114 protein-coding genes, 4 tRNA genes and 2 pseudogenes (1 of these 120 cut by a window edge) are annotated in these 113293 nt (G+C 70.5%); 27 read left to right on the top strand and 93 right to left on the bottom strand.

Going from position 1 to position 113293, the window contains the following annotated elements; genetic code table 11:
• Positions 1-217 precede the first annotated feature (217 nt).
• Together ABZX65_RS17750 and ABZX65_RS17755 are read right to left on the bottom strand one after the other, a co-directional pair.
• Complete coding sequence (locus ABZX65_RS17750) at positions 218-1657, bottom strand: NAD(P)H-hydrate dehydratase (RefSeq protein ID WP_355340160.1); 1440 nt, start codon at positions 1655-1657, stop codon at positions 218-220.
• 167 nt (positions 1658-1824) lie between these two features.
• Positions 1825-2193 carry a holo-ACP synthase gene (locus ABZX65_RS17755; RefSeq protein ID WP_355340163.1) on the bottom strand — a complete coding sequence of 123 codons (369 nt, stop codon included), beginning with the start codon at positions 2191-2193 and terminating at the stop codon, positions 1825-1827.
• Between the two features lie 168 nt (positions 2194-2361).
• On the opposite strand from ABZX65_RS17755, the gene coaA reads away from it, so the two are divergent.
• On the top strand, positions 2362-3354 hold the full coding sequence (gene coaA / locus ABZX65_RS17760) for a type I pantothenate kinase (RefSeq protein WP_355340166.1): 993 nt from the start codon (positions 2362-2364) through the stop codon (positions 3352-3354).
• Positions 3355-3434: 80 nt separating this feature from the next.
• The gene (locus ABZX65_RS17765) at positions 3435-4367 is read left to right on the top strand and encodes a DUF389 domain-containing protein (protein ID WP_355340169.1); all 933 of its coding nucleotides are present in this window, start codon (positions 3435-3437) and stop codon (positions 4365-4367) included.
• Between the two features lie 30 nt (positions 4368-4397).
• Here ABZX65_RS17765 and glmM read toward each other — a convergent pair whose 3' ends face one another.
• From glmM to ABZX65_RS17785, 4 genes are all read right to left on the bottom strand, one after another.
• A complete protein-coding gene (glmM, locus tag ABZX65_RS17770; protein ID WP_355340172.1) occupies positions 4398-5756 on the bottom strand; it encodes a phosphoglucosamine mutase in 1359 nt (452 codons plus the stop codon).
• 250 nt (positions 5757-6006) lie between these two features.
• Positions 6007-6522, bottom strand: coding sequence for a 30S ribosomal protein S9 (gene rpsI / locus ABZX65_RS17775; protein WP_188283331.1), 516 nt, complete (start codon positions 6520-6522; stop codon positions 6007-6009).
• Positions 6523-6561: 39 nt separating this feature from the next.
• The gene (gene rplM / locus ABZX65_RS17780) at positions 6562-7005 is read right to left on the bottom strand and encodes a 50S ribosomal protein L13 (RefSeq protein WP_355340175.1); all 444 of its coding nucleotides are present in this window, start codon (positions 7003-7005) and stop codon (positions 6562-6564) included.
• A gap of 309 nt (positions 7006-7314) precedes the next feature.
• Positions 7315-8937 (bottom strand): ATP-binding cassette domain-containing protein, encoded by a 1623-nt coding sequence (locus tag ABZX65_RS17785; protein WP_355340178.1) that lies wholly within the window; start codon positions 8935-8937, stop codon positions 7315-7317.
• A 136-nt stretch (positions 8938-9073) separates the two neighbouring features.
• Here ABZX65_RS17785 and ABZX65_RS17790 point away from each other — a divergent pair, with 136 nt between their 5' ends.
• On the top strand, positions 9074-10570 hold the full coding sequence (locus ABZX65_RS17790; RefSeq protein WP_355340181.1) for a hypothetical protein: 1497 nt from the start codon (positions 9074-9076) through the stop codon (positions 10568-10570).
• Here the strand turns inward: ABZX65_RS17790 and truA are convergent.
• The 34 genes from truA to ABZX65_RS17960 all read right to left on the bottom strand — a co-directional run bounded on the left by truA (position 10560) and on the right by ABZX65_RS17960 (position 30765).
• Positions 10560-11432 carry a tRNA pseudouridine(38-40) synthase TruA gene (gene truA, locus ABZX65_RS17795; RefSeq protein WP_355340183.1) on the bottom strand — a complete coding sequence of 291 codons (873 nt, stop codon included), beginning with the start codon at positions 11430-11432 and terminating at the stop codon, positions 10560-10562. The two genes, ABZX65_RS17790 and truA, sit on opposite strands and share 11 nt — an antisense overlap.
• Positions 11433-11579: 147 nt before the next feature.
• Positions 11580-12131, bottom strand: a complete 552-nt coding sequence (gene rplQ / locus ABZX65_RS17800) for a 50S ribosomal protein L17 (RefSeq protein WP_355340186.1) — start codon at positions 12129-12131, stop codon at positions 11580-11582.
• 176 nt (positions 12132-12307) lie between these two features.
• Positions 12308-13330: a DNA-directed RNA polymerase subunit alpha gene (locus ABZX65_RS17805; RefSeq protein WP_033177813.1), complete on the bottom strand. Its 1023-nt coding sequence runs from the start codon at positions 13328-13330 to the stop codon at positions 12308-12310.
• Positions 13331-13457: 127 nt separating this feature from the next.
• Complete coding sequence (gene rpsD / locus ABZX65_RS17810) at positions 13458-14084, bottom strand: 30S ribosomal protein S4 (protein WP_355340190.1); 627 nt, start codon at positions 14082-14084, stop codon at positions 13458-13460.
• 26 nt (positions 14085-14110) lie between these two features.
• Positions 14111-14515 (bottom strand): 30S ribosomal protein S11, encoded by a 405-nt coding sequence (gene rpsK, locus ABZX65_RS17815; protein ID WP_006376016.1) that lies wholly within the window; start codon positions 14513-14515, stop codon positions 14111-14113.
• A gap of 68 nt (positions 14516-14583) precedes the next feature.
• Positions 14584-14964 carry a 30S ribosomal protein S13 gene (gene rpsM / locus ABZX65_RS17820; protein ID WP_188284659.1) on the bottom strand — a complete coding sequence of 127 codons (381 nt, stop codon included), beginning with the start codon at positions 14962-14964 and terminating at the stop codon, positions 14584-14586.
• Positions 14965-15162: 198 nt separating this feature from the next.
• Positions 15163-15276 carry a 50S ribosomal protein L36 gene (gene rpmJ / locus ABZX65_RS17825; protein ID WP_003956441.1) on the bottom strand — a complete coding sequence of 38 codons (114 nt, stop codon included), beginning with the start codon at positions 15274-15276 and terminating at the stop codon, positions 15163-15165.
• Positions 15277-15313: 37 nt separating this feature from the next.
• Complete coding sequence (infA, locus tag ABZX65_RS17830; RefSeq protein WP_003956442.1) at positions 15314-15535, bottom strand: translation initiation factor IF-1; 222 nt, start codon at positions 15533-15535, stop codon at positions 15314-15316.
• 327 nt (positions 15536-15862) lie between these two features.
• A complete protein-coding gene (gene map / locus ABZX65_RS17835) occupies positions 15863-16699 on the bottom strand; it encodes a type I methionyl aminopeptidase (protein WP_355340194.1) in 837 nt (278 codons plus the stop codon).
• A 133-nt stretch (positions 16700-16832) separates the two neighbouring features.
• Complete coding sequence (locus ABZX65_RS17840) at positions 16833-17492, bottom strand: adenylate kinase (RefSeq protein ID WP_355340197.1); 660 nt, start codon at positions 17490-17492, stop codon at positions 16833-16835.
• Positions 17492-18808, bottom strand: coding sequence for a preprotein translocase subunit SecY (gene secY / locus ABZX65_RS17845; protein WP_093713225.1), 1317 nt, complete (start codon positions 18806-18808; stop codon positions 17492-17494). Before secY ends, ABZX65_RS17840 begins: the two co-directional genes overlap by 1 nt.
• A 257-nt stretch (positions 18809-19065) precedes the next feature.
• On the bottom strand, positions 19066-19521 hold the full coding sequence (gene rplO / locus ABZX65_RS17850) for a 50S ribosomal protein L15 (RefSeq protein ID WP_355340200.1): 456 nt from the start codon (positions 19519-19521) through the stop codon (positions 19066-19068).
• 2 nt (positions 19522-19523) lie between these two features.
• Positions 19524-19706, bottom strand: coding sequence for a 50S ribosomal protein L30 (rpmD, locus tag ABZX65_RS17855; RefSeq protein ID WP_030890715.1), 183 nt, complete (start codon positions 19704-19706; stop codon positions 19524-19526).
• Positions 19706-20311, bottom strand: a complete 606-nt coding sequence (gene rpsE, locus ABZX65_RS17860) for a 30S ribosomal protein S5 (RefSeq protein WP_093713222.1) — start codon at positions 20309-20311, stop codon at positions 19706-19708. Before rpsE ends, rpmD begins: the two co-directional genes overlap by 1 nt.
• A gap of 42 nt (positions 20312-20353) precedes the next feature.
• A complete protein-coding gene (gene rplR, locus ABZX65_RS17865) occupies positions 20354-20737 on the bottom strand; it encodes a 50S ribosomal protein L18 (RefSeq protein WP_188284655.1) in 384 nt (127 codons plus the stop codon).
• Between the two features lie 2 nt (positions 20738-20739).
• On the bottom strand, positions 20740-21279 hold the full coding sequence (gene rplF / locus ABZX65_RS17870; protein WP_188284654.1) for a 50S ribosomal protein L6: 540 nt from the start codon (positions 21277-21279) through the stop codon (positions 20740-20742).
• Between the two features lie 21 nt (positions 21280-21300).
• Complete coding sequence (gene rpsH / locus ABZX65_RS17875) at positions 21301-21699, bottom strand: 30S ribosomal protein S8 (RefSeq protein ID WP_355340206.1); 399 nt, start codon at positions 21697-21699, stop codon at positions 21301-21303.
• Positions 21700-21930: 231 nt separating this feature from the next.
• Positions 21931-22116 (bottom strand): type Z 30S ribosomal protein S14, encoded by a 186-nt coding sequence (locus ABZX65_RS17880; RefSeq protein ID WP_030890724.1) that lies wholly within the window; start codon positions 22114-22116, stop codon positions 21931-21933.
• Positions 22117-22119: 3 nt separating this feature from the next.
• Positions 22120-22689, bottom strand: coding sequence for a 50S ribosomal protein L5 (gene rplE / locus ABZX65_RS17885; RefSeq protein WP_188284652.1), 570 nt, complete (start codon positions 22687-22689; stop codon positions 22120-22122).
• Positions 22689-23012, bottom strand: a complete 324-nt coding sequence (gene rplX / locus ABZX65_RS17890) for a 50S ribosomal protein L24 (RefSeq protein WP_188284651.1) — start codon at positions 23010-23012, stop codon at positions 22689-22691. Before rplX ends, rplE begins: the two co-directional genes overlap by 1 nt.
• A 3-nt stretch (positions 23013-23015) precedes the next feature.
• Complete coding sequence (gene rplN / locus ABZX65_RS17895; RefSeq protein ID WP_031524788.1) at positions 23016-23384, bottom strand: 50S ribosomal protein L14; 369 nt, start codon at positions 23382-23384, stop codon at positions 23016-23018.
• Between the two features lie 103 nt (positions 23385-23487).
• Positions 23488-23775, bottom strand: a complete 288-nt coding sequence (rpsQ, locus tag ABZX65_RS17900; RefSeq protein ID WP_188284650.1) for a 30S ribosomal protein S17 — start codon at positions 23773-23775, stop codon at positions 23488-23490.
• Positions 23775-24008, bottom strand: coding sequence for a 50S ribosomal protein L29 (gene rpmC / locus ABZX65_RS17905; protein ID WP_093713214.1), 234 nt, complete (start codon positions 24006-24008; stop codon positions 23775-23777). The genes rpsQ and rpmC overlap by 1 nt, the downstream gene beginning before the upstream one ends.
• A complete protein-coding gene (rplP, locus tag ABZX65_RS17910; RefSeq protein WP_188284648.1) occupies positions 24008-24427 on the bottom strand; it encodes a 50S ribosomal protein L16 in 420 nt (139 codons plus the stop codon). The genes rpmC and rplP overlap by 1 nt, the downstream gene beginning before the upstream one ends.
• 5 nt (positions 24428-24432) lie before the next feature.
• Complete coding sequence (gene rpsC / locus ABZX65_RS17915; RefSeq protein ID WP_355340213.1) at positions 24433-25287, bottom strand: 30S ribosomal protein S3; 855 nt, start codon at positions 25285-25287, stop codon at positions 24433-24435.
• A complete protein-coding gene (gene rplV, locus ABZX65_RS17920) occupies positions 25287-25634 on the bottom strand; it encodes a 50S ribosomal protein L22 (RefSeq protein WP_188284646.1) in 348 nt (115 codons plus the stop codon). Before rplV ends, rpsC begins: the two co-directional genes overlap by 1 nt.
• Positions 25635-25679: 45 nt before the next feature.
• A complete protein-coding gene (rpsS, locus tag ABZX65_RS17925) occupies positions 25680-25961 on the bottom strand; it encodes a 30S ribosomal protein S19 (protein WP_033177798.1) in 282 nt (93 codons plus the stop codon).
• A gap of 12 nt (positions 25962-25973) precedes the next feature.
• Positions 25974-26810 (bottom strand): 50S ribosomal protein L2, encoded by an 837-nt coding sequence (gene rplB / locus ABZX65_RS17930; RefSeq protein WP_073492405.1) that lies wholly within the window; start codon positions 26808-26810, stop codon positions 25974-25976.
• Positions 26811-26858: 48 nt separating this feature from the next.
• A complete protein-coding gene (gene rplW, locus ABZX65_RS17935) occupies positions 26859-27200 on the bottom strand; it encodes a 50S ribosomal protein L23 (protein WP_188284643.1) in 342 nt (113 codons plus the stop codon).
• Positions 27200-27886, bottom strand: coding sequence for a 50S ribosomal protein L4 (gene rplD / locus ABZX65_RS17940; protein ID WP_355340218.1), 687 nt, complete (start codon positions 27884-27886; stop codon positions 27200-27202). The genes rplW and rplD overlap by 1 nt, the downstream gene beginning before the upstream one ends.
• 5 nt (positions 27887-27891) lie before the next feature.
• Positions 27892-28536, bottom strand: coding sequence for a 50S ribosomal protein L3 (rplC, locus tag ABZX65_RS17945; RefSeq protein ID WP_188284641.1), 645 nt, complete (start codon positions 28534-28536; stop codon positions 27892-27894).
• Between the two features lie 14 nt (positions 28537-28550).
• Positions 28551-28859 (bottom strand): 30S ribosomal protein S10, encoded by a 309-nt coding sequence (gene rpsJ, locus ABZX65_RS17950; protein ID WP_014144312.1) that lies wholly within the window; start codon positions 28857-28859, stop codon positions 28551-28553.
• 407 nt (positions 28860-29266) lie between these two features.
• Positions 29267-30400 carry a hypothetical protein gene (locus ABZX65_RS17955; protein ID WP_355340222.1) on the bottom strand — a complete coding sequence of 378 codons (1134 nt, stop codon included), beginning with the start codon at positions 30398-30400 and terminating at the stop codon, positions 29267-29269.
• 146 nt (positions 30401-30546) lie between these two features.
• Positions 30547-30765 carry a hypothetical protein gene (locus ABZX65_RS17960; RefSeq protein WP_355340225.1) on the bottom strand — a complete coding sequence of 73 codons (219 nt, stop codon included), beginning with the start codon at positions 30763-30765 and terminating at the stop codon, positions 30547-30549.
• A gap of 203 nt (positions 30766-30968) precedes the next feature.
• Here ABZX65_RS17960 and ABZX65_RS17965 point away from each other — a divergent pair, with 203 nt between their 5' ends.
• The 3 genes from ABZX65_RS17965 (at position 30969) to ABZX65_RS17975 (ending at position 36010) form a co-directional block, all read left to right on the top strand.
• Positions 30969-31673 (top strand): ABC transporter ATP-binding protein, encoded by a 705-nt coding sequence (locus tag ABZX65_RS17965; protein ID WP_355340228.1) that lies wholly within the window; start codon positions 30969-30971, stop codon positions 31671-31673.
• Complete coding sequence (locus ABZX65_RS17970; protein WP_355340230.1) at positions 31670-33436, top strand: hypothetical protein; 1767 nt, start codon at positions 31670-31672, stop codon at positions 33434-33436. The genes ABZX65_RS17965 and ABZX65_RS17970 overlap by 4 nt, the downstream gene beginning before the upstream one ends.
• Positions 33437-34147: 711 nt before the next feature.
• Complete coding sequence (locus ABZX65_RS17975; protein WP_355340233.1) at positions 34148-36010, top strand: PIG-L family deacetylase; 1863 nt, start codon at positions 34148-34150, stop codon at positions 36008-36010.
• Between the two features lie 92 nt (positions 36011-36102).
• Here ABZX65_RS17975 and tuf read toward each other — a convergent pair whose 3' ends face one another.
• From tuf to ABZX65_RS18045, 14 genes are all read right to left on the bottom strand, one after another.
• Positions 36103-37296: an elongation factor Tu gene (gene tuf, locus ABZX65_RS17980; RefSeq protein WP_355340236.1), complete on the bottom strand. Its 1194-nt coding sequence runs from the start codon at positions 37294-37296 to the stop codon at positions 36103-36105.
• 184 nt (positions 37297-37480) lie between these two features.
• A complete protein-coding gene (gene fusA / locus ABZX65_RS17985; protein WP_355340239.1) occupies positions 37481-39610 on the bottom strand; it encodes an elongation factor G in 2130 nt (709 codons plus the stop codon).
• Positions 39611-39648: 38 nt separating this feature from the next.
• Entirely contained in the window at positions 39649-40119 is a 471-nt protein-coding gene (gene rpsG, locus ABZX65_RS17990; RefSeq protein WP_093713199.1) for a 30S ribosomal protein S7, read from the bottom strand.
• Between the two features lie 2 nt (positions 40120-40121).
• Positions 40122-40493 carry a 30S ribosomal protein S12 gene (gene rpsL / locus ABZX65_RS17995; protein ID WP_014144289.1) on the bottom strand — a complete coding sequence of 124 codons (372 nt, stop codon included), beginning with the start codon at positions 40491-40493 and terminating at the stop codon, positions 40122-40124.
• Positions 40494-40743: 250 nt separating this feature from the next.
• Positions 40744-41235, bottom strand: coding sequence for a DUF1707 and DUF4190 domain-containing protein (locus ABZX65_RS18000; RefSeq protein WP_355340244.1), 492 nt, complete (start codon positions 41233-41235; stop codon positions 40744-40746).
• 45 nt (positions 41236-41280) lie between these two features.
• A complete protein-coding gene (locus tag ABZX65_RS18005) occupies positions 41281-45180 on the bottom strand; it encodes a DNA-directed RNA polymerase subunit beta' (RefSeq protein WP_355340247.1) in 3900 nt (1299 codons plus the stop codon).
• 125 nt (positions 45181-45305) lie between these two features.
• On the bottom strand, positions 45306-48791 hold the full coding sequence (rpoB, locus tag ABZX65_RS18010) for a DNA-directed RNA polymerase subunit beta (protein WP_355340250.1): 3486 nt from the start codon (positions 48789-48791) through the stop codon (positions 45306-45308).
• Positions 48792-49375: 584 nt separating this feature from the next.
• The gene (rplL, locus tag ABZX65_RS18015; protein ID WP_355340253.1) at positions 49376-49759 is read right to left on the bottom strand and encodes a 50S ribosomal protein L7/L12; all 384 of its coding nucleotides are present in this window, start codon (positions 49757-49759) and stop codon (positions 49376-49378) included.
• An 84-nt stretch (positions 49760-49843) separates the two neighbouring features.
• Complete coding sequence (rplJ, locus tag ABZX65_RS18020; protein WP_355340256.1) at positions 49844-50410, bottom strand: 50S ribosomal protein L10; 567 nt, start codon at positions 50408-50410, stop codon at positions 49844-49846.
• A 353-nt stretch (positions 50411-50763) separates the two neighbouring features.
• On the bottom strand, positions 50764-51489 hold the full coding sequence (gene rplA / locus ABZX65_RS18025; RefSeq protein WP_355340259.1) for a 50S ribosomal protein L1: 726 nt from the start codon (positions 51487-51489) through the stop codon (positions 50764-50766).
• A 100-nt stretch (positions 51490-51589) separates the two neighbouring features.
• Positions 51590-52024 (bottom strand): 50S ribosomal protein L11, encoded by a 435-nt coding sequence (gene rplK / locus ABZX65_RS18030; RefSeq protein WP_355340262.1) that lies wholly within the window; start codon positions 52022-52024, stop codon positions 51590-51592.
• Positions 52025-52184: 160 nt separating this feature from the next.
• Positions 52185-53108, bottom strand: coding sequence for a transcription termination/antitermination protein NusG (gene nusG, locus ABZX65_RS18035; RefSeq protein WP_355340265.1), 924 nt, complete (start codon positions 53106-53108; stop codon positions 52185-52187).
• A 74-nt stretch (positions 53109-53182) separates the two neighbouring features.
• A complete protein-coding gene (gene secE, locus ABZX65_RS18040; RefSeq protein ID WP_355340710.1) occupies positions 53183-53461 on the bottom strand; it encodes a preprotein translocase subunit SecE in 279 nt (92 codons plus the stop codon).
• 106 nt (positions 53462-53567) lie between these two features.
• Positions 53568-53640, bottom strand: a tRNA-Trp gene (locus ABZX65_RS18045).
• Between the two features lie 333 nt (positions 53641-53973).
• On the opposite strand from ABZX65_RS18045, the gene ABZX65_RS18050 reads away from it, so the two are divergent.
• Positions 53974-55212, top strand: coding sequence for a pyridoxal phosphate-dependent aminotransferase (locus tag ABZX65_RS18050; protein ID WP_355340268.1), 1239 nt, complete (start codon positions 53974-53976; stop codon positions 55210-55212).
• Positions 55213-55312: 100 nt separating this feature from the next.
• On the top strand, positions 55313-56416 hold the full coding sequence (locus ABZX65_RS18055; protein WP_355340271.1) for an adenosine deaminase: 1104 nt from the start codon (positions 55313-55315) through the stop codon (positions 56414-56416).
• Between the two features lie 30 nt (positions 56417-56446).
• Here the strand turns inward: ABZX65_RS18055 and ABZX65_RS18060 are convergent, their stop codons facing one another.
• The 8 genes from ABZX65_RS18060 to ABZX65_RS18095 form a co-directional block, all read right to left on the bottom strand.
• Positions 56447-57502, bottom strand: coding sequence for a UDP-N-acetylmuramate dehydrogenase (locus tag ABZX65_RS18060; protein ID WP_355340713.1), 1056 nt, complete (start codon positions 57500-57502; stop codon positions 56447-56449).
• A gap of 1069 nt (positions 57503-58571) precedes the next feature.
• Complete coding sequence (locus ABZX65_RS18065; protein WP_355340274.1) at positions 58572-60017, bottom strand: MFS transporter; 1446 nt, start codon at positions 60015-60017, stop codon at positions 58572-58574.
• A 116-nt stretch (positions 60018-60133) separates the two neighbouring features.
• On the bottom strand, positions 60134-60691 hold the full coding sequence (locus ABZX65_RS18070) for a helix-turn-helix domain-containing protein (RefSeq protein WP_355340277.1): 558 nt from the start codon (positions 60689-60691) through the stop codon (positions 60134-60136).
• A gap of 110 nt (positions 60692-60801) precedes the next feature.
• Complete coding sequence (locus ABZX65_RS18075) at positions 60802-61230, bottom strand: MaoC family dehydratase (protein WP_355340280.1); 429 nt, start codon at positions 61228-61230, stop codon at positions 60802-60804.
• Positions 61227-61751: a MaoC family dehydratase N-terminal domain-containing protein gene (locus ABZX65_RS18080; RefSeq protein ID WP_355340283.1), complete on the bottom strand. Its 525-nt coding sequence runs from the start codon at positions 61749-61751 to the stop codon at positions 61227-61229. Before ABZX65_RS18080 ends, ABZX65_RS18075 begins: the two co-directional genes overlap by 4 nt.
• Positions 61752-61952: 201 nt before the next feature.
• Entirely contained in the window at positions 61953-62117 is a 165-nt protein-coding gene (gene rpmG / locus ABZX65_RS18085) for a 50S ribosomal protein L33 (protein WP_004571794.1), read from the bottom strand.
• Between the two features lie 86 nt (positions 62118-62203).
• Positions 62204-62276 (bottom strand) — tRNA-Met (locus ABZX65_RS18090).
• A 45-nt stretch (positions 62277-62321) separates the two neighbouring features.
• Positions 62322-62394: transfer RNA gene (locus ABZX65_RS18095), tRNA-Thr, on the bottom strand.
• Between the two features lie 523 nt (positions 62395-62917).
• Here ABZX65_RS18095 and ABZX65_RS18100 point away from each other — a divergent pair.
• The 3 genes from ABZX65_RS18100 (at position 62918) to ABZX65_RS18110 (ending at position 66250) form a co-directional block, all read left to right on the top strand.
• Complete coding sequence (locus ABZX65_RS18100) at positions 62918-64195, top strand: amidohydrolase family protein (protein ID WP_355340286.1); 1278 nt, start codon at positions 62918-62920, stop codon at positions 64193-64195.
• A 10-nt stretch (positions 64196-64205) separates the two neighbouring features.
• The gene (locus ABZX65_RS18105) at positions 64206-64865 is read left to right on the top strand and encodes an NAD(P)H-binding protein (RefSeq protein ID WP_355340289.1); all 660 of its coding nucleotides are present in this window, start codon (positions 64206-64208) and stop codon (positions 64863-64865) included.
• A 491-nt stretch (positions 64866-65356) separates the two neighbouring features.
• Positions 65357-66250: an HNH endonuclease gene (locus ABZX65_RS18110; RefSeq protein ID WP_355340292.1), complete on the top strand. Its 894-nt coding sequence runs from the start codon at positions 65357-65359 to the stop codon at positions 66248-66250.
• A gap of 92 nt (positions 66251-66342) precedes the next feature.
• On the opposite strand, the gene ABZX65_RS18115 is transcribed toward ABZX65_RS18110, so the two are convergent.
• Positions 66343-67557 carry a restriction endonuclease gene (locus ABZX65_RS18115; RefSeq protein ID WP_355340295.1) on the bottom strand — a complete coding sequence of 405 codons (1215 nt, stop codon included), beginning with the start codon at positions 67555-67557 and terminating at the stop codon, positions 66343-66345.
• A gap of 845 nt (positions 67558-68402) precedes the next feature.
• On the opposite strand from ABZX65_RS18115, the pseudogene ABZX65_RS18120 reads away from it, so the two are divergent.
• Positions 68403-68684: pseudogene (locus ABZX65_RS18120) on the top strand (site-specific integrase); the annotation flags it as partial.
• A gap of 17 nt (positions 68685-68701) precedes the next feature.
• On the opposite strand, the gene ABZX65_RS18125 reads toward ABZX65_RS18120, so the two are convergent.
• Complete coding sequence (locus ABZX65_RS18125; RefSeq protein WP_355340298.1) at positions 68702-68890, bottom strand: hypothetical protein; 189 nt, start codon at positions 68888-68890, stop codon at positions 68702-68704.
• 105 nt (positions 68891-68995) lie between these two features.
• Positions 68996-69077 (bottom strand) — tRNA-Tyr (locus ABZX65_RS18130).
• A gap of 250 nt (positions 69078-69327) precedes the next feature.
• Between ABZX65_RS18130 and ABZX65_RS18135 the strand changes: the two genes are divergently transcribed.
• From ABZX65_RS18135 to ABZX65_RS18150, 4 genes are all read left to right on the top strand, one after another.
• On the top strand, positions 69328-69816 hold the full coding sequence (locus ABZX65_RS18135; RefSeq protein WP_188284013.1) for a YajQ family cyclic di-GMP-binding protein: 489 nt from the start codon (positions 69328-69330) through the stop codon (positions 69814-69816).
• Between the two features lie 208 nt (positions 69817-70024).
• Entirely contained in the window at positions 70025-70339 is a 315-nt protein-coding gene (locus ABZX65_RS18140; protein ID WP_355340301.1) for a hypothetical protein, read from the top strand.
• Positions 70336-71070, top strand: coding sequence for a hypothetical protein (locus ABZX65_RS18145; protein WP_355340304.1), 735 nt, complete (start codon positions 70336-70338; stop codon positions 71068-71070). Before ABZX65_RS18140 ends, ABZX65_RS18145 begins: the two co-directional genes overlap by 4 nt.
• Positions 71071-71073: 3 nt before the next feature.
• Entirely contained in the window at positions 71074-72555 is a 1482-nt protein-coding gene (locus tag ABZX65_RS18150) for a WXG100 family type VII secretion target (RefSeq protein ID WP_355340307.1), read from the top strand.
• Between the two features lie 103 nt (positions 72556-72658).
• Here ABZX65_RS18150 and ABZX65_RS18155 read toward each other — a convergent pair whose 3' ends face one another.
• From ABZX65_RS18155 to ABZX65_RS18230, 16 genes are all read right to left on the bottom strand, one after another.
• Positions 72659-73378 (bottom strand): hypothetical protein, encoded by a 720-nt coding sequence (locus ABZX65_RS18155; RefSeq protein WP_355340310.1) that lies wholly within the window; start codon positions 73376-73378, stop codon positions 72659-72661.
• 194 nt (positions 73379-73572) lie between these two features.
• The gene (locus ABZX65_RS18160; RefSeq protein ID WP_355340313.1) at positions 73573-74238 is read right to left on the bottom strand and encodes a hemerythrin domain-containing protein; all 666 of its coding nucleotides are present in this window, start codon (positions 74236-74238) and stop codon (positions 73573-73575) included.
• 134 nt (positions 74239-74372) lie between these two features.
• Positions 74373-74828, bottom strand: coding sequence for a peroxiredoxin (locus ABZX65_RS18165; protein ID WP_355340316.1), 456 nt, complete (start codon positions 74826-74828; stop codon positions 74373-74375).
• A 146-nt stretch (positions 74829-74974) separates the two neighbouring features.
• The gene (locus ABZX65_RS18170) at positions 74975-75880 is read right to left on the bottom strand and encodes a MarR family transcriptional regulator (protein ID WP_355340319.1); all 906 of its coding nucleotides are present in this window, start codon (positions 75878-75880) and stop codon (positions 74975-74977) included.
• Between the two features lie 161 nt (positions 75881-76041).
• Complete coding sequence (locus ABZX65_RS18175; protein WP_355340322.1) at positions 76042-76434, bottom strand: YccF domain-containing protein; 393 nt, start codon at positions 76432-76434, stop codon at positions 76042-76044.
• The gene (gene htpX, locus ABZX65_RS18180) at positions 76431-77288 is read right to left on the bottom strand and encodes a zinc metalloprotease HtpX (RefSeq protein ID WP_188284004.1); all 858 of its coding nucleotides are present in this window, start codon (positions 77286-77288) and stop codon (positions 76431-76433) included. The genes ABZX65_RS18175 and htpX overlap by 4 nt, the downstream gene beginning before the upstream one ends.
• Before the next feature lie 196 nt (positions 77289-77484).
• The gene (locus ABZX65_RS18185) at positions 77485-79125 is read right to left on the bottom strand and encodes an NADH-quinone oxidoreductase subunit N (RefSeq protein ID WP_355340327.1); all 1641 of its coding nucleotides are present in this window, start codon (positions 79123-79125) and stop codon (positions 77485-77487) included.
• Positions 79125-80690 (bottom strand): NADH-quinone oxidoreductase subunit M, encoded by a 1566-nt coding sequence (locus ABZX65_RS18190; protein WP_355340330.1) that lies wholly within the window; start codon positions 80688-80690, stop codon positions 79125-79127. Before ABZX65_RS18190 ends, ABZX65_RS18185 begins: the two co-directional genes overlap by 1 nt.
• Positions 80691-80697: 7 nt before the next feature.
• Positions 80698-82692 (bottom strand): NADH-quinone oxidoreductase subunit L, encoded by a 1995-nt coding sequence (locus tag ABZX65_RS18195; protein WP_355340333.1) that lies wholly within the window; start codon positions 82690-82692, stop codon positions 80698-80700.
• A complete protein-coding gene (gene nuoK, locus ABZX65_RS18200; protein ID WP_355340336.1) occupies positions 82689-83090 on the bottom strand; it encodes an NADH-quinone oxidoreductase subunit NuoK in 402 nt (133 codons plus the stop codon). The genes ABZX65_RS18195 and nuoK overlap by 4 nt, the downstream gene beginning before the upstream one ends.
• Positions 83090-83746, bottom strand: a complete 657-nt coding sequence (locus ABZX65_RS18205; RefSeq protein WP_355340339.1) for an NADH-quinone oxidoreductase subunit J — start codon at positions 83744-83746, stop codon at positions 83090-83092. Before ABZX65_RS18205 ends, nuoK begins: the two co-directional genes overlap by 1 nt.
• A complete protein-coding gene (locus ABZX65_RS18210; RefSeq protein ID WP_355340342.1) occupies positions 83743-84399 on the bottom strand; it encodes an NADH-quinone oxidoreductase subunit I in 657 nt (218 codons plus the stop codon). Before ABZX65_RS18210 ends, ABZX65_RS18205 begins: the two co-directional genes overlap by 4 nt.
• Position 84400: 1 nt before the next feature.
• Positions 84401-85363 (bottom strand): complex I subunit 1 family protein, encoded by a 963-nt coding sequence (locus ABZX65_RS18215; protein ID WP_355340345.1) that lies wholly within the window; start codon positions 85361-85363, stop codon positions 84401-84403.
• A complete protein-coding gene (locus tag ABZX65_RS18220; RefSeq protein WP_355340348.1) occupies positions 85356-86870 on the bottom strand; it encodes an NADH-quinone oxidoreductase subunit C in 1515 nt (504 codons plus the stop codon). The genes ABZX65_RS18215 and ABZX65_RS18220 overlap by 8 nt, the downstream gene beginning before the upstream one ends.
• Entirely contained in the window at positions 86867-87475 is a 609-nt protein-coding gene (locus ABZX65_RS18225) for an NADH-quinone oxidoreductase subunit B family protein (RefSeq protein WP_355340351.1), read from the bottom strand. Before ABZX65_RS18225 ends, ABZX65_RS18220 begins: the two co-directional genes overlap by 4 nt.
• On the bottom strand, positions 87466-87855 hold the full coding sequence (locus ABZX65_RS18230) for an NADH-quinone oxidoreductase subunit A (RefSeq protein WP_188283994.1): 390 nt from the start codon (positions 87853-87855) through the stop codon (positions 87466-87468). Before ABZX65_RS18230 ends, ABZX65_RS18225 begins: the two co-directional genes overlap by 10 nt.
• Positions 87856-88082: 227 nt before the next feature.
• Here ABZX65_RS18230 and ABZX65_RS18235 point away from each other — a divergent pair, with 227 nt between their 5' ends.
• Together ABZX65_RS18235 and ABZX65_RS18240 are read left to right on the top strand one after the other, a co-directional pair.
• Positions 88083-89279, top strand: a complete 1197-nt coding sequence (locus tag ABZX65_RS18235; RefSeq protein ID WP_355340354.1) for a sensor domain-containing protein — start codon at positions 88083-88085, stop codon at positions 89277-89279.
• Positions 89280-89492: 213 nt separating this feature from the next.
• Positions 89493-90833 carry a sensor domain-containing protein gene (locus ABZX65_RS18240; protein ID WP_355340357.1) on the top strand — a complete coding sequence of 447 codons (1341 nt, stop codon included), beginning with the start codon at positions 89493-89495 and terminating at the stop codon, positions 90831-90833.
• A gap of 439 nt (positions 90834-91272) precedes the next feature.
• Here the strand turns inward: ABZX65_RS18240 and ABZX65_RS18245 are convergent, their stop codons facing one another.
• Positions 91273-92241, bottom strand: coding sequence for a zinc-binding dehydrogenase (locus ABZX65_RS18245; protein WP_355340360.1), 969 nt, complete (start codon positions 92239-92241; stop codon positions 91273-91275).
• Positions 92242-92400: 159 nt separating this feature from the next.
• Here ABZX65_RS18245 and ABZX65_RS18250 point away from each other — a divergent pair, with 159 nt between their 5' ends.
• The 3 genes from ABZX65_RS18250 (at position 92401) to ABZX65_RS18260 (ending at position 96279) form a co-directional block, all read left to right on the top strand.
• On the top strand, positions 92401-93060 hold the full coding sequence (locus ABZX65_RS18250; RefSeq protein ID WP_355340363.1) for a response regulator transcription factor: 660 nt from the start codon (positions 92401-92403) through the stop codon (positions 93058-93060).
• Positions 93061-93266: 206 nt separating this feature from the next.
• Complete coding sequence (locus tag ABZX65_RS18255; RefSeq protein WP_355340366.1) at positions 93267-95222, top strand: 2-oxoacid:acceptor oxidoreductase subunit alpha; 1956 nt, start codon at positions 93267-93269, stop codon at positions 95220-95222.
• On the top strand, positions 95215-96279 hold the full coding sequence (locus tag ABZX65_RS18260; protein ID WP_355340369.1) for a 2-oxoacid:ferredoxin oxidoreductase subunit beta: 1065 nt from the start codon (positions 95215-95217) through the stop codon (positions 96277-96279). Before ABZX65_RS18255 ends, ABZX65_RS18260 begins: the two co-directional genes overlap by 8 nt.
• A 74-nt stretch (positions 96280-96353) precedes the next feature.
• Here the strand turns inward: ABZX65_RS18260 and ABZX65_RS18265 are convergent, their stop codons facing one another.
• From ABZX65_RS18265 to ABZX65_RS18285, 5 genes are all read right to left on the bottom strand, one after another.
• Positions 96354-97145 (bottom strand): ABC transporter permease, encoded by a 792-nt coding sequence (locus tag ABZX65_RS18265; RefSeq protein ID WP_355340372.1) that lies wholly within the window; start codon positions 97143-97145, stop codon positions 96354-96356.
• A complete protein-coding gene (locus tag ABZX65_RS18270; RefSeq protein WP_355340716.1) occupies positions 97142-98122 on the bottom strand; it encodes an ATP-binding cassette domain-containing protein in 981 nt (326 codons plus the stop codon). The genes ABZX65_RS18265 and ABZX65_RS18270 overlap by 4 nt, the downstream gene beginning before the upstream one ends.
• Positions 98123-98253: 131 nt before the next feature.
• A complete protein-coding gene (locus ABZX65_RS18275; RefSeq protein WP_355340375.1) occupies positions 98254-99108 on the bottom strand; it encodes a DUF4097 family beta strand repeat-containing protein in 855 nt (284 codons plus the stop codon).
• 108 nt (positions 99109-99216) lie between these two features.
• Entirely contained in the window at positions 99217-99735 is a 519-nt protein-coding gene (locus tag ABZX65_RS18280; protein WP_355340378.1) for a toxin-antitoxin system HicB family antitoxin, read from the bottom strand.
• 325 nt (positions 99736-100060) lie between these two features.
• Positions 100061-100429, bottom strand: a complete 369-nt coding sequence (locus tag ABZX65_RS18285) for a helix-turn-helix domain-containing protein (RefSeq protein WP_355340381.1) — start codon at positions 100427-100429, stop codon at positions 100061-100063.
• A gap of 100 nt (positions 100430-100529) precedes the next feature.
• Between ABZX65_RS18285 and ABZX65_RS18290 the strand changes: the two genes are divergently transcribed.
• From ABZX65_RS18290 to ABZX65_RS18305, 4 genes are all read left to right on the top strand, one after another.
• Complete coding sequence (locus ABZX65_RS18290; RefSeq protein ID WP_355340384.1) at positions 100530-101411, top strand: NAD(P)H-binding protein; 882 nt, start codon at positions 100530-100532, stop codon at positions 101409-101411.
• Between the two features lie 188 nt (positions 101412-101599).
• Positions 101600-103741 carry an acyltransferase family protein gene (locus ABZX65_RS18295; RefSeq protein ID WP_355340387.1) on the top strand — a complete coding sequence of 714 codons (2142 nt, stop codon included), beginning with the start codon at positions 101600-101602 and terminating at the stop codon, positions 103739-103741.
• Positions 103742-103886: 145 nt separating this feature from the next.
• Positions 103887-104843: an EamA family transporter RarD gene (gene rarD / locus ABZX65_RS18300; protein ID WP_355340390.1), complete on the top strand. Its 957-nt coding sequence runs from the start codon at positions 103887-103889 to the stop codon at positions 104841-104843.
• A 145-nt stretch (positions 104844-104988) separates the two neighbouring features.
• Entirely contained in the window at positions 104989-106404 is a 1416-nt protein-coding gene (locus ABZX65_RS18305) for an Ig-like domain-containing protein (protein ID WP_355340393.1), read from the top strand.
• A gap of 74 nt (positions 106405-106478) precedes the next feature.
• Here the strand turns inward: ABZX65_RS18305 and ABZX65_RS18310 are convergent, their stop codons facing one another.
• Complete coding sequence (locus ABZX65_RS18310; protein ID WP_355340396.1) at positions 106479-106931, bottom strand: ATP-binding protein; 453 nt, start codon at positions 106929-106931, stop codon at positions 106479-106481.
• Between the two features lie 356 nt (positions 106932-107287).
• Between ABZX65_RS18310 and ABZX65_RS18315 the strand changes: the two genes are divergently transcribed.
• On the top strand, positions 107288-108163 hold the full coding sequence (locus ABZX65_RS18315) for a helix-turn-helix transcriptional regulator (protein ID WP_355340399.1): 876 nt from the start codon (positions 107288-107290) through the stop codon (positions 108161-108163).
• Positions 108160-108360, top strand: coding sequence for a DUF397 domain-containing protein (locus tag ABZX65_RS18320; RefSeq protein ID WP_355340402.1), 201 nt, complete (start codon positions 108160-108162; stop codon positions 108358-108360). The genes ABZX65_RS18315 and ABZX65_RS18320 overlap by 4 nt, the downstream gene beginning before the upstream one ends.
• Before the next feature lie 353 nt (positions 108361-108713).
• On the opposite strand, the pseudogene ABZX65_RS18325 reads toward ABZX65_RS18320, so the two are convergent.
• The 5 genes and pseudogenes from ABZX65_RS18325 to ABZX65_RS18345 form a co-directional block, all read right to left on the bottom strand.
• Positions 108714-109058: pseudogene (locus ABZX65_RS18325) on the bottom strand (DUF4259 domain-containing protein); the annotation flags it as partial.
• Positions 109001-109909, bottom strand: coding sequence for a Sir2 family NAD-dependent protein deacetylase (locus ABZX65_RS18330; protein WP_355340405.1), 909 nt, complete (start codon positions 109907-109909; stop codon positions 109001-109003). The gene ABZX65_RS18330 and the pseudogene ABZX65_RS18325, both read right to left, overlap by 58 nt.
• A gap of 42 nt (positions 109910-109951) precedes the next feature.
• Positions 109952-110842: an ABC transporter permease subunit gene (locus ABZX65_RS18335; protein ID WP_355340408.1), complete on the bottom strand. Its 891-nt coding sequence runs from the start codon at positions 110840-110842 to the stop codon at positions 109952-109954.
• Positions 110843-111065: 223 nt separating this feature from the next.
• Positions 111066-112076, bottom strand: a complete 1011-nt coding sequence (locus ABZX65_RS18340; protein ID WP_355340411.1) for an ABC transporter ATP-binding protein — start codon at positions 112074-112076, stop codon at positions 111066-111068.
• A 160-nt stretch (positions 112077-112236) separates the two neighbouring features.
• Positions 112237-113293, bottom strand: the 3' portion of a protein-coding gene (locus ABZX65_RS18345) for a DUF2092 domain-containing protein (protein ID WP_355340414.1). It continues 185 nt past the right edge of the window; 1057 of the gene's 1242 nt are visible here — the last part of the coding sequence; the start codon falls outside the window, past its right edge; the stop codon is at positions 112237-112239.

Below are 113293 nucleotides of genomic sequence, written 5' to 3' on the forward strand. Positions count from 1 at the left end.
TCCCCGGCCACCCCCACCGGCGGGCGGACGCCGACGTACCGGGAGGGGACGGGCCGGGGTGCCCCCGCAGGGGGACGAACGGAAAGGGGCTGGACATCATCGAAGTGCGGGCACGTTCGTCGCCCGAGGAGGTGCCCCGGCCCGGCACCGACCAGGCACAAGCGGCACCCGCAGACGAAGAAAACACCCGCAGGGGTGGGAGGGCGGGCAAGACAAGCTAAAGGCTGCGCCACGCAGTGGGAACGGCGGCGGCCACATCCAACGCCGCAAGCGGCGCTCCCCCCGACCCCAGCCGCGCAGCGAGCCCATGCAGGTACGCCCCACAAGCAGCCGCGTCCATCGGCGCAAGCCCCGCCGCGAGCAACGACCCCGCAAGCCCGGACAGCACGTCCCCACTCCCCGCCGTCGCCAGCCACGCGACCCCCGTCGGATTGACGCGAACGGCCGCCCGGGGCGACGGCGAAGCCACCAACGTGGTGGCCCCCTTGAGCAGAACGGTGGCACCGAACCGCCCGGCCAGCCCCCGCACGGCGTCGAGGCGCCGCGCCTCGACCTCCTCCCGCGCCCAGCCGAGCAGCGCGGCGGCCTCCCCGGCGTGCGGGGTGAGGACGGTGGGGGCGCTCCGCTCCCGTACGGCGGCGGGCGAGAGGAAGCGCAAGGCGTCGGCGTCGACGAGGACCGGCACCGAGGTGGCGAGCACGTCGGTGACGGCCTGCCGCGCCTCCGGGGAGTCGCCGATGCCGGGCCCGACCACCCAGGACTGAACGCGCCCGGCGCTGTGCGGGGACCCGGTGGACACCAGCACCTCGGGGTGCCGGGCGAGCACGGCGTCGCCGCCGGGCCCGACGTAGCGCACCGCACCGGCGCCGCCCCGCAGCGCGCCGGAGACGGCGAGGACGGCGGCCCCCGGATACCGCCCGGACCCGGCGACGACGCCGACGACACCGCGCCGGTACTTGTCGCTCGACTCCCCCGGCCGCGGCAGCGCGGCGGCGACGTCCGCGTGCTGGAGCGCCTCCAGTTCGGGTTCGCCGAGGTACGGCCCGAGGCCGATGTCGACGAGCCGGGGCGCCCCGGCGAAGGTGGCGGCCGGGTCGATGAGCAGCCCCGGCTTGTACGTACCGAAGGTGACGGTCGCGTCGGCGTGCACGGCGTCCCCGAGGACTTCCCCGGTGTCGGCGTCGACGCCGCTGGGCAGGTCGACGGCGACGACGAGGGCGCGGGAGGCCCCGGCGGCCTCGGCGAGCGGTACGGCGCCGGGCCGCAGGCCGCCCTTGCCGCCGATGCCGACGATCCCGTCGAGCACGAGGTCGGCCCGCCCGATCAGCGCCTCGGCGTCCTCCGCGGCGGCGGCGCGGCCCCCGGCGGCCAGCAGGGCGGCGAGGCCGCCGCGGTGGGCGCGTTCGGGGGCCAGCAGCACGGCGTGCACGGCGGCGCCGCGGCGGGCCAGCCGGGCACCGGCGTACAGCGCGTCACCGCCGTTGTCGCCGCTCCCGGCGAGGACGACGACGCGCGCGCCGTACGTACGCCCGAGCAGGTCCCGGCACGCCGCCGCGAGCCCGGCCGCCGCGCGCTGCATGAGCGCGCCCTCGGGCAGCCGGGCCATCAACTCGCCCTCGGCGGCCCGTACGGTCTCCACCGCGTGCGCGTACCTCATGGAAAGTCCTCCGGCAGGGCTCGACGGAAACAGCCTCAACGGACACTACGCGCCCGGCGCGCACCCAGCCCCCCGACCAGGCGCACCAGCGCACCCAGCCCCCCGACCAGACGCGCCGGACGCGCCCGGCGCATCCGCCCGGCCCGCCTCCGCGACCCGCCCGCGGGTCAGCCCTCCGCGATGACCACCGCGGACGCGACCCCGGCGTCATGGCTGAGGGAGACGTGCCAGCCGCGTACCCCCAGCTCCGCGGCCCGCGCGGCCACGGTCCCGGTGACGGTCAGCCGGGGCCGGCCGGACGGCTCCGTGGTGATCTCGGCGTCGAGCCAGTGCAGCCCGGCGGGAGCGCCCAGGGCCTTGGCGAGCGCTTCCTTGGCCGCGAACCGGGCGGCCAGCGAGGCGACACCGCGCCGCTCGCCGGTCGGCAGCAGCAGTTCGCCGGGGAGGAAGAGCCGGTCGGCCATGCCGGGCGTGCGCTCCAGGGCGGCGGCGAAGCGGTCGATCTCGGCGACGTCGATCCCGACCCCGACGATCACTGGCCATCCCCTTCGCCCGACGTGCCGTTCATGCCGGCCAGCTTAGGCCGTGCCCCCACCCGCCGTGCCCCCGGCCGCACGCCGCACCCCCGGCCGCGCTCCACACCCCGCCCGCGCGCCGCACCCCCCGCCCGCGCTCCGTACACGTACGTCTGGACAATGGGGCCCGTGCCGACGACCCCAGCCGCGACCAGCCCCTATGTCGACCTGACCCGCGAGGAGTGGAGTGCGCTGCGCGAGCGCACGCCGCTGCCGCTGACCGCCGAGGAGGTGGAGCGGCTGCGCGGCCTGGGCGACGTGATCGACCTGGACGAGGTGGTGGACGTCTATCTGCCGCTGTCCCGGCTGCTGAATCTGTACGTGGCCGCGCACAACCGGCTGCGCGGCGCGCTGAACACCTTCCTGGGGGACGCGGTGGGGGCGCCTCCGCCGAAGGCAGGGGGAGGGCACCACGCGCAGCCGGGGACGCCGTTCGTGATCGGGGTGGCGGGCAGTGTGGCGGTGGGCAAGTCGACCACGGCCCGGCTGCTCCAGGCGCTGCTGGCCCGCTGGCCCGAGCACCCGCGGGTCGAACTGGTCACCACCGACGGCTTCCTGCTGCCCAACGCGGAGCTGCACCGGCGCGGCCTGATGTCCCGCAAGGGCTTCCCCGAGTCGTACGACCGCCGCGCGCTGACCCGCTTCGTGGCGGACGTGAAGGCCGGCCGCGACGAGGTCACCGCGCCGGTCTACTCGCACCTGATCTACGACATCGTGCCCGGCGAGACGCTGACAGTCCGCCGCCCGGACATCCTCATCGTGGAGGGCCTGAACGTCCTCCAGCCGGCGCTGCCCGGCAAGGACGGCAGGACGAGGATCGGCCTGGCCGACCACTTCGACTTCAGCGTGTACGTGGACGCGCGCACCGAGGACATCGAGCAGTGGTACCTGGGGCGGTTCAGGAAACTGCGCGAGACGGCCTTCCAGGACCCGCACTCGTACTTCCGCAAGTACACCCAGGTCTCGGAGGACGAGGCGCTGGAGTACGCCCGGCTGATGTGGCGCACCGTCAATCAGCCCAACTTGCAGCAGAATGTGCTGCCCACCCGCAGCCGGGCGACGCTGGTGCTCCGCAAGGGACCGGGGCACAAGGTGCAGCGCCTGTCGCTGCGCAAGCTCTGACGCCGGCCACCCGGCGCCGGTCACATGACGCGGCTCGCCCGACGCGGGCCGCCAGATGTCGAGGAAACGGGAGCCCCGCCGTGCTGCACCTGCGGATGATCGTGCCCGCCGACCGCACCGAGGAGGTCGCGCGACTGGTCGGCGCGACCCTCGGCGCCACCCATCTGACGGTGATGCGCGGCGCCGCGTACGACCCGCTCGGCGACGTGCTGACCTGCGACGTGGCGCGGGAGGCGGCCGACGGCCTGCTGGCCGGGCTGCGTGAGCTGGGCGTGGCGGAGACCGGTTCGATCGCGGTCGAGAACATCGACCTGACGCTGTCGACGAGCGCGGAGAAGGCCGAGGAGGACGCGCCGGGCGAGGGCGCGGACGCGGTGCTGTGGGAGTCGCTGGTCGAGGAGACGCACGAGGAGTCGACGCTGACGGTCACGTACATCGCGTTCCTGACGGTGGCGACGATGCTGGCCGCGTACGGCGTGATGCTGGACAGCTCGATCCTGATCGTCGGCGCGATGGTGGTCGGGCCGGAGTTCGGGCCGCTGGCCGGGATCTGTACGGGGGTGGTGCGGCGTCAGCGCCGCCTGGTGGGGCGGTCGGTGGCGGCGCTGCTGATCGGCTTCCCGGTGGCGATGCTGATCACCGGCGGGTTCAGCGATCTGATGAGCCTGTTCGGGCTGTTCACGCAGGCGCGGTTCGACGCGCCGCACCCGGCGACGGAGTTCATCTGGCAGCCGACGTGGGATTCGTTCGTCGTCGCGTTCCTCGCCGGGATCGCCGGAATCCTCTCCCTGACCTCGTCCAAGTCGGGCGCGCTGGTGGGCGTGGCGATCTCGGTGACGACGGTGCCGGCCGCCGCGAACGCCGCCCTGGGGATCAGCTACGGGGCCTGGGGCGAGGCGTGGGGCTCCACCTTGCAGCTCGTGATCAACCTGGCGGGCATCGCGGTGGCGGGCACGTTGACGCTGCTCGCCCAGAAGTGGCTCTGGGCGAAGCGGCACGTACCCGCCGGCTGACGACGTACGGTCGGCCGCCGCGCGGGCGGCTCAGCCCAGGGTGGACTTGACGACGTCGGCCAGCCGCCCGGCGACGGACTGGGCGTGGTCGATGTCGGCGGCCTCGACCATCACGCGCACCAGCGGCTCGGTGCCGGAGGGCCGCAGCAGAACCCGGCCGGTGGTGCCCAGCTCGGTCTCGGCCTCGGCGACGGCGGTCAGCAGCTCGGGCGTGGAGTCGACCCGGCTCTTGTCGACGTCCGGCACATTGACCAGCACCTGCGGCAGCCGCACCATGACCCCGGCCAGGTCGGCCAGGGTGCGCTTGGTGGCGGCGACGCGGGCGGCCAGCAGCAGACCGGTCAGGGTGCCGTCGCCGGTGGTGGCGTGGTCGAGCACGATGACGTGCCCGGACTGCTCGCCGCCGAGCGCGTACCCGTGCTCCTTCATCGCTTCCAGGACGTAGCGGTCGCCGACGGCGGTCTGCACCATCTCGATGCCTTCGCGTTCCATCGCCAGCTTGAAGCCGAGGTTGGACATCACGGTGCCGACGACGGTGTTCTCGCGCAGGGCGCCGCGCTCGCGCAGCGACAGGGCGAGGATCGCGAGGATCTGGTCGCCGTCGACCTCCTCACCGGTGGCGTCGACGGCCAGGCAGCGGTCGGCGTCGCCGTCGTGCGCGATGCCGAAGTCGGCGCCGTGCTCGACCACGGCGGCCTTCAGCAGCTCCAGGTGGGTGGAGCCGCAGCCGTCGTTGATGTTGAGCCCGTCGGGCTGGGCGCCGATGGTGATGATCTCGGCACCGGCGCGCGAGAACGCCTCGGGCGAGACGCGGGAGGCCGCGCCGTGCGCCTCGTCCAGGACGACCTTCAGGCCGTCGAGGCGGTTGGGCAGCACCGCGATGAGGTGGGCCACGTACTGGTCGAAGCCCTCGTCGTAGTCGCGGACCCGGCCGACGCCGCCGCCGGTCGGGCGGTTCCAGGGGGCGCCGGTGCGGTGCTCCTCGTAGATCGCCTCGATCCGCTCCTCCAGCTCGTCGTCGAGCTTGTGGCCGCCGCGCGCCAGGAACTTCACGCCGTTGTCCGGCATCGCGTTGTGGCTCGCGGAGAGCATCACGCCGAGGTCGGCGCCCAGCGCGCCGGTGAGATACGCCACCGCCGGGGTGGGCAGCACACCGACCCGCAGGACGTCCACGCCCGCGCTCGCGAGGCCCGCCACGACGGCCGCCTCCAGGAATTCGCCCGAGGCGCGCGGGTCGCGCCCCACGACCGCCACCGGCCGGTGGCCCGCGAAGCTGCCCGCTTCGCCGAGCACGTGTGCCGCCGCGACCGACAGGCCGAGAGCAAGCTCGGCGGTGAGGTCGGCGTTGGCCATGCCCCGCACGCCGTCGGTGCCGAAGAGTCGTCCCACAGTGTTTCCTCCGATGATCCGTGCGGTCGTGCGGCCGTCCCGGGACGCGACGATCCCTGCGCCGCCGGGCCTCCCGTGCCCCGCGGTCCGCGCCCCCGGTGCGGGGACATGGCTCCACCATCCAGGGCTCAGAGCCATATCAACAGACAAATGTGCCGATTCCCAGGAATGCGAACGCCTCGGAGGCACAAAGTGTCTCCGAGGCGTTCGATGCGCCCGGCGCGGGTTTGGTTCCCGCGCCGGAGGCGACTTAGCGCTTGCTGAACTGCGGGGCCTTGCGGGCCTTCTTCAGACCGGCCTTCTTCCGCTCGACCGCGCGGTCGTCACGGGTCAGGAAGCCGGCCTTCTTCAGCGGGCCGCGGTTGTTGTCCACGTCCGCCTCGTTGAGCGCGCGGGCGACGCCCAGGCGCAGGGCACCGGCCTGGCCGGAGATGCCGCCGCCGCTGATGCGGGCCACGACGTCGTACCGGTTGTCCAGCTCGAGCACCTTGAAGGGCTCGTTGACTTCCTGCTGGTGCACCTTGTTGGGGAAGTAGCCCTCAAGGGTGCGGCCGTTGATCTTCCACTTGCCGCTGCCCGGAACGATCCGGACACGGGCGATGGACTGCTTGCGGCGGCCGGTGCCGGCGGCCGGCTGCGGGTCGCCGAAGCGCGAGGCGAGCGACTCGGAGGTGTACTCCGACTCGGGGGTCTCGGACTCGAAGGTCGTGATCTCCTCGAAGGTCTCTTCACCCTCGACGACGGTCTCGGCAGTGGTCTCAGCCACGATTCTCCTCAGATTCTTTCTGGTAGCTGGTGGCCGGTACTACTGCGCGACCTGGGTGATCTCGAACGGCACCGGCTGCTGGGCAGCGTGCGGGTGCTGGTCGCCCGAGTAGACCTTCAGCTTCGAGAGCATCTGACGGCCCAGGGTGTTCTTCGGGAGCATGCCCTTGATGGCCTTCTCCACGGCCTTCTCCGGGTTCTTGTCGAGCAGCTCGTCGTAGCGCACGGAGCGCAGGCCGCCCGGGTACCCGGAGTGGCGGTACGCCATCTTCTGGGTCTTCTTGTTGCCCGACAGGTGCACCTTGTCGGCGTTGATGATGATGACGAAGTCACCGGTGTCGACGTGCGGGGCGTAGATGGGCTTGTGCTTGCCCCGCAGGAGGGTCGCGGCCTGGGTGGCCAGACGGCCCAGGACAACGTCCTGCGCGTCGATTACGTGCCACTGGCGGGTGACATCGCCGGGCTTGGGGCTGAACGTACGCACGGTCGCCTTCGCTTCTTCAGTGATGGTGTCTCCACGAGCCCGTGAGGGGCCGGGGAAACGGGTCCTTGTACAAGGCCACCCGGACGATCAGGCCAGCCCTGGCGGCATTCGGGGACGCAACCCGTCTGCCTGCCGCTGGTCATCGGCCCGGTGGACCGGCGTAAGGGCCCCTCACGTGAGATAGAGCAAGCCAATACGCATAACGACATCGAAGAATACCCGCGCGCCCCCGTACGGGTCAAAACGCGTCGGATTCCCGGGCCGGGAGGGGCCGTTCGGGACCCGTGGGGACCGGGCGTCCGCCGGGCCCTACCGCTTGCGCTCGACCCGCCGCTCGTCCCAGACCGGCTCCGTGGACTCCCTGACCAGACCGTCGGACCCGAAGACCAGATAGCGGTCGAAACTGCGCGCGAACCACCGGTCGTGCGTCACCGCGAGCACCGTGCCGTCGTACGACTCCAGGCCCTCCTGAAGGGCCTCGGCGCTCTCCAGGTCGAGGTTGTCCGTGGGCTCGTCCAGCAGCAGCGCGGTGGTCCCGGCCAGCTCCATGAGCAGGATCTGGAAGCGGGCCTGCTGCCCGCCGGAGAGCTTGTCGAAGGGCTGGTCGCCCTGCCGCTCCAGCTCGTACCGCCGCAGGACGCCCATGGCGCGGCCCCGGTCGTGCGCGTGGTCGCCCCACAGGATGTCGACCAGGGTGCGGCCGAGCAGTTCCGGGTGCGCGTGGGTCTGCGCGAAGTGGCCGGGCACCACCCGCGCGCCGAGCTTGAACGCCCCGGTGTGCGCGACGCTCCCGTCCCCGGCGAGCAGCCGCAGGAAGTGCGACTTCCCCGAACCGTTGGAGCCGAGCACCGCGACCCGCTCGCCGTAGTAGACCTCCAGGTCGAACGGCTTCATCAGACCGGTCAGCTCCAGCTTCTCGCAGGTCACCGCCCGTACGCCGGTACGTCCGCCGCGCAGCCGCATCCGGATGTCCTGCTCGCGCGGCGGCTCCTGCGGGGCGCCCGCGTCCTCGAACCGCTTCAGCCGGGTCTGCGCCGCGTGGTAGCGGGACGCCATGTCGGGGCTGTTCGCCGCCTGCTGGCGCAGCCGCAACACCATCGCCTTGAGCTTGGCGTGCTCCTCCTCCCAGCGCCGCCGCAGCTCCTCGAAGCGCGCGAAGCGCTCCTTGCGGGCCTCGTGGAAGGTGTCGAAACCGCCGCCGTGCACCCACACCGTGGACCCGGCCGGGCCGGTCTCGACGGCGACGATCTTCTGCGCGCTGCGGGCCAGCAGCTCCCGGTCGTGGCTGACGAACAGCACGGTCTTCTTGGTGAGGGCGAGCTGCTCCTCCAGCCAGCGCTTGCCCGGCACGTCCAGGTAGTTGTCCGGCTCGTCGAGCAGCAGCGTCTCGTCGGGGCCGCGCAGCAGGGCCTCCAGAACCAGCCGTTTCTGCTCACCGCCCGAGAGCGTCTTCACCTCGCGCCACTGCGCCCGCTCGTACGGCACGCCGAGCGCGGCCATCGTGCACATGTCCCACAGGGTCTCGGCCTCGTAGCCGCGCGCCTCGGCCCATTCGGCCAGGGCGTGCGCGTACGCCATCTGCGCCGGTTCGTCGTCCTGCGCCATGATCGCCAGCTCGGCCGCGTCGACCGCCTTGGCGGCGGTCCGGATCCGCGGGTGCGCGACGGAGACCAGCAGGTCACGTACGGTGCGGTCGTCGCGGACGCTGCCGACGAACTGCCGCATCACCCCGAGGCCGCCGCTGACCGTGACCGTGCCGCCGTGCGGCTTGATCTCGCCGGAGATCAGCCGCAGCAGCGTGGTCTTGCCCGCGCCGTTGGCGCCGACCAGCGCGACCACGGCGCCGTCGCCCACCCGGAACGAGACGTCGCCGAGCAGCGCCCGCCCATCCGGCAGGTAGTACTCCAAGTGCGCTGCTTCCACATGTCCCATGTCCTGGATTCTCCCTGTGGGGCGCGATCCGCCCCAACTCGTTTTCGTGAGGTCTCCACCGGCGCGTTCACCGGTGCGTTCTCCGGTGTGTTCACCGGAATATGTGCGCGGCCTGACCGGCAATATGATGCGCGGCATGACTGATGGGCCCGGACAGCAGCCGCAGCCTCCGCAGGAACCCCCCACGAGCGCCCCCGAGGGCGAGCGCGAGGTCCTTGAGGGACGCGTCATCCCCTCTCGGCCCCAGCCGCGCCACGCCGCCGCCCAGGCACCCCCGCAGCAGCCGTCGCCGTACGACGCGCAGGCGCCGCAGGGCCCGCAGCCGCCGTCGGGCCCGGCCGCCGACCAGCCGGCCGGGCCGCCGGGGGGCTACGCGGACGACCCGCGGCGCGGGTTCCGCCACGAGCCGGGACAGTCGCAGCCGCAGGCGCCGTCCTCCGGTCCCGCGTGGTCGCCGCAGGCCGAGCAGCCGGGCGCGTACCAGGTACGGCCCGGCGTCCCCGGCCAGGGCGCGGCCCGCCCGCACGCCTCGCTGCCGCCCGCCGCCGCGGCGCCGGGTGCCGCCGAGACCCCCGCGGCTCCCGCGCCGCCGCCCGGCCCCGCCCCCGCGCGGCCCACCGGCCCGACAGGCCCGCGGCCGACCGCCCAGACCGCGCCCCGGAGCACGCCCCAGGCCCCCGCCCAGGGCGCACCCCGAAGCCCGTCGCAGAGCCCCCAGGGCGCCCCGCAGGGCGCGCCCGGCATGGGCACCCACCGTCAGCCCTTCCCGCGCCAGCAGCGCGGCCCGGGACAGCGTCGGCAAGGGGCGCACACGCCCGCCTCAGGGCCGGGCGGCCCGCCCTCGGGCGGGACACCCGACTGGGGCGCGCTCGCCGAGCAGCAGGCCGCCAGCGGCGCCAAGCGGCGCAAGCTGCTGATGCTCGGCGGCGGGATCGTCGCCGTCGCGGTGATAGCGGGCGGCGTCGCCACCGCCGTCGTCATGTCGGGCGGCTCGGACGACGAGCCGGTGGCCGGGCCGTCCTCGGCCACCAGCGGCGCCACGTCGCAGTCGCCGCTGCCGCCCGCGCCCTCGTTCTCCTCGGTCGCTCCCCCGCCGCCGCCCAACCCGCTGGACTTCATCTCCACCGCCGCCAAGGACACCGCCCCGATCACCGTGGGCGGCCTCTTCCCCGGCAAGCAGTTCCGGATCGGCGGCAACGTCTACTCCCAGACCGCCGCCGCCACCACCGCCAAGTGCGCCGACGGCGCCCGCAGCGAGCTGGCCGCCGCCCTCACCGCCAACGGCTGCCGCAAGCTGATCCGCGCCACCTACGTACGCGGCGGCGTGGCCGTCACCGTCGGCGTCGCCGTCTTCGACGACACCGCCCACGCGGCGAAGGTGCAGAAGACCGCCCACTACCTCGGCCCGCTCAACGGCGGCGGCATCAAGGACTTCTGCCACGCCGTCGCCTGCCAGATGACGTCCAACGCCGTCGGCCGCTACGCCTACTTCACCATCTCCGGCTTCAAGACCGGCAAGACCCTCACCAAGGCCGACACCACCGCCAGGCAGGCCGCCAACGACTCCTCCGACTTCGCCTTCCAGCGCGTCATCCAGCGCGGTCGCGACGCCGCGAGCGCCGCTACCCCGTAACGGCGGCAGCGGGCGCGGCGGGGGCGCACGGCAGGGTCCGCCTGTTGCGGGCCTCCACCGAGCGGGCGGCCAGCTGGTCGTCCGCCGGGTAGCCGACCTCTTCCAGGGTGAGGCCGTGCGGGCGCAGGACCTTGACGGCGGAGTGGCGCTCGCGCCCGGCCAGGACCTCGCCGGGGAAGCCGACCGGGCGGTGGCCGTCGCCGACCAGGATCATCGCGCCGATCAGCGCGCGCACCATGTTGTGGCAGAAGGCGTCGGCGCGGACCGTGGCGACCGCGAGACCGTCGGCCGTACGCTCCCAGCGCAGGTCGAGCAGGGTGCGGATGGTCGTGGCGCCCTCGCGCTTCTTGCAGTACGCGGCGAAGTCGTGCTCGCCGAGCAGGAGTTCGGCCGCCGCGTTCATCCGGTCGACGTCCACCGGACGGTCGTGCCACAGCACGTGGCCGCGCAGCAGCGGGTCCACACCGCCGGGGTGGTCGCCGACGCGGTAGGCGTACCGCCGCCAGACCGCCGAGAACCGCGCGTTGAACCCGGCGGGTGCCGCCGAGACGTCCCAGACGCGTACGTCCCACGGCAGCCGTCCGGCCAGCCGCCGGCGCAGATTGCCGCCCTCGGCCGCCCACACGTCCGCGGGCAGGTCCACGTGCGCCACCTGTCCGCGCGCGTGCACCCCGGCGTCGGTGCGCCCCGCGACGGTCAGCTCCACCGGCTCGGCCATCCGCAGCACCGTCGGGATCGCCGCCTCCAACTCCCCCTGCACGGTCCGCCGGGTGCGCTGCTTGGCCCACCCGGAGAAGTCCGTACCGTCGTAGGCCAGATCCAGCCGCACCCGTACGGCGCCGGGCGCCACCTCGTCGCTCACGCGCGCATTCCTCTCAGCGGGATCAGGGGACTCTGGGAACTCTGGGGACTTCGGGGGCCGGGGATCGCGGGGACCAGCGGAACGGGCCCGTACCCCTCCGGCAGAGGGGTACGGGCCCGCGGGGTCGCTCCCGGGGTCTCAGAACGCTCAGGCGTCCTTGGACTCCTTGGGCTCCTCGTCGGCCGGAGCGGCGTCCTCGACCGCGTCGTCCGCGGTCTCGGGCGTGGCGTCCGCCGGCTCGGAGTCCTTCTTGAGGTCGGCCAGAGCCTCGTCACCGGCGCGGTCCTTGGCGGAACGCTTGGTGGCGGCCTCGGCCTCGCCCGTGGCGGCCTGCGCCACGGTCAGCGCCTCGACCAGCTCGATGACGGCCATCGGCGCGTTGTCGCCGCGGCGGTTACCGACCTTGGTGATCCGGGTGTAGCCACCCGGGCGGTTCTCGTACCGCGGCGCGATCTCGGTGAAGAGCGTGTGGACGACGCTCTTGTCCGTGATCGTCTGCAGCACCTGGCGACGGTTGTGCATGTCGCCCTTCTTCGCCTTGGTGATCAGCCGCTCCGCGACCGGACGCAGACGGCGCGCCTTGGCCTCGGTGGTCTTGATCCTGCCGTGCTCGAACAGCGACTTCGCGAGGTTCGCGAGCAGCAGCTTCTCGTGCGCGGCGCCGCCGCCGAGGCGGGCACCCTTCGCGGGCTGAGGCATGGTCTTTCTCCTTCTCCGCTGCACCGGCCGTACGAGGTACCGATGTCAGTGCGAACTGGCGGCTGCCAGCTCGATGGGGGTCCGGGGCGGGGCCCCGGTGCCCTCCCCGTTCGGTGCGAACCGGGAAGGCGCCCGGCGACGGCCGGGACCAGGGGTCCCGGCCGCGCCGGAGGCGATCAGTACTGCTCGGTCTCCACGAAACCGGCGTCCACGTCGTCGTCGGCGCCGAAGGCGTCGGCGGCGGCGGTGGGGTCGAATCCGGGCGGGCTGTCCTTGAGGGCCAGGCCCATGCCGGCCAGCTTCGCCTTGACCTCGTCGATCGACTTCGCGCCGAAGTTGCGGATGTCGAGCAGGTCGGCCTCGGAGCGTGCCACGAGCTCACCCACGGAGTGGATGCCCTCGCGCTTGAGGCAGTTGTAGGAGCGGACGGTGAGTTCCAGCTCCTCGATCGGCAGCGCCAGGTCAGCGGCCAGGGCGGCGTCCGTGGGGGACGGGCCCATGTCGATGCCCTCGGCGTCGACGTTCAGCTCGCGGGCCAGGCCGAACAGCTCGACCAGGGTCTTGCCCGCGGACGCCATGGCGTCACGGGGGCGCATGGCCTGCTTGGTCTCGACGTCGACGATCAGCTTGTCGAAGTCGGTGCGCTGCTCGACACGGGTCGCCTCGACCTTGTAGGTGACCTTGAGCACCGGGCTGTAGATGGAGTCAACCGGGATGCGGCCGATCTCCTGGCCCTGCTGCTTGTTCTGCACCGCGGAGACGTAGCCGCGACCGCGCTCGACGGTCAGCTCCATCTCCAGCTTGCCCTTGGCGTTCAGCGTCGCCAGGACCAGGTCGGGGTTGTGCACCTCGACACCGGCCGGGGGCGCGATGTCGGCGGCGGTGACGACACCCGGGCCCTGCTTGCGCAGGTACATCACGACCGGCTCGTCGTGCTCCGAGGAGACGACGAGCTGCTTGATGTTGAGGATGACGTCGGTCACGTCCTCCTTGACGCCCGGCACGGTGGTGAACTCGTGCAGGACACCGTCGACCCGGATGCTGGTGACAGCGGCACCGGGGATCGAGGAGAGGAGCGTACGGCGGAGCGAGTTGCCGAGGGTGTAGCCGAAGCCCGGCTCCAGCGGCTCGATCACGAACCGGGAGCGGAATTCGTCGACGACCTCTTCGGTCAACGAGGGACGCTGAGCGATCAGCATGAGTGTCGGTCCTTCATTCGTGGGCGCCCGCTATTTGACGCCCCCTGTACTACGAGGATACGGGCGGTACGACGGTCGCCCGTCGTACCGCCCGGCATCGCCTCGGTCCGTACGCCGAAGTAATTGCTTACTTCGAGTACAGCTCGACGATGAGCTGCTCCTGCACCTGGGTGTCGATCACCTGGCGCTCGGGCAGGCTGTGCACGAGGATCCGCAGCTTGCCGGCGTTGGCTTCGAGCCACGCGGGCACGGTCTTGTCGCCGGCCTCGCCCTGGGCCACCGCGAACGGGGTCAGGTTGCGGGACGACTCGCGGACCTCGACGATGTCGCTCACGGACACACGGGCCGACGGGATGTCGGTCTTGCGGCCGTTGACGGTGATGTGTCCGTGACGGACGAGCTGCCGCGCGTGGTCGCGGGACTTGGCGAAGCCGGCCCGGTACACCACGTTGTCGAGGCGGGTCTCAAGGATGCGCAGAAGGTTCTCACCGGTCTTGCCGGACTTCTGGTTCGCTTCCTTGTAGTAGTTCACGAACTGCTTCTCGAGGACACCGTAGATGCGCGCGCACTTCTGCTTCTCACGAAGCTGGAGAAGGTACTCGCTGTCCTTGGTGCGCCCGCGTCCGTGCTCACCCGGGGGGTAAGGACGGATCTCGATCGGGCACTTCGCGCTCTCGCACTTGCTCCCCTTGAGGAAGAGCTTCTGCTTCTCCCGACGGCAACGCTTGCAGTCGGCCCCGGTGTAACGCGCCATTGTCTCGTGTCTCCTGTATCAGCTTGTCAGACGCGGCGGCGCTTGGGCGGGCGGCAGCCGTTGTGCGGGGTCGGGGTGACGTCCTGGATCGAACCGACCTCGAGGCCCGTGGCCTGGAGGGAGCGGATCGCGGTCTCGCGGCCGGAGCCGGGACCCTTCACGAAGACGTCGACCTTGCGCATGCCGTGCTCCTGCGCCCGGCGGGCGGCCGACTCGGCGGCCATCTGCGCGGCGAAGGGGGTGGACTTGCGCGAGCCCTTGAAGCCGACGTGGCCGGCGGAGGCCCAGGAGATCACGTTGCCCGCGGGGTCGGTGATCGAGACGATCGTGTTGTTGAACGTGCTCTTGATGTGGGCGTGCCCATGAGCGACGTTCTTCTTTTCCTTGCGGCGCACCTTCTTGGCTGCGCCCTGACGGCCCTTAGGAGGCATGTGTCAACTTCTCCCGGTGGAGGTGGTCGGTCCTACAGCGAAGACCGCTGATGAGCGTCCGCTGAGGACTACTTCTTGCCCGGCTTCTTCTTACCGGCGATGGCGCGACGCGGACCCTTGCGGGTACGGGCGTTGGTGTGAGTGCGCTGACCGTGGACCGGCAGGCCACGACGGTGGCGCAGACCCTGGTAGCAGCCGATTTCCACCTTGCGGCGGATGTCGGCCTGCACCTCGCGACGGAGGTCACCCTCGGTCTTGAAGTTGGCATCGACGTACTCGCGCAGCTTGACGAGGTCTTCCTCGGCCAGGTCGCGGACGCGGATGTCGGGGTTCACACCGGTCTCCTTCAGCACCTGCTGGGAGCGGGAGCGCCCGATGCCGAAGACGTAGGTGAGGGCGATCTCCACGCGCTTCTCACGCGGGAGGTCAACGCCTGAAAGGCGTGCCATTTTCTTGGCTCCTGATGGTTTCGGAGGTCTTCCGCAGTACCGGCTCCTGACCGCCGACCGCTCGTGTGCTGAGCGGTGGTACGACCAGGTCCCCGGCCTCCGCCGGAGGTGTCATCCCCTTGTGGCAGGAGATGGGCACTGCGTATGTACGTGTGTGCGTCGCGCGAAGTTCTGCGGATGCAGGTAGGTCGGCGTGCGTCAGCCCTGGCGCTGCTTGTGGCGCAGGTTGTCGCAGATGACCATGACCCGGCCGTGACGGCGGATCACCTTGCACTTGTCGCAGATCTTCTTGACGCTCGGCTTGACCTTCATGAGGTGAGGTTCTCCGGGTCTTGAGATCTACTCGTTGCTACTTGTATCGGTAGACGATCCGTCCGCGCGTCAGGTCGTACGGAGAGAGCTCCACAACGACCCGGTCATCCGGGAGGATGCGGATGTAGTGCATCCGCATCTTGCCGCTGATGTGCGCGAGGACCTTGTGACCGTTCTGCAGCTCCACCTTGAACATCGCGTTCGGCAGAGACTCGATCACGGTGCCCTCGATTTCGATGGCGCCTTGCTTTTTGGCCATGTCCTGCTTTCGGGATCGGCTACCTTGGTCGGCCCCAGACATGCCAAAAGACACGCGAGAGCCGACGTGTCAGTCTACGTCACGCCACCCGGAAAGACGAATCAGGGATGTATGCCCTGCCCCGAAGATCCTTAAGCAGGGGAACGTCAGACCGGTGGATCATCACGCCAGCGGGTCCGGGGCGGTCGTGATGCCGTACTCGGCCAGTTTGGCCTTGCCGCAGGCGAATCCTCTTCACGCCGCTCTCGCGGGCTCGGCGCCTGGGGCGCCTCACAAGCTTCGAGCGGCTGCGCCGGACTCCGTCCGCCGACGGCTCCCCGTCCGACGTCACGCCAGCGGGTCCGGAGCGGTCGTGATGCCGTACTCGGCCAGTTTGGCCTTGCCACAGTCCTCGGCGGTCAGGACGAGGGGGCCGTCCTCGGTGAGGGCGATGGAGTGCTCCCAGTGGGAGGACCAGGAGCCGTCGTCGGACTTGACCGTCCACTCGTCGGCGAGGACGTGGGTGCGGGGGGTGCCGAGGGTGACCATCGGCTCGATGGCGAGGCAGACACCGGGGATCAGCTTGATGCCGCGCCCGCGCTTCTTGGTGACGTAGTTCAGCAGGTGCGGGTCCATGTGCATCTGGGTGCCGATGCCGTGGCCCCCGTAGTCCTCGACGATGCCGTACTTGCCGGAGGCGGGCCGCGGCTGGCGGCGGATGTAGCCCTCGATCGCCTTGGAGATGTCCTCCAACCGGTTGCCCTTGCGGAAGGCGGCGATGCCCGCCCACATGGACTCCTCGGTGACCCGGCTCAGCTCGATCAGCTCCGGCGCGTGCCCGCTGCCCACGAAGCACGTGAAGGCCGCGTCGCCGTGCCAGCCGTCCACGATGGCGCCGGCGTCGATGGCGATCATGTCGCCGTCCTTGAGCACCGTCTCGCGGTCCGGGATGCCGTGCACCACCACGTCGTTGACCGACGTGCAGATGTTGCCGGGGAAGCCGCCGTACCCCAGGAAGTTCGGCTTGGCGCCGTGGTCGGCGATCACCTTCGCGGCGACCTCGTCCAGGTCCTTGGTGGTGGCGCCGGGCACCGCCGCGGCGCGCGTCGCCCGGTGGATCGCCGCCACGACCAACCCGGCCTCGCGCATCTTGGCGATCTGCTCGGGGGTCTTGATCTCCACCATGACGGCTGGCGCCTTCCTTGTGTACGTCAGTGCTCGGGCACCGCCCGTCCCCTCGGGGACGGCATGTGCCCACTCAACGATACGGCCGTGGCACCCGTCAGGGCACCACGGCCGATGCCGTGCTCTGCGGCGGCTACCGCCGCTCGCCCGCGCGCAGCGCGTCCATCGCGCGCTGCGTGACCTCGGCCACCGGGCCGAGCGCCGAGATCGTCACCACAAGGTCCTGCTGCTTGTAGTAGTCGATGATCGGCTCGGTCTCGCGGTGGTAGACCTCGATCCGGTTGCGGACCTTGTCCTCCGCGTCGTCGCTGCGCTGGTACAGCTCGCCGCCGCAGACGTCGCAGACGCCCTCGGTGGCGGGCTTGCTGTACTCGACATGGAAGACGTGCGCGCTGTTGTTGCGGCACACCCGGCGGCCGGCGATCCGCTTGACAACCTCGTCCTCGGGGACCTCCAGGTCGAGCACACCGTCGAGCGCGATCCCGTGCCCGGCCATGTACGCGTCCAGCGCGCGGGCCTGGAACTCGTTGCGCGGAAAGCCGTCGAGCAGGAAGCCCTCCGCCGCGTCCGCCTGCTCCAGGCGGTCCTCCGCCATGCCGATGGTGATCTCGTCAGGTACCAGGTCACCGGCGTCCATGAACGCCTTCGCCTGCTTGCCCAGGTCGGTCCCTTGACTGATGTTGGCGCGGAACAGGTCTCCCGTGGAGATGTGCGGGATCGACAGGTTCTTGGCGAGGAACGCGGCCTGCGTCCCCTTGCCCGCGCCGGGGGGACCGACCAGGACGATTCGCATCAGCGGAGGAACCCTTCGTAGTTACGCTGCTGGAGCTGGCTCTCGATCTGCTTCACCGTCTCCAGACCGACACCCACGATGATCAGGATGCTGGTGCCGCCCAGCGGGAAGCTGCCGTTGCTCCCGTTGAAGACCGCGATGGCGACCGTTGGCACGAGAGCGATGAGACCCAGATACAGCGATCCCGGCCACGTGATGCGATTCAGCACGTAACTCAGGTACTCCGCGGTGGGGCGGCCGGCCCGGATGCCGGGGATGAAGCCACCGTACTTCTTCATATTATCCGCCACTTCCTCGGGGTTAAACGAGATAGCGACGTAGAAGAAGGCGAAGAACACGATCAGCAGGAAGTAGGCGGCCATGTAGATCGGGTGGTCGCCCTTGGTCATGTTGCGGCTGATCCACTGCGCCCAGCCCGCGGTCGACCCGGAGAACTGCACGATCAGCGCCGGGATGTAGAGCAGCGACGACGCGAAGATGACCGGGATCACACCCGCCTGATTGACCTTCAGGGGGATGTACGTGGAGGTGCCGCCGTACGAGCGGCGGCCGATCATGCGCTTCGCGTACTGCACCGGAATTCGGCGCTGGGCCTGTTCGACGAAGACCACCAGGCCGACCATCGCGAGACCGACGGCGATCACCGCGAGGAACTCCACCCAGCCGCCGGCGATCTTGCCGGAGACCTTGATCGCCCACAGCGAGCCGGGGAATCCGGCGGCGATGGCCACGAACATCAGGATCGACATGCCGTTGCCGATGCCCTTGTCGGTGATCAGCTCACCGAGCCACATGATCATCACGGTGCCCGCGGTCATGGTGGTCACCATGGTCACGGTGGTGAAGATCGACTGGTTCGGCACGATGTCGAACTTGTTCTGGCAACTGGAGAACAGGCTGCCGGAGCGGGCGGTGGCGACGAGGCCGGTGCCCTGGAGGACCGCGAGCGCGACGGTCAGGTACCGGGTGTACTGCGTGATCTTGGTGGTGCCCGCCTGGCCCTCCTTCTTGAGGGCCTCCAGGCGTGGGATCACCACCGTGAGGAGCTGCAGGATGATGCTCGCCGTGATGTACGGCATGATCCCGAGCGCGAAGATCGTGAGCTGGAGAAGAGCGCCGCCGCTGAACATGTTCACCAGGCCGAAGAGGCTGTTGCTGCTCTTCGTGTCCTTAATGCACTGGTTGACCACCGAGTAGTCGATCCCCGGCACCGGAACATGCGCACCGAGGCGATAGATCACCACGATGCCCAACGTGAACAGCAGCTTCTTCCGCAGGTCGGGCGTCCTGAACGCCCGTGCGAACGCGGTGAGCACGGTGCCTCCTGCACCCCCCGCGCACGGCGGAAGGACGGTCTGATGAGGTACTGACTGATACGGGCAGATACGGCGCTGGCCATACGGCTGTACCACCCGCGAAAGCACACAGGCTCTGCGAACAGTAACAACCGACGTCACCCTACCCGCGAGGCGGGCTCCCTAGGAATGACCAATCGGCCAAGGAAATACAAGGAAACAACGACCGGGGATGCCCCTAGGTGCTGGGCATCCCCGGTCGTCGTGTGACATCTGACTCAGATGAGTTCGGTCACGGTACCGCCGGCGGCGGTGATCTTCTGCTGGGCGGACCCGGAAACCGCGTCCACGGTCACCTGGAGCGCCACGGTCACCTCGCCGGTGCCGAGCACCTTGACGAGCTGGTTCTTGCGTACCGCGCCCTTGGCGACCAGATCGGCCACCGTGACCTCGCCGCCCTCGGGGTAGAGGGTCGCGAGCTTGTCCAGGTTGACGACCTGGTACTCGGTGCGGAACGGGTTCTTGAAGCCCTTGAGCTTCGGGAGACGCATGTGGAGGGGCATCTGCCCGCCCTCGAAGCGCTCCGGAACCTGGTAGCGGGCCTTGGTGCCCTTGGTGCCACGACCGGCCGTCTTGCCCTTGGACGCCTCGCCACGACCCACACGGGTCTTGGCGGTCTTGGCGCCGGGGGCCGGACGGAGGTTGTGGATCTTGATCGGGCTTTCGTTACCCATGATCAGTCGACCTCCTCGACCGTGACGAGGTGGCGGACGGTCTGGACCATGCCGCGGATCTCCGGCCGGTCCTCCTTGACCACCACGTCGTTCAGCCGCTTCAGGCCGAGCGACCGCAGGGTGTCACGGTGGTTCTGCTTGCTGCCGATGTAGGACTTGGTCTGGGTGACCTTGAGGCGAGCCATTACGCACCCACCCCGGCACGCGCACGCAGCAGGGCGGCGGGCGCGACGTCCTCGATCGGCAGACCGCGGCGGGCGGCGATCTCCTCGGGGCGCTGAAGCCCCTGGAGCGCGGCCACCGTGGCGTGCACGATGTTGATCGCGTTGTCCGAGCCGAGGCTCTTGGACAGCACGTCGTGGATACCGGCGCACTCCAGAACGGCGCGCACCGGGCCACCGGCGATCACACCGGTACCGGGGGAAGCGGGCTTGAGCAGGACGACGCCCGCGGCCTTCTCGCCCTGGATCGGGTGCGGGATGGTGCCCTGGATACGGGGGACCTTGAAGAAGTGCTTCTTGGCCTCCTCCACACCCTTGGCGATGGCGGCCGGCACCTCCTTGGCCTTGCCGTAACCGACACCCACGGTGCCGTCACCGTCGCCCACCACGACCAGCGCGGTGAAGCTGAAGCGACGACCACCCTTCACAACCTTGGCGACGCGATTGATCGCGACGACACGCTCGACATAGGCGGTCTTCTCGGCCTGCTGGCCGCCGTCCCGCCGGTCCTTACGGTCCCGTCGCTCGCCGCCACCGGCACCGCTTCCGCGGCGCTGGGGTCCAGCCATTGGAATTACCTCTCTTCGTTTTCCGCTAGCTACGGAACCGGATCAGAACTTCAGTCCGGCTTCGCGGGCGGCGTCCGCCAGGGCGGCGATGCGCCCCGCGTACTGGTTGCCGCCACGGTCGAACACGACAGCCTCGACGCCCTTGGCCTTCGCACGCTCGGCCACGAGCTGGCCGACCTGCTTGGCCTTGGCGCTCTTGTCGCCTTCGCCGCCGCGGATGGACGCGTCGAGGGTCGACGCGGACGCGAGCGTGTGGCCCGCGAGATCGTCGATGACCTGCGCCACGATGCCACGGTTGGAACGGGTCACGACCAGACGCGGACGCGCCTCCGTGCCCGAGACCCGCTTGCGGACGCGGATGTGGCGACGCTTGAGTGCCGCACCCTTGTACGCCTTGCCCTTGGCGATCTTCACACCGTATGCCATGGCTACTTACCAGCCTTTCCGACCTTGCGGCGGATGACCTCGCCGGCGTACTTGACGCCCTTGGCCTTGTACGGGTCGGGCTTCCGCAGCTTGCGGATGTTGGCGGCCACCTCGCCGACCTTCTGCTTGTCGATGCCCTCGACGGAGAACTTCGTCGGGTTCTCGACCTTGAAGGAGATCCCCTCGGGGGCCTCGACGAGAATCGGGTGGCTGTAGCCCAGGGCGAACTCCAGGTTGGAGCCCTTCGCCTGGACGCGGTAGCCGACACCGCTGATTTCGAGCTGCTTGCTGTAGCCCGCGGTCACGCCGGTGATCATGTTCGCCACCAGCGTGCGGGACAGGCCGTGCAGGGCCTTCGAGACACGCTCGTCGTTGGGGCGGGTGACCAGCAGAGTGCCGTCCTCGCCCTTGGCGATCTCGATCGGCGCGGCAACGGTGTGCGAAAGGGAACCCTTGGGGCCCTTCACAGCGACCGTGCGGCCGTCGATGGTGACGTCCACTCCGGCGGGAACCGAGATGGGCAGCTTGCCGATGCGCGACATTGCTATACCTCGCTTTCCCGGTTACCAGACGTAGGCGAGGACTTCCCCACCCACGCCCTTCTTCTGCGCCTGCTGGCCGGTGAGCAGCCCGTGGGACGTGGAGATGATCGCCACGCCCAGGCCGCCGAGCACCTTCGGCAGGTTGGTGGACTTCGCGTAGACCCGCAGACCAGGCTTGCTGATCCGCTTGATCCCGGCGATGGAGCGCTGCCGCTCCGGACCGAACTTCAGCTCGAGGATGAGGTTCTTGCCGACCTCGGCGTCCTCGACCTTCCAGCCGGTGATGTAACCCTCCTGCTGGAGGATCTCCGCGATGTGCGACTTGATCTTGCTGAACGGCATCTCGACGTCGTCGTGGTACGCCGAGTTGGCGTTACGCAGACGGGTCAGCATGTCCGCGATGGGGTCGGTCATGGTCATGAGTTGGCCCTGGGCCTCTCTCGCCGGGGTTTCCTATCTGTGCCATCCCTCTCCCCGAGAGGTGCGCCGCGCGGTGGCGGACACGTCGGGACGGGTGCGGTACGGGGACCTACGGCGTAGTAAGTCGAATCGGGCGGCGGACGCCCAACCCTTCTACCTTACGGGAAAAAGGTTGGGCCCCCGACCGTCCAGATGCTTACCGAGAGTTCCTGGTGATCCGGATTGCCCGGACTACCAGGAGCTCTTGGTCACGCCCGGCAGCTCGCCACGGTGGGCCATCTCACGAAGGCACACGCGGCACAGGCCGAACTTGCGGTAGACGGAGTGCGGCCGGCCGCAGCGCTGGCAGCGGTTGTACGCGCGCACAGCGAACTTCGGCTTACGAGCGGCCTTGGCAATGAGAGCCTTCTTCGCCACGGCTCACGCCTCCTTGAACGGGAAGCCGAGGTGACGAAGGAGGGCGCGGCCCTCATCGTCGTTGGTCGCCGTGGTGACCACGGTGATGTCCATACCCCGGACGCGGTCGATCTTGTCCTGGTCGATCTCGTGGAACATGACCTGCTCCGTGAGACCGAAGGTGTAGTTGCCCCGGCCGTCGAACTGCTTCGGCGACAGACCGCGGAAGTCGCGGATACGCGGGAGCGCGAGCGACAGCAGGCGGTCCAGGAACTCCCACATGCGGTCACCGCGGAGGGTGACGTGGGCGCCGATCGGCTGACCCTCACGCAGCTTGAACTGCGCGATGGACTTCCGGGCCTTGGTGACCTGCGGCTTCTGGCCGGTGATCGTGGCGAGGTCGCGGATGGCGCCCTCGATCAGCTTGGAGTCGCGGGCGGCGTCGCCCACACCCATGTTGACCACGATCTTGGTGAGACCGGGAATCTGCATGACGTTCTCGTACGAGAACTCGTCGCGCAGCTTGCCCGCGATCTCCTCGCGGTAGCGCGTCTTGAGACGCGGCTGTGCGTGCGTCGTAGCGGTGTCAGTCATCAGATGTCCTCACCGGTCCGCTTGGCAACGCGGATCTTGTTGCCCTCGTCGTCGAACCGGTAGCCGACGCGGGTCACGACCTTGTTGCCGTCCTTCTCAACAACGAGCTGCACGTTGCTGACGTGGATGGGCGCCTCGGTGGTGATGATGCCGCCGGTCTTCGAACCGCGGTCGGTCTGGCCGGCCTTGGTGTGCTTCTTGACCCGGTTGACACCCTCGACGAGGACACGGTCGAGCGCGGGGTAGGCAACGATGACCTTGCCCTGCTTGCCCTTGTCCTTACCGGTGATGACCTGGACCAGGTCGCCCTTCTTGATCTTCATCGGTTACAGCACCTCCGGCGCGAGCGAGACGATCTTCATGAACTTCTTCTCGCGCAGCTCACGGCCCACCGGGCCGAAGATACGGGTGCCGCGGGGGTCGCCGTCGTTCTTGAGGATGACGGCGGCGTTCTCGTCGAACCGGATGTACGAGCCGTCGGCGCGACGGCGCTCCTTGACGGTCCGGACGATGACCGCCTTGACGACCTCGCCCTTCTTCACGTTGCCACCGGGGATCGCGTCCTTGACGGTGGCGACGATGACGTCACCGATTCCCGCGTAGCGGCGACCCGAGCCACCGAGAACACGGATGCAAAGGATCTCCTTGGCACCAGTGTTGTCGGCGACACGAAGTCGCGACTCCTGCTGGATCACGTCTATCTCCTGTTTGTCGCGTCGGTTCCCGGCGGGGCCCACTCACGGGGAGCGGGCCACCGCCGAGCCTGACGGAACGGTCCTGAGGGAGTGCCCTCAGGGATTACTTGGCCTTCTCGAGGATCTCGACGACGCGCCACCGCTTGGTCGCGGAGGTCGGCCGGGTCTCCATGAGGAGGACCCGGTCGCCGATGCCCGCGGCGTTCTGCTCGTCGTGCGCCTTGAGCTTGTTGGTGCGGCGGATGACCTTGCCGTACAGGGCGTGCTTCACACGGTCCTCGACGGCGACCACTACGGTCTTGTCCATCTTGTCGCTGACCACAAGGCCCTCGCGGGTCTTGCGGAAGCCGCGCTGCTCGTCGGTCGTCTCAGTCACATTCTTCTCGCTCATCAGGCGCTCTCCACCGTCTCCACAGTCTCGATGCCCAGCTCACGCTCGTGCATCAACGTGTAGATCCGGGCGATGTCCTTGCGGACCACCTTGAGCCGGCTGTTGTTCTCGAGCTGCCCGGTGGCCCCTTGGAAGCGGAGGTTGAACAGCTCCTCCTTCGCCTCGCGCAGCTTGTTGACGAGCTCCTCGTCACCAAGCTGGCGCAGCTCGGAAGCCTTGGTACCGGCCGCCATCACGACTCACCTGCCTCGCGCCGCACGATGCGGCACTTCATCGGAAGCTTGTGCGCGGCGCGGGTCAGCGCCTCACGAGCAACCTTCTCGTTCGGGAATGACAGCTCGAACATCACCCGACCGGGCTTGACGTTCGCGATCCACCACTCGGGAGAACCCTTACCGGAACCCATGCGGGTCTCGGCGGGCTTCTTGGTCAGCGGGCGGTCCGGGTAGATGTTGATCCAGACCTTGCCGCCGCGCTTGATGTGACGGGTGATGGAGATACGAGCGGACTCGATCTGCCGGTTGGTCACGTAGGCGGGCGTGACGGCCTGAAGGCCGTACTCGCCGAACGCCAGCTCCGTGCCGCCCTTGGCCATTCCGTCGCGCCCGGGGTGGTGCTGCTTGCGGTGCTTGACCCTACGGGGGATCAGCATGGTACTTAGCCTTCCGTTCCGGGGGTCTCCGCGGCTGCTGCCGGGGCCTCGACGGCAGGAACATCCGTCTTGGAGGCCGGGGAGCCGGACGCGCCGTCGGTCTGAGGACGACGGCCGCCACCGCCACCGCGGCCACCGCGCTCGCCACCGCGGCGCTGCGGACGCTCGTTGCCGCCACCACGCGCCGGGCGGTTGCCCGCACGGGCCGCGGCGTTGTCGGCGCGGACCTCGGCGATGTTCTTGACGTCGCCCTTGTAGATCCACACCTTGACACCGATACGGCCGAAGGTGGTCTTGGCCTCGAAGAAGCCGTAGTCCACGTTGGCGCGCAGGGTGTGCAGCGGGACACGGCCCTCGCGGTAGAACTCGGAGCGGGACATCTCGGCGCCGCCGAGGCGGCCACCGCACTGGATCTTGATGCCCTTGGCGCCGGCCTTCATGGTGCCCTGCATGCTCTTGCGCATGGCACGGCGGAAGGAGACGCGCGAGGAGAGCTGCTCGGCGACGGCCTGGGCCACCAACTGAGCGTCCATCTCCGGGTTCTTGACCTCGAGGATGTTGAGCTGGACCTGCTTGCCGGTCAGCTTCTCCAGGTCACCGCGGATGCGGTCGGCCTCCGCGCCGCGACGGCCGATGACGATGCCCGGCCGGGCGGTGTGGATGTCGACGCGGACGCGGTCACGGGTGCGCTCGATCTCCACCTTGGAGATACCGGCGCGCTCCATGCCCTGCGTCATCATCTTGCGGATGGCCACGTCTTCCTTGACGTAGTCCTTGTACAGCTTGTCGGCGTACCAGCGGGACTTGAAGTCCGTGGTGATGCCGAGGCGGAACCCGTACGGGTTTACCTTCTGGCCCATTACCGGGTCTCTCCCTTGCTGGCGACGACCACGGTGATGTGGCTGGTCCGCTTGCGGATGCGGTAGGCGCGGCCCTGGGCGCGCGGCCGGAACCGCTTGAGGGTCGGACCCTCGTCCACATACGCCTCGCTGATGAACAGCGACTCGGCGTCGGTGTGGTCGTAGTTGTGCGCGGCGTTGGCAATGGCGCTGTCCAGCACCTTGCCGACCGGCACGCTCGCGGCCTGCGGGGTGAAACGCAGGACCGCCTGAGCCTCCGTGGCGTCCATGCCACGGATGAGGTCCACCACGCGGCGGGCCTTCATGGGCGTGACGCGGATGTACCGCGCCTGGGCCCTGGCTTCCATGGTTGTCCCTTCAGTGTCTGTCTTCGTCGTCACGGTTCAGCCCGCTCAGCGACGCCGCGACTTGCGGTCGTCCTTCTCGTGCCCGCGGAAGGTGCGGGTCGGTGCGAACTCGCCGAGCTTGTGGCCGACCATCGACTCAGTGACGAACACCGGGACGTGCTTACGGCCGTCGTGCACCGCGATCGTGTGACCCAGCATCGCCGGGATGATCATCGAGCGGCGGGACCAGGTCTTGATGACGTTCTTGGTGCCTGCTTCGTTCTGTACGTCCACCTTCTTGATCAGGTGGTCGTCGACGAAGGGCCCCTTCTTGAGACTGCGCGGCATCTAAACCCGCTCCTAGCGCTTCTTGTTCGTCTTGCGGCGGCGGACGATGTACTTGCTCGATGCCTTCTTCGGCGAGCGAGTACGACCTTCCTTCTGACCCCACGGGGAGACCGGGTGGCGACCACCGGAGGTCTTGCCCTCACCACCACCGTGCGGGTGGTCCACCGGGTTCATGGCGACACCGCGGACGGTCGGGCGGACGCCCTTCCAGCGCATGCGGCCGGCCTTGCCCCAGTTGATGTTCGACTGCTCGGCGTTGCCGACCTCGCCGATCGTGGCGCGGCAGCGGACGTCGACCATGCGGACTTCACCGGACGGCATGCGAAGGGTGGCCATGGTGCCTTCCTTCGCCAGTAGCTGGACGGAAGCGCCCGCGGAGCGGGAGATCTTCGCGCCGCCACCGGGCCGCAGCTCGATCGCGTGGATCGTCGTACCCACCGGGATGTTGCGCAGCGGCAGGTTGTTGCCCGGCTTGATGTCGGCGTTGGGGCCGTTCTCGATCCGGTCACCCTGCTGGAGCTTCGCGGGGGCGAGGATGTAGCGCTTCTCGCCGTCCGCGTAGTGCAGCAGCGCGATGCGCGCGGTGCGGTTGGGGTCGTACTCGATGTGCGCGACCTTGGCGGGCACGCCGTCCTTGTCATGGCGACGGAAGTCGATGACACGGTAGGCGCGCTTGTGGCCACCGCCTTGGTGGCGGACGGTCACACGACCGGCGTTGTTACGGCCGCCCTTGCTGTGCAGCGGGCGGACCAGCGACTTCTCCGGCGTGGACCGCGTGATCTCGACAAAGTCGGCGACGCTGGAGCCACGACGGCCCGGAGTCGTCGGCTTGTACTTGCGGATACCCATTTCTCAGTCCTCGGATGAATTCAGGACTTCGACACGATCCGGCCTCCGTTAGGAGACCGGGCCGCCGAAGATGTCGATTCGGTCGCCCTCGGCAAGGGTCACGATGGCGCGCTTGGTGTTGGCGCGCTTGCCGAAACCGGTGCGGGTGCGCTTGCGCTTGCCCTGCCGGTTGATCGTGTTGACCCCGGTGACCTTGACCGAGAAGACCGCCTCGACGGCCTGCTTGATCTGGGTCTTGTTCGCGCGCGGGTCGACGACGAACGTGTACTTGTTCTCGTCCAGCAGCGCGTAGCTCTTCTCCGAGACCACCGGCTTGATCAAGAGGTCACGGGGGTCCGTGTACGTCTTGCTGGTGATCACGGGTCCGGTGGTGGTCGTGTCGTCGCTCATCAGGCTTCGCTCCCTTCGAGCTCATCCTCGGAGGCGACGGCCTTGCCGGAGGCCGACTCAGGACCGGATCCCGCCACGAAACGCTCGAAGGCGTCCTTGGTGAAGACCACGTCGTCGGAGACGAGCACGTCGTACGTGTTGAGCTGGCCTGCGTCCAGGATGTGCACCTGGGGCAGGTTGCGGGCGGAAAGCCACGCGGCCTCGTCGGCGCGCTCGATGACCAGGAGCACGTTCTTGCGCTCGCTGATCTTGCCGAGCAGGCTCTTGGCGGCCTTCGTCGACGGGGCGGAGCCCTCGACGACGCCGGAGACGACGTGGATGCGGTTGTGCCGCGCACGGTCGGTCAGGGCGCCGCGGAGGGCGGCCTTGACCATCTTCTTGGGGGTGCGCTGCGAGTAGTCACGCGGTACGGGACCGTGGACGACGCCACCGCCGGCGAACTGCGGGGCGCGGGTCGAGCCCTGACGGGCGCGGCCGGTGCCCTTCTGGCGGTACGGCTTGCGGCCACCACCGCGGACCTCGCCACGCGTCTTCACCTTGTGCGTGCCCTGGCGGGCGGCGGCGAGCTGCGCGACGACGACCTGGTGGATCAGCGGGATGCTGACCTTGGCGTCGAAGATCTCGGCCGGGAGTTCTACGGTCCCGGCGGTGTCGCCCGACGGCGACAGGACGTTGATGGTGCTCATAGCCTTCAGGCCCCCTTGGCCGCGGTGCGGACCAGGACGAGGCCGCCGTTCGGACCGGGGATAGCGCCCTTGATGAGCAGCAGTCCCTTCTCCGCGTCAACGGCGTGGACGGTCAGGTTCTGGGTGGTGACCCGCTCGTTGCCCATGCGGCCCGCCATGCGCATGCCCTTGAAGACACGGCCGGGGGTGGCGCAGCCACCGATGGAGCCCGGCGAGCGGTGCTTGCGCTGCACGCCGTGCCCGGCGCCGAGGCCCTTGAAGTTGTGACGCTTCATGACACCGGCGAAGCCCTTGCCCTTGCTCTTGCCGGTCACGTCGACCTTGACGCCTGCCTCGAACACCTCGGCGGTGATCTCCTGGCCGAGCGTGTACTCCGCGGCGTCCGCGGTGCGCAGCTCCACCAGGTGGCGGCGGGGGGTGACGTCGGCCTTCGCGAAGTGGCCCTTGAGGGGCTTGTTCACCTTGCGCGGGTCGATCTCGCCGAAGGCGAGCTGAACCGACTCGTAACCGTCGGCGTCGTTCGTACGGACCTGGGTCACAACGTTCGGACCGGCCTTGACGACAGTCACTGGGACGACACGGTTGTTCTCGTCCCAGACCTGGGTCATGCCGAGCTTCTCGCCCAGGATGCCCTTGATCTGCTTGGTCATCTTCTCCGCGCCTCTCAGAGCTTGATCTCGATGTCGACGCCGGCCGGAAGGTCCAGGCGCATCAACGAGTCAACGGTCTTGGGCGTCGGGTCGAGGATGTCGATCAGGCGCTTGTGCGTGCGCATCTCGAAGTGCTCGCGCGAGTCCTTGTACTTGTGCGGCGACTTGATGACGCAGTACACGTTCTTCTCAGTGGGCAGCGGCACCGGGCCCGCGACCTGCGCACCAGTACGCGTCACCGTCTCGACGATCTTCTTCGCCGAGGAGTCGATGACCTCGTGGTCGTAGGCCTTGAGCCGGATGCGGATCTTCTGTCCCGCCATGGCTACTCCGTAGTCCTTGTCTCTGTTTACGCTCTGACATCCGCTTCGCCGACCCACGCGGTCGGGCGTGTCGCGCCCCTTCCGCGAATTTCCGCATGCGGAAATCCCTCTTCAGGGGGTTGCGTGGGAGATAACACCCACCGGATGCCTGGTCGGAACCGCGCTCACGCTTCCCGGAAGATTCCCGTACGTCCGCCCCAGCGCTGCCCCGAGGGGCAGTTAAGGCGACGAGTACTGTGGGACTCGCTTCCGGTCCTCCCGACGGGAGGCGCGCAGCATCGGCGCTCGACCGAGCAACTTGGACAGTGTGCCATATGGGGCATGGCCGTGGCCAATCGGGCCGGAAAGCTTACCCCTCCGCGTTCGGCCGCCAAACCTGGGCTCGTTGAGGCGTGCGGCGGCGGCCCTCACAGCGAGTGGGTCGCGGTGATACGTCCTGTTCCGTCCGCTTGCACGTCGGCCGTGCCGTTGCCGCCGGTGACGGTCACCCGGATCACCACGGCCCTGGTCTTCGCGTCGCGGGCGATGTCGATCCTCCAGGAGCCGGCGCCCGCGCCCGTGACCCCGAGGTTGGTCCTGGCCTCCCTGACGAGTTCCGGCATCCGCTCGTACGGCAGGTCGGTCAGCACCACGGGCAGTTGGCCCGGTGCCCACTCGTCCGGCTTCGTGCCGCGGGCCGTCATACGGCGGTCGGTGACGCTGACGCTGACGGCGGTGGACACCCCGGCCTTGAGCAGCGCGTCGGAGGTGGCGCGCAACTGCCCTCCGACGAGGATCGAGGTGCTGACGTCGGCCGTGGTCACGCTCCGCGAGACGGTCGTGCTCGTGGCGCCGGAACCGCCGGAACGGCCGGAACCGCCGAAGGCGCCGGGGCTCGTCACGGACGAGGAGGGCTTCGCCGGGTCGTCCGTGAAGAGGTCGCCGCGGAAGACCAGGACGACGACCGCGGCACCGGCCAGCATGCCGAGGACGGCGATCGCGCACCAGGGGCCGGCCTTCTCCGGATCGCGGACCCGCGTGGACTCCGGCGCCGAGTCCAGCGACGCCCGCGCCGCCCGGCTCGCCCACTCCGCGTCCGGCTCGCTGACGATCGTGACGTCCCACGGCCTGTCGGGCCGGTACTCGACCACCACGATGCCGCGCACCGGGAAGTCGGGGAGGTCGACCAGATTCACCGGCCGGTGGACGTGGGCCCGGAACGCGGGCCGGTCCTCCGGCGCCACGGTCAGGTCGAAGGCCACCGGCACGTCCGCGTACTCCCCGCTGGTGGCGCGCCTGCTCTCGATCATGGCGACGGCCTTGACCCGCTCCACGACCGGCCGCCGCACCCGGCGCCGCGCGCTGAACGCGGCCGTGGTCAGGACCAGCAGCGCCAGGGCCGCGATGCCGCTGCCCCACACCGCGACCTTGCCGATGGTGCCGCCGACCACGATCGCCGCCACCCCGGCGCCGAACGCCCCGCCGACCAGCAGCCCGCGCAGCAGCGCCGCAGGGCCGTTCCCGCTGGCATGGGCGGTCTCCGTGGCATCCGTCATCGTCACGAGGGGTGATTCTGTCCTGAACGAACCACCGCAGGAAGACGTTCGGGTGTCGTACCGGTGACGACCGGGGGCGGGCCCGCGCCGCGCCCCCGGTCCCGTGCCGCCGGTGATCCCGGTGGGATCAGCGGGTCCGCGGGGTCACGGGGTCAGTGCGTGTAGAGGTACACGAAGCCGTTGGCCTGGGAGCAGAAGTAGTTGGGGCCCCAGAGCGCGACGCCTGCGGCGCCCGCCGCCTGGCACTGTTCCTGCGTGTAGTAGACGCCCGAGACGTGGAATTCGCCCGCGGCGCTGGCGGAGGTCGCGGCGCCGAGCGGGGCCAGGATCGCCACCGCGGCGGCGGCGAGCAGTCCGATGCGTTGTCTCACGTTCCAACTCCTTGAACAGGGTGATTCCCTGACAGACAGTCAGGGACCGTGCGGAGGTGGTGCGATTGCGCTCGCATGCTATCCGGGCGACCCGCTATAGGTCTATACCAATGCGGCGGTGCTGTGCCGACCGGCGGCCGGGCCGCCGCACCCGTCGTACTAAGGTCACGACGTATCCACCCACCTCGGCACGGAGGCCCCGCATGAAGGCGACCAAGGGTGCGGGCGCGCTCCTGCGACTGCGGAAGGTGAGCAGGACCTACGGGGAACGCAAGGCGCTGCTGCCGCTCGACCTGAGCCTGGCGCCGGGCCGCTGCACGGCCCTGTTCGGCCACAACGGCTCCGGCAAGTCCACCCTGCTGCGGATCGCCAGCGGCCGGGACGCGCCCACCTCGGGAGAGGCGCTGTTCGCGGGCCGCACCATGAGCGAGGACGACCCCGAGGTACGCGCCAGGGTCGCGGTCGTCGGCGACACCGTCGCCTGCTACCCGGACCTGACCGTCCGCGAGCACCTGGAGCTGGTCACCGTCGCGCACGCCGTGGACGACGCCGCCGCCTGGATCGACCAGGTGCTGGCCGACCGGCGGCTGTCCGACCACGCCAACGCCCTGCCGGGCTCGCTCTCCTCCGGCCAGATGCAGTCCCTGCTGCTGGCCGCCGCCCTCGTCCGCCCCCGCGACCTGCTCGTCCTCGACGAGCCCGAGCAGCGCCTCGACCCCGACGCCCGGCGCCGCCTGGCCGAACTCCTCGTCGCGGAGAAGGCCGACGGCGTCGCCGTACTGCTCGCCACCCACCAGCCCGACCTCGCCGAGGCCGTCGCCGACCGCATGATCGCCCTGGAGGACGGCCGTGTGATCGCCACCGGCGCGCCCGCCACGGTCCTGCGCGAGCTGGGGCTGCGCCCGTGACGGCCGCGTCGATCCCGCCGCAGGCGGACGGCCGGGACCCGGTGGACGACGGCGACGACTCCGGCGTCGCGACCGACATCGCGTCCGACCTCGGGGACCCGGACCCCGACGACGTCTGGAGCGAGGAGGACGACGACCGGACGGCCGAGACGCTGGCCTGGCTGAAGCGCAAGCGCCGGGCACACCGCAGGGAACAGGGCCGGGACCTGGCCGTCCTGCTGTACTCCGTGCTGCTCGGCGGCATCGGGTACGGCAGCGGGGTGGCCGTGCACTTCCTGCGGGAGCTGGAGAACGGCGCGGACTACAGCGGGGTCGGCCGGGACCTCCAGCGCGGGCTGCCCGCGCTGTTCACGACCCTGACCGTCGCCCTCGCGCTCTTCGCGGCGCGCGACGCGCTGTGGCGCGGCCCGGTCGTCGTGCCGGGCCCGACCGTGGGCTGGCTGCTGGCCCAGCCGGTACGGCGGGCGGCGGTGCTGCGCCCGTGGTTCCGGCTCTCCGCCGGGATCGCGCTGATCCCCGGCCTGCTGGTGGGGGTCGCGGGCGGCGTCGTACTGCGCGTCACCGGGCGCGCGGCGATCGGCCCCGCACTGCTCGGGGTGCTCCCGGCCGCGCTGTGCCTGCCGCTGCTCGCGGTCGCGCTCGGCATGGCCGTCGAGCGGCGGCCCCGGCTGATCCGGGCCGTCCAGCGGTGGACCGCGCCCGCCGTCCTGCTGCTGGGCGCGCTGACCGCCCAGACCGTCCTGGCCGCGACCGGCCACCGCTCGTCGGTCCTGGAGTGGATCGAGCTGTGGTCGGGGCCGTGGGGCTGGGCCGCGCAGCCGGTCGTACGGGCCACCGGCGGCTCGGTGCCCGGCTGGCCCGCCGCGGTCGTGCTGCTGGTGGCGCTCACCGCCGTCGCGACCGTCCGCGCGTACGGGGACGCGGCCCGCGTGCCGACCACGCAGCTCAGGGAGCGGGCGGCGACGGCCACCACCGTGTCCTCCGTGATGTGGTCGATGGAGCTGCGCGCCGCCAAGCTGGCGATCATGGAGGCGGGCGGCGCGTCCACCGCCCGCGGGCTGCGGCTGCGTCCGCCGCGCGGGCGGCTCGGCCGGCACTTCGTCGTCGAGTGGCGCGACCTGCTAGCGCTGCTGCGGGCCCCCGGGCGGCTCGGCAAGGCCGCCGTCTGGACCGCGTGCGGCGCCGCCACCGCGGGGCTCGGCGTGGACCTCGGCGGGGAGCGGCGGGTCGTCGGCCTCGTCCTCGGCCTGCTCTTCGGCTACATGGCGGTCGGCGCGCTCGCCGAGGCCGCGCGGCTGGAGACCGACGATGTGCGGCGGGCCGCCTGGGCGCCGTTCCGCTTCCGCACGCTGATGCTGCACCACGCCGTCGTGCCCGCCGTCCTCGGCGCGCTCCTCGGCCTGCTCGCCGCGGTCCCCTTCGCCGTGACCGGCACCCCCTCGGCGCTGCTGCTCATGCCCCTGTGCGCCCCGCCCTTCACCGCCGCCGCCCTCTTCTCCGCGTGCCGCGGCCCCGCCCGCACCCAGCTCCTCTTCCTCGGCGGCGGCTCCCCCGTCGGCGGGCCCGGCCCGCTGATCTTCCTCGCCTGGTACGCCGCCGGGCCCCTCGTCTCCGTCACCGCCCTCGCCCTCCTCCTCGACCCGCCCCTCGTCCACGGCCTCCACCCCGGCTCCGCCGCCCAGCTCCTCCTCCCCACCGCCCTCCTCACCGCCCTCCTTCTCCTCCTCACCACCCGCGCCGCCGACCGCCTCATCCGCCACTGACCCCTCCGGGGGTCCCCCAAAAAAGCCGGCGCCCTCGCGCAGGGCCAGGTCTTCAGGGGCGCGAGGAACTGCGCGCTCAGCCACGACGCTCCCGCACGTCACCACCCGCCCCAGCGGGGCAATCCGGTTGTCCCCGGACCACCGGGCCGGTGGGGGTTCCCCGCGCAGTTCCCCGCGCCCCTAACGGGGCCCACCCCCTTTCGCCCGAACGGCAAGCCGATCCTTCAAGGGGCGCGAGGAACTGCGCCACCAGCCACGACGCTCCCGCACCTCACCACCCGCCCCAACGGGGCAGACCGGTTGTCCCCGGACCACCGGGCCGGTGGGGGTTCCCCGCGCAGTTCCCCGCGCCCCTAACGGGGCCCACCCCCTTTCGCCCGAACGGCAAGCCGATCCTTCAAGGGGCGCGAGGAACTGCGCCACCAGCCACGACGCCCCCGCACCTCACCACCCGCCCCAGCCGGGCAGACCGGTTGTCCCCGGACCACCCGCCGGTGATGGGTTGCCCGCGCAGTTCCTCGCGCCCCTGACGGGGCGCACGGTCTTTCGCCCGGACGGCGATCCGATCCTTTAAGGGGCGCGGGGAACTGCGCGCTCAGCCACGACGCTCCCGCACCTCACCACCCGCCCCAGCGGGGCAGACCGGTTGTCCCCGGACCACCGGCCGGTGGGGGTTGCCCGCGACCCTGACGGGGCACCGTCCTGCGCGAGGTGTCGGCGGAGGAGGGAGGCAACCTGATCGCCGCGAAGCGGCTCTTAGCGGGCGTGAAGGACCACCACAGCCCAGACCACCCCTCCCGCCGCTCCCTGCTGACGGCAGCGGTGGCGACGGCGGGAGCGACGGCCGCGGCAGCGGCCCTGAGCGGCTGCACCTCCCAGGCCCAGGACACCGCCCCGCGCCGGCTCCCGGCCCCGGCGGACCCGCTGGCGACGCAGCCGTACCGCCCGCAGGGCGACCCGCTGGTGCTCCAGGTGATGGCGCACCCGGACGACGACCTGTTCTTCATGAACCCGGACACGCTGCACTCGCTCCAGGTGGGCACGCCCGTGGTGTCGGTGTACGTGACGGCGGGCGAGTCGACAGGCGTCAACCACGAACCGTTCGGCCCGCGCAGGCGCCACCGCAGGGACCAGGCCGCGTACTCCTCCTCCCGCCACCAGGGCCTGCGGCAGGCGTACGCGACGATGCTGGGGCTGCCGCACTTCACCCGGTGGACCACCGACGTGATCGACGTCGGCGGCGGTCTGCACGCGGAGGTGGACGAGCTGCGGCACGGCGCGATGCACGCGCGCCTGGTGTTCCTCCAGGTGTCGATGCACGAGCTGAGCTCCAGCGCGAGCCTGCCGATGATGTGGGAGGTGCCGGGCACCGTACTGTCGTACGTGGTGGCGCAGAACGCGCCCGCGCCCGCCAACGGCCGCGGCACGTACACCCACCAGAAGCTGGTCGACGTCCTGGCCGGGCTGATGGAACGTTTCCGCCCGACGGAGATCAGGACGCTCGACCCGGACCCCGACATCCAGGTGCACGACAAGCGGCATCCGGCCGCCAGTGAGCAGCCCGGCTTCTCCGACCACCGGGACCACACCGCGACGGCGCTGTTCACCTGGAAGGCGATGGCGCAGTGGGTGTCGGAGTCTGCGAACGGCCCCGGCCGGGCGGTGCCCGCCTTCAGCACCACCGCGTACCGCGGCTACTACAACCACCACTGGCCGTACAACCTGCCGCCCGCGACCGTGGCGCTCAAGGCGCGCTTCCTCTTCCAGTACGGCGGCAACCAGGCGTGGCGCTGCGGGAATCCGGGCGGCTGCGGTGACTACGGCCAGGGCGAGAACGAGCCGCTGGCCAACCCCAAGGGGTGGATCCGCTCGACGCACCGCCGCTATCCGGGGGCGCGCCGGATCGTGGTCGGCGGGGCCGCGTACGAAGTGCTCGGTACGCGGGCGGTGCGGCGCGAGGAGACCCGGCCGGGCAGCGGGGTCTGGGGGCCGCCCCAGGATCTCGGCGGCGGGACGCTGGCCCCGGCGCTGTCCTGTGTACGGACCCGCGACGGCGGCACCCTGCTGTTCGCGCTGCGCTTCGCCGTCCTGGAGGGGCACGGCGGGCCGAACACCCGCGACATCGTGATGTGGCGCGACGGGGGCTGGTCCTCGCTCGGCAGTCCCGAGACTCACCCGGACCGTACGCGCAGGACCGGTGCGCCGGTCGCCGTCGCGGCCCCTGACGGCACCGTGCACCTCTTCGCGCGCAACGCGGCCAAGGGGGTCAGCACCCGGGTGCTGACCGCCGGCGTCTGGAGCCCCTGGCGCGATCTCGGCGGCGCCGAGGTCCAGGACGGGCTGGCCGTCGTCACCGACCGCCGTGGCCGTATCCACGTCTTCGCCTCCGGCCACACCACCGTCCACCACTGGGCCCAGCCCAAGCCGGGCGGCGCCGTCGCCTACGCCCCCCTCCCGGCCCTCCCCGCCCCCGGCGGCCTCCCCTCCGCCGCCCTCACCCCCTCCGGCCCCCTGTCACTCCGCTACACCCTCCCCGCCACCCCCCGCGTCTTCCACCAGTCCCTCGCCCTCTAGGGCCGCGCCTGACGGGGCGCAACGCAAAGGTGCCCCGGATCGCGGGAAGCGATCCGGGGCACCCTCGTTGGCTCAGAGCGAGCCGCAAGCCACTACTTGTTGATCTTCGTGACCTGACCGGCACCCACCGTGCGCCCACCCTCACGGATGGCGAACTTCAGGCCCTCTTCCATGGCGATCGGCTGGATGAGCTGGACGCTCATGGCCGTGTTGTCGCCCGGCATGACCATCTCGGTGCCCTCGGGGAGGGTCACGACGCCGGTCACGTCCGTGGTGCGGAAGTAGAACTGCGGACGGTAGTTGTTGAAGAAGGGGGTGTGACGGCCACCCTCGTCCTTCGACAGGATGTAGGCCTGGGCCTCGAACTCGGTGTGCGGGGTGACCGAACCGGGCTTGATGATGACCTGGCCGCGCTCGACATCCTCGCGCTTGATGCCACGGAGGAGCAGACCGACGTTCTCACCGGCCTGGCCCTCGTCGAGCAGCTTGCGGAACATCTCGATGCCGGTGACCGTGGTGGTGGTCTTGTCCTGCTTGATGCCGATGATGTCAACGGTCTCGTTGACCTTCAGCACACCACGCTCGATGCGGCCGGTGACGACGGTGCCACGACCGGTGATCGTGAAGACGTCCTCGATCGGCATCAGGAACGGCTTGTCGACGTCACGCTCGGGGGTCGGGATCGCGGTGTCCACGGCCTCCATGAGGCCGAGGAGCTTCTCGCCCCACTCCTTGTCGCCCTCAAGCGCCTTGAGCGCGGAGACGCGCACGACCGGCAGGTCGTCGCCCGGGAACTCGTACTCGGAGAGCAGCTCACGGACCTCGAGCTCGACGAGCTCCAGGATCTCCTCGTCGTCCACCATGTCGGCCTTGTTCAGGGCGACGACGATGTACGGCACGCCGACCTGGCGGGCCAGGAGCACGTGCTCCTTGGTCTGCGGCATCGGGCCGTCGGTCGCGGCGACCACCAGGATGGCGCCGTCCATCTGCGCCGCACCGGTGATCATGTTCTTGATGTAGTCCGCGTGACCGGGGCAGTCGACGTGCGCGTAGTGACGCGACTCGGTCTGGTACTCGACGTGCGCGATCGAGATGGTGATACCGCGCTGGCGCTCCTCAGGAGCCTTGTCGATCTGGTCGAAGGCCGAGGCCTCGTTCAGGTTCGGGTACGCGTCGTGCAGCACCTTGGTGATCGCCGCGGTAAGGGTCGTCTTACCGTGGTCGATGTGACCGATGGTGCCGATGTTGACGTGCGGCTTAGTCCGCTCGAACTTCGCCTTCGCCACTGGGGTCCTCCTGGGGAGTGGATCTGTACGCCTTGCTTCATCGGCGCCAGGTGATCTTTGCTGGAATGCGGACTGCCGGGGCACCCGCCGCGCACCGTCCGGTACACACCTTCCGGTTTGCGGCGGATTGCCCCGAAGCCTGCTGTCAAGCCTAAAGGGTGAAACGCGCTGAGGATTTCAGGCGTTACTCGCCCTTGGCCTTCGCGATGATCTCCTCGGCGACGTTCCGCGGAACCTCGGCGTAGGAGTCGAACTGCATGGAGTAGCTGGCCCGGCCCGAGGTCTTGGACCGCAGGTCACCGACGTAGCCGAACATCTCCGACAGCGGAACCAGGCCCTTGACGACACGGGCGCCGCTGCGCTCCTCCATGGCCTGGATCTGGCCACGGCGGGAGTTGAGGTCGCCGATGACATCGCCCATGTAGTCCTCGGGCGTGGTGACCTCGACGGCCATCATCGGTTCGAGGAGCACGGGGCTCGCCTTGCGGGCACCCTCCTTGAACGCCTGCGAACCGGCGATCTTGAATGCCAGTTCGGAGGAGTCGACCTCGTGGTAGCCGCCGTCGATCAGGGTGACGCGGACGCCCACCATCTCGTAGCCGGCCAGGATGCCGAACTTCATGGCCTCCTGCGCACCGGCGTCCACCGACGGGATGTACTCGCGGGGGATGCGGCCACCGGTGACCTTGTTGACGAACTCGTAGGTCGCGTCGCCGCCTTCCAGCGGCTCCAGCATGATCTGCACCTTCGCGAACTGACCGGTACCACCGGTCTGCTTCTTGTGGGTGTAGTCAATGCGCTCGACCGTCTTGCGGATGGTCTCGCGGTACGCGACCTGCGGCTTGCCGACGTTGGCCTCGACCTTGAACTCGCGCCGCATACGGTCGACCAGCACCTCGAGGTGCAGTTCGCCCATACCGCCGATGATGGTCTGGCCGGTCTCCTCGTCCGAGTGGACCTGGAAGGAGGGGTCCTCCTCCGAGAGCCGCTGGATGGCGACACCCAGCTTCTCCTGGTCACCCTTGGACTTGGGCTCGATCGCGACCTGGATCACCGGCGCCGGGAAGTCCATGGACTCCAGGATCACCGGGCTCTTGTCGTCGCACAGCGTCTCACCGGTGGTGGTCTGCTTCAGGCCCATGACGGCGATGATGTCGCCCGCGCCCACCGACTCGATCTCCTCACGCTTGTTCGCGTGCATGCGGTAGATCTTGCCGATGCGCTCCTTCTTGCCCTTGACGGAGTTCAGCACAGCCGAACCCGCGTTCAGGCGGCCCGAGTAGACCCGGACGAAGGTGAGCTTGCCCAGGTGCGGGTCGCTCATGATCTTGAACGCGAGGCCGGAGAACGGCTCCTCGTCCGACGGCCGGCGCTTGATGATCTCGTCGGCGTTGCCGACGGCGTGGCCCTCGATGGCCTCGACGTCCAGCGGCGACGGGAGGTAGCGCACGACCGCGTCGAGCAGGGGCTGAACGCCCTTGTTCTTGAACGCGGTGCCGCAGAACACGGGGGTGACGGTGACGGAGTCCTTGGTCCCCTTGGAGGCCAGGGTGATCCGGCGGATGGCCGCGATCAACTGGTCCTGGTCGGGCTCCTGGCCCTCCAGGTACAGCTCCATCATGGCGTCGTCGTGCTCGGCGACGGCCTCGAGCAACTTGCCGCGCCACTCGTCGGCCGCTTCGACGTGGGTGTCCGGGATGTCGACGGTGTCGTACATCTCGCCCTTGGTCGCTTCCGCGGACCAGACCAGCGCCTTCATCTGGACGAGGTCGACCACGCCCTTGAAGTCGGCTTCCGCGCCGATCGGGAGCTGCATGACCAGCGGCACCGCGCCGAGGCGGTCCACGATCATGTCGACGCAGCGGTGGAACTCCGCGCCGGTGCGGTCGAGCTTGTTGACGAAGCAGATGCGGGGCACGCCGTAACGGTCGGCCTGACGCCACACCGTCTCGGACTGCGGCTCCACACCGGCGACACCGTCGAACACCGTGACGGCGCCGTCGAGGACGCGGAGCGAACGCTCCACCTCGACGGTGAAGTCGACGTGACCGGGGGTGTCGATGATGTTGATGGTGTGGTCGACATCATCGAGCGGCCAGTGACAGGTCGTCGCGGCCGACGTGATCGTGATGCCGCGCTCCTGCTCCTGCTCCATCCAGTCCATGGTGGCTGCGCCGTCGTGGACTTCACCGATCTTGTAGGAAACACCGGTGTAGAACAGGATCCGCTCGGTGGTCGTCGTCTTGCCCGCGTCGATGTGGGCCATGATCCCGATGTTGCGGACCCTGGCCAGGTCAAGCGAAGTGGTGGCCATGTGGCTCAGTCTTCTCTCGGTTTCGATGTGGGTGGTGACTACCAGCGGTAGTGCGCGAAGGCCTTGTTGGACTCGGCCATCTTGTGCGTGTCCTCGCGGCGCTTCACGGAAGCACCCAGGCCATTGCTGGCGTCGAGGATCTCGTTCATCAGACGCTCGGTCATCGTCTTCTCGCGACGGGCGCGGGAGTAACCGACGAGCCAGCGGAGCGCCAGCGTGTTCTGACGGCCCGGACGGACCTCGACCGGCACCTGGTAGGTCGCACCGCCGACGCGGCGGGACTTGACCTCAAGGGTCGGCTTGATGTTCTCCAGCGCGCGCTTCAGCGTGATGACCGGGTCGTTGCCCGACTTCTCACGAAGGCCCTCAAGGGCGCCGTACACGATGCGCTCAGCGGTGGAGCGCTTGCCGTGCAGGAGGATCTTGTTGACGAGCGACGTCACCAGCGGGGAGCCGTAAACCGGGTCGATGATGACCGGGCGCTTCGGGGCGGGGCCCTTACGAGGCATGCTTACTTCTCCTTCTTGGCGCCGTAGCGGCTACGAGCCTGCTTACGGTTCTTGACGCCCTGCGTGTCGAGGGAACCGCGGATGATCTTGTAACGAACACCCGGAAGGTCCTTCACACGACCGCCGCGCACGAGCACGATCGAGTGCTCCTGGAGGTTGTGGCCCTCACCCGGGATGTAAGCCGTGACCTCGATACCGCTGGTCAGCCGTACGCGCGCGACCTTGCGCAGCGCCGAGTTCGGCTTCTTCGGGGTGGTCGTGTACACACGCGTGCAAACGCCACGACGCTGCGGGGAACCCTTCAGCGCGGGCGTCTTGTTCTTCTCGACCTTGTCCTGCCGGCCCTTTCGGACCAACTGCTGGATCGTAGGCACCGTTTCTCCGGTTTCTGTGTGCCGATCTCGATAAATCTAACCTGGGGACCGACCCACGCGGTCGGGTGTGTCGCGGACCCCGCACGAATCCGAACCAACGGAGAAGTGCGTATGTCGGGTGACGCGGCCTCGGTGCCCTCTCGCGGTCGCATGGCACGCGCGAGGACCCGGGCACACCCCAGGCACAAGGTCAGAGCGTACCTACCGCATCGGCTGCGGTCAAAACAAATGCAAACGCGCAGGCCGGTGACTACTCGAAGATTGCCACCACCCAGATCAGCGCCCAGAAAGCCAGCCCGAGATAACCGATCACCAACCCGGCGGTCGCCATCCCGTCACCCTGCTCACCGCGCTCGCGGATCTGCCGCTTCGCGGTGTGCCCGAGCACGACCGCGCCGATCGACGCCATCCCGAAGATCGGCGACCCGACCAATGAGCACACCAGTGCCCCGATCGCCGCCCCGTTCGTCTTCGGCACGGGCGCCACCGGCGGCGCGTACCGGAACGGCTGCGGCGCCCCGAACGTCGGAGGCACCGGATACGGCGAGGACGGCCGCGGAATGTCCGCTGTCAGCCGGTCCAAGTCCCCGTACGTACGCGCCGCGTAGGCACGCCCCAACCGGTCCTCGTACTCTTCCTGCTTCAACCGCCCCTCGGTGAACGCCTCGTTCAGCACGTTCACCGCGCGCTCTCTGTCCGCATCCCCGGCAAGCATGTATCCATAATGCCGCAGAGCGGCCATCCCCGAGAGGGATGGCCGCCCTGTGTGACAGCAACGGGACGAAACTCAGCCGTTGTACGGGCCGTAGTCGTAGTCCTCCAGCGGAACGGCCTGGCCGGAGCCGGTGCCGAACGGGCTGTAGTCGATGTCGTCGTAGCCGACGGCCGAGTACATCGCGGCCTTGGCCTCCTCGGTCGGCTCCACCCGGATGTTGCGGTAGCGGGCGAGGCCCGTACCGGCCGGGATCAGCTTGCCGATGATGACGTTCTCCTTCAGGCCCAGCAGCGAGTCCGACTTGGCGTGGATCGCCGCGTCGGTCAGCACCCGGGTCGTCTCCTGGAAGGAGGCGGCCGACAGCCAGGACTCCGTGGCCAGCGAGGCCTTGGTGATACCCATGAGCTGCGGACGACCCGAGGCCGGGTGACCGCCCTCGGAGACCACACGCCGGTTCTCGGTCTCGAACCGGCCGCGCTCGACCAGCTCGCCGGGCAGCAGCTCCGCGTCGCCGGACTCGATGATCGTCACCCGGCGCAGCATCTGCCGGATGATGATCTCGATGTGCTTGTCGTGGATCGACACGCCCTGCGAGTTGTAGACCTTCTGGACTTCCTGCACCAGGTGGATCTGCACCTGGCGCTGGCCCAGAATGCGCAGCACGTCGTGCGGGTTGGTGGCACCGAAGGTCAGCTTCTGGCCGACCTCGACGTGGTCGCCCTCGCCCACCAGGAGCTTGGCGCGCTTGGAGATCGGGTAGGCGATCTCCTCGGCACCGTCGTCCGGGGTGACGACGAGCTTCTTCGTCTTCTCGGTCTCCTCGATCCGCACCCGGCCGGACGCCTCGGAGATCGGGGCGACACCCTTCGGGACACGGGCCTCGAACAGCTCGACGACACGCGGCAGACCCTGCGTGATGTCGTCACCGGCCACACCACCGGTGTGGAAGGTACGCATCGTGAGCTGGGTGCCGGGCTCACCGATCGACTGGGCCGCGATGATACCGACGGCCTCGCCGATGTCGACGAGCTTGCCGGTGGCCAGCGAACGGCCGTAGCAGTACGCGCAGGTGCCGACGGTCGACTCGCAGGTGAGGATCGAGCGGGTCTTGACCTCCTCGACACCGTGCCGCACGAGCTGGTCGATCAGCACGTCACCGAGGTCGACGTTGGCGGGCGCGATGACCTTGCCGTCCACCACGACGTCCTCGGCGAGCATGCGGGCGTACACGCTGGTCTCGACGTCGTCCGTCTTGCGCAGCGAACCGTCCGCGCCGCGCTCGGCGATCCGCAGCTTCAGACCGCGCTCGGTGCCGCAGTCCTCCTCGCGGATGATCACGTCCTGCGAGACGTCCACCAGACGACGGGTCAGGTAACCCGAGTCGGCGGTACGCAGCGCGGTGTCGGCCAGACCCTTACGGGCACCGTGGGTGGAGATGAAGTACTCCAGCACGGACAGGCCCTCACGGAAGGACGCCTTGATCGGACGGGCGATCGTCTCGTTCTTGGCGTTCGACACCAGGCCACGCATACCCGCGATCTGACGCATCTGCATCATGTTTCCGCGGGCCCCGGAGTCCACCATCATGAAGATGGGGTTGGTCTTCGGGAAGTTCGCGTTCATCGCCACGGCGACCTCGTTGGTCGCCTTGGTCCAGATCGCGATGAGCTCCTGAGTGCGCTCGTCCTTGGTGATCAGACCGCGCTCGTACTGCTTCTGGACCTTCTCGTCCTGGGCCTCGTAGGAGGCGATGATCGCCTTCTTGGCCTCGGGCACCACGATGTCCGTGACGGACACGGTGACACCGGAACGGGTCGCCCAGTGGAAGCCCGCCGCCTTCAGGTTGTCGAGCGTCGCCGCCACGATGACCTTGGGGTAGCGCTCGGCGAGGTCGTTGACGATCTCGGAGAGCTGCTTCTTGCCGACCGCGTAGTCCACGAACGGGTAGTCCTCGGGCAGCAGCTCGTTGAAGAGCGCGCGGCCCAGGGTCGTCCGCAGCCGGAACGTGTCGCCGAGCTGGTACGGCTCCTCGCCCTCGGTGGGCTCCGGCGGCACCCAGCCGCGCGGCGGGACGGTGCCCACCGGGAAGCGGATGTCGACCGGCGCCTGCATCGACAGCTCACGGCCGTCGAACGCCATGATCGCCTCGGCGGTCGAACCGAACGCCCGGTTCTCCCCGATGACCTCGCGCTCCTCGGAGTCCGTGGTCAGGAAGAACAGACCGAGCACCATGTCCTGGGTCGGCATGGTGACCGGACGGCCGTCGGCCGGCTTGAGGATGTTGTTCGAGGACAGCATCAGGATGCGGGCCTCGGCCTGCGCCTCCGCGGACAGCGGGAGGTGCACGGCCATCTGGTCGCCGTCGAAGTCCGCGTTGAACGCGGTGCAGACCAGCGGGTGGATCTGGATGGCCTTGCCCTCGACGAGCTGCGGCTCGAAGGCCTGGATGCCCAGACGGTGCAGGGTCGGTGCGCGGTTGAGCAGCACCGGGTGCTCGGCGATGACCTCTTCGAGCACGTCGTACACGACCGTACGGCCGCGCTCGACCATGCGCTTGGCCGACTTGATGTTCTGCGCGTGGTTCAGGTCCACCAGGCGCTTCATCACGAACGGCTTGAAGAGCTCCAGCGCCATGGCCTTGGGCAGGCCGCACTGGTGCAGCTTGAGCTGCGGGCCGACGACGATCACCGAACGGGCGGAGTAGTCGACGCGCTTGCCGAGCAGGTTCTGCCGGAAGCGGCCCTGCTTGCCCTTGAGCATGTCGGACAGCGACTTCAGCGGACGGTTGCCGGGGCCCGTGACCGGGCGGCCGCGACGGCCGTTGTCGAAGAGCGCGTCGACGGCCTCCTGGAGCATGCGCTTCTCGTTGTTCACGATGATCTCGGGGGCGCCGAGGTCGAGAAGCCGCTTCAGGCGGTTGTTGCGGTTGATGACACGGCGGTACAGGTCGTTGAGGTCGGAGGTCGCGAAGCGGCCACCGTCGAGCTGCACCATCGGACGCAGGTCCGGCGGGATCACCGGGACGCAGTCCAGCACCATGCCGTTGGGCTTGTTGGTGGTCTGGAGGAAGGCGGAGACGACCTTGAGGCGCTTGAGCGCCCGGGTCTTCTTCTGGCCCTTGCCGGTACGGATGATCTCGCGGAGGCGCTCGGCCTCCTCCTCCAGGTCGAAGGACTCCAGGCGCTTTTGCAGCGCCGCGGCACCCATCGAACCCTGGAAGTACGTACCGAAGCGGTCGCGCAGCTCGCGGTAGAGCAGCTCGTCGCCCTCCAGGTCCTGGACCTTGAGGTTCTTGAAGCGGGCCCACACCTCGTCGAGCCGGTCGATCTCGCGCTGCGCACGGTCGCGGAGCTGCTTCATCTCGCGCTCGGCGCCTTCGCGGACCTTGCGGCGGACGTCGGCCTTGGCGCCTTCGTTCTCCAGCTCGGCCAGGTCGGCTTCCAGCTTCTTCTGCCGGCCCTCGACGTCGGAGTCACGGCGCTGCTCGACCTGCTGGCGCTCGACGGAGACCTGGGCCTCCAGCGACGGCAGGTCGCGCGTGCGGCGCTCGTCGTCCACCCACGTGATCATGTACGCCGCGAAGTAAATGACCTTCTCCAGGTCCTTCGGGGCGAGGTCGAGCAGGTAGCCGAGGCGTGACGGAACGCCCTTGAAGTACCAGATGTGCGTGACGGGCGCGGCCAGCTCGATGTGGCCCATCCGCTCACGACGCACCTTGGCGCGAGTGACCTCGACGCCGCAGCGCTCACAGATGATGCCCTTGAAGCGGACCCGCTTGTACTTCCCGCAGTAGCACTCCCAGTCCCGGGTCGGGCCGAAGATCTTCTCGCAGAAGAGCCCGTCCTTTTCCGGCTTGAGCGTGCGGTAGTTGATGGTCTCCGGCTTCTTCACTTCGCCGTGCGACCAGGTACGAATGTCGTCCGCGGTGGCAAGGCCGATCCGCAGCTCGTCGAAGAAGTTGACGTCGAGCACTTGTCGTCAATCCCGCCTTCGGGTTCCACCCGACCAAAAAACGCGGTCGGGGTCGATTGTCAAACATGGTCTGAACGGTCCTGGGAGAGGCCGCCCGGTCCTGGAGGGACCGGGCGACCGGCCCGTCAGACCTCTTCGACGCTGCTCGGCTCCCGCCGGGACAGGTCGATACCGAGTTCTTCCGCGGCGCGGAAGACGTCCTCGTCGGTGTCACGCATCTCGATGGACATGCCGTCCGAGGACAGCACCTCCACGTTGAGGCAGAGCGACTGCATTTCCTTGATGAGCACCTTGAAGGACTCGGGGATGCCCGGCTCGGGGATGTTCTCGCCCTTGACGATGGCCTCGTAGACCTTCACGCGGCCGAGCACGTCGTCGGACTTGATGGTCAGCAGCTCCTGGAGGGCGTAAGCGGCGCCGTACGCCTCCAGCGCCCACACCTCCATCTCACCGAATCGCTGGCCACCGAACTGCGCCTTACCACCCAGCGGCTGCTGGGTGATCATCGAGTACGGACCGGTGGAGCGGGCGTGCAGCTTGTCGTCCACCAGGTGGTGCAGCTTGAGGATGTACATGTAGCCGATCGAGATCGGCTCAGGGAACGGCTCGCCGGAGCGGCCGTCGAACATCCGCGCCTTGCCGGACGGCAGGACCATGCGGTCGCCGTCGCGGTTCGGGATGGTGGACTCGAACAGACCGCGGATCTCGTCCTCGCGGGCGCCGTCGAAGACCGGGGTCGCGACGTTGGTGCCGGCGGCGACGACGTCCGCGTCGATCGCCTGGAGGCGACGCGCCCACTCCTCGCCGATACCGGAGACGTCCCAGCCCTGCTTGGCGAGCCAGCCGAGGTGGATCTCCAGCACCTGTCCCGGGTTCATGCGGGACGGGACGCCGAGCGGGTTGAGGATGATGTCGACCGGGGTGCCGTCCTCGGTGAACGGCATGTCCTCGACCGGCAGGATCTTCGAGATGACGCCCTTGTTGCCGTGACGGCCGGCGAGCTTGTCGCCGTCGGTGATCTTCCGCTTCTGCGCCACGTACACGCGCACGAGCTGGTTGACACCGGGCGGCAGTTCGTCGCCCTCCTCGCGGTCGAAGACCCGGACGCCGATGACCTTGCCGGTCTCGCCGTGCGGCACCTTCAGCGAGGTGTCACGGACCTCACGGGCCTTCTCGCCGAAGATCGCGCGCAGCAGGCGCTCCTCCGGGGTCAGCTCGGTCTCGCCCTTGGGCGTGACCTTGCCGACCAGGATGTCGCCGGCGACGACGTCGGCGCCGATCCGGATGATCCCGCGCTCGTCGAGGTCCGCGAGGACCTCCTCGGAGACGTTGGGGATGTCCCGGGTGATCTCCTCCGGGCCGAGCTTGGTGTCACGGGCGTCGACCTCGTGCTCCTCAATGTGGATCGAGGAGAGGACGTCGTCCTGGACCAGCCGCTGGCTGAGGATGATCGCGTCTTCGTAGTTGTGGCCCTCCCAGGGCATGAACGCCACCAGGAGGTTCTTGCCGAGGGCCATCTCGCCCTCGTCGGTCGAGGGACCGTCGGCGAGCACCTGGCCGACGACAACCCGGTCGCCCTCGTTGACGACGACCTTCTGGTTGAAGGACGTGCCCTGGTTGGAGCGGGAGAACTTCGCGACGCGGTACGTGGTGTACGTGCCGTCGTCGTTGGTGATGGTGACGTAGTCGGCGGAGACCTCCTGGACCACACCGTCCTTGTCCGCCTTGATGACGTCACCGGCGTCGACCGCGCAGCGGTACTCCATGCCGGTGCCGACCAGCGGCGCCTCCGCCTTGATCAGCGGCACGGCCTGGCGCATCATGTTCGATCCCATGAGCGCGCGGTTGGCGTCGTCGTGCTCCAGGAACGGGATCATCGCGGTCGCGACCGACACCATCTGGCGCGGCGAGACGTCCATGTAGTCGACGTCGTCGCCGGGGATGTAGTCGATCTCGCCGCCGCGGCGGCGGACCAGCACGCGGGACTCGGCGAACCGCAGGTCCTCGGTGAGCGGCGCGTTGGCCTGCGCGATGACGAAGCGGTCTTCCTCGTCCGCGGTCAGGTAGTCGACGTCGTCGGTGACGACGCCCTCGACGACCTTGCGGTACGGGGTCTCGACGAAGCCGAACGCGTTGACCCGGCCGTAGGAGGCGAGCGAGCCGATCAGGCCGATGTTCGGGCCTTCGGGGGTCTCGATCGGGCACATGCGGCCGTAGTGCGACGGGTGCACGTCGCGGACCTCGAAGCCGGCCCGCTCACGGGACAGACCGCCGGGGCCCAGCGCCGACAGGCGGCGCTTGTGGGTCAGGCCGGACAGCGGGTTCGTCTGGTCCATGAACTGGGAGAGCTGGCTGGTGCCGAAGAACTCCTTGATGGAGGCGACGACCGGCCGGATGTTGATCAGGGTCTGCGGCGTGATCGCCTCGACGTCCTGGGTCGTCATCCGCTCGCGGACCACGCGCTCCATACGGGCCAGGCCGGTACGGACCTGGTTCTGGATCAGCTCGCCCACGTTGCGCAGGCGGCGGTTGCCGAAGTGGTCGATGTCGTCGACCTCGACGACCATCGAGGAGCCGTTCTCCCCGGTGGTCTCGGTCTCACCGGCGTGCAGCTTCACCAGGTACTTGATGGTGGCGATGATGTCGTCGGTGGTGAGCACACCGGCGTCCAGGGGCGCGTCGCTGCCGAGCTTCTTGTTCACCTTGTAGCGGCCGACCTTCGCGAGGTCGTAGCGCTTGGGGTTGAAGTAGAGGTTCTCCAGCAGGGTCTGCGCGGCCTCCTTGGTCGGCGGCTCGCCCGGACGCAGCTTGCGGTAGATGTCGAGCAGCGCGTCGTCCTGGCCCTGGGTGTGGTCCTTCTCCAGGGTGGCGCGCATCGACTCGTAGTCGCCGAACTCGTCCAGGATCTGCTCGGTGCTCCAGCCGAGCGCCTTGAGCAGGACGGTGACCGACTGCTTGCGCTTGCGATCGATGCGGACACCGACCATGTCGCGCTTGTCGATCTCCATCTCCAGCCAGGCACCCCGGGACGGGATGATCTTGGCGGAGAAGATGTCCTTGTCGGACGTCTTGTCGATCTGGCTGTCGAAGTAGACACCCGGCGAGCGCACGAGCTGCGAGACGACGACACGCTCGGTGCCGTTGATGCAGAAGGTGCCCTTGTTGGTCATCAGCGGGAAGTCACCCATGAAGACCGTCTGGGACTTGATCTCGCCGGTCTCGTTGTTGGTGAACTCGGCGGTGACGAAGAGCGGGGCGCCGTACGTGAAGTCGCGCTCCTTGCACTCGTCCAGCGAGTTCTTCGGAGGCTCGAATCGGTGGTCACGGAAAGTGAGCGACATCGACCCGGAGAAGTCCTCGATCGGCGAGATCTCCTCGAAGATCTCCTCCAGACCCGACTTCCTGGGGACGTCCTGCCCACTGTCCAGGGCCGCCTCGACACGGGCCTTCCACGCGGCGTTGCCGAGCAGCCAGTCAAAGCTCTCGGTCTGGAGCGCGAGGAGGTTCGGAACTTCGAGCGGTTCACGGATCTTCGCGAAAGAGATGCGCAGCGGGGCGGTGCTTGCGCCGTTGTTCGAATTGGTGGTCGAGGCGTTGCGCGAGGCGGCCAAGAGGGGGTCCTTCCGAGGGCTCGGACTCACTACGCGCATACCGGTCCGCCCCTGAGCGTAAGAAGAAAGCCCTGATGGCGGACTTCTTCAGCAGTGCTCAGACGTGGGCATGCTCCTGGTGACGGGCCAGGCAGCAGCTAACAGGCAGCGCAAAGGGTCAGTGTAGCCACTCGGCACACTGATGTCCAGAGCAGAGATTCGGAGTACCGAATCATCGCCCCCTCGTCCGTCCTGCGGATCCCGCCTCGGAACCGGATCCGCGCCTGCGCCATGCATTCCCGCATCTCCCCCGATCCATGCATCCAACCCGGATCGAAGTGTCGACGCGTCCTGAGAATTGCGCGCCGCGTGCGGTTCGTCAAGGCCCTGGCCTGGCAGAGATGCTCACAGCCCCGCGCCCGGCCCCCCTGCCGGATGGCTCCCGGAGCAGGTCCCGTGCGGGAACGATCACCTTATCCGGACGGTGGCACCGCCCCGCCACAAGGACGCGGGAACGCCGTAGGGCGGCCACCCGGATGGGTGACCGCCCTACGGCTGTCCGGCCCTGTGCGGGCCGTACGGGGACTGCTGGGTGCCGCTCGGTGTTACTTGACCTCGACCGAGGCGCCGGCGGCCTTGAGGGACTCGGCGGCCTTGTCGGCGGCAGCCTTGTCGACCTTCTCCAGGACGGGCTTCGGGGCGCCGTCCACGAGGTCCTTGGCCTCCTTCAGGCCGAGCGAGGTCAGCTCACGCACGACCTTGATGACCTGGATCTTCTTGTCACCGGCGGCGGTGAGGACGACGTCGAACTCGTCCTGCTCCGGGGCGGCGTCCGCGACGGCGGCCGGACCGGCGACACCGGCGGCGGCGACGGGGGCGGCGGCGGTGACGTCGAACTTCTCCTCGAAGGCCTTCACGAACTCGGAGAGCTCGATGAGGGTGAGGGTCTCGAACTGCTCGAGCAGCTCGGCCTGGCTGAGCTTCGCCATGATGGCGGTCCTTCCACTAATTCGGCTGGTGCCGGTTGTCGATGTCGGCGGGCGTACTCGGAGCCCGCTGGACTGCGGGAGTGGTTACTCCGCAGCCTCGGCGGGAGCCGGCGTACCGGCACCGCCCTGCTCTGCCTGCTCGGCCTGCTTGGCACGAAGCGCCTCCGCGGTGCGGACGAACTTCGAGGGCAGCGCCTGGAAGAGCGCGGCAGTCTGCGACTGCTTGGCCTTCATGGCGCCCGCCAGCTTGGCGAGCAGAACCTCGCGGGACTCGAGGTCCGCGAGCTTCTTGATCTCGTCGGCGGACAGCGCCTTGCCGTCAAGGACACCGCCCTTGATGACGAGAGCGGGGTTGTCCTTGGCGAAGTCGCGCAGACCCTTCGCCGCCTCGACCGGGTCACCGGCGACGAAGGCGACGGCCGACGGACCCGCGAACAGGTCGTCGAGCGTGCTGATCCCGGCCTCGTTGGCCGCGATCTTGGTCAGCGTGTTCTTCACCACGGCGTACGTGACGTTCTCACCGAGCGAACGGCGCAGCGTCTTGAGCTGCGCCACGGTGAGACCGCGGTACTCGGTCAGCACAGCGGCGTTCGAGGAGCGGAACTGATCCGTCAACTCGGCAACCGCGGCAGCCTTATCGGGCCTCGCCATGAGTCTCGGCCTCCTTCCGGGTGATTGCGGACCGCACGGAATTGAAGGAGGGGACTTGGCAAAAACGAACGCCCCGGCGCAGGCGCACGGGGCGTGACTCGACGGAATCGACTTCCGCTCGGCGGAAATCTCTTCCGGAGTTCATCCACGATCACCTGCGCGGGCCATCCGCAGCTAGCGGATCCTTCGGCCGCCACGCCCTTTTCGGGGCACGGCAACGACCAGCGGTCTTTGGCTTCTCGGGAAGCGTACGGGACGGGTCCTGACAACACCAAATCCGGCCCCCGTGCGGTGTGCACGGAGGCCGGACTTCGGATGGTGCCGCACGCCTTACGCGTGGCCCCGCGTCGTCATCAGACGGACGCCGGGTCCTCCTCGACGAGGAGGTTGCGGGTGCGGTTGGGGTCGACCTGGATGCCGGGGCCCATGGTGGTGCTCACGGCGGCCTTCTTGATGTAACGACCCTTGGCGGCGGACGGCTTGAGACGCAGGATCTCGTCCAGGGCCGCCGCGTAGTTCTCCACCAGCTTGGTCTCGTCGAAGGAGACCTTGCCGATGATGAAGTGCAGGTTCGAGTGCTTGTCGACGCGGAACTCGATCTTGCCGCCCTTGATGTCCGTGACAGCCTTCGCCACGTCCGGGGTGACCGTACCGGTCTTCGGGTTCGGCATCAGGCCACGGGGACCGAGCACGCGGCCCAGACGGCCGACCTTGCCCATGAGGTCCGGGGTGGCGACGACGGCGTCGAAGTCCAGACGGCCCTTCGACACCTCGTCGATCAGTTCGTCGGAGCCGACGATGTCGGCTCCCGCGGCTTCCGCGGCCGCAGCACGGTCACCGGTCGCGAAGACCAGGACCCGGGCGGTCTTGCCGGTGCCGTGCGGAAGGTTCACGGTGCCACGGACCATCTGGTCGGCCTTGCGCGGGTCGACACCCAGGCGGAAGGCGACCTCGACGGTCGAGTCGAACTTGGTGGTCGCGGTGTCCTTGGCGATCCGGACGGCCTCGAGCGGGGCGTACAGGCGCTCCGCGTCGATCTTGCCGTCGGCAGCGCGAAGGGACTTGCTGCGCTTGCTCACTTACTGCTCCTGTTGGTGAAGGGGAGTCGTGGTACGGGCCGAGCAGGCCCTGCCACAGATGAACCGGCGGGGCGTCAGCCTCGCCTCTGTCGCTCGGGCGTCAGCCCTCGACCGTGATGCCCATGGAGCGGGCGGTGCCGGCGATGATCTTCTCGGCGGCGTCCAGGTCGTTCGCGTTCAGGTCGGGGAGCTTCGTCGTGGCGATGTCCCGAACCTGGTCGCGGGTGAGCTTGGCGACCTTCTTGACGTGCGGCTCGCCGGAGCCCTTCTCGACACCCGCGGCCTTGAGGATCAGCTTGGCCGCCGGCGGCGTCTTGGTGATGAAGGTGAAGGAACGGTCGTCGTAGACCGTGATCTCCACCGGGATCACCATGCCGCGCTGCGACTCGGTCGCCGCGTTGTAGGCCTTGCAGAACTCCATGATGTTCACGCCGTGCTGGCCCAGCGCGGGGCCGACCGGCGGCGCCGGGTTGGCCGCGCCGGCGTTGATCTGGAGCTTGATCAGCCCCGTGATCTTCTTCTTCTTGGGAGGCATTGCTCTCTCCGGGTCCTGTTGAGAGTGTTCGTGCCTGCGTACAGGCATACCGCACCACTTTAGCGGGTATTGGCCCGCATCCTGAAACCGGCCGGTGGCCGGGGGACACAGCGGCCCCCGGCCGACGGAAATCCGTCGAACGGGGGCCGCTGGAAAAGTCTCAGTTCTTCTGGATCTGGTCGAAGCTCAGCTCGACCGGGGTCTCGCGGCCGAAGATCTCGACCAGGCCCTTGACCTTCTTCGAGTCGGCGTTGATCTCGTTGATCGTCGCCTGGAGCGTCGCGAAGGGGCCGTCGGTGACGGTGACCGAGTCGCCGACCTCGAAGTCCAGCACCTGGACCTCGACCTTGCGCGGCTGGGCGGTGCCCTCGGCGATGGCGGCGGCCTCGGCCGCGGCCTCCACCTCGGGGGCGAGCATCTTCACGATCTCGTCGAGGGTCAGCGGGTACGGGTCGTACGCGTTGCCGACGAAGCCGGTGACACCGGGGGTGTTGCGGACGACGCCCCACGACTCGTTCGTCAGGTCCATGCGCACCAGCACGTAGCCGGGGAGCTTGTTCTGCCGAATGGTCTTGCGGTCGCCGTTCTTGATCTGGACGACTTCTTCCTGGGGCACTTCGGCCTGGTAGATGTAGTCCTCGACGTTGAGCGAGACGGCGCGCTGCTCCAGGTTGGACTTCACGCGGTTCTCGTAACCGGCGTAGGTGTGGATCACGTACCACTCGCCGGGCAGGGTGCGAAGCTCCTCGCGGAAGGCGGCGACCGCGTCCACGACCGGCTCGGACACGGCGGCCTCGCCGTCGTCCTCGTCCGCTTCGTCCTCAGCCGCTTCGTCCTCGTCGGCGACCGCCACGTCCTCGTCGGACTCGTCGTCCGCCTCGTCGTCGTCCGCCTCGTCCGTGGCGGCCTCGGCGGCTTCCTCGTCCTCGTCCTCGTGGACGGCGGCCTGCTCGGCGGCTTCGCCGGCGTTCAGGTCGGCAGCCTCGGCCTGGTCGATCTCGCCGTCGGCGGCCTCGACGATGTCGAGCGCGGTGTCGTCGCCCTCAACGGTTTCGTCGGCGTCGTACACGTTCGGGTCAGACACGGTGACTGCTTCTTCCTGACTTCAAGGGGTGGAACATGCGGACAGGCGCCCGTGGACCGGCGCCCACCGCGGGATCAGCCGAAGACGTACGAGACGAGCTTCGAGAATCCCCAGTCAACCACGCTGACGAGACCGATGACGACGACAACGAAGACAATCACCACTGTGGTGTAGGTGATCAGGTCGTTGCGGCTCGGCCAGACGACCTTGCGGAGTTCCGCGACGATCTGGCGGTAGAAGAGCGCCAGCCGACCGAGGGGGCCCTTCTTGCCGCGCTTGCCGCCGCGGCGGGGCTTGCGAGTCTCGTCGTCCTCGGACGTGTCAGGCTCAGGGGCCTCGATGGAGTCCGTGATCTCAGTCACTACGTCCTCACCTGACTCCGGGTCGTGGCCGTGTCGCGCCCGTCGCGCGGTACGGCGAGTGCTTTACCTGCCCACGTCCGTCGGGTGACGTGTGGAGCAGGGTCGGAGGGACTCGAACCCACAACCGCTGGTTTTGGAGACCAGTGCTCTACCAATTGAGCTACGACCCTTTGCGACTCCCCCAACGTACCGCAGCATTGCGGAACCGCGGTGCCGGTGGGAAGGCCATCGACGGATGAGTGTACGTGTTTCGCGGCCCTCCGTCGAACGCCTTGCGTCCGATCAGGTTCCGGCCGCGTTCCGTTGACGTTTTGACGCGGTGTCGACGGGGTGCCGGTGGGGTGCCGAGGAGGTTCCGGCGGGGTGCCGGCGAGGCGCTGGTCAGGTGCCGGTCGGGTGCCGACGGGGCCGCGGACCCCCGGCGCGCACCGGGTGTGTTCACAGTCCGGACAGGTCCGCAAACCTGGGTGCCGGGCCTCCCCCGCGTCTGGGACCATGCAGTCATGAGCGCAGCTACTCCCCCCGTACAGTCTCCCACCGACCGTCGGGTGTCGGCCCGCGTCGGGTCGATCTCCGAGTCCGCGACGCTGGCCGTCGACGCCAAGGCCAAGGCCCTCAAGGCCGCCGGGCGCCCGGTCATCGGATTCGGCGCGGGAGAGCCCGATTTCCCGACGCCCGGCTACATCGTCGAAGCCGCGGTGGAGGCGTGCCGCAACCCGAAGTACCACCGCTACACCCCGGCCGGCGGTCTGCCCGAGCTGAAGACGGCCATCGCCGCCAAGACGCTCCGCGACTCCGGCTACGAGGTCGAGCCGTCGCAGGTGCTGGTCACCAACGGCGGCAAGCAGGCCATCTACGAGGCGTTCGCCGCGATCCTCGACCCGGGCGACGAGGTCATCGTGCCCGCCCCGTACTGGACCACCTACCCCGAGTCGATCCGGCTCGCGGGCGGCGTGCCGGTCGAGGTCGTCGCGGACGAGACCACCGGTTACCGGGTCTCGGTCGAGCAGCTCGAAGCGGCCCGCACCGAGCGCACCAAGGTCGTGCTGTTCGTCTCGCCGTCCAACCCCACCGGCGCCGTGTACAGCGCCGCCGACACCGAGGCGATCGGCCGCTGGGCCGTCGAGCACGGCCTGTGGGTGCTGACCGACGAGATCTACGAGCACCTGGTGTACGGCGACGCGACGTTCACCTCGCTGCCGACGGCCGTGCCCGAGCTGCGCGACAAGTGCATCGTGGTCAACGGCGTGGCGAAGACGTACGCCATGACCGGCTGGCGGGTCGGGTGGATCATCGGCCCGAAGGACGTGGTCAAGGCCGCGACGAACCTCCAGTCGCACGCCACCTCGAACGTCTCCAACGTCGCGCAGGTCGCCGCGCTGGCCGCCGTCTCGGGGAACCTGGACGCGGTCGCCGAGATGCGGACCGCCTTCGACCGCCGCCGCCGCACCATCGTGCGGATGCTCAACGAGATCGACGGCGTCGTCTGCCCGACGCCCGAGGGCGCGTTCTACGTCTACCCGTCGGTGAAGGCGCTGCTCGGCAAGGAGATCCGCGGCAAGCGCCCGGCCGACTCCGTCGAGCTGGCCGCGCTGATCCTGGACGAGGCCGAGGTCGCGGTCGTGCCTGGTGAGGCCTTCGGCACCCCCGGCTACCTGCGGCTTTCGTACGCGCTCGGCGACGAGGACCTGGAAGAGGGCGTCTCGCGGCTCCAGAAGCTGCTGGGCGAGGCGAAGGACTGAGCCCCTTCGGACGCTGCGGCGATCCGTTTTTGCATTCGGGCAAGCCCCCGTTCGGAGAAAGTGGTACCGGACGGGGGCTGTCGTATAGCAGGATCTTGGAATGGCACGCGAGGTCCGTCAGCTCCCCAAGGCACATCTGCATCTGCACTTCACCGGCTCCATGCGCCCCGGCACGCTCCTGGAACTGGCCGACCGGCACGGCGTGCACCTCCCCGAGGCGCTGACCTCGGGCGAACCCCCCAAACTCCGGGCCACCGACGAGCGGGGCTGGTTCCGCTTCCAGCGGCTGTACGACATCGCCCGCTCCTGCCTGCGCACCCCGGAGGACATCCAGCGGCTGGTCCGCGAGGCCGCCGAGGAGGACGCGGCGGACGGCTCCGGCTGGCTGGAGATCCAGGTCGACCCGACCTCGTACGCGCCGCGGCTCGGCGGGCTGATCCCCACGATGGAGATCGTCCTGGACGCCGTGCACACCGCCTCGCGGGACACCGGGGTCGGCATGGCCGTGGTCGTCGCCGCCAACCGCATGAAGCACCCGCTGGACGCCCGTACGCTGGCCCGGCTCGCCGTCCGGTACGCCGACCGCGGCGTGGTCGGCTTCGGGCTCTCCAACGACGAACGGCGCGGTCTGGCACGGGACTTCGACCGCGCCTTCGCCATCGCCCGCGACGGCGGCCTGCTCGCGGCCCCGCACGGCGGGGAGCTGGCGGGGCCCTCCAGCGTCCGCGACTGCGTCGACGACCTGTACGCGGGCCGTATCGGGCACGGGGTCCGCGCCGCCGAGGACCCTCGGCTGCTGCGCCGCCTCGCCGAGAAGGGCATCACCTGCGAGGTCTGCCCGGCCTCCAACGTCGCGCTCGGCGTGTACGAGAAGGCCGAGGACGTACCGCTGCGCACCCTGTACGAGGCGGGCGTGCCGATGGCGCTCGGCGCCGACGACCCGCTGCTCTTCGGCTCCCGGCTCGCCGCCCAGTACGAGATCGCCCGCGCCTCGCACGACTTCACCGACGCCGAACTGGCCGAGCTGGCCCGGCAGTCCGTACGGGGCTCCCGCGCGCCGGAGGACGTACGCCTGCGGCTGCTGGCGGGGATCGCCGAGTGGGAGGCGACACCGGAGGGGGCCGGGGGCTCTCCCGAGGGGGCGGTGGGCTCCGCCGAGGGTGCGGTGGGCTCTGCCGAGAGGGTCGTCGGGTCTACAGGCTGACGCCGGGCTCTGCCGAGAGGGTCGTCGGATCTACAGGCTGACGCCCACCAGGACCGGCTCGTTGACCAGCGTCACGCCGAACGCCGCGTGGACGCCGTCGCGTACCTCGCGGGCCAGCGCCAGCAGATCCTCGGCGGTCGCGCCGCCGCGGTTGGTCAGCGCCAGCGTGTGCTTGGTGGAGATCCGCGCCGGGCCGCTGCCGTACCCCTTGGTGAACCCCGCCTTGTCGATCAGCCAGGCCGCCGAGAGCTTCGTGAGGCCCTGACCGGCCTCGCCCGCCGGGTACGACGGCGGCGCCGTGTCCTGGCCGAGCCGCTCCTTCGCCCGCTCCAGGAACGCGGCGTGCTCCGGGGCGGTCAGGATCGGGTTGGTGAAGAAGGAGCCCGCAGACCAGGTGTCGTGGTCGGCCTCGTCCAGCACCATGCCCTTGCCCGCGCGCAGCGCCAGCACCGTCTCCCGCGCCTTCTCCAGGGGCACCCGGTCGCCGGGTTCCACGCCCAGGGCGCGGGCGGTCTCCGCGTACTTCACCGGGGCGGAGAGCCCGCCCGCGTCCTCCAGTCCGAAGCGGACGCGCAGCACGACGTAGCGGTGCGGCTCCGCCTTGAAGCGGCTGTGGCGGTACGAGAAGGCGCACGCGTCGTTCGCCAGCGTCACCGTCTCGCGGGTCCGGCGGTCGTACGCGACGACCTCGGTGATCGTCGTCGACACCTCTTGGCCGTAGGCGCCGACGTTCTGGATCGGCGTCGCCCCCGCCGAGCCGGGGATGCCCGCCAGGCACTCGATTCCGGCCAGGCCGGCGGCGACGGTCCGCGCCACGACGTCGCTCCAGGTCTCGCCCGCGGCGACCTCAAGCGAGGTGCCGTCGAGGGTCACGCCGCGGGTGGCGATCCGTAGCGCCGTTCCCTCGAAGCCGCGGTCGCCGACGACGAGGTTGCTGCCGCCGCCGACGATCAGCAGGGGGGTGCCGGTGGTGTCCGCCGCGGCGACGGCGGCGATGACGTCGGCGTCCGAGGCCGCCGTGATCAGGCGGTGCGCGGGGCCGCCTACGCGGAAGGTTGTCAACGGGGCCAGCGGCGCCTTCTCCATTACGTCCACCCCCTCACCCTAGGGGCCCGCCGCCTCCCTTCTTTTCCCGGCCCGCTTGCGTGGGGGGGCGTCTTTGCCCGCCCGCCCACCCGTGCGGGTGCTTTCTTCGTCTGCGGGTGCCGCCCGTTCCTGGTCGGTCCCGGCCCGGGGCACCTCCTCGGGCGACGAACGTGCCCGCACTTCGATGACGTCCAGCCCTTGCCCGTTCGTCCCCCTGCGGGGGCACCCCGCACCGACCCCTCCGGTCCGCCGGCGCCCGCCTGTCCGCTGTGGCTGAGGAGGGAGGGGTGGCAGGGCGTACGGGCCCTGCGCAACTCCCCCCGGCCAATCCGAAAGGACCGCCCCCCAGAAGTGAAGACCCCGAGCCCCCCGCCAACCAACCAAAGGCCCCCCACTCCCCACGCCCCGCCACCCGCACCCGTACCAAAAGGGCCGCCCCCCCACCCACCACGAACACCACCCGTACCTGTAGCAAAGAGGCCGCCCCCTCCCACCCACCACGAACCGCCACCCGCACCCGTACCGAACGAGCCTGTGCCACCGCCCCCGACGCCCACCCCACGGCGAACCGCCCCCCCTCCCAGCCCCCACCCACCACGAACCGTCACCCGCAGCCGTACCGGAAGAGCGGGAACCCACCCACCCCCCTCCGCCCACCCGACGGCGGACCGCCCCGCTAGCCCCCCACCCACGGCCGACCGTCACTCGCAGCCGTACCGGAGGGCCCGGAACCCACCCACCCCCCTCCGCCCACCCCACGGCGAACCGCCCCGCTAGCCCCCCACCCACGGCGGACCGCCCCCACCCCCTCTCCCCACCCACGGGGGACCGTCAGGCGGCGATGGGCCGGAGGGGACGGGGCGGGGTGCCCCCGCAGATTTGCGTGCCGACAGGGCGGGGACGAATGGGCAAGGAGCAGGCAGCACGCAGCTCGAGGAGGTGCCCCGGCCCGGGACCGACACCAGGGACAGGGCGGTGGAAGAAAGGGCTGACCCCCGCACCCAAAAGCCGGGCACGGGGGTCAAGAGGGCCAGGAACAGCTAAGGCGGCCAGGACGGCCAGGAAAGGGCTAGGCGGTGGGCTGGAGGTCGCGGGGGGAGGAGGACGGGGTGGAGTCGAGGGAGGTGGGAGAGGGACGGCGGGGAAGGAGGAGGGCCGCGACCGTGGCGACACCGAGCACGGCGGCACCAACCCACAGCGCAGGCGTCAACCCGTCGACAAAGGCGTCAGCCGACCCGTACCCGCCCTGCGCGGAAAAGATCGAGCCCAGCACCGCGATCCCCAGCGCTCCCCCCACCTCACGCAGCGCGTTGTTGGCCCCCGAGGCGATCCCCTGCTCCGCCCCCCGCACACTCCCCATCACCAACGCCGTGGCCGGCGCCACGAACAGCGCCATCCCGGCCCCGCTGATGATCAGCGCGGGAAGCTGCGCCAGATAGGAGACGTCCGGCGAGATGATCGTCGCGAACCACCCGAGCCCGATCGCCTGAAGGGCGAGCCCGGCCGCGACCACCGGCCGCCCCCCGATCCGGTCGGAGACAATCCCGGCGATCGGCGCGACGATCATCGGCATACCGGTCCACGGCAGCATGCGCAGCCCGGCCTCGGTCGGCGAGTAGCCGACGACGTTCTGCAGGAACTGGCTGAGCAGGAAGATCGACCCGAACATCCCGGTGAACATCAGCATGCTGGCCGCGTTGATGGCCGAGAACCCGCGGCTGCGGAACAGCCGCATCGGCAGCATGGCGTTCGGCGAGGTCGCCCCGTGCCGGATGAAGGCCGCGACGAGCGCCGCGCCGCCGATGAGCCCTCCGAGCACCGGCCCGCTGGTCCACCCCTTGGTCGTGGCGTTGACCAGCGCGTAGACGACGCCGAACAGCCCGAGGCTGATGAGCGCGGTGCCGCGCGGGTCGAGCCGGGCGCCGGGCGCGGTGGACTCGTTGAGGCGCAGCCGGGCCAGCGGGATGAGGGCGATGCCGAGCGGAACGTTCAGCCAGAAGATCCACTGCCAGGAGATGTGTTCGGTCAGGCTGCCGCCGATGAGCGGCCCGCTGGCGACGGCGAGGCCGTTGACGGCGCCCCAGATCCCGAACGCGGCGCCTCGCCGCTCGGCAGGGACCGCCGCGGTGAGCAGCGTCAGCGTGAGCGGCATCATGATCGCGGCGCCGACGCCCTGGAGCGCGCGGAAGGCGATGAGCATGGAGATGGTGGGCGCGAGGGCCGCCGCGGCGGAGGCGCCGGTGAAGATCGTGAGGCCGGTGAGGAAGAGCTTGCGGCGGCCGAAGCGGTCGCCCAGCGCCGCGCCGAACATCAGCAGGACGGCGAAGGTGAGCGTGTAGGCGTTGACCGTCCATTCGAGGTCGGACAGCGCCCCGCCGAGGTCCTTGCGGATGGACGGCAGCGCGGTGGTGACCACGAGATTGTCGAGGGCCGCCATGAATCCGGCGACGCTGGTGATGATCAGAGCCCAGGCGGCGGTGCCTGGCCTGCGGCCTTCTGCTGCTTGCTGGGTCATGACTCCCCCTGTGGAGTGCGTACTGCGACGGCTTCGAGCCGTACGGTTAGTTATGGATGACTAACTTCAGCGGACAGAAAAAACCGATGACTCCGCGCCCCGAAAGGCGCGGCGCCTCACTCGGGACGGGCCGTCTCGTACAGCCCTTCCCAGATGCGGTGGTCGGCCGGGAAGCCCAGCGACACCAGGGTGTTGATCAACATTCCGTAGGCGAGGAACTGCGTGGTCTGCTCGACGTCCGCGCCCAGCTCCAGATGCAGGGTCTCCCACAGCGCCTCCCACCCCTCACGGATGGAACGGCCGAATTCGTGGTCCCCGGACGCCTCGGCGGCGGCGACCGCGACATACATCTGCATCTGCATCAGCAGCCGCTCGGGGTCGTCGGAGATCAGCGTCTGATACGCGTTCCCCATCGCCTTGAGCTTGCCCTCGTGGTCCGTCTCGTCCTCGGCCACATCGGCGAAGACCTGGCGCGTCGATTCCAGGCAGTAGGTGGCCGCCGCCAGGAACATGGCCTCCTTGTTCGGGAAGAGGCGGAAGAGATACGGCTGCGAGACGCCCACCCGGCGGGCGATCGTCTCGGTGGACGTGCCGTTGTAGCCGCCGCGGGCGAATTCGCTCATCGCCGCGCGGATGACGCTCTCGCGCCTCTCCTCTGCGCTCATCCTGACCATACGAGTAAGTTAGTGGTCCATAACTAACCTGTCAACCGCGATACGGGAGACACGGGCAAACGTAAGGGGCACCCACCTGGATGGGCACCCCTTACCTGCGCTTCTACGTCTCAGGCGAGCCGGACCACGGCGCGGGACATGCCCAGCACCTTCTGGCCCGCGGACGTCGCGGTGAGGTCGACCCGCACCCGCTGGTCGTCCAGTTTGGCGGCGACCTTCGCGGTCACCTCGATGAGCGCGCCCTGCTCGTCGTTCGGCACGACGACGGGCTTGGTGAACCGTACGCCGTACTCGACGACCGCCCCCGGGTCGCCGGCCCAGTCCGTGACGACCCGGATCGCCGAGGCCATGGTGAACATGCCGTGCGCGATGACGTCGGGCAGGCCGACCTCGCGGGCGAACTTCTCGTTCCAGTGGATCGGGTTGAAGTCACCGGAGGCGCCCGCGTACTGCACGAGCGTGGCGCGGCTCACAGGGAAGGTCCGCGCGGGCAGTTCGGTGCCGACCTCGACATCCGCGTAACCGATCGTCGCCGTCATGCCGCGCCCTCCGCGTTCACCGAAGCGTTCGCCGAAGCGTTCCCCGAGCCGTTCCCGCTGCCGCCGCGCGGGTCGTCCTCCGCCGCGCGGGCGACCAGCTTCGTCCAGGCGGTCACCACGTGCTCGCCGGACTCGTCGTGGACCTCGCCGCGGATGTCGATGATGTCGTTGCCCGCCAGGGACTTGATCGCCTCGATGGTGGAGGTGACCGAGAGCCGGTCACCGGCCATGACCGGGCGCGTGTAGGCGAACTTCTGGTCGCCGTGCACGACCCGGCTGTAGTCGAGGCCCAGCTCCGGGTCCTGGACGACCTGGCCGGCGGCCTTGAAGGTGATCGAGAAGGCGAAGGTCGGCGGGGCGATCACATCGCGGTGCCCGAGCGCCTTGGCCGCGTCCGCGTCCATATACGCCGGGTTGGTGTCCCCGACCGCCTCGGCGAATTCGCGGATCTTCTCCCGGCCCACCTCATAGGCGGCGGTGGGCGGATAACTCCGCCCCACGAAGGACTGGTCCAGAGCCATCGGCACCTCCGGTGCGGGAAGCGGGCGGGAAGCGGGCGGGATCGGGGGCAGCGTACGACATACGTACGGAAGTCGTACGGGCGCGGGGGGTCGCTAGCGGTGGCGTAACGGTTCAGCTGATCCGTACGGCTCCCACCGGGCAATACGTCGAGGCCGCCCCCGGTGACGGGGACGGCCTCGCGGTACTGCTACGGCCTGGAGTCAGCGCGTTTCGCGGTGCGCGGTGTGCGCGTTGCAACGCGGGCAGTGCTTCTTCATCTCAAGACGGTCCGGGTCGTTGCGCCGGTTCTTCTTGGTGATGTAGTTCCGCTCCTTGCACTCCACGCAGGCCAGCGTGATCTTCGGGCGGACGTCTGTGGCGGCCACGTGAGTGCTCCTTGACGAACGGGGGTGATTTGAACATGAGAATAGTAGCCGACTGAGGGACCGATCCCACAATCGGCTACGGTGAGTAGCGGCGACCGGACTTGAACCGGTGACACAGCGATTATGAGCCGCTTGCTCTACCGACTGAGCTACGCCGCTTTGACGAACTGGTCCCCGCCTGACGGCGGGGAACCGATCCATCTGAGCCCCAATACGGAATCGAACCGTAGACCTTCTCCTTACCATGGAGACGCTCTACCGACTGAGCTATTGGGGCGAGCGAGGAAGACATTACACGGTCCGCCGCGATACGTGAAATCCGTATCGGGCAGGGCACATCGGGCGTCGCGGGGCGTCACGCCCACCCCCTGATCAGGACGTGATCACCTCCCGGCCGCCGCGCGCCGGGTGGCCGACGGGCCCCGTACGAGGGCCTGTTCGCACCGCCGCGACCGCCGGACAGGAGGGCCTGTTCGCACCGCCGCCACGAGGGTCCGCCCGCGCCGCCGCGACCGCCCGGGCCGCGCCCGCCAGGAGCCGTACCCGCCCTCGCTCTCCGCGCGGCACCGCGACCGCCCGCACCCGCGAACCGCGCTCCGGCGCGCACGAGTTCCGGGCGCACCGGAACGCGAGCGCGTCCGCTCCCCCGCGCGGCGCCGGCCGTACCGTGTGCCCCGTCCCACGACCCCCACCGGTACGACTAATGCCCTCCTGTCAGGTGTGTGCCGTGCTGACCCCTAAGCTCGGCTTTGCGTGATCTTGCCTCCCGCCGCCCGCCCTGCACGCACCGGAGGAGCGCGATGACCGACAGCCCTCGCGACAGTGCCCGCACCGCCGCAGAAACCGCCACCCTGCTGCTGTGCGGCGCCCGGCTGACCGACGGCCGGACCGTGGACGTACGGCTCAGCGGCCCCCGGATCGAGGCCGTGGGCACCGCCGGCAGCCTCGCGCCCGCCGCGGGCCGTACCGCCGACGGGTCGCGCCGTCCGGCCGACGGCACCCGTATCGACCTGCGCGGATATCTGCTGCTGCCCGCGCCCGCCGAGCCGCACGCCCACCTCGACCTGGCGCTGACCGCGGGCGCCGCGGGGCCGCCGTCCGACGACCCCGCCGATGTGCAGCGGCGCGCCACCGAGGCCGCGCTGCTCCAACTCGGCCACGGCGCCACCGCTTTGCGCAGCCATGTGCGGATCGGCGACGTCCAGGGGTTGCAGGCGCTCGAAGCCGTGCTCCAGGCGCGGCGGGCGCTGCGCGGGCTCGTCGACCTGCACACCGTCGCCGTACCGCGGCTGCTGACCGGCGCGGCGGGCGCGGACGGGCTCGCGATGCTGCGCGACGCGCTGAAGATGGGCGCCGCGGTGGTCGGCGGCTGCCCCGATCTGGACCCGGACCCGAGCGGGTACGCCGAGGCCGTCTTCTCGCTCGCCGCCGAGTTCGGGCTCCCGGTCGACCTGCACACCGCCGCCGACGACCCGGCCCGGCTGGCCCGGCTCGCCGCGATGGCGGGCGGTCTGCGGCCGGGCGTCACCCTCGGCCCGTGCCACGGTCTCGGCGCGCTGCCGCCCGAGGCGATCGACTCCGCCGCGCAGCGGCTGGCCGCCGCCGGGATCTCGGTCACCGCGCTCCCCCAGGGCGGCTGCGGCGCGCTGGACTCCGTACGCCGCGGCGGCGGTCCGCACACCCCGGTCCGCCGGCTGCGCGCGGCGGGCGTCCGGGTCACGGCGGGCAGCGGGGCGCTGGGCGACCTGGCCAATCCGGTCGGCCGCGGCGATCCGCTGGAGGCCGCCTTCCTGCTCGCCTCCTACGGCGAGTGCGGCGCGGCGCAGGCGTACGCGGCGGTCAGCGGCCGGGCGCGGGCCGTGCTCGGGCTGCCGGAGGTACGGGTCGAGGCCGGTTTCCCGGCCGAGCTGCTGGCGGTGCGCGGGGAGGGTGTCGAGGCGGTGCTCTCCCTGGCGTACAGCCGGATCGTCATCCACCGGGGCCGGGTGGTCTCGCGGACGAGCGCGGTGCGCGAATACTGCGACTCGGCGAGCGAGGCCGCGCTCGACCTCCCGCGTCAGTCGCACCGCGAGGCGTAGCGTCACGTCCATGCGCATGGTGATCGCTGGTGGACATGGACAGATCGCGTTGCGGCTTGAGCGGTTGCTCGCCGAGCGCGGTGACAGTGTGGTCGGGCTGATCCGTAACCCGGCCCAGGCCGACGACTTGCGGGCGGCGGGCGCCGAGCCGGTCGTCCTGGACCTCGAATCGGCGACGGTCGCGGAGGTGGCCGCCGTCCTGGAGGGCGCCGAGGCGGCCGTCTTCGCGGCGGGCGCGGGTGCGGGCAGCGGGGCCGCCCGCAAGCACACCGTCGACCACGCGGCGGCCGTGCTCTTCGCCGACGCGGCCGAACAGGCGGGCGTACGGCGCTATCTGGTGGTCTCCTCGATGGGCGCCGACGCCCGGGCGAGCGGGGACGACCCCGTCTTCACCGAGTACCTGCGCGCCAAGGGCGCGGCCGACGACGACATCCGCGCGCGTACGGACCTGGACTGGACGATCGTGCGCCCCGGCGCCCTGACCGACGACCCGGGCACCGGCCGCGTCCGTCTCGCCCCCTCCACCGGCCGCGGCTCCATCCCCCGCGACGACGTCGCCGCCGTCCTGGCCGGCCTCCTGCTGACCCCCTCGACCGCCGGCCTCACCCTCGAACTCGTCTCCGGCACCGACACCATCCCCGAAGCCCTCCGCACCGCCGCCCTCCCCTAGCCCCTCCCCCTCCCCGCACACACACCAAAACGGCCCCCCACCCTGCTCTTCAGCAGGCCGGGGGGGCCGTTCTCATGATGTGGCGGCACGTGGATTCGAACCACGGTAGGCAGAGCCGACGGATTTACAGTGCGCCGGTTTCACCCCATCCGAGCAGCAGTTTTGGTTTCAGGAGGCCCCGTTGGGACACACACGGGGGATGATCATGGAATTGGCGTTGGTACGGCCTCAGCGGACAAACCTGCCTCCCGCTGACATGAGCTGGCTCCGCTGAAACCTCCACCGCCCCACCCGTGCAATCCCCTCTGAGTGGCCCAAACAGTCGGTCCTGCATCCATCTCGCCGCCGGAAAACCAGCAGTCGGGAGAGCAGTCCGGCGGCGGTAAAGTACCCAAAGGCGCAGCTCTGAGGCTGTTTGAGACTCTGTCGCGCCTAGTCGGCATGACAGAAATGCGTTGCCAGGCATCATGCCGCCCTCCTACAATCTCTCGTTGTCGGCACTTCAATCGGCGTTCGTCAGGGAGGCGCGAGTGACGGCCATAGGTGAGGCTGCGGAACGGCCACTGCCAGAGTGGGACAGCCCGGAGATTGAGGCGCTGTTTTCGAGCCGGGAGACGGCCGAAGCATGCCGCTTCTTGCTGCAGCGCCGCGACGATCCGCCGACCATGGATGAGTGGGTCGAGCGCTCTCGTGACGTTTTCGGGAAGGGCAACGTACAAGCCCAGCGCCGCCTACGGGAGGTCCGTGACCACTTCACAGTGACTTCCTACCGGCGGGAAGGAGACGGGAAGTGGGTCTACCGGCTCGACGCGTGGAGTGAGACGCCGGCCAGCGACTCAGGGAGGATCAGCCCGCGGCTTCAGGCAGAGGTCTTCACCGTGAAAGGGCGTTTCTGCGCGATGTGCGGTGCCGGGCCGCAGGATGCCCGGCTCCAGATCGATCACATCGTTCCGCGGTCCTGGGGCGGGGAGACGGAGCTGGACAATCTGGAACCGCTCTGCCAGCCGCACAACAACGGCAAGCGCGCCTTCTTCAAGTCTCTGGCCCCCTACAGAGAGGCGTTCGGACAGGCCATCTACCGCACCAACCCCTGGGAACGGATCGGAGAGCTCCTCAAGGCCTTCGCGAGCAGAGGGGAGGCAACCCCAGTGGAGCTCATCCACATCGTGGCGCGCGAGACGCACCGGGGAGACCCGATGAAGCGGCTGCGCGAACTGCGGTTCATCCTGGGGTGGGAGATCATTTCCCACCGGTTCAAGGAGAACGGCGTGACCTCGGTGACCTACGAGCTGCGCTCCTGGGAACCGTGGCCTCCCGAAGGAGCACCTGCCGCGGTCAAGGCATACGAGCGTGAGCGGAAGCGCCGCAAAGCAGCCGGCGACTAGCTGTCTGCATGCCTCACCGGATGCCGTCGAAGTTCTGCCCCCGGCCGTTACATGCCGGGGGCAGAACTTCGCCCGAGATGGCCACGTGCCTGCTATAGCCGGGGGAAGCTCTGCTGGAGCCAGTCACGCACCGAAGCGACGGTGGCCCTGCCGTGCTGCCGGAGTGCGTCCGCGATGTCGCGCCCGCAGACAAGCGCGATCGGGTGTCCGTCTTCCTGGACCTCGCTCTGTACCTGCCGGTTGAAGTAGGACGTGGTGACCAGCACGCCGAAATTGCGGTGACGGATTCGCGAGATCAGACGCGAGACCTCGCGGACTCCAACGCCGTTGCCCGGGCCGTAGCACTTGGCCTCAAGTGCGAAATCGATGCTGATCGGGTTTGCCGGAGCGCCGAGCACGTAGACGCCTACAGCGTCACGACCGCCGTCGCGGCTGGGCCGCGTCACATCGACTGCGCCAGTAGACGGGGCAATCAACCGCCAAACGGCCACTGCGCACGCCTCGAAGTCACTTTCCCTCCCGCGGAAGTGCTGCCGGATCTCATCCAGCACAGCCTGCCCTGTCTTGTCAGAAGGGAGCTGGTCCGCAGTGGAACGGATGGCAGTCGTGGCCGGCGCCAGCAGCGGCCGGTAGACACGACTCTGCACCCATGCCTTCCACGCCTCAGGGCACTCTCCTCCAAGCACATCGCCGCCTCCCAGGACGTGACCGATCCAACTGCGGGGGACCAGCTCGACATCCAGCACCGTGAAGCGCGAGCGGTAGTTCTGGAATCTCTTCCCCTCAGTTGACCGCCAGATCGCCGCCAGTTCGTCATCCGCGGTCAGAGTGGGTCCCCCCGGGGCAAGCAGGCCTCGGAAGCGCACCGCCCGCCCTTTGGCTCGGGCCTTCTCGAAGAGCAGGAAAGGCGGCACCTTGGCACCCCGGACCAGGGCCGTCCCGTGGGAGTGCTCGAAGGCATCCCGCAGGAGAACATTGCCCTTGCGCGGAGTCTCATGCAGGCCCTTGCCCGGCGTCTTGTTGTCGCCGTAGTAGGTGAATGTCCCTGTCCCGGTGTCCAGATAGTCAGGCCAGTCCACCTCTCCCCCACTGGTGTACAGAACGACCAGCCGGACAGTCCCCTTGGCCGGCGAGCCGGCGTAGCGGAACCCACCCTGGTTACCAGTACCTGGCAGCAACTGAGCGAGCGCGTCGTCGCCGGAGTGCCCTGACGCTCCGCCGGCGTAGACAGCGTCCACCGCGAGATCAGAGTGCTTGAGCTGGTCGAAGGGGACGTCCTGGCCTGGTGCTTGCGGCGAGAGAGGCATACAAGTACTTCTACCAACCCAGGCTGACATTCATCAGAGTCGACCTGCGGTCGTCGCAAGAGGTTCGTAGCTCTTCAATCACAACTGCGCTGGCGCAGGGTTGGAAGGGCGACGCCAGTGTCAGATTCTCCAACTACGGTGGCGTAGTGGGCGAGCCGGTCGCGGCACTAATTCTGTGTCAAGTGGTGCACCTCGTCGGTACCGCTGAGGTGGTGCATGGACCTGAGGGAAAAGAGGCGCCGCGGTGCAGGACCCGGTGCCCGTCGCCACTTATTCAATCGAGAGCTGCCATGTGCCGGCGCCCTGTCGATCCATCCCTCAGGACTGCTCTGAGGCTGGACGAATCCATGATCCTCGTGACCGAGACGATTGTGTCGATCTGCAAGGTGCTCACTGCCACCAGCGACACACGTCCCTGGCAAGAGCGAATTCTGGGTCGGCGTAGTCATCCACCTGCAGTGGCGTGCGCATCACGCGACGATGCGCGCCAGCCGTACTTGCCCCGCGTGCCGGACCGTGCGGCCGTACGTGATCTCCACTCGGCACCGCTTGTGCGTCCCGTGCGTGCGGGAGGCCGACGATGCGGCCTGATCCCCGGTGCTGCCCGCGCACCCCCTAGTGCTACATGGCACGGGCCGGACGCCCCGTCGAGCAGCGCCGGCGCGCCCACCCGGCCGACCGGATCAAGGCCCGTGAGACGGAGCGCTGGCCGCCGCCGAATGCGGTTGGCCGGCCAGGCCAGTCTGGGTCGCGGCCCACACCGTCCCTGTAAGCGCCCTGGACGACCCGCTGTTGCTGCGGAAGGTGCTGACTGGCTTCACGCTCCGGCTCGACGGCAAGCAGGCGGCGGCATCGTCCAGGAAAGCGGGTACGGCGAGGTGTGGGCGCGGGCCCGGAAGCAGTCGTTCACGCCGGACCAACTGGCGTCGCCTCTCGGTGCCCGCCCGTATGACTTGCGCCACGCGTGTGTGTCGCTGTGGCTGAACTCCGGCGTCGACCCTGTCGAGGTCGCACGCCGCGCCGGCCACTCGGTCGCCGTGCTGCTCAAGGTCTACGCCAAGTGCCTGGACGGAGCCACCAGCATGGCGAACGACCGGATCGACGCCGCTCTGAAGCGCTGGCGGTAGCTGATCAGGCGTGACGGCTACCGCTTCAGCGCCCGGTAGCGCTTCATGAGTGCGGTGATCCTGCCGGGGTCGGCCCCGCCGTTGAGTTCTGCCGTGAGGTCGTCCGGGCACAGCTCATAGAGGTCGCCCCACCAGCGTCGCCCCTTGTTGTCCCAGATGCGGTATCCACCCGGGACACCCCGCGCCACATACCGCCGCTTGCTCATGCGATGCCCCCCGTCAGCTCTCACCATTCCGGCACAGCAGTCGTCGAGAACGACTGAGGGGCCTGTGTCCAGCGAAGATGCTGGTCACAGGCCCCTCAGGCAGCGTGGCGGCACGTGGATTCGAACCACGGTAGGCATAGCCGACGGATTTACAGTCCGTTCCCATTGGCCACTCGGGCATACCGCCATGGGATGAAGCCGCGGATCCGCTGGGTGCGGGGTGCCGTGGCGACGACGTAAACGATACCCGATCCGGAGGGGTGGTTCGCCACCGGATTGATCACCGCCTCCGCCTTGTGTCCGCGCGCACCGGACACCGCTCCTTCCCCACGGAGATCCACACACGACAGGCCCTAGTCTTTGGGGATGGTGGTCCGGGGATCGGGCCGCGGATGTGATGGAAGACAGACAAGCGATACCCAAGGAGCCCACTGAAGATGGCCGACTCCAGTTTCGACATCGTCTCGAAGGTCGAGCGGCAGGAGGTCGACAACGCCCTCAACCAGGCCGCCAAGGAGATCTCGCAGCGGTACGACTTCAAGAACGTCGGGGCCTCGATCGCCTGGTCGGGCGAGAAGATCCTGATGGAGGCGAACTCCGAGGAGCGCGTGAAGGCGATCCTGGACGTCTTCGAGACCAAGCTGGTCAAGCGGGGAATCTCGCTGAAGGCGCTGGACGCGGGCGAGCCGCAGCTCTCCGGCAAGGAGTACAAGATCTTCGCCTCGATCGAGGAAGGCATCTCCCAGGAGAACGCCAAGAAGGTCGCGAAGATCATCAGGGACGAGGGTCCCAAGGGCGTCAAGGCCCAGGTCCAGGGCGAGGAGCTGCGCGTCAGCTCCAAGAGCCGCGACGACCTCCAGTCCGTCCAGGCCCTGCTCAAGGGCAAGGACCTCGACTTCGCCCTCCAGTTCGTCAACTACCGCTGATTCCACGCCGGGAGGCCGCGGCCCGCGTCGCGGCCCTCCCGCCGGTTCCCCTGCGGACGCCGCATCCCCGTGGACGCCGCACCCCTGTGGCCGCCGCATCCCCGTGGCCGCCCCCATCCCCGTGGCCGCCGAATCCCTGTGGCGCCCGCGCCCCCGGCGATAGGCTGCCTGGCCAAGACAGGCAACGGGGAACGGGGAAGTACCAGGCATGTCCGCCAAAGGAGATCTGACGATAAGTCTGATCGGGCTCAGCGACCTGGCGACGGGGCTGAGATCGGTCAAGACGCGGATGGACGACACCGGGCAGGTCGATCGCGCCCTCGGCAACGGGGAGTTGGGCTCGTCCAGGGCGCATGACGCGCTCGACGGTTTCATGCACGGCTGGAAGGACGGCCGCAAGGAGATCGACAGCGGCCTGGAGAGCGTCGCGAAGATGGCGCAGGCCGTCGTGGACGAGCTCACCAAGACCGACCAGGAGCTGAAGGACGCGCTGGCCAAGCACGAGGGCGGCGGTCAGCCGTGACCGTGTCCTCTTCCGCCCCCTCCGGCACGTCGCCGGTGCGCGGGGTGAACATCCTGGTGCCCAGCTCCTGGTACGAGTTCGACATCCATCCGGCCACGCGCGACGCGTCGATACGTGAGGTCGTACGCGAACGGGTCCAGGAACGGCCGGAGTTGGCCGACTCCAGGACGGCGCTCATCCGCACGCTGACCCGTACGGCCGACGAGGCGTGGCAGACCGGGGTGCTGTACTTCGGCGCGCTGGCCGACCTGAGCGACGAGGCACCGCTGACGGCGAGCGTCACGATCGCGGTCCTGGAAGCCGACGACCGGGCGGACGGCACGGCGGACGGCGATCGGCCCGGCGGCGGGGCAGGAGGGGCAGGCGGGACGGGCGGCAATCTGGCGGCGCTGGTGGCGGCGCTCAAGCCGGTCGCCGCGGGCCGCAGGCCGACCGACCCGTGGCGCCGGATCAAGCTGGTGGAGCTGCCGGACGCGGGTTCCGCCGCGCGCAGCGAGGGGATCGACGACATCGAGCTGCCGGATGACGACCGTACGGTCCGGATGGTGCTGATGCAGACCTTCGTACCGTTCCCCGGCGGCGACCCTCGGGTCGCGGTGATCAGCGGGGCGACCTCCCAACTCGCCCTCGCCGAGCCGATGCTGGAGCTGTTCGACGGCATCACCGAGACCTTCCGCTTCGTGTACGCCGACGACGACCCCTCCGCCGGGTCCGCCGAGAAGGTGAGCTGAGCCGTGACCCGACCCACCGACTGGCACAATCTCGACCTCGACAGCGACCCGACTCCCGGTGACGTCTACGAGATCAGGGCCGAGGGCAGGCGCTTCCAGACCTTCGCCGAGGACGTGGCGACCGTGCACTCGCTGCTCAGCAGCGCGGCCAAGGACCAGGCGCTCGCCGAGTGGAACGGCAAGGCCGCCGAGGCGTTCCGCGGTCAAATAGGCAAGCTGCCCGGGCAGTTGGGCAAGCTCCACGACTCCTACGGCGCGGCCGGCGACGCCCTGGTGACCTTCGCCGACTCGGTGGAGACCGAACAGTCCACCGCCGACGGCGCGTTGTCCCAGGCGCGCCTGCTGCGCAACGATCTGGCCGCAAAGCAGACCGAGTTGGCCCGCGCGCAGGTCGACGCGACCACGGCGGGCGACGCCAAGGCGAAGCTCGACGGCTCCAAGGGATCAGCCGGAAGCGCCGGCGGGAACGTACCGCCGCCCGACCCGGACAAGGTCCGTCAGGCGGTCCGCAACGCCCAGCAGGCCGACGCCCACAAGAACCAGGTCGCGGGCCAGGTCTCCGGGATTCAGCAGCAGTTGGCCGAGCTGCGCAAGAAGGCGCAGGACGCCGGGACCAACCACGGCACGGCGGTGGACGTCCTCAAGAAGGACCTCGACCACGCCTCCGACGTCGGCATCCACAACAAGAAGTGGTACCAGAAGCTCGGGGACTTCCTGGTCAAGGCGTGGAGCGTCATCCTCCCGATCCTCAAGGTGATCGTCGCCATCGGCGGCATCCTGCTGCTGTTCATCGGCGGCCCGCTGGCCTGGATCGTGCTGGCCGCGGCCTTGCTGGTCTTCGCCGACACCTTGGTGAAATTCATTCAGGGCAAGGCGGGTTGGGGCGATCTGCTGTTCGCCGCGCTGGACTGCATCCCGGTGATGGGCAAGGTCAGCATGCTGGTCAAGGCGGGTGAGATCGGCAAGCTGAAGTGGGCGGTGAAGATCCTCCAGGCCGAGCGGAAGTACCAGAACGTCATCAAGGTGTGGAAGTACGGGGAAGACCTCAGCGGATTCCGCAAGGTCGCCTTCGGCTTCGCCAAGGGCCTGGGCAAGGACACCCTCAAGGACGCCATGAACGGCGGCTGGACGAACGTCAAGAAGAACTTCCTGGCCAACGTCGCGGGCAACACCATCGGCGCCGGGCTCTCCCCGCTGGTCGACAAGGGCTTCGCCAAGATCCCCCGGCTCTACTACAGCGGCCCGATCTCCGCGATGTCGGGCGCCGAACGCCGGGCCCTGGGCCACCTGTCGATGGACATGAACGGCCTGACGCAGCGCGGAAAGACGCTCATCGGCGCCACGAAGGGGCTGGTGACGTCGGTGACGAAGGAGACCGTCAAGAGCACGGTCTTCGGCAAGGACTTCACCATCGAGAACATCGGCTTCGGCACGCTCACCGGCTTCGGCAACTCGGGCGGCGGCTACCGCACCGGCCGGCACTGAGCGGGACGTCCACCCGAGCGGGCCGGGTCCGGTTCACCGCCAGGAGCCGGACAGACCCGGAGCCGGACAGACCAGAGGCCGGACAGACCGGGGCCCGCGACCGCTACGAGCCGCGCCGTACGGCCACGTCGTACCGCGGGTCGCCGAAACCGGCGGCCCGCGCCCGGCGCAGCGCCTCATCGCCGATGTCCCGGATCGCCGGGCCGCCGCCGCGGGCCTCATCGGTCCGCTCGGCGGCTCCGGCGGCCCCGCCCTGCCTGACCAGGCTCACCCCGCGCGGACCCGGCAGCGCGAGCACTCCCCCGATCCTGGGGTCGCCCGCGAACCAGACCTCGCGCTTGGCGTTCTCGCCGAGCACCCGCCGCCAGCGGCGGACGTCGGGGAAGCGGACCCGGATGCTCACGTCCTTGTCCGGGTTGTCGGGCACGGGCAGCCGGAAGAACGGCACGCCGTTATCGGCCACTTGGGCGACGCCGTCCAGGCGCTGCCAGGGGTAGACCTGAAGGACCCGCCAGTACCGCTTGTAGCGCGGCTGTATCAGGGCCCACCAGCCGAGGCCGAGCATCGAGGCCGTCATGAGGACGTACGCGAGCCAGGTGACGTCGATGTCGAGGAAGACGTCGAGGAAGGCGAAGACCAGGGCCCAGCCGGGGATGCCCGCGGCGCTGACGACCAGCAGCGCCCGCAGCCGCCCGCGGGACCGCGCGCACCACTCGCGCGTCGCCGGTTCCGCGACCGCGCCCTCGTACGTCACGCCGTCGTACGTCACGCCCTCGTACGTCACGCCGTCGCGCGGCGCACCCTCGTAGGCCCCAGCAGGCACGGGAATTCCCCCTCGGGTGTGGGTGCGGCCATCGGGTCCGGCCGTCGGCGTTCGACCCTAGCAGTGCGGGTCTCCGGCGGCGCGGGCTCAAGCGCGGGCGCAAGCGAGGGCTGAACCGCGGGCTGAACCGAGGGCTGGACCGAGGGGCTCAAGCGACGGGCCCGGCCGAGGGGCTGAACCGACGGCGCGGTACGTCACGGCTTGCCGTAATCGGCCGCCCACGGGTTGAGTTCGGCGTACTGCTGCTTCCAGGCCGTGCGGTACTGGGCGGCCAGCGGCGGGGGGAAGATCGCCAGGACTTCGGCGACGCGCTCGGGGGTGGCGCCGTCGAGCAGCCACGGGATGTAGCGCGGCGCGAGGCCGAGGCCGATCTGATTGCGCTGGCTGTCGGCGAACAAGGCCCAGTCGGCCGGGGACAGTTCGCGCTCGATGAGCGGCAGCGCGTCGCTCTCCTCGTGGCTGAGGTGGGCGTTCAGTTCGGTGGCGAAGGCGTCGGCGGCGTCGCCGAGGGCGGTGTGGCCGCCCTGTTCGTCGGCGAGCGCCGCGTCGATCGCGGCGATCAGCGGGTCGATCCGGTCGTGTTCCGCCTCCATCGCCTCAAGGAGTTCGAGGTCGTCGGGGCGGTCGGCGAACTGGCCGCGCAGCTTCGGCCACAGGACGTCGTCCTCGGCCGTGTGATGGATGGTCAGGAACCGCTTGAACAGATCCCACCCGAAGTGGGTGGCGGTGAGCCGGGACGGGTCGTCGCCCGTGACGGCGGCGGACTTGGCGATGATCGCCACGTCGCGCCGCAGTCCGTCGTGGAAGGCGTACATCATCGTCAGATCGACGGTCTCGCCCGGCTGGTGCGGAGTGGTCATCAACGTGTCTCCCTGGAACTAGGTGAACCAGTGGATCAGGAGGAATCGCCACACCGAGGCTATAGTCAGCCTGCCGAATCGTCAATCCGTATATCTATCCGGGAGTTGAACCATTTCCGGGCCGAACCGAGGCGCTACTGAAGCTCCTTGACCACCTTCAGCGCGTCCCCGATGTGCCCGCCGATGTTCATCATCGAGGAGAACGCGTGCCGGACGACGCCCTCGCGGTCGATGACGAAGGTGACGCGGCCGGGCACGACGCCCAGGCTCGTGGCGCCGTACTGCTTGCGCACGGCCTTGTCGGTGTCGGCGAGCAGGATGAAGGGCAGCTCGTGGCGGCCGGCGAACTTCTCGTGCGTCTCGACCGAGTCGGAGCTGACGCCGATCACCTCGGCGCCCGCGTCGGTGAAGCTCTCGTAGCTGTCACGGAAGCTGCACGCCTCGGTGGTGCAGCCGCTGGTGTTGTCCTTCGGGTAGAAGTACAGCACCACGACCTTCTCGCCCAGCACATCGCTGAGCGTGACGGGCTTGCCCGTCTGGTCGGGAAGGGTGAAGTCCGGTGCCTTGGCGCCGACGTGAAGAATGGCCATGACGTCTCCTCGGTGGGATGCGGTCGGGAATGCGGTCGGGGATGCGGACCGGGTATGCGGGTCGGGTATGCGGGTCGGGGGACACGGTCCGCGAGGGGCGTCGGGGACGGAAACGGTACGGGCGGCCCGCGCGCGACAGCCGGTGGTCAGACGTCCGCGCGCAGCATCTTCGTGAGCAGCGCCTTCAACTCCGCCCGGCCGTCGGTGCCGAGCCTCGTGCCCATGTCGGTCTCGGCGGCCTCGACGGCCCGCCGGGCGGTGGCCAGCGCGTCGCGCCCCGCGTCGGTCAGCCGCAGCGCGTACCGCCGCCGGTCGCGCGGGTCGCGCTCGCGCACCACCCGGCCCGCGCTCTCCAGGTCGTCGACGATCTGGAGGATCGCCTGCTCGCTGATGCCGAGCCGCCGGGCGAGCCGCTGCTGCGAACTCGCCTCGTCGGCCAGGACGGTGAGCGCGCCGAAATGCCGCGCCTGGAGGCCGACGTCGGTCAGCGCGTCCTCGATCCGGCGCCGTACGAAATGGTGGGCCTGGGCGATCAGCGGGCTCGTACGCCGTACACCGCGCTCGGGCGGGGTACGGGCCAGCAGGGTGCTCAGCAGCGCGTCGAGGCGGACGCGTTCCGCGGCGGTCAGGGCCGCGGTGAGGTGGTCGTCGCCCGCGGCCATCGCGGGTTCCATGGCCTTGACGGCGCTGCGGCCGTCGTCGGTGAGGGCGAGGACGTACGAGCGGCGGTCGCCGGGGTTGCGGGCGCGGGTGACCTGGCCCGCCTGCTCCAGCCGGTCGATCAGCTTGACCATGGTGGTGCGGTTGATGCCGAGCCGCTCGCCGAGATCCTGCTGGGAGTACGTGACGGGGGCGTCGAGCGCGTCGAGTATCTGGAAGTCGCGCGCGCCTGAGGCGCCTTGGCCCGCCGCGACGCCGAACTCCGGGGCGAGGTGATCGGCGACCCGGTTGGCGCGGATGTGTGCGCGGCGCAGAAGATGCGCCGCGTAGACGGCGAGGGCGGGCGGCAGTTCGGCGTCCGCCGTCTCGACACTGAGCGCGTAGTCGTCCACCCGGCACCTCCGCAGGTGAGGGTAGCAGGGACGGCCTCCTGACCGGCCGTCAGGTACGGCGGACGGCCGGAAGGCGCTCGGCCCGAAGGCACTCGGCCCGAAGGCACTCGGCCCGAGGGGCGGCCCGAAGGCGCTCGGCGCGGCGGACAGCCGGAAGGCGCTCAGCGCGAGGCGAACGGCCGGTCGGTCGGCACGATCTCCTTGCCCAGGGGCATGAGCGACAGCGGGATCAGCTTGAAGTTGGCGATGCCGAACGGGATGCCGATGATCGTGACGCAGAGCAGCACGCCGGTGACGATGTGGCCGAGGGCCAGCCACCAGCCCGCGAGGATCACCCACAGCACATTGCCGACGAAGGAGCCCGTGCCCGCGTCCCGGCGCTCGACCGCGGTGTAGCCGAACGGCCAGAGCGCGTAGACGCCGATGCGGAAGGCGGCGATGCCGAACGGGATGCCGATGATCGTGACGCAGAGGAGTGCCCCTGCCAGGACGTAGCCGAGGAACATCCACACACCGCAGAGGATGAGCCAGATGACGTTCAGGATGGTCTTCACCGGTGGCCTGCCATGTCTTCGAGGCGGGAGATGCGTTCTGCCATCGGGGGATGGGTCGAGAAGAGCTTGGAGACGTCGCCCGCGCGGAATGGACTGGCGATCATCATATGGCTGGCGGTCTCCAGGCGCGGTTCGGGCGCGAGGGGCCGCTGCTGTGTGCCCGTTTCGAGCTTGCGCAGCGCGGAGGCCAGGGCCAGCGGGTCGCCGGTCAGGCGCGCGCCCGAGGCGTCGGCCTCGTACTCCCGCGAGCGGGAGACGGCCAACTGGATGACCGAGGCGGCCAGCGGGCCGAGGATCATCAGCAGCAGCATGCCGAGGATGCCGGGGCCCTCGTCGTCGTCGGAGCGGCCGATCGGGATCAGCCACGCGAAGTTGACCAGGAACATCACCACGGAGGCGAGCGCGCCCGCGATCGAGGAGATGAGGATGTCGCGGTTGTAGACGTGGCTCAGCTCGTGGCCGAGGACGCCGCGCAGCTCGCGCTCGTCGAGGATGGCCAGGATGCCCTGGGTGCAGCAGACCGCCGCGTTGCGCGGATTGCGGCCGGTCGCGAAGGCGTTCGGCGCCTCGGTGGGCGAGATGTACAGCCGGGGCATGGGCTCGCGGGCGGTGGTCGAGAGCTCGCGCACGATCCGGTACAGCTCGGGCGCCTCGAATTCGCTGACGGGGCGGGCGCGCATCGCGCGTAGAGCCAGCTTGTCGCTGTTCCAGTACGCGTACGCGTTCGTCCCCACCGCGATGACCAGGGCCACGATGAGTCCGGTCCGGCCGAAGAAGCTGCCGATGACCAGGATGAGGGCCGACAGACCGCCGAGGAGTACGGCGGTCTTCAGCCCGTTGTGCCGGCGGTGCACGGTGCGCCCTCCAAAGTGTGCGTCGGGGGGAACCTCTCCCCCTAGGAGAACCTCCTGCCCACAACAACGCCACCCGAGCGCCGCTAGTTCCCTTATGCGCACGCAGCGCTACCGGCGCGGGGCGTACGGATACGGCCCCCGGCCGGTCGGGGCCGGGGACGGACGTGCTGGTCAGAGGGGCGGAGGGAGGGCCCGGTCAGAACAGCGAGCCCTGCGCGTACCGCAGGACGAGCTGCGGCGCGCCGGACAGTGCGACCCCGGCCAGCGCGGTCAGCGTGATGGCGGCGACGAGGCCGACGGGCGTACGGGTGACGGGTACGGCCGCGAGCGCGCCGCCGGTCGTGACGCCGGTCGTGACGCCGCTCGTGCCGCCGCTCGCGCCGCCGGTCGCTCCGCCGGTCGTGACGCCGCTCGTGACCGCACTCGGGGATTGCTCGGGAGCGCCCTCGGGGCGGGTGAAGAGCAGCGCCGTCCAGCGCAGGTAGTACACGAGCGCGATGACGACGTTGACGGCCATGATCACCGCGAGCCAGCCGTGCTGCGTGCCGACGGCGGAGGAGAAGACGGCGACCTTGGCGAACAGGCCGATGACGCCGGGCGGCAGTCCGGCCAGGCACAGCAGGAAGAAGCCGAGCGCGAGGGCGGCCAGCGGGCGGGTCGCGTACAGGCCCCGGTAGTCGCTGAGCCGGCCCTGCGGGGCGGAGCGCGAGACGAGGGCGGCCACGGCGAAGGCGCCGAGGTTCACCACCGCGTACATCAGGGCGTACGCGACGGTGGTGCCGATCTCGTGCGCCGGGTCGGCGGCGGAGGACGCGGCGGCCAGCGGTACCAGCAGATAACCCGCCTGGCCGATGGACGACCAGGCCAGCAGGCGTACGGCGCCGCGCGGCACGCCGGGCCGCTGCCGGAGCGCGCCGACGTTCCCGACGGTCATGGTGAGCGCGGCCAGTACGCCGAAGGCCGGGCCCCACACGTCGTGGTAGGGCTTGAAGGCGATGACCGACACCAGGATCAGGCCGGAGAAACCGGCGGCCTTGCCGACCACCGACAGATACGCGGCGACCGGCAGCGGCGCGCCCGCGTAGGTGTCGGGCACCCAGAAGTGAAAGGGAGCCGCGGCGAGTTTGAAGGCGAACCCCACCAGAGTGAGGGCCGCGCCGACCTTCGCCACGGTGACGAGTTGCGCGGGCGCGTGCGTGAGGCCGTCGGCGACGGCGGCCAGGTGCATGGTGCCGGTGGCCGCGTAGACGAAGCTGATGCCGAGCAGTGAGACGGCGGTCGCGGTCACCGAGGACAGGAAGAACTTGAGCGCGGCCTCGCTGGACAGCTTGTCGCCGCGCCGCAGGCCGACCAGCGCGAAGGCGGGCAGGGTGGCGACCTCGAGGGCGACGATCAGGGTCGCCAGGTCGCGGGAGGCGGGCAGCAGCGCGGCGCCGGAGGCGGAGGCGAGCAGCAGGAACCAGTACTCGCCCGCCGGGAGGTCGTCCTGGGTGTTGACCGACAGCAGGGCCGTGAGCAGCGCGCCGCCGAGCACCAGGGCCTGGATGACCAGGGTGAAGTGGTCGGCCGCGTACGAGCACCCGCCGCCGCCCGCGGGGAGGTCGGCGGCGGTGCCGGGGTGCACGACCGTCACGCAGAAGGTGGCGTGGCGGCCCGCCCGCAGCGGGATCAGGGCCAGTGCGGCCAGGACGAGTCCCGCGACGGTGATCCAGGCCAGCAGTTCCTTGCGGGCCTTGGGCAGGAAGAGGTCGGCGACCAGGACGACGAGGGCGAGGACCGCCGGGATGGCGGCGGGGGCGAGCGCCGTCCAGTCGACGGACTGCACGAGGGACGGCATCAGTTGCCTCCGAGGAGGGTGTGCACGGCCGGATCGGTGAGGCCGAGCAGGACGGCGGGCCACAGTCCGGCCAGGACGGTGAGCGCGGCGAGCGGCGTCCAGGCGGCGAATTCGTACGCCTGGACGTCGGCGAGCGCGGGCTGCGCGTCGACGGTCTCGCGGTCGCCCATGCAGACCCGGCGGACCACGACCAGCAGGTACGCGGCGGTGAGCAGGGTGCCGAAGGCGGCGACGGCGGTGAAGGTCAGATACGCGGGGCGGCTGAGGCCCGCGGCGGGTTTGAAGGCGCCGAACATCGACAGCATCTCGCCCCAGAATCCGGCCAGGCCCGGCAGTCCGAGGGAGGCGACGGCGGCGAAGGCGACCAGGCCGCCCAGGCGCGGCGCCTTGCCGTAGAGCGCGGCTCCCGTGGCCCCGGCGAGGGTGTCGAGGTCGCTGGAGCCGTATCGGTCCTTCAGGGCGCCGACCAGGAAGAACAGCAGGCCGGTGATGAGGCCGTGGGCGATGTTGGCGAAGAGCGCGCCGTTGACGCCGGTGGGGGTCAGGGAGGCGATGCCGAGCAGGACGAAGCCCATGTGGCCGACGGAGGAGTACGCGATCAGCCGCTTGAGGTCGCCGCCGTTGCCCCGGCGGGCCAGCGCGAGGCAGGCGAGCGAGCCGTAGACGATGCCGACGACGGCGAAGGCGGCCAGGTAGGGCGCGAAGGTGTGGATGCCGTCGGGGGCCATCGGCAGGACGATCCGGACCAGGCCGTAGGTGCCCATCTTCAGCAGCACGCCCGCGAGCAGCACCGATCCGACGGTGGGGGCGGCGGTGTGGGCGTCGGGCAGCCAGCTGTGCAGCGGCCACATCGGGGCCTTCACGGCCAGGCCGAGGCCGATCGCGAGGACCGCGATCAGTTGCGTGGAGTGACTGAGTGATGACCCGTTGTCAGTGGCGAGTGCCACCATGTCGAATGTGCCCGCCTTCACGCCGATGAGGAGCAGGCCGAGCAGCATGATCACGGAGCCGAGGAGGGTGTAGACGATGAAGCGCAGTGCGGACCGCTCGCGGTCCCCGCCGCCCCAGCGGGCGATGAGGAAGTACATCGGGATGAGGACCGTCTCGAAGGCGAGGAAGAACAGCATCAGGTCGAGCACGGCGAAGGTCGCCAGCGTGCCCGCTTCCAGGAGCAGCAGCAGGGCGACGAACGCCTTGGGGCCGGGGCCCGCGGGCATTTTGAAGTAGCTGTAGAGCGCGCAGAGGAAGGTCAGCAGCGCGGTCAGGACGAGGAGGGGGAGCGAGATGCCGTCGACGCCGAGGTGGAGATGGATCTTGAGCGCGGGGATCCAGTTGAGGTCGGTGGTGGCCTGGGTCCTGGCGGGGTGGTCGTGGTCGAAGCCGGCCGCGAGGACGATCGCCAGGACGAGTACGGCGCCGGTGACGGTGACGCCGTGCCGCAGGACGGCCTGGCCGGGGTCACGGCCCTTCAGGCCGGGCGGCGGCGGGAGCAGGGCGCCGACCGCGCCGAGCAGCGGCAGCACGAGGAGTGCCGCGAGGACGTACTGGAGGGCGGTGTCGTTCACTTCGGGCTCAGCCTCCGACGGCGACGAGGACGGCGAGGACGACCGCACCGGCCAGCAGCGCGCTGAGGTAGGTCTGGACGTTTCCGGTCTGGGCCTTGCGGACGGCCGCGCCGAGCAGCCGGGGGGTGCCGCCCGCGCCGCGGACGTAGGTCTCGATGACCTCGCGGTCCAGGAAGCGGACGAGTTGCGCGGCGGCCAGCACCGGGCGGACGAACAGCGCGGTGTAGAGGGCGTCGAGGTGGAAGCCGTGGGCCGCGTGGCGGTGCAGCCTGCCCAGCAGCAGACGGCCGGGGTCGCCCGGGTCGTCGGCGGACGCGATGTCGCCGTAGATCGCCTCGTGGGTGGCGGTGGCCTCGGCCTCGACGAGGGCGGGTTCCGCGCCGGGGTCGCCGTCGGCGGTGACGACGGCTCCGACGGGGACGGCGAGCCGGGTGGCGGTGGCCGCCTTCCAGGCGCCGTAGGTGATCAGGACGCCGACCAGGGCCAGGCCGGTGCCGAGGACGGAGGTGATCAGGGTGGGGCCGAGCGGGGCGCCGCCGAACCAGTCGGGCAGCTCGCGGTAGGCGAGGCCGCCGAAGGCGATGGTGGGGACGGCCAGCACCCACAGCACGGAGGTCATCACGACCGGCTGCCTGCCGTGGTCGGGGGCCTCGGGGCCGCTGCCGCGGAAAGCCAGCAGGAACAGCCGGGTGGCGTATCCGGCGGTCAGGACGGCGGCGGTCAGGCCCGCGACGAAGACGGTCCAGCCGACGGCCGAGGGGACGTGCGCGGTGTGCCCGGCCGAGGCGTGCTCGGCGGCGCGCAGCACGGACTCCTTGGAGAAGAAGCCGGACAGCGGAGGGAGGGCCGCGAGGGCGGCGAGGGCGATGCCCATCGTCCACATGGCGTCGGGGACGCGCTTGGCGAGCGAGCCCATGCGGGACATCGCGGTGAGCGAGTTGGTGCCCGCCGCGTGGATGACGACGCCCGCGCCGAGGAAGAGCAGCGCCTTGAAGGCGCCGTGCGACAGGAGGTGGAAGACGGCGGCGTCGCGGTCGGCGACGGCCAGGGCGCCCGCCATGTAGCCGAGCTGGCCGATGGTGGAGTACGCCAGCACGCGTTTGATGTCGTCCTGGGCGAGGGCGGCCAGGCCCGAGCCGATCATGGTGACGGCGGCCATCACGGCGAGGACGGCCAGCGCGGCGGCGGACGCGGTGAACACCGGCAGCAGCCTGGCCACCAGATAGATGCCGGCGGCGACCATGGTGGCGGCGTGGATCAGCGCGGAGACCGGGGTGGGACCGGCCATCGCGTCGGGCAGCCAGGTGTGCAGCGGGAACTGCGCGGACTTGCCCGCGACCCCGGCGAGCAGCAGCAGCGCGATCACCGTGGGGTGGTGGAGCCGGCCGTCCGCCGCGGCGGCGAGGATGCCGCTGATCCGGAAGGTCCCGGCGTCGGCGGCGAGCGCGAACACCCCGATGAGGAAGGGGACGTCGCCGAGCTTGGTGACCAGGAACGCCTTGATCGACGCCGTCCTGGCGGCCTCGGTCTCCCAGTAGTGCCCGACCAGGAAGTACGAGCAGATGCCCATGATCTCCCAGCCGACCAGCAGCACCATCAGGTCGCCCGAGTAGACGACCAGGAACATGGCGGCGGTGAACAGCGAGACGAGGGCGGCGTACGAGGGATAGCGCGGGTCGTCGCGCAGATAGGCGGTGGAGTAGAGCTGGACGCAGGTGGCGACGAGGCCGACGAGGACGGCGATCAGGACCGCGAAGCCGTCCAGGTGCAGGGCGAGGTAGACGGGCGCGGAGCCGGTGTCGGTGAGCTTGTGGACGGCGTCGGTCGGCGCGCCGGTGCCCTGGCGGGCGGCGACGACCGCGGCCAGGACGAAGGCGGTGGCGGTGGGCAGTACGGCCAGCGGGCGTACGAAGCCGGGTGCGCGCCGGCCGAGCAGGAGTCCGGTGACCGCGCCGAGGAAGGGCAGGAGGGGGACGAGCGCGGCAAGGGCGGTCAGGGTCACGCGGCGGCCTCGGCCTTCTTGTCGGCGGCCGTGCCGTCCGGGTCGGACGCGGTGTGCTCGGACGACGCGTGCTCGGCTGACGCGTGCTCGGGCGGCTCGGCGAGGTCGGTGAGCCGGTCGATGTCGGAGCTGCCGCGGTTGCGGTACACGAGCAGCACGATCGCCAGGCCGAGACCGATCTCGGCGGCGGCGATCGTGATGGTGAACAGGGTGAGGGCCTGGCCGGAGTGGAGGGTGTCGCGCAGCCACACGTCGAAGGCGACCAGGTTGAGATTGACGGCGTTGAGCATCAGCTCGACGGACATCAGGACGAGGATCGCGTTGCGGCGGGCGAGGACGCCGTAGACACCGACGCAGAAGAGGAGGGCGGCGAGGACGGCCGGGTAGACGAGGTGCATCAGTTCTCCTTGCCCTGGCCGGTGGGGGTGCCGCTGGGGGTGCCGGTGGGGGTGCGGCCGCCCGTGCCGGTCCCGGCGCCCTTAGCGGTCCCGGTGCCCGCGCGGTCCTCGGCGGTCTCGCGGCGGGAGAGGACGATCGCGCCGACGAGGGCGGCGAGCAGCAGCACCGACAGCGCCTCGAAGGGCAGCACCCAGAAGCGGAACAGGGTCTGCCCGGTGGCGTGCGAGGAGCCCTGGACCACGCCGTGCAGGTCGATCCAGGTGGAGCGGAAGGCGTCCACGACCACCCACACCAGGGTGACCGCGGCGGCGACGGCGACCCCGAGGGCGACCCAGCGGTTCTCGGAGTCGGCGTCCGGCGAGCGGCCGATGGGCGCTCTGGTCAGCATCAGTCCGAACAGCAGGAGGACGACGACGGAGCCGACGTAGATCAGCACCTGCACCCAGGCGATGAACTCGGCCGTGAGCAGCAGGTATTCGACGGCGAGGCCGCCGAGGGCGACGACCAGCCACAGGGCCGCGTGCACGAGCTGCCGGGTGGTGACGGTCAGGACGGCCGCGCCGAGAGTGACGAGGCCGATGAGGAGGAAGGCGATCTCGACGCCGGTGGGCGAGAGGAAGCCGCCCTGGCTGTGGATGGTTTCGTGGACGATCACGAGTCGCCCTCCCCCGGCGCGGAGGGTCCTTCGGTCGCCGGGTCGGCCGCTGGGTCGATCGCCGTCGGGGCCTGCGGCTGGGCCTCTGTTTGGGCCTGCGCCTCCGCCTGGGCCTGGGCTTCCGCCTGGGCCTGGGCCGCGATGAGCTTGTCGGCGGCCTTGCGGGCGGCGGCGATCTCCTTGGGTTCCTCGGCGGCCGGGTCGAGCGCGGGAGGCGCGGGCACCGTCCACATCCAGTCGCGCAGCTTGTCGCGCTCGTGGGTGAGTTCGAGGATGTCGGTCTCGGCGTACTCGAACTCCGGCGACCAGAACAGCGCGTCGAAGGGGCACACCTCGATGCAGATGCCGCAGTACATGCACAGCGAGAAGTCGATGGCGAAGCGGTCCAGCACATTGCGGCTGCGCTCGCGCCCGCCGGGGGCGGCGGCCGGTGTCGTCTCCTTGTGGGAGTCGATGTAGATGCACCAGTCGGGGCACTCGCGGGCGCACAGCATGCAGACCGTGCAGTTCTCCTCGAACAGCGCGATCACACCGCGCGAGCGCGGCGGGAGTGCGGGCAGCGCGTCCGGGTACTGGTCGGTGACGGAACGCTTCGTCATCGTCCGCAGGGTGACGGCCAGGCCCTTGGCGAGGCCGGTTCCGGGGATGGCCATGCTAGGAGATCACCACCTTGACGACGCCGGTCAGGGCGATCTGGGCGAGGGCGAGCGGGATGAGTACGGTCCAGGCGAGTTTCTGGAGCTGGTCCTCGCGAAGGCGCGGGTAGCTGACCCGCAGCCAGATCACGACGAAGGCCAGCAGGCCGGTCTTGACCAGCGTCCACAGCCAGCCGACGCTGCCGGACCAGGGGCCGTGCCAGCCGCCGAGGAACAGCACCGTGGTCAGGGCGCACAGCACGACGATGCCCGCGTACTCGGCGAGCAGGAACAGGGCGAAGCGCAGGCCGGTGTATTCGGTGTACGCGCCGAAGATGATCTCGGAGTCGGCCACCGGCATGTCGAACGGGGGCCGTTGCAGCTCGGCGAGGCCCGCCGTGAAGAACACGAGGCCGCCGATGAGCTGCCAGGGGGTCCACCACCAGTGGTACTCCCCCACGATGCCCGGCAGTGACAGCGTGCCCGCCGCCATCGCGACCGACGCGGCGGTGAGCAGCATCGGCAGCTCGTACGCCATCAGTTGCGCCGCCGTGCGCAGGCCGCCGAGCAGGGAGAACTTGTTCGCCGACGCCCAGCCCGCCATCAGCGAGCCGAGCACGCCGATGCCCATCATGGCCAGGACGAAGATCAGGCCCGCGTCCAGGGCCTGGCCGACGAAGCCGTGCGGTCCCACCGGGATCGCGATCAGCACGACGAGGTAGGGCAGGAGCGCGACGGCGGGGGCGAGTTGGAAGATCCGCCGGTCCGCGTCGGCCGGAACCACGTCTTCCTTCTGCGCGAACTTGACTCCGTCCGCCACCAGTTGGGCCCACCCGTGGAACCCGCCCGCATACATCGGCCCCAATCGGCCCTGCATATGCGCCATCACCTTGTGCTCCGCCTGCCCCACCACCAGCGGAAACACCAGGAACACAACGAGCACGCCCACAAGCCGCAGCCCGACGTCCACCACGTCACCCACGCCCCTCACCTCCCCGCCCACCGTCTTCGCCTGCGGCGCGCTCGTCAGACGACGCGGACCCACCACCCCGACCGGGGGTTCCACCTGCGGTGGGCTTCTCGCTCGCAGCGGGCGGTTCGCTTGCAGCGGGCGTCTCGCCTGCGGCGGCCTCGTCGGACGACGCGGGCTCACCACCCCGAGCGGGGGTGCCACCTGCGGCCGGCTTCTCGCTCGCAGCGGGCGGTTCGCTCGCAGCGGGCGATTCGCCTGCGGCGGGCTCGTCGGACGACGCGGACCCACCACCCCGAGCGGGGGTGCCACCTGCGGTGGGCCTCTCGCCTGCGGCGGGCTCGTCGGACGACGCGGGCTCACTACCCGCAACGGATCTGCCGCCAACGGCAGGCTTCTCCGACGGCGCGGGTCCGCCACCCCCGGCGCGGGTGCCACCTGCGGCGGGCCCCTCGCCTACGGCGGGCGGTTCGCTTCCGGCGGGCGATTCGCCTGCGGCGAGCTTCTCGCTTGCAGCGGGCGTCTCGCCTACGGCGGGCTCGTCGGACGACGCGGGCTCGCTACCCGCAGCGGAGCTGCCGCCAGCGGCAGGCTTCGCCGACTGCGCGGGCTCGCCGCCGTCGGCGGAGGTGCCGCCTGGGGCGGGCGGTTCGCTTGCGGCGGGCTTCTTGGTCGGCGCAGCGTCGCCGCGCCCCGCAGGGGTGGCGCCCGGGGGTTGTTCCCATGGGGCGTCGGGGACGCGCTTGCGTGGGGGCGCGGGGGTGTCGCCGGAGGGGGCCCCGGCAGGGGGTTGGTTGGCGGGGCTACCGGCAGGGGTTTGGCTGGTGGAGCCTTCGGTCACGCTGCGGGTGCGGCGGGCCGGGCGGTCGGCCGACGGGGTTGTACGCGCCGGGCGGTCGGCCGGGGGGGCCGTTGGGCGGGGGCCGCGGGCGGGGCGGGCGGGGGGCGGGGGGAGTTGGCCTTTTTGGGGGCCCCAGTCGTTGGGGTCGGGGACGCCGGGGGGCTGCATCTGGCGGCGCTTGGGGCCGCCGTCGTGGGACTCGCCGGGCTCCTTGGCACCGGGCCACGCCTTGGCGACGCGGGCGGCGAGGACGAAGTCCTTGCGGAGAGGGTGCCCCTCGAACTCGTCGGGGAGCAGGAGCGGCGCGAGGCCCGGGTGCCCGGTGAAGTCGACGCCGAACATCTCGTGGGTCTCGCGTTCGTGCCACGCCGCGCCCGCGTAGACGCCGGTGGCGGTGGCGAGGACGGGCGCTTCGTGCGGCACGGTCGTCCGCAGCAGCAGCCGCCGGACGCCGCCGTCCAGCGCGACGACGTGCGCGCAGACCCGGAAGCCGGTGCCGGGCTCGTCGACGGCGCTCAGCCAGTCGAAGTACGTGCAGCCGAGGGCGTCCCGCGCGGCCGTGAGCGAGGCGACCCACTCACCGGCGGGCACATCGACGGTCAGGAGGTCGTACGCCTCCTGCGCGACGGCGCCCTCGCCGAAGATCTCCGCGGCCTCCCGCGGCAGCCAACCGGTCACCTCGGCCCCTCCGGCGGAGTGACGAGGCCGCTCGTCAAGGCGGCGACGGACGGGCGCGGGCCCGCGGCGGAGCCGTACCGCTCCGCCAGCGACTCGCGCGCGATCTTCTCCTGGAGCTTGAGGATGCCCTGGAGGAGCGCTTCGGGGCGCGGCGGGCAGCCGGGCACGTAGACGTCGACGGGGATGATCTGGTCGACGCCCTTGGTGACGGAGTACGAGTCCCAGTAGGGGCCGCCGCAGTTGGAGCACGCGCCGAAGGAGATGACGTACTTCGGCTCGGGCATCTGCTCGTACAGGCGCTTGACGGCGGGCGCCATCTTGTCGGTGACGGTGCCGGAGACGACCATGAGGTCGGCCTGGCGCGGTCCCGGCGCGAAGGGGATGACGCCCAGCCGGATGAAGTCGTGCCGGGACATCGACGCGGCGATGAACTCGATGGCGCAGCAGGCGAGGCCGAAGTTGAAGACCCACAGGCTGTAGCGGCGGCCCCAGTTGAGCACCACCTTCATCGGCTCCGGCGCCAGCCGGGACAGCACGCCGAGACGGCGCGGCTCGGGAAGGTCCTGCGCAGGGGCCTCGGGAATCGCCTGCGGGTTCACGTCCATTCGAGGACGCCCTTCTTCCATGCGTAGAGCAGCCCGATCGCGAGGAAGCCGATGAAGACGAACATCTCCACCAGCGTCGTCGCGCCGAAGCCGGGCGCGGCGAAGACCGTGGCCCACGGGAACAGGAAGATCGCGTCGACCGCGAAGATGACGTAGAGGAAGGAGTACACGTAGTACTTGACCTGGGTGTGCGCCCAGCCCTCGCCGACCGGGTCGACCCCGCACTCGTACGTGAGCATCTTCTCGCGCGTCGGCACGACGGGCCGCAGCAGGCGGCCGGACGCGAAGGCGACGGTCACGAAGAGCACACCGACGACCGCGACCAGGCCGACGACCGAGTAGCCGTGGAAGTAGTCCACGTCCGTCCGCCCCTCGTTCACTCGTTGACCGGTGGTGTCCAGCGATCCTTGTGGATCTCTTTAGACGATCTATACGGGAGGGAGTCTAGGCCCTGGCCTCACAGGCGCACGCCCCCCGTGCGGGCACCGGTGCGCGCATCGGCGGCGGCCCCGTCGCACGCCCTCGCCCGTACCGGGGGATAACCCCACCGCCGCCTGACCTACGCACCCCATGGCGCGCCCCGCCGCTTCCCCGGCAGGCTGGACTCATGAACACCTCGCCCGCGTCCCGTCAGCCCGCCGCCCCCGCCCCGCTGCCACCCGTGCGCTTCGCGTACGACCGCGTGACGTGGCGGGAGATCGGGTATCTGCTGCTGAATCTGCCGGTGTCGATCATCGGCTTCGTCTACGTCGTGACGGTCGTGACGGTGGGCCTCGGCCTGTCGGTGACGGTGATCGGGTTGCCCCTGCTGGCGTACGGACTCGCCGGGTGCCGGCTGCTGGGGCGGGTGGAGCGGAGCCGGGCGCGCGACCTGCTGGGCGTGCACATCGACGAGCCGCGCCCGCTGAAGCGGGGCACCTTCGGTTTCCTGCCGTGGCTGTGGGCGTCGCTGAAGGACCCGGTGGCGTGGCGGCACGCCCTCTATTACGGCATCCGGCTGCCGTGGGGCATCCTCACCTTCACCTTGACGCTGGTCTCGCTGTTCGTGCTGTGGCCGGTGCTGCCGTTCCTGGCGCGCGGGCTGACGATGGTCGACCGGGCGATGGTCCGCGGGCTGCTCCAGCCGTCGGACGAACTGGAGCGGCGGATCGAGGAGCTGGAGTCGGACCGCGGGGTCGTGGTCGACACGGCGGCGGCGGACCTGCGGCGGATCGAGCGCGACCTGCACGACGGGGCGCAGGCGCGGCTGGTGGCGCTGGCGATGGACCTGGGCCTGGCCAAGGAGAAGCTGCTGGAGGACCCGGAGGCGGCGGCCAAGATGGTGGGCGAGGCGCACGGCGAGGTGAAGGTGGCCCTTCAGGAGCTGCGGGATCTGGCGCGCGGCATCCATCCGGCGATCCTCACCGACCGCGGCCTGGACGCGGCCCTGTCGTCGGTCGCGTCGCGCTGCACGGTGCCGGTCGCGGTGACCGTGGACCTGCCCGCGCGGCCCGCGGAGGCGATCGAGGGGATCGCGTACTTCACGGTCTCCGAGCTGTTGCAGAACGTCAGCAAGCACAGCAGGGCACGGCACGCCTCGGTGGACGTGTGGCGCGCCGACGACCGGCTGATGGTGCAGGTACGGGACGACGGGCGCGGCGGCGCGGACGTGTCGGGCGGTACGGGTCTGGCCGGGCTCGGCGAACGGCTGCGGTCGGTGGACGGGCTCTTCGTGGTCAGCTCACCGGAGGCGGGGCCGACCGTGGTCACGGCCGAACTGCCGTGGCGCGACCGGGAGTTCCGCAAGGCCGGGGCCAGGCGCTGAGCGGAGCCAGGCGCTGAGCGGAGCCAAGCACCGAGCCAGGCGCTGAGCGCGGCCGAGCGCTGAGCGGAGTCAAGCACCGAGCGGGGCGCTGAGCGCGGAAGCCGGGGCGGTAGGGCTAGCCCCACCCCCAAGACGCCGATCCGCACCATGGGGATGGGTGCACGCACCGGCCAGCATGGAGTCACAGAGAAAAGCAGAGAGGACGGACCGACCATGGCTTACGGCTTCCCGCCCGCCGAGCGCGCGCACGAGCGCGAGCGCGAGCACCGCCTGCCGACGGCGCTGCGCGCGCCGGTCGAGGCACGCGCCTGGCGCGAGTTCGCCTACCTGCTGATCAATCTGCCGATGTGCATCGTCGGCTTCGTCTGGACCGTGACGATGTTCTCGCTCGGCGCCGGGCTGCTGGTCACCTTCATCGGGCTGCCGGTGCTCGTGCTCGCGCTCGGCGGCTGCCGCGCGATCGGCGCCGTGGAGCGGGCCCGCGCGCGGTCGCTGCTCTGGCTGGACGTGGAGGACCCGCGGCCGGTGCGCGGCAGGAACGGCGGTTTCCTGTCCCGGCTCGGTGCGCAGCTCGGCAGCGGTGTCAACTGGCGGCACGCCGCCTACACCCTGGTCCACTTCCCGTGGGGGATCTTCACCTTCTCCGTCGCCATCAGCTTCTTCACGTACGGCTGGGGCCTGTTGACGTATCCGCTGTGGCGCTGGGTCTTCCCGGTCTACTTCGGGCAGGACGGCCTCCAGATGTACGGCGACGGGCACGGGCACGGCTGGTGGCTGCACACCCCGGCCGACATGCTGCTGTGCGTCGTGGTCGGCGGCGCGCTCGTGCTGAGCAGCCCGTGGGTCTACCGGGGCATGGCGCACGTGGACCGGATTCTGGTGAGCGGTCTGCTCGGGCCTTCGCGGCTGGCGGAGCGGGTCACCGAGCTGGAGTCGGACCGCGGGGTCGTGGTCGACACGGCGGCGGCGGACCTGCGGCGCATCGAGCGCGACCTGCACGACGGGGCGCAGGCGCGGCTGGTGGCGCTGGCGATGGACCTGGGCCTGGCCAAGGAGAAGCTGCTCGAAGATCCGTCGGCCGGGGCCGTGATGGTCGAGGAGGCGCACGGGGAGGTGAAGATCGCGCTTCAGGAGCTGCGGGATCTGGCGCGGGGCATCCACCCGGCGATCCTCACCGACCGCGGGCTGGACGCGGCCCTGTCGTCGGTCGCGTCGCGCTGCACCGTGCCGGTCGCCGTGACCGTCGATTTGCCGGCGCGGCCGGTGCCGGCCATTGAGGGCATCGCCTATTTCACGGTGTCCGAGCTGCTGCAGAACGTCAGCAAGCACAGTGGCGCTTCGCGCGCGACCGTGGAGGTGTGGCGGGTCGGTGACCGGCTCATGATGCAGGTGTCCGACAACGGGCGCGGGGGCGCCGCCGTGTCCGGTGGGTCCGGGCTCGCCGGGCTCGCCGGGCTCGCCGAGCGGCTCGACTCCGTCGACGGTGTCCTCGCCGTGGCCTCGCCGCCCGGTGGCCCCACCCACATCACCACCGAACTCCCCTGGCGCGTCTAACCCCTCCGGGCCGGCCCCCTTACCCCTCCCCGCGCCCCGCCCCAGGTGCGCAACCCCTGCTACCTCGCCTCCACCCAAGGCGGTCCGCCGCCCCTTCCAGGGCCGCGGGGAACTGCGCGACCAGCCCCCACGCAAGGCGGTGCGCCGATCTTTTCAGGGGCGCGGGGAACTGCGCGACCAGCCCCCACCGGGCTTTCAGCCCGAACAAAACCGCATCTGCCCCACCGGGGCCGGTTCTCAAAGGCGCACCACCGCGCGGGCTGAGCGCGCAGTTCCCCGCGCCCCCAAAAAACACGTGGCCGGCCCGCCCAAAACGGCTCGCCCCTCCAAGACCCCGGCCCTGCCTCCGTCCAAGGCGGTCCGCGCGGGCTGAGCGCGCAGTTCCCCGCGCCCCCGGCAAAGGAACCGCAGAGATCGGCGGCCCCCCGGCAGGGGGCGGCTAGGTCAGGGTGAGGAGGACTTTGCCGCGGTTGGTGCCGGCCTGGAGGGCTTGATGGGCTTGGAAGGCCGCGGCAAGCGACAACTCGGCGGTGATGTCGAGCCGAATGGCTCCGGAGGCCAGGAGGGAGAGGGCGGCGAGGGCGTGGCCGCGCAGAACGGCCGGGGCGCGGAGCGCGAGGTCGTGGATGGAGTAGCCGGTGAGAGCGCGGTTGCGCTCGGAGAAGGGGAGCACGGGCAGCGTGAGGTCGGGCTGCCGGGCGGCCTCGCCGTAGGCGACCAGACGGCCGAAGGGGGCCAGAAGGGAGAGCCCGGCCAGCCGCGTCCCCCCGCCGATGGGGTCGAGCAGCACGTCGATCTCGGTGCGGGCGGCGGCCAGCTCCTCGGCGAAGGTCTCGCGCAGCAGCACCGCGTCGTAGCCGAAACGTTTCGCGTACTCGGCCTTCTCGGCCGTGCGGACCGTCCCGTACACGGCGGCGGCCCCCAGCGCGCGGGCGATCTGCGCGGCGACCGAGCCGACCCCGCCCGCGGCGGCGTGGATGAGGACGGTGTCCCCCGCGGTGAGCCGCGCGGCCCCGGCGAGCACCCCGTACGCGGTGGTGAGGACGAGCGCCGCCCCGCCCCCGTCCCGGAGGGAGATCCCGTCGAGCGGGAAGGCGAAGTCGGCGGGCGCGACCGCGTATTCGGCGTATCCGCCGCCGTCGGGCAGATAGGCGGCGACGGGGTCGCCGACGGCGAGCCCGGTGACGCCCGCGCCGAGCGCGGCGATCTCGCCGGAGACCTCGAGGCCGGGCACGGCGATCCCGTCCGGCGGACCGTAGTCGCCGAGCCGGTGCAGCACCTCGCCGTGGTTGACGCCCGCGTACGCGACCTGGATCAGCACCTGCCCGGGGCCCGGTTCCGGGACGGGGATTTCCACCGGCCGGAGCACTTCCGGGCCACCGTTGACGTCGAATCCGACCGCGCGCACACGCTCTCCTCTTGCCTGTGAGCCGCTGACGCGCGACCCCCGCCGACCTTCCGGGCGCAACCTTGCCCACCGGAACCGTATTCCCCATCAGCGCGTCGTTGCTGGGATGCTGGGGAAGACAGGGTCGGATGTGGGGGGCTGGAACGGGTGGAGGACAGGGTGCGGGTGGTCATCGCCGAGGATTCGGTGCTGCTTCGGGAGGGACTGACCCGATTGCTGACCGATCGCGGTCACGATGTGGTGGCCGGCGTCGGTGACGCCGAGGCGCTGATCAAGGTCGTACGGGAGCTGGCGGACGAGGGCGCGGCCCCCGACGTGGTGGTGGCGGACGTACGGATGCCGCCGACGCACACCGACGAGGGGGTGCGGGCGGCGGTGCAGCTGCGCCGGGACCACCCCGGCGTGGGCGTGCTGGTGCTGTCGCAGTACGTGGAGGAGCAGTACGCGACCGAGCTGCTGGCGGGCAGCAGCCGCGGGGTGGGGTATCTGCTCAAGGACCGGGTGGCCGAGGTCCGCGAGTTCGTGGACGCGGTGGTGCGGGTCGCCGAGGGCGGCACGGCGCTGGACCCCGAGGTGGTCGCGCAGCTCCTGGGCCGCAGCCGCAAGCAGGACGTGCTGGCGGGGCTGACGCCGCGCGAGCGCGAGGTGCTGGGGCTGATGGCGGAGGGCCGGACGAATTCGGCGGTGGCCAAGCAGCTCGTGGTGAGCGACGGCGCGGTGGAGAAGCACGTCAGCAACATCTTCCTGAAGCTGGGCCTGGCGCCGAGTGACGGGGATCACCGTCGCGTCCTGGCGGTGCTCACCTATCTGAACTCCTGATCTGTTGACACTCTGTCTCACAGCAGACGCCTGACGGCGCGGGCCTCACGGGCACCGCGCCGTTACCTGCACACGCCACACACATGTCCGGCAGTCCGCAGGTCGGGGCCGCGCTCCCGCATCCACATTCCGGGACGTACGGGGAAGGCGACCCTTACCGACGTACGATGACCGGTGAGCCGCCGCCTCTAGGGAGGTCCGTTTCAGTGACCAGCCAGGTCAGCAGCAGCAGCCCCGTGCCCACGGAGCAGCCCGCGCATCCGCCGGTGATCGGCGATGTCCTGGGCGAACAGCGCAAACCGGCGAAAGAGACGAAACGCCTCGACCGGGTGATCATCCGGTTCGCCGGTGACTCCGGGGACGGAATGCAGCTCACCGGGGACCGTTTCACCTCGGAGACCGCGTCCTTCGGGAACGATCTCTCGACGCTGCCGAACTTCCCGGCCGAGATCCGGGCCCCCGCAGGCACCCTGCCGGGCGTGTCGTCGTTCCAGCTCCACTTCGCGGACCACGACATCCTCACGCCCGGCGACGCGCCCGACGTGCTGGTCGCGATGAACCCGGCCGCGCTGAAGGCGAACGTCGCCGACCTGCCGCGCGGCGCCGAGATCATCGTCAACACCGACGAGTTCACCAAGCGCGCGATGGCGAAGGTCGGATACGCCGCCAACCCGTTGGACGACGGGTCCCTGGAGGCGTACGCGATCCACCCGGTGCCGCTGACGACGCTCACCGTCGAGGCGCTCAAGGACAGCGGCCTGGCGCGCAAGGACGCCGAACGGGCGAAGAACATGTTCGCGCTCGGCCTGCTGTCGTGGATGTACCACCGGCCGACCGAGGGCACCGAGTCCTTCCTCCGCAGGAAGTTCGCCAAGAAGCCGGACATCGCGGAGGCCAATGTCACGGCCTTCCGCGCGGGCTGGAACTTCGGCGAGACCACCGAGGACTTCGCGGTCAACTACGAGGTGCAGCCCGCCTCCAGCGCCTTCCCCGCGGGCACCTACCGCAACATCTCCGGGAATCTGGCGCTGTCGTACGGCCTGATCGCCGCGAGCAGGCAGAGCGAACTGCCGCTCTTCCTCGGCTCGTACCCGATCACCCCGGCCTCCGACATCCTGCACGAGCTGTCCAAGCACAAGAATTTCGGCGTCCGCACCTTCCAGGCCGAGGACGAGATCGCCGCGATCGGCGCGGCGCTCGGCGCGTCCTTCGGCGGGTCGCTGGCCCTCACCACCACCTCGGGTCCCGGTGTGGCGCTGAAGTCGGAGACGATCGGGCTCGCCGTCAGCCTGGAGCTGCCGCTGCTGATCATCGACATCCAGCGCGGCGGCCCCTCGACCGGGCTGCCCACCAAGACCGAGCAGTCCGACCTGCTCCAGGCGATGTACGGGCGCAACGGCGAGGCACCGGTGCCGATCGTGGCGCCCAGCACCGCGGCGGACTGCTTCGACGCGGCGCTGGAGGCGGCCAGGATCGCGGTCACGTACCGCACCCCGGTCTTCCTGCTCTCCGACGGCTATCTCGCCAACGGCTCGGAGCCGTGGCGGGTCCCCGACGTCCAGGACCTGCCCGACCTGCGGGTGCAATTCGCGACCGGGCCCAACCACACGGCCGAGGACGGCACCGAGGACTTCTGGCCGTATCTGCGCGACCCGGAGACGCTGGCCCGCCCGTGGGCGGTGCCCGGCACGCCCGGCCTCGAACACCGCATCGGCGGCATCGAGAAGCAGGACGGCACCGGCAACATCTCGTACGACCCGGCCAACCACGACTTCATGACCCGCACCCGGCAGGCCAAGGTCGACGGCATCAAGGTGCCCGACCTGATCGTGGACGACCCGGAGGGCGCCGCGCGGACCCTGGTCATCGGCTGGGGTTCGACGTACGGGCCGATCACCGCGGCCGTGCGCCGCATCCGGCGCGAGGGCGGCACGATCGCGCAGGCCCATCTGCGCCATCTCAACCCCTTCCCGGCCAACCTCGGTGAGGTCCTGCGGGCGTACGACAAGGTCGTGGTGCCCGAGATGAACCTCGGCCAGCTCGCCCACCTGCTGCGCGCCAAGTATCTGGTCGACGCCCGTTCGTACACGCAGGTCACCGGGTTGCCGTTCAAGTCGGAACAGCTCGCGAAGGCCCTCGTGGAGGAGAGTGCGAATGATTGAGGCGCTGTCGCTGGTGCCCAAGGCCGAGGCGAAGCAGTCCATGAAGGACTTCAAGTCGGACCAGGAGGTGCGCTGGTGCCCGGGCTGCGGGGACTACGCGATCCTGGCCGCCGTCCAGTCCTTCATGCCGGAGCTGGGCCTGGCCCGCGAGAACGTGGTGTTCGTGTCCGGGATCGGGTGCTCGTCCCGCTTCCCGTACTACATGAACACCTACGGCATGCACTCCATCCACGGCCGCGCCCCGGCCATCGCGACGGGGCTCGCCGCCTCGCGCCGCGACCTGAGCGTGTGGGTCGTCACCGGTGACGGCGACGCGCTCTCCATCGGCGGCAATCACCTGATCCACGCGCTGCGGCGCAATGTGAACCTGAAGATCCTGCTGTTCAACAACCGGATCTACGGGCTCACCAAGGGTCAGTACAGCCCCACCTCCGAGGTCGGCAAGATCACCAAGTCGACGCCGATGGGTTCGCTGGACGCGCCCTTCAACCCGGTGTCGCTGGCGATCGGCGCCGAGGCGTCCTTCGTGGCCCGCACGATCGACTCCGACCGCAAGCACCTCCAGTCGGTGCTGCGGGCGGCAGCCGAGCACGAGGGCACGGCGCTGGTGGAGATCTACCAGAACTGCAACATCTTCAACGACGGCGCCTTCGACGTCCTGAAGGAGCGCGAGACCGCGCAGGACGCCGTGATCCGGCTGGAGCAGGGGCAGCCGATCCGCTTCGGCGCCCCCGCCGAGGACGGTCTCGGTTCGAAGGGCGTCGTACGCGACCCGGCGACCGGTGACCTGAAGGTGATCGACGTGACCGTGGAGGGCAGCGCGGGAGTGCTCGTCCACGACGCGCACACCCAGTCCCCGACGACCGCTTTCGCGCTGTCGCGGCTGGCGGACGCCGACACGCTCCACCACACGCCGATCGGTGTGCTGCGGGACGTGACGCGCCCGGTGTACGACACGGAGATGTCGGACCAGCTCGAAAAGGCCGTGGTGCAGCAGGGCAAGGGCGACCTCGCCGGGCTGCTGACCGGGCGGGACACCTGGACCGTCGTCGGCTGAGGCACGGGACCGCACAAGGGCGGGGCGCGCACCCTCATCGGTGCGCGCCCCGCCCTCGTCCGTCTCTCCCGTGCTCACCGCGTGGTCCCGCTGTTGAACAGCGAGCGCGACCAGAGGTACCCGGCCAGGCCGATACCGGCGCACCAGGCGAGCGAGATCCAGGCGTCGTGGCCGATCGCCGAGCCGGTCAGCAGCCCGCGCAGGGTCTCGGTCATCGGCGTGAACGGCTGGTACTCGGCGAACCAGCGCAGACCGGGGGACATCGAGTCGGCCGGTACGAAGGCCGAGCCCAGGAACGGCAGGAACTGGACGAGCAGCGGCTTGTTGCTCGCCGACTCGACCGTCTTGGAGATCAGGCCGAGCGCCGCCGACAGCCAGGTCACCGCGAAGGCGACGGCGGCGAGCAGCCCGGCCGCCGCCAGCCATTCCAGCGGGCTCGCGTCGGGCCGGAAGCCGACCGCGAGCGCCACGCCCATGACCAGCACGAGGCTGGTCATGGTCTGGATGACGCTGCCGACGACATGGCCGGTCATGAACGAGGCCCGCGAGATGTTCATCGTGCGGAAGCGGTTGATGATGCCCTCGGTCATGTCGGTGCAGACCGCGATCGACGTGGACATGGCCCCGGCGGCCACCGCCATGATCAGGATGCCGGGCGTCAGGTACTCCAGGTACACGCTCCGGCCGCCGCCCGCCCCGAGTCCGGCGCCGATCGACCCGCCGAAGGCGTACACGAACAGCAGCAGCATGAGGATGGGCATCGCGGCCGTGCCGAAGCCGACCGCCGGGTAGCGGATCGCGTGCTTCAGATTGCGCCGCAGCATCGTCGTCGAGTCGCGCACGGCGTAGGTGAGGGTGCTGCTCATCGCGAGGTCTCCTTGGGGTGAGGGGCGGAACCGTCGCCGGTCAGGGCGAGGAAGACGTCGTCCAGGTCGGGGGTGTGCACGGAGAAGTCGGCGGTGCGCACGCCGGCGGCGTCGAGCCGGTCGAGCAGCGAGCGCAGCGCGTCGAGTCCGGCGTCGCCCGCCACGCGCAGGGCCAGCTCCCCGTCGTCACGGACCGCGCCGGGGACGGCGGCGGCGGCCCGTTCGTACTGCTCGGGGTCGGTGAACCGCAGGCGTACGTGGCTGCCGGGGATACGCGCCTTCAGCTCGTCGGCGGTGCCCTCGGCGACGATCCGGCCGCCGTCGAGCACGGCGACACGGTCGGCCAACTGGTCGGCCTCCTCCAGGTACTGCGTGGTGAGGAAGACGGTGACGCCGCTCGCGACCAGTGACCGCACGGTGTCCCACATCGTGCGGCGGCTGCGCGGGTCGAGGCCGGTCGTCGGCTCGTCCAGGAAGATCACCTTCGGGTCGCCGACCAGCGTCATGGCCAGGTCCAGGCGACGCCGCATGCCGCCGGAGAAGAGCGCGGCGCGCTGCTTGGCGACGTCGGCGATGTCGAAGCGGGCCAGCAACTCCTGGGCCCGCGCCCGCCCTTCGGCCCTGCCGAGGTGCAGCAGGTCGGCCATGAGGAGCAGGTTCTCCTCGGCGGTGAGCAGGTTGTCGAGCGCGGCGAACTGTCCGGTGACGCCGATCGCGGCGCGGACGCCGTCCGGTGAGCCGGCCACGTCGTGGCCCGCGACCTGGGCGTGGCCGCCGTCGGCGGAGATGAGGGTGGACAGGATCTGCACGGTGGTGGTCTTGCCCGCGCCGTTGGGGCCGAGCAGCGCGAAGACGGTGCCCGCCGGGATGCGCAGGTCGATGCCGTCGAGGACGGTCTTGTCGCCGTAGGACTTGCGCAGGTCGGCGGTGGAGACGGCGGGCGGGCGCGGGTCGGCACCCCGGGCATTTCTGGGCATGGGCATGACAGACGAAGGCATGGAGCTCTCCCGTTTCGGGGCGTGGTGAGAGGAGCGGGGTGGGGGGCGCGCGGTGCGCGGTGAAGTGGCCCGGTGCGTCGGGCCGTACGTGGCGAGGGAGGGCGGGCGGATCAGCCGCGCGCGCGGAGGATCTCGATGTTGCCCCAGTTGGTCCTGGCGCGGACCGAGACGGTGTCCTCGCTCTGGCCGGGGGCCTCGGAGGCGGGGAGCCTGTTGCGCACCTGCCCGTGGCTGGAGCTGACGTCGAGCCAGGCGGCGGTGCCCTCGCGGACGCCGACCTCGATGGGGCCGTTGGAGGTCTCCAACTGGACCTCGCCGCGTACGACTTCGGCGACGCGCAGGTGGCCGTTGGACGTGGTGCCGGTGACCGACGCCTCGGCGCGCGCGATGTCGATGCCGCCGTTGGTGCCGCTGACCCGCAGTTCGCCGGTGACGGCGGCGAGGGTCGTGGTGCCGTTGGAGTTCTTCAGCACGGCGGTCCCGTCGACCGTGCCGATCCGCAGGCTCCCGGAGCTGGTGGCGATCTCGGCCGGGCCCTCGACCCGGTCCACGGTGACGCTGCCGTGCGACACGGCCAGATTGAGCGGCCCGGTCGTGTCGAACCGCACGTCGCCCACCGAGACCTTCACCCGCACCTCGCCGAGCCTGCCCTCGCCGTGCACCTGCGCCCACGCGCCGGTCACCTCGACCGCCGAGCCCGTGGGCAGTTCGACCGCCACGTCCACGGCGCCCGAAGGCCCGATGAGGCGGCGGCCCTTGGGGGTCCTGATGGTCAACAGGCCGCCGGAGTAGCGCACTTCGGTCTGCTCGGCCGCCTTGACGTCCTGGTCCCGCTTCGGGTCGCGGGGCCGTACCTCCACGAGGGTGTCGAGGCGGTCCTCGGCGGTGAACTGGATCGATCCGGCTTCCACGGTGCTCGTCACCGAGATGGGTTCCGGGGTGTCGAAGGGGGTGAAAGAAGGCATGGTTGTCCCGTCCTCTTGGGTCGTTGTGACGTCTCCGCAGGTGGGAGGCGGTGGGCTTCTCGTGCTTCTCGCGCTTCTCGTGCTTCTCGTGCTTCTCGCGCTTCGCGGCTAGCGGACCCAGCCCTTGAAGCTCTGTCCGACGGTTCTGGTGGTACGGGTCTTCTCCGTCGTACGCGGCTGGCCGCCGCCGTCGCCGACCGCCGCCGAGACGGCTCGCACCAGCCAGGCGTTGACCGACAGGCCCTCCCTGGTCGCGGCCTCCTCGGCCCGCGCCTTGAGGTGGCCCGGCAGTCGCAGATTCACCCTGGCGGTGCTGCCGTCGTCGCCCTCGACCGGTGCGGGCGGCGCCGGGGCCTGCGCCTGTGCCGGGGCCTCCTCCTGCGCGTACGGCCGCGTCACCACGAAGTCCGGGTCCAGGCCCCGGAGCCGGACGTCCACCGAGCCCGGTGCCAGGTCCCGCGTGATCTCGTCCATCGCCGCCGACAGCACATTCAGCATCGTCAACCGCGTCGCCGACTCCAGCGGTGCCGTCAGGCGCTCCGCCAGCTCCCTCGCTTCTTCGCCTCCGGCTTCGGCGGCCACCGCCAGCTCGCGGCGCAGATTCTCGACATACGGCGTCAGGTCCATGACGCCATAGTGGCACCACCATGGCGCCACCCGCAACCCCCTCCCTGACACCACCCTGGCACCACGTGGCACCACCCCCCACGCAAGGGCCCGTCTTCAGGGGCGCGGGGAACTGCGCGACCAGCCACGACGGTGGCACCGCCAAAAAACCGGCCCACCCCCCCCGTGCGTTCACGCCACGTAAGGGCCCGTCTTCAGGGGCGCGGGGAACTGCGCGACCAGCCACGACGGTGGCACCGCCAAAAAACCGGCCCCAGTCGGGCAGGCCCGGTTGCGTTCGGGCTGAAAGCCCGGCGGGGGCGGGCCGGGTAGGGCGCGGCGAGTCTTAGAGGGTCGGCGAGGCGACCGGGGGGTGGGCGGCGTCGTAGGCGGTGCGGGCGGAGAGGACGGCGGGGACGGCGGCAGCCGTCCAGACGGAGAGGGCGCGGACCTGACCGGCGGCCTCACGGCCGAGAGGGGTCAGGGAGTAGGTGACGTGCGGCGGGATGACGGGCAGAGCCCGGCGAAGGACGAAGCCGTCCCGCTCCAGCGTGCGCAGCGTCTGGGTGAGCATCTTCTCGCTGACCCCGCCGACGGCACGCCGCAGCTCACTGAAGCGCAGCGCCGCCCCGTCGAGCAGCTCGCACAGGACAAGAACCCCCCACCGGGAGGTGACGTGTTCGAGAATGAGCCGCTCGGGGCAACTTACGTCCATGTCGGTACCTTACTTCAAGGTGGGTACTTTCCAAGAGTTAGTGCCTGGCGTACGGTGGAGCCGAAGACACCGGACCACCGCAAACAGGGAGCAAAAAGACATGAGCATCGTCGTCACAGGAGCCACCGGGCACCTCGGCCACCTCGTCATCGACGAGCTGCTCAAGCAGGTCCCGGCCACGGACGTGGCCGCCGTCGTGCGGGACGAGGCCAAGGCCGCCGACCTGGCGGAGCGCGGCGTGGAGCTGCGGATCGCGGACTACAACCACCCCGAGACGCTGAAGGACGCCTTCCACGCGGGCGACAAGGTCCTGCTGATCTCGGGCAGCGAGGTCGGCCGCCGCATCGCGCAGCACAGCGCCGTCGTGGACGCGGCGGCGGCCTCGGGCGTGGCGCTGCTGGCGTACACCGGCATCCTCGGCGGCCCGGACGCCGACCTGAAGCTGGCGGACGAGCACAAGGCGACCGAGACGTACATCCTGGCCTCGGGCCTGCCCTACGTGTTCCTGCGCAACGGCTGGTACAGCGAGGTCCAGACCGAGAATCTGGCCCCGGTCCTGGAGCACGGCGCCGTCATCGGCAACGCGGGCGACGGCCGGGTCGCGAGCGCGGCCCGCGCCGACTACGCCGCCGCGGCCGCCGCCGTCCTGACCGGTGAGGGCCACGAGAACACGGCGTACGAGCTGAGCGGCGACACGGCGTGGAGCTTCGCCGAGTACGCGGCGCTGGTCGCCGAGCTGACCGGCAGGGAGATCACGTACAAGAACGTCCCGGCCGAGACGCGCCAGTCGATCCTCGAAGGCGCGGGCGTCCCGGCGGACTTCGCGGCCATCCTGGTCGACGTGGACCACGCCATCGAGCGCGGCCTGCTCGCGCGCACCAACGGCGAGCTGTCCCGGCTGATCGGCCGCCCCACGACCCCGATCCGCGAGACCCTGGCCGCCACCCTCAAGGACACGCCCAAGGACACGCCCAAGGCGTGACCCCGGCCTGACCCGGCGTGACCCCGGCCTGCACCACCCCCGCACACGACAGAGGTCCCCGGCTGTTCCGGCCGGGGACCTCCCCCGTTCACGCCCCCGCCCCGGAGCGTTGCTTGTCTTCGCGGGACGGCGCGTCCTCGTGAACAGACGGCGGGGCGGCCTCGACGCAGCGCCCCGAGGACCCCACCGTGACCACGGCCACCGCACCGCCGCACCCGCGGGACCCGCCGCGCCTGGACATCCAGGGACTGCGCGCCGTCGCGGTCACCCTCGTCGTCCTCGCGCACGCGGGCGTCGGCGCGGTCGCGGGCGGATACGTCGGCGTCGACGTCTTCTTCGTCGTCTCGGGCTTCCTGATCACCTCGCTGCTGACCCGCGAGTCCCGCGCCACCGGCCGCATATCGGTCAGGGACTTCTACGCCCGCCGCGCGGTGCGCCTGCTGCCCGCCGCGACCCTCGTCGTGCTCTGCACGCTCGCGGGCTGCCGGCTCTTCCTGTCGAAGATCCGCTTCGCGCAGTACGCGGGGGACGCGCTCGGCAGCTCGCTCTACGCCGTCAACTTCCGGCTGGCCGCCGCCGGTACGGACTACCTCGGCGCGAGCGAACCGCCCTCCCCCTTCCAGCACTTCTGGTCGCTGGCGGTGGAGGAGCAGTTCTATCTGCTCTGGCCGCTGCTGCTCGTCCTGTGCCTGCGGTGGCGCCGCCGCCCCGCGCTCCCGGCGGCCCTGGCCCTCACCGCCCTCTGCGCGGCCTCCTTCGCGCTGAGTCTCGCCCTCACCCGCTCCTCCCCCTCCTGGGCCTACTTCGGCTCCCCCGCCCGCTTCTGGGAGCTGGGCGCGGGCGCGCTGCTCGCCCTCGGCGCGCACCGACTGGCCCTCCGAGCCCCCCTCGCGGCGGCCCTGAGCTGGGCGGGCCTGACCGGCATCGTCGTGGCCGCGCTGACGTATGACGACGCCACGCCCTTCCCCGGCCGTTACGCGCTCCTGCCGGTCGTCGGCACCCTCCTCGTCCTCGCGGGCGGCCGATCCCCCGGCCCCTCCCCGACCCCCGGCCCCTCCCCGACCCACGCCCCCGGCCACTCCCCGACCCGCACCCGCACCCGCACCCACGCCCCCTCCCCCGCCCGCTACGGCGCCCGACTCCTGCTCGCCCGGCGGCCGGTCGCCCGGCTCGGCGGCCTCTCCTACGGCTGGTATCTGTGGCACTGGCCCCTGCTGGTCATCGGACCCGCGGCGCTGAACACCGCGCCCTCCACCGGTCTCGCCCTGGCCCTGTGCGCGGTCGCGCTGGCGCTGGCCTGGGCGACGCTGCGGCTGGTGGAGAACCCGATACGGTTCCACGCCGCCTTCCGCCGCCGTCCGGCCCTGGCGCTGCGGCTCGGCGGCGGCCTGTCGGCGGGCGCCGCGGTGGCCGTGCTGACCGCCGCCCACTTCCCGCCCGCGGTCGACTCCGGCAGACCCGCGCCCGACCTGCGGCGGGAGCTGACGGCGGCGCGCGACCCCGCGCTGCGGCTCGGGCAGCTCCTGCGGACCTCGGGTCCGAGCCTGCCGAGCAATCTCACCCCGCCCCTGGCCGAGGTCAAGCCGGTGCGCTCGGCGGTCTACCGGGACGGCTGCCACGCGGGCTACGCGCGTACGAGCACACCCCCGTGCGTCTACGGCGACCCGTCCGCGGCCACCACCGTCGTCCTCTTCGGCGACTCGCACGCCGCCCAGTGGTTCCCCGCGCTCGACCGGCTGGCGCGCGAACGGCACTGGAAACTGGTGTCGTTGACGAAGGCGTCGTGCAACGCCGCGACGGTGACGACCGTTTACCAGGGCGGCCCCGCCGTCTGCGACACCTGGCGCCGCGCGGCGGTCGCCCGGATCGCCGCGCTCCGCCCCGGTCTCGTCCTCGTCTCGTCCTCGGACGCGGGCCGCCCGCTGCACCCGGCCGCCGATCCCGTACGGCAGTGGACGGACGGCTTCCGCGCCACCTTCACCGCGCTCGCGGCCTCGGGCGCGCGGGTCGCCGCCCTGCTCGACACCCCCTGGCCCGCCTCCGACGCCGTCGAGTGCGCGACGGCCCACCCGCTGCGGCTCGGCCACTGCGCGAGCCGGCTGCCCGACGCGCTCCGGGACCCGGCGCGGCAGGGCGCGGTACGGGCGGCGGCGACGGCGGCCGGCGCCGCCGTGATCGACCCCGCGCCCTGGCTGTGCGCCACGGACGGCGCCTGCCCGGTGCTCGCGGGCGACACCCTGGTCTACCGCGACGACAGCCACATGTCCGAGACGTACGCCGACGCGCTGGCCCCGGTCCTCGGCCGCCGCCTCACCGCCCTCCTGCCGTAAGGCGGTGCCGCCCGGCCCCGGCCACCGGCCTGTCATGACCGTGGAGCGGAACGGACATGACAGGCCGGGGCGGCTGCCGCTACCGTCGTCACGTCGCGCGCCGACGGCGGGTCGTACGGCCGGGGCGGTACGGGAAGGGGTCGGGATGAACGAGCGGCGCGCGGGACTGGTCTACGGCTTCGCGGCCTACGGCATGTGGGGCCTGTTCCCGCTGTTCTGGCCGCTGCTCGAACCGGCGGGAGCGCTGGAGATCCTGGCCCACCGGATGGTGTGGGCGCTGGTGGTGGTCGCCGTGATCCTGCTGGCGATGCGCCGCTGGGCGTGGATATCCGAACTGGTCAGGCAGCCCGGGCGGCTCGGCCTGATCGCCGTCGCCGCCGTCTTCGTCTCCGTCAACTGGGGCCTGTACATCTGGGCCGTCAACGCGGGCCATGTGGTGGAGGCTTCGCTCGGCTACTTCATCAACCCGCTGGTCACCATCGCGCTCGGCGTCCTCGTCCTGCACGAGCGGCTGCGCCCGGTGCAGTGGGCGGCGGTCGGCGTCGGCGCGCTGGCCGTCGTCGTCCTCACCGTCGGATACGGGCGGCTGCCGTGGATCGCCCTCTCGCTCGCCTTCTCCTTCGGCGTCTACGGCCTGGCGAAGAAGCAGATCAACATGGGCGGCCTGGAGTCGCTGGCCGCCGAGACCTCGGTGCAGTTCCTGCCCGCGCTGGTCTTCCTCGTCGTGCTCGGCGCGCGCGGCGACTCGACCTTCACCCACCACGGCCCCGGCCACGCCGCCCTGCTGGCCGCCTGCGGCCTGGTCACGGCGGGGCCGCTGGTCTGTTTCGGCATGGCGGCGACCCGGCTCCCGCTGTCCACCATCGGCCTCATGCAGTATCTGACGCCCGTCTTCCAGTTCCTGATCGGCGTGCTCCACTTCCACGAGGAGATGCCCCCCGAGCGCTGGGCCGGTTTCCTGATGGTGTGGGCGGCGCTCGTCCTGCTCACCTGGGACGCGATCAGGGGCGCACACCGCGGGCGTACGGAAGCGCGCGCGGCGCGCCAGGCCCCGGCGGTCGTGGAGTCCCCGGAGGCGACCGACTCCCCGCTGCCCGGCTGAGCCGAACGGGCGAGCGCCGACATCCACTCGGGGGACACGGACACCGCCGCCGATTGGGTGATCTGACGATCGGTCATGCGAAGGACGTACTCGTCCGGCGGTCAGGCGCCGGGCCGCCCGAAGTGCAGGAGAACGCGTCGTGCGCATGCCGGCCAACAGACTCACCACGAGAACGGCCCGGGGGCTGGCCGCGGCGGCCACGGCCGCCGTCATGATCCCGCTGGCCGCGAGCCCGGCCGTGGCGGCGGGCTCCGCCTACGGGAGCTGGAGTCCCGAGGTGCTGCACGTGCCCGTGACCGGCTTCCCCGACGCCACCTTCAGCACCGACAGCAGCTCGCCGTCCATCCCCGGCGGCACCTCGACCTTCCTCAACGGCTCCACCCCCTTCGGCGCCGAGTACGGCAGCTCGCGCGGGCAGAACTACCTCGCTCTGCGCCCCTCGACCGGCGGCACCAACGGCCGGCCGTCCCTCACCACCGTCACCTTCGCCGCCGCCACCCCGGTCGGCTGGGGCTTCACCCTCGGCGACATCGACGCCGACCAGGTGCGGATCAGCGCGACAGGCGCGGGCGGTGTACGGCTGACGGCGGCGCAGCTCGGCTTCCAGTCGACCTTCAACTACTGCGTGGGCACGCCGAAGCCGTCCTCGTGCGGCTCCGGCCCGAACACCGACGTGCCCACCTGGGACCCCGCGACCTCGACGCTGCGCGGCAACGTGCTCGACACCAACGGCGCCTCCGGCTGGTTCCGCCCGACGGCCCCGGTGACCTCGATCTCCTTCACCTACAGCGTGCTCAGCGGATCGCCGGTCTACCAGATCTGGATGGCCGCCCCGGACGCCGACATCAGCGGCACGGTCGCCTCGGACTGCGGCATCCCGCCCGGCACGTCGGTACGGCTGCGCACCGCGACCGGCGCCGCCGTGCTCGACAGCGCGGGCCAGCCGGTGGCGGCGGCCGTCGACGCCGACGGCGCGTACTCCTTCTCCGGCGTGGCCACCGGCCGCTTCCGGGTCGTGCTGCCGGCGCCCGCCGGGTACACGGCGACCGGCGCGACCAGCCGTAACGCCGACACCTCGGGCGGTGACGTGCGCGGCGCCGACTTCCGGATCGGCTGTACGCCCGAGCCCGCGCCGCCGGTGACCGTCCCCGGGAACGGCGGCCCGGTCCGGGTCCCGGTCACCCCCGACCGCGCGCCCCACACCCCGGTCACCGTCCCCGAGCCGCCGGACCACGGAAAGGTCGCGGTCGAGGGAGACCACCTCGTCTACACGCCCGACAAGGGCTACGCGGGCAAGGACTCCTTCATCTACAAGGTGACGGCGAAGGACGGGCAGCCGAAGTTCGTGAAGGTGAGCGTGGACGTCACCAGGCCGAAGCCGACGCCGACGCCGCCCAAGCCGCACCCCGCTCCCCCGGCCAACCACCCGCAGCCGCAGCAGACCGGCCCCGAACTGGCCGCCTCGGGCGCCGACGGTCCCCTCGCCATGGTCGCGGGCGGCCTCGTCGCCGCCGGGGCCCTCGCGGTGACCGCCACCCGCGCGCGGAAGCGCCGCCGCTGACCCCCCTGCCTTCGTGTACGGCTCCGCGCCCGCCGGTACGGTTCCCGGCGGGCGCGGTCACGTTCACCCGCGCGTCACCGCCCGAGGCCGCACTCCGCCCAGACCATCTTCCCGACGCCGTCCCGCTCCCCGACGCCCCAATGCCCGGGCCCCGCGACCGCGTTGACCAGCGCGAGCCCGCGCCCGTCCTCGTCGCTCTCCGCCGCGACCCGTGGCTCGGGCCGCCCGTCCCCCGCGTCGTGCACCTCGATCCGCACACCGCCAGGCGTCCGCACGTACCGCGTCTGCACATCGCGCCCGGCGACCCGCGCGTGCACGACGGCGTTCGTGAATAACTCCGACAGGATCAACACGGCGGAATCCGTGAGGTCTTCCAGTCCCCAGCCCTTGAGGGCCGTTTCCAGTTCGTGCCGCGCCCGCCCCACCGAACGCGGCGTACGCGGCCACAACCGGGCGACCGTTCGGGATTCGGCACCGGGCGGCTCGCCCGCCGATTCGTCGGACTGTCCAGGTGGTTCTCGGTGCATGGCCGTGCCTTCCCTCGTCGCCGAATCCCATTGACGTCGGGGCCCCCTTGTCGCCACGTCGGGGGCCCCGACGGAGGACTCACCCGGGCGCCCACGGGGAGTGGCGCCGCACGGGGGTCCTCGCCACCCGTCGCGGGGCGCGGCACCCACGCGACGGGAATCGGTACGTACTTGGCAGCGCCAAGCACCGCGCCGCATCGCGGTGCGAAGTAGCGCGTAGTACGAGAGTAGGCACGGAAATGGCTGCGCCGCAACCAGAACAGGCGCACGCGTGCAATCCGGTGCGTCAACGGCGTCGCGTGGCCCTAGAGTTGTGCCCGGTACGTGACCGGGCGTGCCGAGAAGGGAGCCGACCCATGCCCGCAGGGGGACGGCCGACCGTGCGCAGCAGGCGACTCGGGTCGGCCCTGAAAAAGTACAGAACCGCAGCTCAGCTCGATCAACCACAGGCCGCCGAGGTGATCGCGGTCAGCGCCAGCAAGATCAGCCGCATCGAAACCGGCCACATCAGCACCCGCGTCATCGAACTGCGCCTGCTCCTCGACGCGTACGGCGTGACCGATCCCGAAGTGCGTTCTCGGCTCGAAGAGTTGGCCAAGGGGTCGAACCGGCGCGGTTGGTGGCTGGAGCATGCTGCGCACCTACGCGCGGACTACTTGGACCACATCTCGCTTGAGGATGACGCGACGTACATCCGCGAGTGGCAGCCCAACCTGATCCCCGGACTGCTCCAAGTCCCCGCGTACGCGGAGGCGGTGATCACAAGTGCTCCGCACTTCATCGACCCGGAGCGGGTCTCGCAGCTCGTCAAGGTGCGGCAGGACCGCCAGGTAAAAATCGACGAGGTCGAGGGCTCGGCGAACTACACGGTCATCATCTGGGAACCGGTGATCATCCACTCGATCGTCAAACCCGAGGTCTACCAACAGCAATTGGCCCACATTCTTGAGGTCGGCCAAAGGCAGAACGTGACGCTACAGGTGCTATCGATTTCAGCCGGAGTCAAGGCGTCAATGCCCGCCGCGTTTTCGAGCTTCTCCTTCGACAGCGAACCCGTGGTCGAGGCAGTCACGTTGGACAATCTCCGGGGAGCCTCCATCCTGGAAGCCGCCGAGGATTTGACCGCTTACGCTCTCGCATTTGATCAACTACGATCGGCAGCACTGGCCCCGGATGCAAGCGCGCGGCTCATCCGAGGCGCACTACAGAGAAGCAAGGACGACACAAAGTGACCCCTAAGGTAATAGGGCCCTTCCGGAAGTCCTCGTACTCCGGGGCGGAAAACAACTGCGTGGAGGTCGCCGCCACGGCCGGCGGAGGGCGGGCCGTGCGGGACAGCAAGGACCCGGCCGGTCCGAGCCTCTACTTCACGCCCACCGAGTGGACCGCCTTCCTCGCGGGTACGCGAAACGGCGAGTTCGCTCACTAAGGCACCACGCGCCACGCGAAGGCCCCCGGAGTCGCCACCGGGGGCCTTCGCCATGTCGGCGGCCTACCTTCGCGGTGAAGGACCAAGCGCGGGGTCGTGCGGAATTTCTCCAACGGCATGCTGCCGTCGACCAGCGTGCGGAAGTACGGATTGTTCAGGACCCCGGTATCGGCGACGACGCGTTTGGCGTGCGCCGTCACCAACGGGGCTGCGGGCGCCCGCAGATGGGTGGTCACCGCTGTTCCCCTGGCAGGGCTCCCAGGAGGCGGTGGCCCCGGTCGGCCGGGTCGGTGCCCGAGCCGTCGGTGTCGATGACGAGCACTGGGGGCCGCTGAGCGGGCCGGGTTACGGCATCAGGTGGGCGCTTGAGGGGTGAGCGTGTGCTGGAGGCGGGTGACGGTCGCCCGCCAGGGGCCGTCAGGGGGCTCGTCCCAGAGCTCCAGCAGCTCGGAGGGGTCGGTGACGACCCGGTCCAGGGCCCTGAGGGCCGTGGCGCGCAGCGGTGTGAGGTCCGCGAGCGGCCGCTTCGGCCCGTAGTCGGGGTCGATGGGCTCACCGCCGGGGCACTGGGCGGCGACCAGCGCGGCGGCGGCGACGGCCTCTTCGGAGATGTCCGCGTCGAGGTCGCCCGTCGTGTCGATCACGCGGACGAGGGCGTCGCGGACGATGCCGGGGCGCGCGTCGGGGCTCGCGTCGTCGAGGGTGTCGCTGAGGTCCCACGCGGTGTCGTTGTCGAAGGGGCCGACGTGCCAGGTGCCCATGTCCTTCTCCCGCCGCTCAGACGGCCGCCGCGCCCAGCGCCTCCGTCAGGGCGCTGAGGGTGGGGCCGAGGGGCAGGTCGCAGCCCCGACATCACGGTGAGGGACGAGCCCAGGACGAGCAGGGCGGGGGCGGCGTCGACCAGGGCGAAGGCGCGGTGGACCCGCTCGGGCGGCACATTCTCGCCGAAGAAGACCACGTCCGGCTTGAGCGTGCCGGTGCCGCAGACCTCGCAGGGCACGAGCCGGAACCGCTCGGTGCTCCCCGCCGGGAGTTCGGCGTCGCCGTCCGCGTTGGTGTGGGCGACGGCGGTGGCGCGGAAGCCGGGGTTCGCCTCGTCCAGGCGCTCGTCCAGCCGCGTACGGTCGCTGAGGTCGCCGCAGTTCAGGCACACCACCCGGTCCAGCCTGCCGTGCAGGTCGATCGCCTCCGCCGTACCGGCCGCCGCGTGCAGCCCGTCCACATTCTGCGTGATCACCCCGGTCACCGCGCCCGCCCGCACGAGCCGCGCCACCGCCCGGTGCCCGTCGTTCGGCAGCGCCCGCGCGATCGTCCGCCACCCGAGGTGGCTGCGCGCCCAGTACCGGCGCCTGGCCGCCTCTTCCCCGACGAACTCCTGATACGTCATCGGCGCCGACGTCCGCCGCCGCCCCGTCACCCCGCGGTAGTCCGGAATCCCCGACTCCGTCGACAGCCCCGCCCCGCTGAGCACCACGGCCGGCCGCCCGGCCAGGAACCCGGCCAGCACGTCCACGCCTTCCCCTCGCCCCCTGCCGACCCCGGTCTCCATACCGGCAGCGTACGCCCGCCTGACGGGCGCTAGGGGCCTGTCCTAGGCCGTCACGTCGCGGGTGGTGAAGCGGGCCCAGGCGGCCGAGCCGAAGACGGCGGCGTAGAGGGCCTGGAGGCCGAGGTTCTTGGCGATGCCGGTCCAGGTGACGGGGTCGCGGAGGATGTCGGCGAAGCTGAGCCAGTAGTGGGGGAAGAGGTAGGGCTGGAAGGCGTGGAGCTGGGGGATGTTGTCGATGATCTGGACGGTGATGAGCAGGCCGACGGTGGCGGCCATGGCGCCGATGCCGCTGTCGGTGAGGGTCGAGATGAACAGGCCCAGCGCGCCGATGCCGACCAGGGAGGCCGCGACCAGGACCGCGATCAGCAGGCAGCGCAGCATGCCGTCCGAGAGGGAGATCGTCGTGCCCGACAGCAGCGTGACGTCTCCGACCGGGAAGAGCGCGAAGCCGACGATCAGCGCCGAGACGGCGACCACCAGGGTGGCCGCCAGGCAGAAGGCCAGCACGGACGCGTACTTGGCGAGCAGCAGGCGGGTGCGGCCCGCCGGGGCCACCAGCAGATAGCGCAGCGTGCCGCCGCTGGCCTCGCCCGCGATCGAGTCGCCCGCGATCACCCCGATCGCCATCGGGAGGAAGAACGGGAGCGTGGCCGCCAGGGCGGCGAACGTCAGGAACAGGCCGTTGTTGCTCACCTGCTCGATGAACGCCGGGCCGTTTCCGTTCCCGTCCGGCCCCCCGCCCCCGCCGAGCGACCCCCCGTTACGCGTCTCGATCCGCACCGCCACGCCCACCAGCAGCGGCACCCCCGCCAGCACCGCGAACAGCGCCAGCGTCCGCCACCGCCGGAACACGGTGACCAGCTCCGACCGGAACAGCCCGAAGCTCCAGAGCAGCCGGGGCGTACGCGGCCCGGACGGCGGCTCGGTGGCCACGGTGCCCGCGGCGGCTCCGGCTTCGGTCCCGGGGGGATCGGTGGCGGGCCCGGAGGGCCGGGCGGCGGGCTCCGGGGGCGATGCGGGCTCCGGGCCGGCCGGGTCCGGGGCGGGGGTCGGCTCAGGTCGCGGGCCGGTCGCAGGCCGGTTCTGGTCGGCCGCAGGCCGGTTCTGGTCGGCCGCAGGCCGGTTCTGGTCGGCGCTCGAAGCGGCCGGCTCCGTTTCAGCCCGCGACATCGAAGCCCTCTCCTGTCAGGGCGACGAACGCGTCCTCCAGGGAGGCGCGTTCGAGGCCGAAGCCGCGCACGCGGACGCCCGCGGCGACCAGCGCGGCGTTGAGGTCGGCGAGGTCCGGCGGGTCGGGGGGCAGTTCGCCGCTGAGGCGTTGGCCGTCGGTGAGGAGGGCGCCGACGCCGTGGTCGGTGAGCACGCGGGCCGCCTCCGCCGGGTCCGGTGTGGTGACGACGAGCCGCCCGCGCGTACCGGCCGCGAGGTCGGCCACCGGCCCCTGCGTGAGGAGCCGGCCGCGCGCCATGACGGCCGCGTGCGTACAGACCTGCTCGATCTCGTCCAGCAGGTGCGAGGAGAGGAAGACGGTGGTGCCGTCGGCGGCCAGCTCCCTTACCAGGGAGCGGATTTCGCGCATGCCCTGCGGATCGAGCCCGTTCGTGGGCTCGTCGAGGACCAGCAGCTCGCGCGGCTGGAGCAGGGCGGCGGCCAGTCCGAGCCGCTGCTTCATGCCCAGCGAGTACGCCTTCGCCTTCTTCGGGCCCGCCGCCGTGAGCCCGACCCGGTCCAGCGCGGAGCCCACCCTGGCCCGGCGCGTACGCGGGTCGGCCGTCGGGTCGGCCGCGTCGTACCGCAGCAGATTGTCCCGGCCGGACAGGAAGCCGTAGAGGGCCGGGCCCTCGATCAGCGCGCCCACCTTGGGCAGCACCGTGCGCTGTGCGCCCGGCATCGGGCGGCCCAGCACCCGCGCCGTGCCCGCCGTCGGCGCGATCAGGCCCATCAGCATCCGGATCGTCGTCGTCTTCCCCGAGCCGTTGGGGCCCAGGAAACCGAAGACGCTGCCGCGCGGCACCCGCAGGTCCAGGCCGTCCACGGCGAGCGTGCCGCGGTACCGCTTCGCGAGGCCGCGCGTCTCGATCACCACGTCGGCGGCGTCCGCCGCGGGCACGGTCACCGCGTCGTACGCGCTCGACCCGTTCGGCCCGGCGGCCTGCGGCTGCTGCATCGCGCTCCTCTGCGACGGGGACTGGGAAGTGTACGGCGCACGCCGCGCCCGGCCGGAACTCCCGGCTCCGGGCCTGGGCCCGGACCCGCTTCCGCCCGCGCCCGGTGGGTGCCCCCCCCCGGACGGGGACGGGCACCCGCCGACTGGCGTGCGAGCGACGCTACTTCGCCGCGTTCGACGCGTTCGCCGCGTCCGTCAGCGCGGACTGCGTCACCGCGCCGACGTACAGGGTGCCCTTGTCGGTCAGGAGGGCGTTGACCAGGCGGGTGTGGAAGACGGTGCCGGAGCCGAAGTCACCGGTGACGTGCCGGCCGAAGCTGTTGAGCAGGGACTGGGCGTCGCCGCCGCCCTTGCCGTGCGCGTTCTTGTCGGCGCCGGAGGGCAGGCCGCCGGGCGACGTGATGACGGCGATGGAGTCCCAGCCCTTGCCGATGACGGTGGGCTCGGCGCCGGAGGTGTGACCGGTGCCGTTGACACCGTCGAAGCCGGGCAGGCCGGTGACACCGTCAAACCCCTTCTGGCCCTTGGCGACGGCGTCGGACTCCTTGCCGGCCTCGGTGACCTTCGCGCCCTTGGGCGGGGTGAAGGTGAAGGTCGACGCGGACGGCTTGCCGAAGCTCACCTTCGTGAAGCCGATGTCCACGATGGCCTTGCCGCCGCCCTTGGGCGAGAGCGTGAACTTCAGCGGGACGCCGGTCTTGGAGTCGACGGCGATACGGATCGCGCCGACCGTGGTCCTGTCCGCGTGCTGCGGGGTGACCAGGAGTTGGTACGCGCTGTGGCCCGCGACACGCGCGGTGCCGTCCACGGTGACCGAGGCCGTACCGTCGGCGGCCTTGAGCACCTGCTGGGCGGCGGCCTGCGGGGTGGCCGGGAAGTCCTGGGACCGGGCCCTGCTGTCGGCGCCGCCCTTGGCGTCGGCCGGGGCGGTCGCGTGATACGCCTCGTTGGACCCGCTGTCGTAGCCCCAGACCTCGGTGCCGTTGTGGATCAGGCTGTACTCGGCGGTGGGCTCGATGATCGAGACCTTCTGCCGGTCGGGGCCGTCCGCCGCCACGTGCAGGGTGTGCGAACCGGCCAGGAGCTGGGTGAGCTGGGCCTGCGGGGCCGCGGCCGAGCCCTTGCCGTCCTTGCCGTCCTTGCCGGACGGGCCCGCGGCGCTCGCGGCGCCGCCGAACAGGCTGCTCGCCGCGCCGCCGGACAGGACGTCGGGCAGC

Source organism: Streptomyces sp. NPDC003300 (genome assembly GCF_040610915.1).
Taxonomy (GTDB): Bacteria; Actinomycetota; Actinomycetes; order Streptomycetales; family Streptomycetaceae; genus Actinacidiphila.

Coding starts and splice junctions, on each gene's coding strand:
- ABZX65_RS17790 (WP_355340181.1), top strand. CDS start 9,074: ATGACTGATGGGCCCGGACAGCAGCCGCAGCCTCCGCAGGAACCCCCC.
- rpsQ (WP_188284650.1), bottom strand. CDS start 23,775: ATGAGCGAGAAGAATGTGACTGAGACGACCGACGAGCAGCGCGGCTTC.
- rpmC (WP_093713214.1), bottom strand. CDS start 24,008: ATGGCGGCCGGTACCAAGGCTTCCGAGCTGCGCCAGCTTGGTGACGAG.
- ABZX65_RS18060 (WP_355340713.1), bottom strand. CDS start 57,502: ATGGAGAAGGCGCCGCTGGCCCCGTTGACAACCTTCCGCGTAGGCGGC.
- map (WP_355340194.1), bottom strand. CDS start 16,699: ATGGTGGAGATCAAGACCCCCGAGCAGATCGCCAAGATGCGCGAGGCC.
- rplO (WP_355340200.1), bottom strand. CDS start 19,521: ATGGGTAACGAAAGCCCGATCAAGATCCACAACCTCCGTCCGGCCCCC.
- rpsJ (WP_014144312.1), bottom strand. CDS start 28,859: ATGGCGGGACAGAAGATCCGCATCCGGCTCAAGGCCTACGACCACGAG.
- rplW (WP_188284643.1), bottom strand. CDS start 27,200: ATGAGCGACGACACGACCACCACCGGACCCGTGATCACCAGCAAGACG.
- rplL (WP_355340253.1), bottom strand. CDS start 49,759: ATGGCGAAGCTCAGCCAGGCCGAGCTGCTCGAGCAGTTCGAGACCCTC.
- ABZX65_RS18315 (WP_355340399.1), top strand. CDS start 107,288: ATGCCCGCAGGGGGACGGCCGACCGTGCGCAGCAGGCGACTCGGGTCG.
- ABZX65_RS18240 (WP_355340357.1), top strand. CDS start 89,493: ATGGCTTACGGCTTCCCGCCCGCCGAGCGCGCGCACGAGCGCGAGCGC.
- rplC (WP_188284641.1), bottom strand. CDS start 28,536: ATGACCAAGCAGATCAAGGGCATCCTGGGCGAGAAGCTCGGCATGACC.
- ABZX65_RS18290 (WP_355340384.1), top strand. CDS start 100,530: ATGAGCATCGTCGTCACAGGAGCCACCGGGCACCTCGGCCACCTCGTC.
- ABZX65_RS18075 (WP_355340280.1), bottom strand. CDS start 61,230: ATGACGGCGACGATCGGTTACGCGGATGTCGAGGTCGGCACCGAACTG.
- ABZX65_RS18000 (WP_355340244.1), bottom strand. CDS start 41,235: ATGGCCGCTCTGCGGCATTATGGATACATGCTTGCCGGGGATGCGGAC.
- ABZX65_RS18185 (WP_355340327.1), bottom strand. CDS start 79,125: ATGCCGTCCCTCGTGCAGTCCGTCGACTGGACGGCGCTCGCCCCCGCC.
- rplQ (WP_355340186.1), bottom strand. CDS start 12,131: ATGCCTCAGCCCGCGAAGGGTGCCCGCCTCGGCGGCGGCGCCGCGCAC.
- rpsS (WP_033177798.1), bottom strand. CDS start 25,961: ATGCCGCGCAGTCTCAAGAAGGGGCCCTTCGTCGACGACCACCTGATC.
- ABZX65_RS18055 (WP_355340271.1), top strand. CDS start 55,313: ATGGCACGCGAGGTCCGTCAGCTCCCCAAGGCACATCTGCATCTGCAC.
- rpsC (WP_355340213.1), bottom strand. CDS start 25,287: ATGGGCCAGAAGGTAAACCCGTACGGGTTCCGCCTCGGCATCACCACG.
- ABZX65_RS17805 (WP_033177813.1), bottom strand. CDS start 13,330: ATGCTGATCGCTCAGCGTCCCTCGTTGACCGAAGAGGTCGTCGACGAA.
- ABZX65_RS18065 (WP_355340274.1), bottom strand. CDS start 60,017: ATGACCCAGCAAGCAGCAGAAGGCCGCAGGCCAGGCACCGCCGCCTGG.
- rplD (WP_355340218.1), bottom strand. CDS start 27,886: ATGAGCACCATCAACGTCCTGTCGCCGTCGGGCGACACCGCCGGGACC.
- ABZX65_RS17965 (WP_355340228.1), top strand. CDS start 30,969: ATGAAGGCGACCAAGGGTGCGGGCGCGCTCCTGCGACTGCGGAAGGTG.
- ABZX65_RS18160 (WP_355340313.1), bottom strand. CDS start 74,238: ATGACCACTCCGCACCAGCCGGGCGAGACCGTCGATCTGACGATGATG.
- infA (WP_003956442.1), bottom strand. CDS start 15,535: ATGGCCAAAAAGCAAGGCGCCATCGAAATCGAGGGCACCGTGATCGAG.
- rplV (WP_188284646.1), bottom strand. CDS start 25,634: ATGGAAGCCAGGGCCCAGGCGCGGTACATCCGCGTCACGCCCATGAAG.
- rpsE (WP_093713222.1), bottom strand. CDS start 20,311: ATGGCTGGACCCCAGCGCCGCGGAAGCGGTGCCGGTGGCGGCGAGCGA.
- ABZX65_RS18125 (WP_355340298.1), bottom strand. CDS start 68,890: ATGAGCAAGCGGCGGTATGTGGCGCGGGGTGTCCCGGGTGGATACCGC.
- ABZX65_RS17840 (WP_355340197.1), bottom strand. CDS start 17,492: ATGCGAATCGTCCTGGTCGGTCCCCCCGGCGCGGGCAAGGGGACGCAG.
- rplK (WP_355340262.1), bottom strand. CDS start 52,024: ATGCCTCCCAAGAAGAAGAAGATCACGGGGCTGATCAAGCTCCAGATC.
- rpsM (WP_188284659.1), bottom strand. CDS start 14,964: ATGGCACGCCTTTCAGGCGTTGACCTCCCGCGTGAGAAGCGCGTGGAG.
- rplR (WP_188284655.1), bottom strand. CDS start 20,737: ATGGCATACGGTGTGAAGATCGCCAAGGGCAAGGCGTACAAGGGTGCG.
- ABZX65_RS18140 (WP_355340301.1), top strand. CDS start 70,025: ATGTCCGCCAAAGGAGATCTGACGATAAGTCTGATCGGGCTCAGCGAC.
- rpsD (WP_355340190.1), bottom strand. CDS start 14,084: ATGGCGCGTTACACCGGGGCCGACTGCAAGCGTTGCCGTCGGGAGAAG.
- rarD (WP_355340390.1), top strand. CDS start 103,887: ATGAACGAGCGGCGCGCGGGACTGGTCTACGGCTTCGCGGCCTACGGC.
- ABZX65_RS18105 (WP_355340289.1), top strand. CDS start 64,206: ATGCGCATGGTGATCGCTGGTGGACATGGACAGATCGCGTTGCGGCTT.
- ABZX65_RS18265 (WP_355340372.1), bottom strand. CDS start 97,145: ATGAGCAGCACCCTCACCTACGCCGTGCGCGACTCGACGACGATGCTG.
- rplX (WP_188284651.1), bottom strand. CDS start 23,012: ATGAAGATCAAGAAGGGCGACCTGGTCCAGGTCATCACCGGTAAGGAC.
- rplE (WP_188284652.1), bottom strand. CDS start 22,689: ATGACTGACACCGCTACGACGCACGCACAGCCGCGTCTCAAGACGCGC.
- ABZX65_RS18340 (WP_355340411.1), bottom strand. CDS start 112,076: ATGCAGCAGCCGCAGGCCGCCGGGCCGAACGGGTCGAGCGCGTACGAC.
- ABZX65_RS18070 (WP_355340277.1), bottom strand. CDS start 60,691: ATGGTCAGGATGAGCGCAGAGGAGAGGCGCGAGAGCGTCATCCGCGCG.
- ABZX65_RS18050 (WP_355340268.1), top strand. CDS start 53,974: ATGAGCGCAGCTACTCCCCCCGTACAGTCTCCCACCGACCGTCGGGTG.
- ABZX65_RS18210 (WP_355340342.1), bottom strand. CDS start 84,399: ATGGCCATCCCCGGAACCGGCCTCGCCAAGGGCCTGGCCGTCACCCTG.
- rplP (WP_188284648.1), bottom strand. CDS start 24,427: ATGCTGATCCCCCGTAGGGTCAAGCACCGCAAGCAGCACCACCCCGGG.
- rpsH (WP_355340206.1), bottom strand. CDS start 21,699: ATGACCATGACCGACCCCATCGCGGACATGCTGACCCGTCTGCGTAAC.
- ABZX65_RS18270 (WP_355340716.1), bottom strand. CDS start 98,122: ATGCCCAGAAATGCCCGGGGTGCCGACCCGCGCCCGCCCGCCGTCTCC.
- rpsG (WP_093713199.1), bottom strand. CDS start 40,119: ATGCCTCGTAAGGGCCCCGCCCCGAAGCGCCCGGTCATCATCGACCCG.
- ABZX65_RS18285 (WP_355340381.1), bottom strand. CDS start 100,429: ATGGACGTAAGTTGCCCCGAGCGGCTCATTCTCGAACACGTCACCTCC.
- ABZX65_RS18165 (WP_355340316.1), bottom strand. CDS start 74,828: ATGGCCATTCTTCACGTCGGCGCCAAGGCACCGGACTTCACCCTTCCC.
- ABZX65_RS18275 (WP_355340375.1), bottom strand. CDS start 99,108: ATGCCTTCTTTCACCCCCTTCGACACCCCGGAACCCATCTCGGTGACG.
- ABZX65_RS18280 (WP_355340378.1), bottom strand. CDS start 99,735: ATGGACCTGACGCCGTATGTCGAGAATCTGCGCCGCGAGCTGGCGGTG.
- ABZX65_RS17750 (WP_355340160.1), bottom strand. CDS start 1,657: ATGAGGTACGCGCACGCGGTGGAGACCGTACGGGCCGCCGAGGGCGAG.
- ABZX65_RS18310 (WP_355340396.1), bottom strand. CDS start 106,931: ATGCACCGAGAACCACCTGGACAGTCCGACGAATCGGCGGGCGAGCCG.
- rplF (WP_188284654.1), bottom strand. CDS start 21,279: ATGTCGCGCATCGGCAAGCTGCCCATCTCGGTTCCCGCCGGAGTGGAC.
- rpsK (WP_006376016.1), bottom strand. CDS start 14,515: ATGCCTCCTAAGGGCCGTCAGGGCGCAGCCAAGAAGGTGCGCCGCAAG.
- rplB (WP_073492405.1), bottom strand. CDS start 26,810: ATGGGTATCCGCAAGTACAAGCCGACGACTCCGGGCCGTCGTGGCTCC.
- ABZX65_RS18080 (WP_355340283.1), bottom strand. CDS start 61,751: ATGGCTCTGGACCAGTCCTTCGTGGGGCGGAGTTATCCGCCCACCGCC.
- nuoK (WP_355340336.1), bottom strand. CDS start 83,090: ATGCACCTCGTCTACCCGGCCGTCCTCGCCGCCCTCCTCTTCTGCGTC.
- fusA (WP_355340239.1), bottom strand. CDS start 39,610: ATGGCCACCACTTCGCTTGACCTGGCCAGGGTCCGCAACATCGGGATC.
- rpmJ (WP_003956441.1), bottom strand. CDS start 15,276: ATGAAGGTCAAGCCGAGCGTCAAGAAGATCTGCGACAAGTGCAAGGTG.
- ABZX65_RS18225 (WP_355340351.1), bottom strand. CDS start 87,475: ATGGACGTGAACCCGCAGGCGATTCCCGAGGCCCCTGCGCAGGACCTT.
- rplJ (WP_355340256.1), bottom strand. CDS start 50,410: ATGGCGAGGCCCGATAAGGCTGCCGCGGTTGCCGAGTTGACGGATCAG.
- ABZX65_RS18305 (WP_355340393.1), top strand. CDS start 104,989: ATGCCGGCCAACAGACTCACCACGAGAACGGCCCGGGGGCTGGCCGCG.
- ABZX65_RS18100 (WP_355340286.1), top strand. CDS start 62,918: ATGACCGACAGCCCTCGCGACAGTGCCCGCACCGCCGCAGAAACCGCC.
- ABZX65_RS18115 (WP_355340295.1), bottom strand. CDS start 67,557: ATGCCTCTCTCGCCGCAAGCACCAGGCCAGGACGTCCCCTTCGACCAG.
- ABZX65_RS17785 (WP_355340178.1), bottom strand. CDS start 8,937: ATGGGACATGTGGAAGCAGCGCACTTGGAGTACTACCTGCCGGATGGG.
- rpmD (WP_030890715.1), bottom strand. CDS start 19,706: ATGGCTCGCCTCAAGGTCACCCAGACCAAGTCCTACATCGGCAGCAAG.
- ABZX65_RS18235 (WP_355340354.1), top strand. CDS start 88,083: ATGAACACCTCGCCCGCGTCCCGTCAGCCCGCCGCCCCCGCCCCGCTG.
- ABZX65_RS18330 (WP_355340405.1), bottom strand. CDS start 109,909: ATGGAGACCGGGGTCGGCAGGGGGCGAGGGGAAGGCGTGGACGTGCTG.
- ABZX65_RS18135 (WP_188284013.1), top strand. CDS start 69,328: ATGGCCGACTCCAGTTTCGACATCGTCTCGAAGGTCGAGCGGCAGGAG.
- ABZX65_RS18260 (WP_355340369.1), top strand. CDS start 95,215: ATGATTGAGGCGCTGTCGCTGGTGCCCAAGGCCGAGGCGAAGCAGTCC.